Source organism: Psychrobacillus sp. OK028 (assembly GCF_900103605.1).
GTDB lineage: Bacteria > Bacillota > Bacilli > Bacillales_A > Planococcaceae > Psychrobacillus.
In genome coordinates, this window is record NZ_FNHY01000003.1 from 287,651 (window position 1) to 402,993 (window position 115,343).

Annotated in this window: 104 protein-coding genes, 1 riboswitch and 1 other annotated feature (2 of these 106 running past the window's edge); of the genes, 26 read left to right on the forward strand and 78 right to left on the reverse strand. The window is 35.8% G+C overall.

The annotated features are described in order from the left end of the window. Positions 1-413, forward strand: the 3' portion of a protein-coding gene (locus BLR36_RS07315; protein WP_093061080.1) for a DUF3888 domain-containing protein. It extends 25 nt beyond the left edge of the window; 413 of the gene's 438 nt are visible here — the last part of the coding sequence; the start codon falls outside the window, past its left edge; the stop codon is at positions 411-413. Between the two features lie 94 nt (positions 414-507). Here the strand turns inward: BLR36_RS07315 and BLR36_RS07320 are convergent, their stop codons facing one another. The 6 genes from BLR36_RS07320 to BLR36_RS07345 all read right to left on the reverse strand — a co-directional run bounded on the left by BLR36_RS07320 (position 508) and on the right by BLR36_RS07345 (position 7,634). Beyond that, positions 508-1,206, reverse strand: a complete 699-nt coding sequence (locus tag BLR36_RS07320; protein ID WP_093061081.1) for a Type 1 glutamine amidotransferase-like domain-containing protein — start codon at positions 1,204-1,206, stop codon at positions 508-510. A 132-nt stretch (positions 1,207-1,338) separates the two neighbouring features. Beyond that, entirely contained in the window at positions 1,339-1,860 is a 522-nt protein-coding gene (locus BLR36_RS07325) for a DUF6886 family protein (RefSeq protein WP_093061082.1), read from the reverse strand. 40 nt (positions 1,861-1,900) lie between these two features. Continuing rightward, a complete protein-coding gene (locus BLR36_RS07330) occupies positions 1,901-3,376 on the reverse strand; it encodes an amidase family protein (RefSeq protein WP_093061083.1) in 1,476 nt (491 codons plus the stop codon). Between the two features lie 232 nt (positions 3,377-3,608). Beyond that, entirely contained in the window at positions 3,609-6,779 is a 3,171-nt protein-coding gene (locus BLR36_RS07335; protein ID WP_093061084.1) for an ATP-binding cassette domain-containing protein, read from the reverse strand. 121 nt (positions 6,780-6,900) lie between these two features. Beyond that, a complete protein-coding gene (locus BLR36_RS07340; RefSeq protein WP_093061085.1) occupies positions 6,901-7,128 on the reverse strand; it encodes a helix-turn-helix domain-containing protein in 228 nt (75 codons plus the stop codon). 14 nt (positions 7,129-7,142) lie between these two features. Beyond that, entirely contained in the window at positions 7,143-7,634 is a 492-nt protein-coding gene (locus tag BLR36_RS07345) for a DUF2975 domain-containing protein (protein WP_093061086.1), read from the reverse strand. Positions 7,635-7,860: 226 nt separating this feature from the next. On the opposite strand from BLR36_RS07345, the gene BLR36_RS07350 reads away from it, so the two are divergent. The 3 genes from BLR36_RS07350 to BLR36_RS07360 are packed head-to-tail and all read left to right on the forward strand — an operon-like array spanning position 7,861 to position 11,636. Beyond that, on the forward strand, positions 7,861-9,387 hold the full coding sequence (locus BLR36_RS07350; RefSeq protein ID WP_093061087.1) for a spore germination protein: 1,527 nt from the start codon (positions 7,861-7,863) through the stop codon (positions 9,385-9,387). Between the two features lie 16 nt (positions 9,388-9,403). Further along, on the forward strand, positions 9,404-10,525 hold the full coding sequence (locus tag BLR36_RS07355; RefSeq protein WP_093061088.1) for a GerAB/ArcD/ProY family transporter: 1,122 nt from the start codon (positions 9,404-9,406) through the stop codon (positions 10,523-10,525). Next, entirely contained in the window at positions 10,512-11,636 is a 1,125-nt protein-coding gene (locus BLR36_RS07360) for a Ger(x)C family spore germination protein (protein ID WP_093061089.1), read from the forward strand. The genes BLR36_RS07355 and BLR36_RS07360 overlap by 14 nt, the downstream gene beginning before the upstream one ends. A 96-nt stretch (positions 11,637-11,732) precedes the next feature. Here BLR36_RS07360 and BLR36_RS07365 read toward each other — a convergent pair whose 3' ends face one another. The 3 genes from BLR36_RS07365 to BLR36_RS07375 form a co-directional block, all read right to left on the reverse strand. Beyond that, positions 11,733-12,236, reverse strand: coding sequence for a GNAT family N-acetyltransferase (locus BLR36_RS07365; RefSeq protein ID WP_093061090.1), 504 nt, complete (start codon positions 12,234-12,236; stop codon positions 11,733-11,735). Positions 12,237-12,316: 80 nt separating this feature from the next. Further along, a complete protein-coding gene (locus BLR36_RS07370) occupies positions 12,317-13,423 on the reverse strand; it encodes a copper resistance D family protein (protein ID WP_093061091.1) in 1,107 nt (368 codons plus the stop codon). Next, positions 13,420-13,971 (reverse strand): copper resistance CopC family protein, encoded by a 552-nt coding sequence (locus BLR36_RS07375; RefSeq protein WP_093061092.1) that lies wholly within the window; start codon positions 13,969-13,971, stop codon positions 13,420-13,422. The genes BLR36_RS07370 and BLR36_RS07375 overlap by 4 nt, the downstream gene beginning before the upstream one ends. Positions 13,972-14,113: 142 nt before the next feature. On the opposite strand from BLR36_RS07375, the gene BLR36_RS07380 reads away from it, so the two are divergent. Next, entirely contained in the window at positions 14,114-14,341 is a 228-nt protein-coding gene (locus BLR36_RS07380; RefSeq protein ID WP_093061093.1) for a hypothetical protein, read from the forward strand. 24 nt (positions 14,342-14,365) lie between these two features. Here BLR36_RS07380 and parC read toward each other — a convergent pair whose 3' ends face one another. Continuing rightward, on the reverse strand, positions 14,366-16,792 hold the full coding sequence (parC, locus tag BLR36_RS07385; RefSeq protein WP_093061094.1) for a DNA topoisomerase IV subunit A: 2,427 nt from the start codon (positions 16,790-16,792) through the stop codon (positions 14,366-14,368). Next, positions 16,789-18,759 (reverse strand): DNA topoisomerase IV subunit B, encoded by a 1,971-nt coding sequence (gene parE / locus BLR36_RS07390; RefSeq protein WP_093061095.1) that lies wholly within the window; start codon positions 18,757-18,759, stop codon positions 16,789-16,791. The genes parC and parE overlap by 4 nt, the downstream gene beginning before the upstream one ends. Before the next feature lie 332 nt (positions 18,760-19,091). Here parE and plsY point away from each other — a divergent pair, with 332 nt between their 5' ends. Together plsY and BLR36_RS07400 are read left to right on the forward strand one after the other, a co-directional pair. Continuing rightward, entirely contained in the window at positions 19,092-19,697 is a 606-nt protein-coding gene (gene plsY / locus BLR36_RS07395; protein ID WP_093061096.1) for a glycerol-3-phosphate 1-O-acyltransferase PlsY, read from the forward strand. 25 nt (positions 19,698-19,722) lie between these two features. Continuing rightward, on the forward strand, positions 19,723-20,016 hold the full coding sequence (locus BLR36_RS07400; RefSeq protein WP_093061097.1) for a HesB/YadR/YfhF family protein: 294 nt from the start codon (positions 19,723-19,725) through the stop codon (positions 20,014-20,016). A 228-nt stretch (positions 20,017-20,244) separates the two neighbouring features. Here BLR36_RS07400 and BLR36_RS07405 read toward each other — a convergent pair whose 3' ends face one another. The 18 genes from BLR36_RS07405 to BLR36_RS07490 form a co-directional block, all read right to left on the reverse strand. Next, positions 20,245-20,796: a GNAT family N-acetyltransferase gene (locus tag BLR36_RS07405; RefSeq protein WP_093061098.1), complete on the reverse strand. Its 552-nt coding sequence runs from the start codon at positions 20,794-20,796 to the stop codon at positions 20,245-20,247. A 194-nt stretch (positions 20,797-20,990) separates the two neighbouring features. Then, positions 20,991-21,830: an alpha/beta fold hydrolase gene (locus tag BLR36_RS07410; RefSeq protein ID WP_093061099.1), complete on the reverse strand. Its 840-nt coding sequence runs from the start codon at positions 21,828-21,830 to the stop codon at positions 20,991-20,993. 234 nt (positions 21,831-22,064) lie between these two features. Then, a complete protein-coding gene (locus tag BLR36_RS07415) occupies positions 22,065-22,370 on the reverse strand; it encodes a hypothetical protein (protein WP_093061100.1) in 306 nt (101 codons plus the stop codon). Then, positions 22,371-22,796, reverse strand: coding sequence for an acyl-CoA thioesterase (locus tag BLR36_RS07420; RefSeq protein WP_093061101.1), 426 nt, complete (start codon positions 22,794-22,796; stop codon positions 22,371-22,373). A 61-nt stretch (positions 22,797-22,857) separates the two neighbouring features. Further along, a complete protein-coding gene (locus BLR36_RS07425; protein WP_093061102.1) occupies positions 22,858-23,484 on the reverse strand; it encodes a hypothetical protein in 627 nt (208 codons plus the stop codon). A 77-nt stretch (positions 23,485-23,561) separates the two neighbouring features. Beyond that, positions 23,562-25,073, reverse strand: coding sequence for a class I adenylate-forming enzyme family protein (locus tag BLR36_RS07430; RefSeq protein WP_093061103.1), 1,512 nt, complete (start codon positions 25,071-25,073; stop codon positions 23,562-23,564). 17 nt (positions 25,074-25,090) lie between these two features. Next, entirely contained in the window at positions 25,091-25,831 is a 741-nt protein-coding gene (fabG, locus tag BLR36_RS07435) for a 3-oxoacyl-ACP reductase FabG (RefSeq protein WP_093061104.1), read from the reverse strand. Then, on the reverse strand, positions 25,828-26,730 hold the full coding sequence (locus BLR36_RS07440) for an intracellular short-chain-length polyhydroxyalkanoate depolymerase (RefSeq protein ID WP_093061105.1): 903 nt from the start codon (positions 26,728-26,730) through the stop codon (positions 25,828-25,830). Before BLR36_RS07440 ends, fabG begins: the two co-directional genes overlap by 4 nt. Before the next feature lie 13 nt (positions 26,731-26,743). Continuing rightward, entirely contained in the window at positions 26,744-27,751 is a 1,008-nt protein-coding gene (locus BLR36_RS07445; protein ID WP_093061106.1) for a 3-oxoacyl-ACP synthase, read from the reverse strand. Further along, positions 27,748-28,752 (reverse strand): branched-chain amino acid ABC transporter permease, encoded by a 1,005-nt coding sequence (locus BLR36_RS07450; RefSeq protein WP_093061107.1) that lies wholly within the window; start codon positions 28,750-28,752, stop codon positions 27,748-27,750. Before BLR36_RS07450 ends, BLR36_RS07445 begins: the two co-directional genes overlap by 4 nt. A gap of 6 nt (positions 28,753-28,758) precedes the next feature. Beyond that, positions 28,759-29,619, reverse strand: a complete 861-nt coding sequence (locus tag BLR36_RS07455; protein WP_093061108.1) for a branched-chain amino acid ABC transporter permease — start codon at positions 29,617-29,619, stop codon at positions 28,759-28,761. A gap of 12 nt (positions 29,620-29,631) precedes the next feature. Further along, entirely contained in the window at positions 29,632-30,339 is a 708-nt protein-coding gene (locus tag BLR36_RS07460) for an ABC transporter ATP-binding protein (protein WP_093061109.1), read from the reverse strand. After that, positions 30,323-31,090, reverse strand: coding sequence for an ABC transporter ATP-binding protein (locus BLR36_RS07465; RefSeq protein WP_093061110.1), 768 nt, complete (start codon positions 31,088-31,090; stop codon positions 30,323-30,325). The genes BLR36_RS07460 and BLR36_RS07465 overlap by 17 nt, the downstream gene beginning before the upstream one ends. Positions 31,091-31,314: 224 nt before the next feature. Beyond that, positions 31,315-32,565 (reverse strand): substrate-binding domain-containing protein, encoded by a 1,251-nt coding sequence (locus BLR36_RS07470; protein WP_093061111.1) that lies wholly within the window; start codon positions 32,563-32,565, stop codon positions 31,315-31,317. Positions 32,566-32,778: 213 nt separating this feature from the next. Further along, entirely contained in the window at positions 32,779-35,988 is a 3,210-nt protein-coding gene (locus BLR36_RS07475) for a BTAD domain-containing putative transcriptional regulator (RefSeq protein WP_093061112.1), read from the reverse strand. A 213-nt stretch (positions 35,989-36,201) separates the two neighbouring features. Continuing rightward, complete coding sequence (locus tag BLR36_RS07480; RefSeq protein ID WP_093061113.1) at positions 36,202-38,250, reverse strand: catalase; 2,049 nt, start codon at positions 38,248-38,250, stop codon at positions 36,202-36,204. 204 nt (positions 38,251-38,454) lie between these two features. Further along, on the reverse strand, positions 38,455-41,163 hold the full coding sequence (acnA, locus tag BLR36_RS07485) for an aconitate hydratase AcnA (protein WP_093061114.1): 2,709 nt from the start codon (positions 41,161-41,163) through the stop codon (positions 38,455-38,457). Between the two features lie 121 nt (positions 41,164-41,284). Then, positions 41,285-41,782: a DinB family protein gene (locus BLR36_RS07490; RefSeq protein WP_093061115.1), complete on the reverse strand. Its 498-nt coding sequence runs from the start codon at positions 41,780-41,782 to the stop codon at positions 41,285-41,287. 1,015 nt (positions 41,783-42,797) lie between these two features. On the opposite strand from BLR36_RS07490, the gene BLR36_RS07495 reads away from it, so the two are divergent. After that, a complete protein-coding gene (locus BLR36_RS07495) occupies positions 42,798-43,049 on the forward strand; it encodes a GlsB/YeaQ/YmgE family stress response membrane protein (protein WP_093061116.1) in 252 nt (83 codons plus the stop codon). A 67-nt stretch (positions 43,050-43,116) separates the two neighbouring features. Here BLR36_RS07495 and BLR36_RS07500 read toward each other — a convergent pair whose 3' ends face one another. Then, positions 43,117-44,568 (reverse strand): beta propeller repeat protein, encoded by a 1,452-nt coding sequence (locus BLR36_RS07500; protein WP_093061117.1) that lies wholly within the window; start codon positions 44,566-44,568, stop codon positions 43,117-43,119. A gap of 219 nt (positions 44,569-44,787) precedes the next feature. Here BLR36_RS07500 and BLR36_RS07505 point away from each other — a divergent pair, with 219 nt between their 5' ends. Continuing rightward, positions 44,788-44,997 (forward strand): hypothetical protein, encoded by a 210-nt coding sequence (locus tag BLR36_RS07505; protein WP_093061118.1) that lies wholly within the window; start codon positions 44,788-44,790, stop codon positions 44,995-44,997. Positions 44,998-45,304: 307 nt separating this feature from the next. Here BLR36_RS07505 and BLR36_RS07510 read toward each other — a convergent pair whose 3' ends face one another. Next, positions 45,305-45,973 carry a lytic transglycosylase domain-containing protein gene (locus tag BLR36_RS07510; RefSeq protein ID WP_093061119.1) on the reverse strand — a complete coding sequence of 223 codons (669 nt, stop codon included), beginning with the start codon at positions 45,971-45,973 and terminating at the stop codon, positions 45,305-45,307. Positions 45,974-45,990: 17 nt separating this feature from the next. Beyond that, positions 45,991-47,478 carry a putative bifunctional diguanylate cyclase/phosphodiesterase gene (locus tag BLR36_RS07515; protein ID WP_093061120.1) on the reverse strand — a complete coding sequence of 496 codons (1,488 nt, stop codon included), beginning with the start codon at positions 47,476-47,478 and terminating at the stop codon, positions 45,991-45,993. Between the two features lie 134 nt (positions 47,479-47,612). Between BLR36_RS07515 and mscL the strand changes: the two genes are divergently transcribed. Next, on the forward strand, positions 47,613-47,996 hold the full coding sequence (gene mscL / locus BLR36_RS07520) for a large conductance mechanosensitive channel protein MscL (protein ID WP_093061121.1): 384 nt from the start codon (positions 47,613-47,615) through the stop codon (positions 47,994-47,996). Between the two features lie 41 nt (positions 47,997-48,037). Here mscL and BLR36_RS07525 read toward each other — a convergent pair whose 3' ends face one another. The 4 genes from BLR36_RS07525 to BLR36_RS07540 form a co-directional block, all read right to left on the reverse strand. Then, positions 48,038-48,628, reverse strand: coding sequence for an SCO family protein (locus BLR36_RS07525; RefSeq protein WP_093061122.1), 591 nt, complete (start codon positions 48,626-48,628; stop codon positions 48,038-48,040). Between the two features lie 103 nt (positions 48,629-48,731). After that, the gene (locus BLR36_RS07530; protein WP_093061123.1) at positions 48,732-48,854 is read right to left on the reverse strand and encodes a YvrJ family protein; all 123 of its coding nucleotides are present in this window, start codon (positions 48,852-48,854) and stop codon (positions 48,732-48,734) included. 67 nt (positions 48,855-48,921) lie between these two features. Further along, on the reverse strand, positions 48,922-49,134 hold the full coding sequence (locus tag BLR36_RS07535) for a DUF2922 domain-containing protein (protein ID WP_093061124.1): 213 nt from the start codon (positions 49,132-49,134) through the stop codon (positions 48,922-48,924). A 24-nt stretch (positions 49,135-49,158) separates the two neighbouring features. After that, positions 49,159-49,374 (reverse strand): DUF1659 domain-containing protein, encoded by a 216-nt coding sequence (locus tag BLR36_RS07540; RefSeq protein ID WP_093061125.1) that lies wholly within the window; start codon positions 49,372-49,374, stop codon positions 49,159-49,161. A gap of 115 nt (positions 49,375-49,489) precedes the next feature. Between BLR36_RS07540 and BLR36_RS07545 the strand changes: the two genes are divergently transcribed. Further along, positions 49,490-49,939 (forward strand): DUF2621 domain-containing protein, encoded by a 450-nt coding sequence (locus BLR36_RS07545; RefSeq protein WP_093061126.1) that lies wholly within the window; start codon positions 49,490-49,492, stop codon positions 49,937-49,939. Between the two features lie 415 nt (positions 49,940-50,354). Here the strand turns inward: BLR36_RS07545 and BLR36_RS07550 are convergent, their stop codons facing one another. The 7 genes from BLR36_RS07550 to BLR36_RS07580 all read right to left on the reverse strand — a co-directional run bounded on the left by BLR36_RS07550 (position 50,355) and on the right by BLR36_RS07580 (position 57,134). After that, complete coding sequence (locus BLR36_RS07550) at positions 50,355-50,831, reverse strand: CcdC family protein (RefSeq protein WP_093061127.1); 477 nt, start codon at positions 50,829-50,831, stop codon at positions 50,355-50,357. A 37-nt stretch (positions 50,832-50,868) separates the two neighbouring features. Next, positions 50,869-51,234: a response regulator gene (locus BLR36_RS07555; protein ID WP_093061128.1), complete on the reverse strand. Its 366-nt coding sequence runs from the start codon at positions 51,232-51,234 to the stop codon at positions 50,869-50,871. Between the two features lie 12 nt (positions 51,235-51,246). Then, positions 51,247-51,957, reverse strand: a complete 711-nt coding sequence (locus BLR36_RS07560; RefSeq protein WP_093061129.1) for a cytochrome c biogenesis CcdA family protein — start codon at positions 51,955-51,957, stop codon at positions 51,247-51,249. A gap of 333 nt (positions 51,958-52,290) precedes the next feature. Next, on the reverse strand, positions 52,291-52,938 hold the full coding sequence (locus BLR36_RS07565; RefSeq protein ID WP_093061130.1) for an SDR family oxidoreductase: 648 nt from the start codon (positions 52,936-52,938) through the stop codon (positions 52,291-52,293). Between the two features lie 155 nt (positions 52,939-53,093). Continuing rightward, a complete protein-coding gene (locus BLR36_RS07570; protein ID WP_093061131.1) occupies positions 53,094-53,465 on the reverse strand; it encodes a hypothetical protein in 372 nt (123 codons plus the stop codon). A 130-nt stretch (positions 53,466-53,595) separates the two neighbouring features. Next, positions 53,596-55,380, reverse strand: coding sequence for an ABC transporter ATP-binding protein (locus tag BLR36_RS07575; protein WP_093061132.1), 1,785 nt, complete (start codon positions 55,378-55,380; stop codon positions 53,596-53,598). Beyond that, positions 55,380-57,134 (reverse strand): ABC transporter transmembrane domain-containing protein, encoded by a 1,755-nt coding sequence (locus tag BLR36_RS07580; protein ID WP_093061133.1) that lies wholly within the window; start codon positions 57,132-57,134, stop codon positions 55,380-55,382. The genes BLR36_RS07575 and BLR36_RS07580 overlap by 1 nt, the downstream gene beginning before the upstream one ends. A 237-nt stretch (positions 57,135-57,371) precedes the next feature. Here BLR36_RS07580 and serC point away from each other — a divergent pair, with 237 nt between their 5' ends. Then, the gene (serC, locus tag BLR36_RS07585) at positions 57,372-58,469 is read left to right on the forward strand and encodes a 3-phosphoserine/phosphohydroxythreonine transaminase (protein WP_093061134.1); all 1,098 of its coding nucleotides are present in this window, start codon (positions 57,372-57,374) and stop codon (positions 58,467-58,469) included. Between the two features lie 114 nt (positions 58,470-58,583). Next, the gene (locus tag BLR36_RS07590) at positions 58,584-59,549 is read left to right on the forward strand and encodes an NAD(P)-dependent alcohol dehydrogenase (protein ID WP_093061135.1); all 966 of its coding nucleotides are present in this window, start codon (positions 58,584-58,586) and stop codon (positions 59,547-59,549) included. Between the two features lie 138 nt (positions 59,550-59,687). Here BLR36_RS07590 and BLR36_RS07595 read toward each other — a convergent pair whose 3' ends face one another. Continuing rightward, positions 59,688-60,392, reverse strand: coding sequence for a DUF5694 domain-containing protein (locus tag BLR36_RS07595; RefSeq protein ID WP_093061136.1), 705 nt, complete (start codon positions 60,390-60,392; stop codon positions 59,688-59,690). A 140-nt stretch (positions 60,393-60,532) separates the two neighbouring features. Between BLR36_RS07595 and BLR36_RS07600 the strand changes: the two genes are divergently transcribed. Further along, entirely contained in the window at positions 60,533-60,724 is a 192-nt protein-coding gene (locus BLR36_RS07600) for a hypothetical protein (protein ID WP_093061137.1), read from the forward strand. Positions 60,725-60,856: 132 nt separating this feature from the next. On the opposite strand, the gene BLR36_RS07605 is transcribed toward BLR36_RS07600, so the two are convergent. Beyond that, on the reverse strand, positions 60,857-61,327 hold the full coding sequence (locus tag BLR36_RS07605; RefSeq protein WP_093061138.1) for a DinB family protein: 471 nt from the start codon (positions 61,325-61,327) through the stop codon (positions 60,857-60,859). A 231-nt stretch (positions 61,328-61,558) separates the two neighbouring features. Between BLR36_RS07605 and BLR36_RS07610 the strand changes: the two genes are divergently transcribed. Next, the gene (locus tag BLR36_RS07610; RefSeq protein ID WP_093061139.1) at positions 61,559-62,359 is read left to right on the forward strand and encodes a helix-turn-helix domain-containing protein; all 801 of its coding nucleotides are present in this window, start codon (positions 61,559-61,561) and stop codon (positions 62,357-62,359) included. A gap of 73 nt (positions 62,360-62,432) precedes the next feature. Here the strand turns inward: BLR36_RS07610 and BLR36_RS07615 are convergent, their stop codons facing one another. From BLR36_RS07615 to BLR36_RS07630, 4 genes are all read right to left on the reverse strand, one after another. Beyond that, positions 62,433-63,167, reverse strand: coding sequence for an SDR family NAD(P)-dependent oxidoreductase (locus BLR36_RS07615; protein ID WP_093061140.1), 735 nt, complete (start codon positions 63,165-63,167; stop codon positions 62,433-62,435). Between the two features lie 128 nt (positions 63,168-63,295). After that, positions 63,296-64,549 carry a Y-family DNA polymerase gene (locus BLR36_RS07620; protein ID WP_093061141.1) on the reverse strand — a complete coding sequence of 418 codons (1,254 nt, stop codon included), beginning with the start codon at positions 64,547-64,549 and terminating at the stop codon, positions 63,296-63,298. Between the two features lie 121 nt (positions 64,550-64,670). Then, positions 64,671-65,576, reverse strand: coding sequence for a S16 family serine protease (locus tag BLR36_RS07625; protein ID WP_093061142.1), 906 nt, complete (start codon positions 65,574-65,576; stop codon positions 64,671-64,673). Positions 65,577-65,714: 138 nt separating this feature from the next. Further along, positions 65,715-66,272, reverse strand: coding sequence for a TetR/AcrR family transcriptional regulator (locus BLR36_RS07630; protein WP_093061143.1), 558 nt, complete (start codon positions 66,270-66,272; stop codon positions 65,715-65,717). Between the two features lie 176 nt (positions 66,273-66,448). Between BLR36_RS07630 and BLR36_RS07635 the strand changes: the two genes are divergently transcribed. Further along, a complete protein-coding gene (locus BLR36_RS07635) occupies positions 66,449-67,189 on the forward strand; it encodes a glucose 1-dehydrogenase (protein WP_093061144.1) in 741 nt (246 codons plus the stop codon). 44 nt (positions 67,190-67,233) lie between these two features. Further along, positions 67,234-68,007: an SDR family NAD(P)-dependent oxidoreductase gene (locus BLR36_RS07640; protein WP_093061145.1), complete on the forward strand. Its 774-nt coding sequence runs from the start codon at positions 67,234-67,236 to the stop codon at positions 68,005-68,007. Between the two features lie 88 nt (positions 68,008-68,095). On the opposite strand, the gene BLR36_RS07645 is transcribed toward BLR36_RS07640, so the two are convergent. Together BLR36_RS07645 and argS are read right to left on the reverse strand one after the other, a co-directional pair. Beyond that, positions 68,096-68,764, reverse strand: coding sequence for a hypothetical protein (locus BLR36_RS07645; protein WP_093061146.1), 669 nt, complete (start codon positions 68,762-68,764; stop codon positions 68,096-68,098). A gap of 136 nt (positions 68,765-68,900) precedes the next feature. Next, positions 68,901-70,580, reverse strand: a complete 1,680-nt coding sequence (argS, locus tag BLR36_RS07650; RefSeq protein WP_175453999.1) for an arginine--tRNA ligase — start codon at positions 70,578-70,580, stop codon at positions 68,901-68,903. A 36-nt stretch (positions 70,581-70,616) separates the two neighbouring features. Next, positions 70,617-70,833: a binding site (T-box leader), on the reverse strand. 308 nt (positions 70,834-71,141) lie between these two features. Further along, a riboswitch (purine riboswitch) is annotated at positions 71,142-71,247 on the forward strand. Between the two features lie 171 nt (positions 71,248-71,418). Here argS and BLR36_RS07655 point away from each other — a divergent pair. Together BLR36_RS07655 and BLR36_RS07660 are read left to right on the forward strand one after the other, a co-directional pair. Next, a complete protein-coding gene (locus BLR36_RS07655) occupies positions 71,419-72,612 on the forward strand; it encodes a NupC/NupG family nucleoside CNT transporter (protein WP_093061255.1) in 1,194 nt (397 codons plus the stop codon). Between the two features lie 273 nt (positions 72,613-72,885). Then, a complete protein-coding gene (locus BLR36_RS07660) occupies positions 72,886-73,116 on the forward strand; it encodes a hypothetical protein (protein WP_093061147.1) in 231 nt (76 codons plus the stop codon). Between the two features lie 29 nt (positions 73,117-73,145). On the opposite strand, the gene BLR36_RS07665 is transcribed toward BLR36_RS07660, so the two are convergent. From BLR36_RS07665 to BLR36_RS07675, 3 genes are all read right to left on the reverse strand, one after another. Further along, positions 73,146-74,165 (reverse strand): ABC transporter permease, encoded by a 1,020-nt coding sequence (locus BLR36_RS07665; protein WP_093061148.1) that lies wholly within the window; start codon positions 74,163-74,165, stop codon positions 73,146-73,148. Then, positions 74,162-75,001 carry an ABC transporter permease family protein gene (locus tag BLR36_RS07670; RefSeq protein ID WP_093061149.1) on the reverse strand — a complete coding sequence of 280 codons (840 nt, stop codon included), beginning with the start codon at positions 74,999-75,001 and terminating at the stop codon, positions 74,162-74,164. Before BLR36_RS07670 ends, BLR36_RS07665 begins: the two co-directional genes overlap by 4 nt. Positions 75,002-75,153: 152 nt before the next feature. After that, positions 75,154-75,948, reverse strand: a complete 795-nt coding sequence (locus BLR36_RS07675; protein ID WP_254771347.1) for a YitT family protein — start codon at positions 75,946-75,948, stop codon at positions 75,154-75,156. 461 nt (positions 75,949-76,409) lie between these two features. Here BLR36_RS07675 and BLR36_RS07680 point away from each other — a divergent pair, with 461 nt between their 5' ends. Then, positions 76,410-76,835 (forward strand): ferritin-like domain-containing protein, encoded by a 426-nt coding sequence (locus BLR36_RS07680; RefSeq protein WP_254771348.1) that lies wholly within the window; start codon positions 76,410-76,412, stop codon positions 76,833-76,835. 43 nt (positions 76,836-76,878) lie between these two features. Here the strand turns inward: BLR36_RS07680 and BLR36_RS07685 are convergent, their stop codons facing one another. Continuing rightward, positions 76,879-78,447 (reverse strand): alkaline phosphatase family protein, encoded by a 1,569-nt coding sequence (locus BLR36_RS07685; RefSeq protein WP_093061151.1) that lies wholly within the window; start codon positions 78,445-78,447, stop codon positions 76,879-76,881. 370 nt (positions 78,448-78,817) lie between these two features. Here BLR36_RS07685 and BLR36_RS07690 point away from each other — a divergent pair, with 370 nt between their 5' ends. Together BLR36_RS07690 and BLR36_RS07695 are read left to right on the forward strand one after the other, a co-directional pair. Further along, positions 78,818-79,648, forward strand: a complete 831-nt coding sequence (locus tag BLR36_RS07690) for a glycerophosphodiester phosphodiesterase (RefSeq protein ID WP_093061152.1) — start codon at positions 78,818-78,820, stop codon at positions 79,646-79,648. Between the two features lie 294 nt (positions 79,649-79,942). Then, a complete protein-coding gene (locus BLR36_RS07695; RefSeq protein WP_093061153.1) occupies positions 79,943-80,521 on the forward strand; it encodes a YitT family protein in 579 nt (192 codons plus the stop codon). Between the two features lie 44 nt (positions 80,522-80,565). Here BLR36_RS07695 and BLR36_RS07700 read toward each other — a convergent pair whose 3' ends face one another. The 4 genes from BLR36_RS07700 to BLR36_RS07715 all read right to left on the reverse strand — a co-directional run bounded on the left by BLR36_RS07700 (position 80,566) and on the right by BLR36_RS07715 (position 84,648). Beyond that, on the reverse strand, positions 80,566-81,663 hold the full coding sequence (locus BLR36_RS07700) for an ABC transporter ATP-binding protein (protein ID WP_093061154.1): 1,098 nt from the start codon (positions 81,661-81,663) through the stop codon (positions 80,566-80,568). A gap of 120 nt (positions 81,664-81,783) precedes the next feature. Continuing rightward, positions 81,784-82,671, reverse strand: a complete 888-nt coding sequence (locus BLR36_RS07705; RefSeq protein WP_093061155.1) for a PucR family transcriptional regulator — start codon at positions 82,669-82,671, stop codon at positions 81,784-81,786. Positions 82,672-82,717: 46 nt separating this feature from the next. Continuing rightward, on the reverse strand, positions 82,718-83,629 hold the full coding sequence (gene nagA / locus BLR36_RS07710; RefSeq protein ID WP_256371020.1) for an N-acetylglucosamine-6-phosphate deacetylase: 912 nt from the start codon (positions 83,627-83,629) through the stop codon (positions 82,718-82,720). A gap of 17 nt (positions 83,630-83,646) precedes the next feature. Further along, on the reverse strand, positions 83,647-84,648 hold the full coding sequence (locus tag BLR36_RS07715; RefSeq protein ID WP_093061157.1) for a LacI family DNA-binding transcriptional regulator: 1,002 nt from the start codon (positions 84,646-84,648) through the stop codon (positions 83,647-83,649). 566 nt (positions 84,649-85,214) lie between these two features. Between BLR36_RS07715 and BLR36_RS07720 the strand changes: the two genes are divergently transcribed. Genes BLR36_RS07720 through BLR36_RS07735 form a run of 4 tightly spaced genes read left to right on the forward strand, consistent with a single transcriptional unit; the run spans position 85,215 to position 89,924 of the window. Next, positions 85,215-86,396 (forward strand): galactokinase, encoded by a 1,182-nt coding sequence (locus BLR36_RS07720; RefSeq protein ID WP_093061158.1) that lies wholly within the window; start codon positions 85,215-85,217, stop codon positions 86,394-86,396. Beyond that, complete coding sequence (gene galE, locus BLR36_RS07725) at positions 86,397-87,401, forward strand: UDP-glucose 4-epimerase GalE (protein ID WP_093061159.1); 1,005 nt, start codon at positions 86,397-86,399, stop codon at positions 87,399-87,401. Beyond that, complete coding sequence (galT, locus tag BLR36_RS07730) at positions 87,398-88,906, forward strand: UDP-glucose--hexose-1-phosphate uridylyltransferase (RefSeq protein WP_093061160.1); 1,509 nt, start codon at positions 87,398-87,400, stop codon at positions 88,904-88,906. The genes galE and galT overlap by 4 nt, the downstream gene beginning before the upstream one ends. Continuing rightward, positions 88,887-89,924: an aldose epimerase family protein gene (locus BLR36_RS07735; protein WP_093061161.1), complete on the forward strand. Its 1,038-nt coding sequence runs from the start codon at positions 88,887-88,889 to the stop codon at positions 89,922-89,924. Before galT ends, BLR36_RS07735 begins: the two co-directional genes overlap by 20 nt. A 263-nt stretch (positions 89,925-90,187) precedes the next feature. On the opposite strand, the gene BLR36_RS07740 is transcribed toward BLR36_RS07735, so the two are convergent. The 19 genes from BLR36_RS07740 to BLR36_RS07830 all read right to left on the reverse strand — a co-directional run. Then, entirely contained in the window at positions 90,188-91,186 is a 999-nt protein-coding gene (locus BLR36_RS07740) for a LacI family DNA-binding transcriptional regulator (RefSeq protein WP_093061162.1), read from the reverse strand. A 52-nt stretch (positions 91,187-91,238) separates the two neighbouring features. Continuing rightward, on the reverse strand, positions 91,239-92,120 hold the full coding sequence (locus tag BLR36_RS07745) for a DMT family transporter (protein WP_093061163.1): 882 nt from the start codon (positions 92,118-92,120) through the stop codon (positions 91,239-91,241). A 12-nt stretch (positions 92,121-92,132) separates the two neighbouring features. Then, on the reverse strand, positions 92,133-93,797 hold the full coding sequence (locus tag BLR36_RS07750; protein WP_093061164.1) for an amylo-alpha-1,6-glucosidase: 1,665 nt from the start codon (positions 93,795-93,797) through the stop codon (positions 92,133-92,135). A 57-nt stretch (positions 93,798-93,854) separates the two neighbouring features. Next, complete coding sequence (locus BLR36_RS07755) at positions 93,855-96,911, reverse strand: glycoside hydrolase family 2 TIM barrel-domain containing protein (protein ID WP_093061165.1); 3,057 nt, start codon at positions 96,909-96,911, stop codon at positions 93,855-93,857. A gap of 42 nt (positions 96,912-96,953) precedes the next feature. Continuing rightward, on the reverse strand, positions 96,954-97,775 hold the full coding sequence (locus tag BLR36_RS07760; protein ID WP_093061166.1) for a carbohydrate ABC transporter permease: 822 nt from the start codon (positions 97,773-97,775) through the stop codon (positions 96,954-96,956). Beyond that, positions 97,772-98,713 (reverse strand): carbohydrate ABC transporter permease, encoded by a 942-nt coding sequence (locus BLR36_RS07765; protein ID WP_093061167.1) that lies wholly within the window; start codon positions 98,711-98,713, stop codon positions 97,772-97,774. Before BLR36_RS07765 ends, BLR36_RS07760 begins: the two co-directional genes overlap by 4 nt. A gap of 76 nt (positions 98,714-98,789) precedes the next feature. Then, positions 98,790-100,022 carry an ABC transporter substrate-binding protein gene (locus BLR36_RS07770; protein WP_093061168.1) on the reverse strand — a complete coding sequence of 411 codons (1,233 nt, stop codon included), beginning with the start codon at positions 100,020-100,022 and terminating at the stop codon, positions 98,790-98,792. 438 nt (positions 100,023-100,460) lie between these two features. After that, on the reverse strand, positions 100,461-102,737 hold the full coding sequence (locus BLR36_RS07775; protein ID WP_093061169.1) for a glycoside hydrolase family 65 protein: 2,277 nt from the start codon (positions 102,735-102,737) through the stop codon (positions 100,461-100,463). An 11-nt stretch (positions 102,738-102,748) separates the two neighbouring features. Then, on the reverse strand, positions 102,749-103,426 hold the full coding sequence (gene pgmB, locus BLR36_RS07780; RefSeq protein ID WP_093061257.1) for a beta-phosphoglucomutase: 678 nt from the start codon (positions 103,424-103,426) through the stop codon (positions 102,749-102,751). 5 nt (positions 103,427-103,431) lie between these two features. Then, positions 103,432-104,460 carry a LacI family DNA-binding transcriptional regulator gene (locus tag BLR36_RS07785; protein WP_093061170.1) on the reverse strand — a complete coding sequence of 343 codons (1,029 nt, stop codon included), beginning with the start codon at positions 104,458-104,460 and terminating at the stop codon, positions 103,432-103,434. Between the two features lie 36 nt (positions 104,461-104,496). Then, complete coding sequence (locus tag BLR36_RS07790; RefSeq protein WP_093061171.1) at positions 104,497-105,201, reverse strand: YesL family protein; 705 nt, start codon at positions 105,199-105,201, stop codon at positions 104,497-104,499. 26 nt (positions 105,202-105,227) lie between these two features. Then, positions 105,228-106,064, reverse strand: coding sequence for a carbohydrate ABC transporter permease (locus BLR36_RS07795; RefSeq protein WP_093061172.1), 837 nt, complete (start codon positions 106,062-106,064; stop codon positions 105,228-105,230). Further along, on the reverse strand, positions 106,064-106,939 hold the full coding sequence (locus tag BLR36_RS07800) for a carbohydrate ABC transporter permease (protein WP_093061173.1): 876 nt from the start codon (positions 106,937-106,939) through the stop codon (positions 106,064-106,066). The genes BLR36_RS07795 and BLR36_RS07800 overlap by 1 nt, the downstream gene beginning before the upstream one ends. Positions 106,940-107,048: 109 nt before the next feature. Next, positions 107,049-108,311, reverse strand: a complete 1,263-nt coding sequence (locus BLR36_RS07805; protein ID WP_093061174.1) for a sugar ABC transporter substrate-binding protein — start codon at positions 108,309-108,311, stop codon at positions 107,049-107,051. 62 nt (positions 108,312-108,373) lie between these two features. Beyond that, positions 108,374-110,749, reverse strand: a complete 2,376-nt coding sequence (locus BLR36_RS07810; RefSeq protein WP_093061175.1) for a glycoside hydrolase family 65 protein — start codon at positions 110,747-110,749, stop codon at positions 108,374-108,376. Between the two features lie 280 nt (positions 110,750-111,029). Further along, the gene (argH, locus tag BLR36_RS07815) at positions 111,030-112,403 is read right to left on the reverse strand and encodes an argininosuccinate lyase (RefSeq protein ID WP_093061176.1); all 1,374 of its coding nucleotides are present in this window, start codon (positions 112,401-112,403) and stop codon (positions 111,030-111,032) included. Next, the gene (locus BLR36_RS07820) at positions 112,400-113,608 is read right to left on the reverse strand and encodes an argininosuccinate synthase (RefSeq protein WP_093061177.1); all 1,209 of its coding nucleotides are present in this window, start codon (positions 113,606-113,608) and stop codon (positions 112,400-112,402) included. The genes argH and BLR36_RS07820 overlap by 4 nt, the downstream gene beginning before the upstream one ends. Before the next feature lie 105 nt (positions 113,609-113,713). After that, positions 113,714-114,517 (reverse strand): polyphosphate kinase 2 family protein, encoded by an 804-nt coding sequence (locus BLR36_RS07825; protein ID WP_093061178.1) that lies wholly within the window; start codon positions 114,515-114,517, stop codon positions 113,714-113,716. 630 nt (positions 114,518-115,147) lie between these two features. Beyond that, on the reverse strand, positions 115,148-115,343 hold the 3' portion of the coding sequence (locus BLR36_RS07830; protein ID WP_093061179.1) for an antibiotic biosynthesis monooxygenase family protein. Its footprint extends 101 nt past the window's final position; 196 of the gene's 297 nt are visible here — the last part of the coding sequence; its start codon lies off the right edge, out of view; it ends in the stop codon at positions 115,148-115,150.

Below are 115,343 nucleotides of genomic sequence, written 5' to 3' on the forward strand. Positions count from 1 at the left end.
CCGTATTTCTCTTGAATGTAATGCCCGTTCCTTTTTCAAATGCTGAGCAAGATTATTATCAGCTTTCTGAAAAATCTAAAGAAGAACTCATGATGGATTTGTTTTTCTCATTACTTTCGCCAAGTGTTCAAGAAGCAGTTTCAGATTATTATTCTGCTTACCTTACCACCAGTCCTTTGGTTTATCCGTATCAAATCAAAATTTTAAAGATGGAAAGAACAAATGGATATCGAGGTTTCATGTTTTTAGTAACCATTGAAGTTACTCCAGTCGTTAGGCCGCATAATCCGGTTGGAAGAGATCAGCTAACATTTTCAATAACTCCAAGTGAAATTAAACTTAAAAAATTTAAACACATGGAAACTTACGAACTTCCCCCGAATTGGCAGGACATTAAAAAGAAAAATAGCTAATGTTATGGTTTGAACCTTTGTCCCCACTTGGGGATTTTTTCTTTCAAAATCACTCAAATATTGATTAATCCAATGTAATAATTTAGTATACTAATTATTTTCCTAAGAATATTGTATTCACTTCGGTTTCTCTAATTTCACAGCCCATTTTTTCTACAAAATATGCCTTTGCCTTTGGTCTGGAACTAACAGAAACAGACAACGTTTCATCTATAAAGTGAAGAGCCACTCCATCATCTACTGCATAGCCTTCCATTATCAATCTGGTTAAGATTGACTCGTGATATGCAGGTTTTCTTTTATTCTCTCCATCATAATGAGGGCAATTACTACCCTTTAGGAATCCTAAACAATCCACCTTATACAAAGGAGCATTCAAGGGATCAGTTAATCCTTCCTCAAACCAACAAATCGAACCAGCACTTAAACCCGCAAGTATCACTCCATTCTCATATGCTTTTTTCAAAATATTGTCCAATCCCCACTCTTTCCACAAAACCAGCATATTTCTAGTATTTCCACCACCAACATAGATTACATCTTGATCAAGAATATATTTTTCTAAATCTGTAAAATCTGGCTCAAATAATGATAAGTGAGAAGGTTTGCAAGAAAGAGTATTAAATGCGTTATAATACCTTTCAATATAACTTTCTGCGTCTCCACTAGCAGTTGGAATAAAACTTACTTTGGGTAAACTTTTTTTAGTTTGAGCTAAAATGTACTTATCCAGTAAAAGGTTTTCTGGCTCCATGGAAAAACCTCCACCACCCATCGCAATAATCTGTCTCATTCATGCTTCCTCCTCAATTGTTCTTAAAAAATAACTTGATGAGGTACAATTCCATCTTAGTACCACATTCTTATTAAAAATAGACAATTTGTCTGTAGTAGTTTTTATCCTACGTACTTGTCTGCTACAAAGCTATCTTTTTTTCTCCGCAAAATCCATCCTACACATGGACCAATCAAAACTAGTTTTTCTGATTTTTTCACACAGGTTCCATAAATTATCTATTATTCTTACTTCAACATTTCTTTTAATAAGTTCTGCAAACAAATCATCAATAACTATCTTATTGATTGGGGTTTGAGGTTTCTCAGTTACAAAGTAACCAGCCCCTCTATCCTGCTGATAGAAATCTGTTGGATCAAATTCATATAAGAATAAATTGGTATTCCCCATTCTTTCAAACCATTTATGTTCAATTGCTACAACATGGGTTATTGTATCTGACGACAGAAAGTTTTTTTTATCTTCTAATGTTGTTTTTTCGTTACAATGGTATGTTACCCTTGGACAATTTCGAGGGGTAAGATAATTTGGCAAACATTCTTCATTAATTGCCCATACTAGGGGAGTTCTGTTTTTAAGATCCTTTCTCTTAGGTATTCTTGGCATAAATATAGATATACTATCTTCCTCACTTATATGAAACAACCTCATACCCGTCCTCCCTTTTCAACAATTCTATTTGAAGCTACGATTAAGTATTTGGCATTATTGGACTTTGTCTAAGTTTTGTAGCCTGTTCAAACGCATATGCCAGTTTAATTAATTTCCCTTCGCTAAAAACAGTACCTGCAAATGTAATGCCAAAAGGTTTTCCATTTTTCATATATCCAGCAGGTATGGCAATCGATGGATATCCTGCTTTTGCACAAATTGTGGATCCTATATAAGAAGGAAAAAGAATCGCATCAAGGTCATATTTTTTTAAAGCATAGTCAATTCCTTGTTCTTGTGAATAATATAAATCTTCTATTTTCGCTACTAAATATTCTGGATTTCTCAAGGTATTAGGGAAAGTTGCTCTTAGTTCCAATTTATCCTGTCCGTATTTTAATGCCTGATCTTTCATACCTTTATTAAATTCAATTAACTCACTGATAGAATGAACAGGTAAATGAGATGGAAGCTGAGAAAGATAATTATCTAAACTGTGTTTCAACTCATATAAAGTTACCCCCCAATTCCAATCTCTATGAAACGACGGAATATCGATATCTTTATATATTTTAGCACCCTGGTCACTAATCGTTTCTACAACATCATTAAATAAACTTTCATCGTACTCATCCGAGTTTAGAAACTCACTAGATGCTTTATTAAATACACCGATTTTAGCTCCTTTTAGTCCCTTCGAATCTAAAAAAACGGAATAGTCTTGTTCAATTCTTCCTTCACATTTAAATGTTGCAGGATCATTCCTATCTACGCCAGTTAAAGCTGTTAGTAAAATGGCTGCATCCGTAACGGTTCTTGCAAATGGTCCTGCTGTATCCTGAGAGTATGTAAAAGGAATAATTCCACTTCTGCTTATTAAACCCACAGTTGGCTTAATACCTACCACTGAATTTTGAATGGCTGGGCTTAGAATGGATGCATCTGTTTCTGTACCAACGGATAAAACAGTGAAATTTGCAGCAACTGCTACAGCAGAACCAGAGCTAGAGCCGCCAACAAAAAGGTCTGGTTCCCCATAAGGATTTAATACTTGTCCACCTCTTGAACTGTAACCTGCCCACATTTCACTTGACATACCGTTGGCTAACTCTGTCATATTAGTTTTACCTAAAATCACTGCACCTGCATCACGGAGTTTTCCAACAAGGAATGAATCTTTGCTGGCAATATGATTTGCTAATGCAATAGTGCCAGCACTAGTATGCATTGAATCACCGGTTTCAATGTTGTCTTTTAAAAGTACAGCAACTCCATGCAATGGTCCTCGAATACCTTTTATCTTTCTTTCGTAATCGAGTGCCTCAGCTATGAAAATCGCATCCGGATTTATTTCAAGTATAGAGTTTAAGTTTTGTCCGTCCTGATCATACTTTGCAATTCTATGTAAATAATACATTACCAATTCTTTTGATGTTATATCCCCATTTTCCATACCAGATTGTATTTCTTTAATCGTTAATTCTTCTGTGCAAAACTTATTAAATCTTAAAGTCACTAGTATTCCCCCGATTATTATAAAATTTCATTGTGTATAATAAACTCTAAATATTCAGTTATTTATAAACCTTATTATTCTATCAATTTTAGTAAAAAAACATTTCAACTTATTTGTCCCATAGTTCCTCTTTAGAATAGCATAAAAACTCATTTGTAAATTATTTTTCAAATGAGTTTTTATTACTAACTAACATCTATTATTGTTGAAAAGATGGCATGTTTTATTAAATTTAATTATTTTGCTCAAGACATTGATAAATCGCCATTAAATCTCGTTTATTTAACTCACGAATACGATTGAAGATTGGAATACGGGCAACAGCCTCAGTATATAAGCTTTCGTCAACAACATCACTGACTTTACCAGTTAGCCATGTTTCTACTGCAATGCCCTCCACTTCTTCCTGCAGCCCTTCCTCATTGATACCAGTTGCATTACAACTCACACAGGGAATTGTTAATTTATGCACGCCCTCATGTAGGTTATCCTCAGATATAACTTTCTTTCCTTTACAGAATGGACATGGATGATTTTTCTTTATCTTATTAATTGCGGTAACGAGTTTTTTGTAACCAAACGCTTCATAAACATATGTTAGTTTTTTGTATTTTCCATTAGTGAAATACTTTTCAATAATGTTTTCTCTCGTCTCATTGATATTCTCAAAATCACAGATGGTTACTTGATTATTTTTGCTAATGGATTCCATATTGTCTTTAATATTGTCCCAGAATGGTAATACATTTTGCAGAACCATTTCATATCCAGCAAAGCTTGCTAGTTCTAATTCAAGCATTTTCAGAGCTACTTGTGTGTCCCTACCCAGCAGTGAGACATCCTGGGTCAAAGTCATGTCGCCGCCCACGATAGCTTTCAATTTTATAAGCTCCGGTAACTCTCCTACTGTTTTCAAAGCTTGATCAAGAGGTAGCTGTATTACCTCACGAATATCCGTATCGCCAAATTTGAGCTGTTTATGATGGTTTAATACAGAACCTTTGCAAATCGGACACATAATCATCGTTTTAGATTCTTTCATATGCTCTTTAATAACCGATTTCGAAATGAACATATACATCCCAATGATGCTATTAAAGCCTTGCCATGTTCTCTGCGTTTTTCCTGCTTTGTCATAGAATGACTTTTCCCAATACCCATATAAATACGTACGCTTTTCATCTGCCGTCATGTCATTAAAGCTCTTACTCAAATCATGTCCAAGCTCATTTTTAAGTTCTTCAAATAGGAATTGTAATTTTGGATATTGGTAATATTTTAATACTTCCATTACATCTGGATGCAATTGCCCATCCCAGAAAGTTACATTCTTGTCCTGAATAACAACATCAAAATCAAATTGTTCAATTACCCGGTGGCCAGAGCAACTTGCACAATGATTATCATGGTTATAGAAGTCGAAGCTGCGCGTATCTTTATTTGTAGGATGTGATGCAATAATATGATTGATCAAGCCACCAATTTCAAAAAGAAAGCTATATTGACTATACAAATGTCGCTCTAGGTCAATGGCAATGACAGGAGCAATTTTTTCAGATTCGTATTCACCGTATATTAAACGAGCCATAGAAGATAAGCTTTTTAAAATACCACCCTTATAGATGTTTTCTGCTTGCCTAAAATAGCTAATCTGATTTTCTTTTAAGTGGTGAACCCCATTTTTCTGATGAACAAACGAAGGAATTTGTACAGGAGCAGCTATATGCTCGTTATCTTTCCTGAGATAATAATCATCATGACTGAGAACATTCAGATGGGTAACCGGTGTAAGCTGTCTTTTCCCAAAATCCACGATAAAATCAGCGTTTTCTAACACATAGGCATTATGTTCTATCATAATCATAGAAACGGATTCATCCTCGAGAATAACCCTTGCACTATCGATGAACTGATTTAATATGTTTTGTGATAATCCTTTAGAAGGCTCATCAAAGATAAAAAGAGTATGTGGATTTCTATTGCTAGCAAATAGTTCAGAGACTAAATGCACACATTGAAATTCCCCATTTGATAAGGACTGTGTTTTTCTTTCTAGTGTTAAATAGCCAAGTCCAAGTTTGATCAATAAACTTAAGCGTTTATGAGCGATATCATTATTAGGTAGTTCATCCATAATATCTTCAATCGAGCGTTCAAAAAGACCTTCTATATCGCCTTGGTATTTTGTTAGTTTCTTTTTTATATCTAAAAAAGTAGCTACAGTGGAACGGCTAGTAATGGATTGGTTTCTATTTTGTCCAACCATTACAAGTTTGTCTTTTGGATATCGCTTTACGAAGTCTTTGGCGATACACTCATTGACTAGTGTAGATTTACCACAACCAGATTCTCCCGTAAAAGTGACAATTCTATTTTTGGGAATTTGAATTTCAGTGATTTGAATATTACGGCTGTAAAGATCATGAAAGTAATAATATTCGGTAGGCACTTTCTCATTTCTTTGAACTGTAATTGGATTTGGACGTGGGGACTCCTCTACCAATTCACCACCATATTTTCCACTACCAGGCCCAAAGAATAGTTGCTTGTCGGTCGTGTCGAGCACTGTGTCTGAATGATCGATAAGCCATATTTGATTTTTAAAGCCTAGTTGTTTAATTTGCTCCAGAATTTTCAGCAGTGTTTCGTGATCGAGCCCAACGGAGATTTCATCAATGATTATGATGGTATTTTCACTAGCTGCCATGAATTCAGCTAAATATAGTCGAGTTAGTTCTCCGCCCGATAACGTCCCCATAATCCGATTGATTGTTAAGTATCCAATATTCATCTGGATGATATTTTTAAGAATAAGCTGTTTTGCTTCACTTATATGTAAATCCTTTGCTAACGAAAGAATAGTTTCAATACTTAAGTTATTGATATCGGATATATTATGAGCTTTATTCATTAAATCTATCTTATATTGAAGTATTTCTGGCTTATATCGTTTGCCCTCACATTGTTTACATTCAACATTTTGGGTAGTACCACGTCCTTTACACTTAGGACACCATCCTAATTCATTATTAAACGAAAAAACCTCAGGAGAAAGATTAAATGCTTCCGCAAGTCGCACACGAATCTCTGTAAATACGCCTGTATGTGTTCCAATAGTTGAACGTGGATTGGAAGAAATAGATGATTTACCCAGGAAAAGAACTAGAGGCATTTCTTCCATCTTGATGGCACTAAAATTCGTTTCCATAATATTAGGAAATAAATATTGATATTCAGCCTTAGGTAACAAAGAAACGAGACGTTTCTTGGATTCCTCCCCAATTGTTTGGCAAAAAGTTGTTTTACCAGATCCAGAAAGACCTGCAATTCCTAACGATTTATCTACCGGTAGTACAGTATCTAAATGGTTAATATTGTTCGCAATTAATTGTTTTATCTTCAAAGTGCTTTCCACTCCACTTCTACTATATTTCAAAAATAAGAAAGAGCACAATTCTATTTACTGAATTGCACTCTGTTGTGTAAGAATTTAATTTTACTATTCTGGTAATAATTTATCCAGTCTAATCAATATTTAAACTTTCGTCTTCACTTCTGTATTCTAGTAGATCTCCAGGCTGGCATTCTAAAGCTTTGCAAATTGCTTCTAATGTGGATAATCGTATTGCTTTTGCCTTTCCATTTTTTAAGATTGAAAGGTTAGCCATTGTTATTCCGACTCTTTCTGAAAGTTCCGTCACACTCATTTTTCTTTTAGCAAGCATCACATCAATATTTATAATAATGGCCATTTTTTCACCTCAGCTTAAACTATTAAATCATTTTCCTCTTTTAAATCAATAGCTTCTTTTAAAAGCCTTTGTAGAACAGCGGCAAAGACAGCAATCACCATCGAAGCAAAAATAGGAATCATTCCAACTATTATGAGACCTGGAGCGTCGTCGACCTCCGCCATTAAATAAACGAATGGTAAGGCTATTACATACAAGCAGCTGATGATGATAGCAGCCCTTTTAATTTTATTTAAAGCCTTCACAGATAAGTTTGAAAAAGCTAGGTTTTTGTCAATATAGCTCACAAGATTAAAAGATTGATACAAGGCAAAGTAAAATGGTATTGCCGATATATACATAACCATTAACAGACCATACACAACAAATGCCAAATCTGAACCCTTTTCTACTGCTTCATTTGCTTCCGTCGCTATCTGGGGCAGTAAAAATATACATAGAGCTAGAACAGGTATTCCCATAAGAATAACGGCTAACTTCAAAAAGAGTGTTGATCCACGTTTCATATAAGCACCTCACTATTTATTATGCTCTCATTCTACCTCAAAATTTATCGTTTATCAATACATAATTATTATGTTTCATTATTTTTTTATTGATGTATGGTATTTTGAAATTGAACTTGTTTATTTTTAAATTCATTCAAAAAGTAACTGAAATAAAGTATAGTTTTCTCCTTAAAAGCTAACTCTATAAAGACAGCTTAAAAATGGGAGGAGCCTACAATTCAACATGAAAATTCAACTGCCTTTCACTAAGAGTAAGAAACGAACAACAGTAGTGAAAGAAACTATTAAAAAAGATATAGGCATGATTACTCCACTGAAAAATGAATTCATTCAATCGATAAAAGATGCTACACATAATCCAGCTGATTTAATGATCAAAAATATTTCACCGAATCTTACGCTTGTCTATATTGACAATTTAGTTAATGACGTAACTTTGAATAATCATATTTTAGCCAGTCTGCAGGATAAACCGATTGATACACCTGAAACTATTAAAGCTTCTCTTTCGATACCAGAGATAAATATATCGGCTCGTTTCGAAGTGGTTGTAACAGCAATTGTTAATGGGTCCGTACTTTTACATGTAGAAGGATTTTCTGAAGTAATATTGGCAAGTATTCCAAAGCAAGAATCTCGAAGTTTGACAACACCAGAAAATGAATCCCAAGTAATTGGAGCTCAAATCGGTTTTAATGAAAATCTTTCTACGAATGTATCTTTAGTACGACGTTATATCATTAGTCCAGATCTTTGTAACGAAAATTTCGTACTTGGAAACCGGACAAATACCTCTGTAGCTATTTTATACATTAACGGCATAGCAAATGAACAAATGATTAACACGTTGCGCCAAAGAATTACAGATTTAGATATAGATGCGTTAATCGATAGTGCGGTTCTAGCAGAAATGATTGACGATAACTCGATTTCACCCTTTCCACAAATGCTCCTAACGGAAAGGCCGGACAGGTTTTGCGATGGTCTATTGAATGGGAAGTTGGGGGTTCTCGTAGACGGTAGTTCCATGGCGATCATATGCCCCCAATCATTTATTGAATTCTTTCAAAGTCAAGAAGATAAAAATCTAAGATGGCAAATTGCTACATTTGCCCGACTATTAAGGTTTAGTGCGATTCTTCTATCTGTTTTTTTAACACCGATATATGTAGGGGCGCTGACTTTTCATTATGAAGTAATTCCTCTAGCCTTCTTGGTGCCACTTAGTGAATCGCGAGCTTTAGTTCCTTTTCCACCTGTATTTGAAGCATTGCTACTTGAATTTATTATTGAATTACTTAGAGAGGCTGGAGCAAGATTACCAACAAAAATCGGCCAAACTATTGGTATCGTTGGTGGTATCGTAATTGGGACGGCAGCTGTACAAGCGGGAATAACTAGTAACATTTTACTAATATTCGTTGCATTAAGCGCCCTGGCTTCTTTCACAACTCCTAGTTATATGATGGGGAATGTGATTCGGTACATTCGTTTTCCTATTATCATACTTGCTGGATTTTGGGGTTACTACGGAATTATGCTAGCCTTTTGTTTTATCCTTATCCATCTTTTGCGTCAAACTAGTTTGGGTGCACCTTATCTGTCCCCTTTTTATCCTCCGAGGTTGAAAGGTATGGCCGACAGTATTATTAGATTGCCCTTACCATTAACTACAAAAAGACCAGATATTACAAGACCAACTGATCAAGAAAAATACAATAAAGAACCTGTGAATCCTAAAAACAGTTGAACAGAGGGTGGAAAGAATGGATAATTCAGTACAACTCAAACCGAATGATATGTTTAATACATATTTGCTGTTCTTTGTCATTCATAGTGCACAAATTGGGGTTGGGGTACAAGGGTTTCAACGTATTGTGTATCAAGATGCAAAACATGACGCTTGGATATCAGTAATACTTGCGGGAGTTGCCACTCATATTGTCGCTTTTTGTATGATAAAAACTTTAGAAGTTTATGGCTCCAATGACCTCTATGGAATTCAGCAGGATATTTACGGAAAATGGATAGGCAATTTTTTAAATGCTATTTATATATTTTACTGTTCCATTGCGTTTTTCTCTGTTTTACGAAATTATATAGAAGTTATTCAAGCATGGTTATTTCCTGGCATAAGTACGTGGTTTCTTTCGGCTACATTACTTCTAATCACCATATATGCATTTACCGGTGGACTTCGTGTAATAGTCGGTATTTCTTTTTTTAGTGTTGTCCTTGCTCTTTGGATTTTTCCAATGTTAATATTTCCGATGAAGTTCGCTACGTTAGATAGTCTATATCCTATTTTAGAGGCAAATGTTAGGTCTCTATTAAAAGGTGCATATTCCATGACATTTACAATTTTAGGTTTTGAGATAATAAATGTCATTTATCCCTTTATAAAAGACAAGAAAAAAACAAGCAAATATACACACTTAGCTTTGTTGGCAACAACATTTATTTACCTTTCTGTCATGATGGTCTCGATTGGATACTACAGTGAAGGAAAACTACTTAGAACGGTTTGGGCGACATTAACATTATTTAGCTTTATCAGTTTTCCTTTTATGGAAAGATTTGAATTTGTGGCAGTATGTTTTTGGATGTTAATCATTTTGCCGAATCTTTGTCTGTATTTATGGGCAGCTTATCGCGGCGTAATACGTTTAGTAAATATAAGTGGTACGAAATTCGTTTGGATTTTCTCTTTCATTATTTTTTTAGCTACATTGATCGTGGGGTCTCGTACCCAGATTAACATGGTTAACAATCAAGTGGCTAAAGTGGGGTTTTATATAGTGTTTGTTTATCCTATTCTCTTGTATATGTTGACCATTCTTAAAAAGAAATTTACTGCTAAGAAGGAGCAAACAAATGAAAACACTTAGCTTTTATATTATCTTACTATTTATAGTTAGCCTTCTTGCCGGATGTGTTCAAACAAATATCTTAGATAAAGTTGGGTTAGTTACTTTAGTTGGTTACGATGTGGGAACTGAAGAAAAGATCTCCACTACCGCAGTTGTTCGTGAAGTAAACCCAGAATTTCAAAGTAATGTGCAAGTAATTACAACTGAAAATAAAACTAGTAAAGGGAATAGAATGAAAACCAATCGTAAATTATCTAAAAAAATTATGGTTGGCCAAATGAGAGTAATCTTGTTAAGTGAAGAGCTTGCTAAAGATAACATACATCACTATATAGAAACAAACTTAGAAAATGCAACTGTAAGTAATAGTCTTTATTTAGCCGTAGTGGAAGGCCAAATGGCACCATTACTTGAATACAAATATAATAATATTGAAGATGTAGGGCAGCATATTTATAGGTTATTACAACAAAATATAGAACAGGAGCATATGATCTCATCCACTCTACATGAAATTGCACATGATATGTATATGGCTGGGGATGATATTGCCATGCCAATCATAAAAAAAGACGAAGAGTTGGTAGGAATAGCAGGCATCGCCCTGTTTAAAGAAGATAAAATGGTAGGTAGACTCTCCGCGGAAGATAGCTTTTTTGTCAAGCTAATAAGGGATAATTTTAAATCTGGTATATACGAAACAGTCTTACAAAAAGATAACGTACCTAGTGACCTTTTAAAAAACAAGCCAAATGAAATTTCATTAGCATTCGATGCAATTCGCTCTAAAAGAGATATAAAGTTAGTCAATCCAACTACTCCCGAATTTGACTTGAATCTTAAAGTAAAAGCACAAATATTAGAAATTGTTCCTGATGTTAATATGGATGATCCAAAAAAAGTAGCAAAACTTGAAAAAGCGATTAGTAAAAATCTAACAAGTGATATAATAAGGATAATTGATTACGGTAAAAGTATTGAATCCGATGTTTTTGGCTTTGGCGAGAAATATAGAAGCTCTGTAAGAGGCTCTAATCTGACGAAGGAAAAATGGCACGAACTATATAAAAACATGAAAGTAAATGTGAAAGTTGACTTTGTCATCATGAGGAATGGAGTTTTTGAGTAATAACCAACAATCATCCCTTCATCTTGTTCGCAAAAGTAATCCGTCGAGTAATAACTCATTGGTGGATTACTTTTTTGTATGTGAACTCATCTTCTTTTATTCCACCCCAACTATATCACTTCTGCGCTCTAATAATACTACATCACGCCACACTCCATTTAATCTTCCCATTTGTTTTCTCGTTCCTACTACTCCAAATCCAAATTTTTTATGTAAGTTAATACTTGCAATATTTTCTGGAAAGATCAATGCTTGGATTGTCCAGATTTTGTTTTGCTCACTGGATTCAATCACTTGTTGTAGCAATTGACTACCAACACCCTTCCCTGCTGCCACAGAAGCTATATAAATGCTTACCTCCACTACTCCTGAATATGCCACCATAGTTGAAACTGGCGATAATGCTACCCACCCCACTACTTCGCCATCCAGTTTAGCAACAAAACGACATATATTTAAATGTCCTTGATCCCAGTCCTCCCAATTAGGAGCCTCCGTTCTAAATGTTGCATTTGCTGTTTGAATACCTTCTATGAAAATCTCTCTAACGCGATCCCAATCGGAAGATATCATCTTACTAATTGTTATGTTTTGTTTCATCTGTATTCCCCATTTTCATATAAATAAAAGCACTTCCAAGAAGGATTATACACCTTTGGAAATGCTTTTTAAAGAACTCCTTATACTATTTGAATACTGAATAAGAGACCCATATAAGCCGCTATTACGACCAATAGACTCATGATAAAGGAAAATATAGCTGGCATTCTTTTGATGAATGAGAATAGGCTCAATGCAAGAAAAACAGCAGATATGCATAACAAGAGCATTCCATCTAGATTAAATACCATTTGAACGTCGATAGTTGGAGTAAATTCCCCCTCATGAAACAGTAAAAATAATGAAGAAAAGCCCTCACTATTTATTGTTTCAAACAGACTATGTGGTGGTGACTGCTGACTCATAGCACCCGTAGCAGCAAAAATTAATAGAAGAATAAAAAATTCTACTTTTGTCCACGGTCTAGCATCAAAATTTTCGTCTTTTAGTAGTCGTTTTTTCATGAGCACTCCATTTATAAACGCATATGCAATGAGTGGAATAATTAGTAGATGCTTGATCAACAGACTTTGTCCATAGGAAACCGTCCATGTATCAGAATATGTTGCCAGCGGTGTGGAGAAACTCATCAAAGAAAATCCTGTTATAATAATTATTCCAAAACAGTATAATGCAGTTATATGAAACCATTTTAGGAACGAAAGCCAGTTACGCGTATTTTGGGAAAACCAAGAGACTACAAACAGTATACCAACCCAAATGACCACAGATGCAAAGTGTAGGAAATGAGTGATTAACCCTTTTGTGCTTTGTATAGAATTTGCATGACTTGACCAGCTAACACTTAAGATAAGTACAAAAACTAGTAAAATCCCCACAATCGAATACAAAACAAATTTCTTGTCATCAAAGAATAAAATATACAGTCCTAAAAACACCGCTACAATAAACATAAATAACCATGACTTACCTACCTCAAAGGTCAATAATATGGATTGCAATGAATCGATTAAACCATAGTCTTCATATAAATAAATGAGCAAACTAATAAGTGGAACAAAAGAAAATAAAGCTATGCCAATTACTGCAGCTAATCTCAACTTTCTAGAAACAGCAATAGTAGGAATTAAATCATTTGGGAATATAGAAAGAATATAGGTTCCCATTAACAAAGCGAAGCACACATATAAAAGCGCCTCGCTTATAGTTGTCAGCACAAACATCATTTTTTATTTCTCCGAGTCATCCACCAAGCAGCTAGTGCTAGAATAATGACTAAAACTATAATAATACCTACTGTTGAATTGGAGCTCTCTTTTTCTTGTTCTGCTTCCAGTGTTGTGTCCATTTCTTCTGTAGTCGATTCAATTGGTTCTACTTCATCAATTGGTTCAGTAGTTGGTTCAACCGCTTCAACCTCTTCAGGCGCTTCTAATACAAAATCAATTACACCTTCTATCGGATGACCGTCAGCCCCGATTATTTTCCAGTTGATCTGATATGCCCCGTTTTCCACTTTTTCGGTTACATTCCCAGTCAGTATATTTTCATTTACAGTAATACCCTCTAAATCTACTTCCTCATTTGAGGAATTCATTAGTGTAAATGTGCTTGTTTCTTCAATTTTTGTTAAAAATTTTAGTGTAATCTCGGTTAGCTTTTCAGTTATCGTACTCCCTTGTGCTGGGGTCGAGCTTTCCAATCCGGTATGTGCAAGTGCGCTGTTGCTAAACAATAATACACAAGCAATTGTCATCCATAATATTTTTTTCATAATTTACCTCCAAAAATTTATACATTCTTTACTGCCTCTATACTTATACCATAAACCCATGAAGAAAGAGTGAAGTTTGTATTTTTCGCAAAATTGAGATACCCTTTATGTGTAACACAAATTATATCTAGGAGTGATTTTAATGGCGAAATCGGCTGCAAAACGTAAACGAGACCACCTTCTACGTAATATAGGCAAAGATGTGACAGTAGCAAGAAATGAAGTTAATTTTAGTACACATGTCCGGATGACTAAATCGAAAAAAGAGAAACTACAGCAACATTATACCAAATATAAAAAGCATTTCACAAAAGGTACAATACCTGATGGAAATGCTTTTTATTATGATATTGCTACTCTTGACGCTTAATCGAAAGAGCCTCGTTTTTGTTTATTAATTCTCTTCTTTTGGCTGCTTCCACGCACGAACTAAAGGTCCATCTTTTTCAGTATCGATAACAAATGAACCATTAGAATAACGATCGGATGGACGGAATGAATTTACTTCAATCGTTTCCGCACCATTATCTGTTTCAATAACAAGTTGGTCATTTTTCTCTACTAAAAATACATCAAACACACGATGCGGATTTGACTTAAGCTCTCTTAGTGTAAGCACGCCTCGCTTAGCTCGAACGCCAACTTCGATTTCACTTAATGTCATTTTTTTAACGGCACCTCTTTGAGTAATTAGCATAATATCTTCGGTGCTTTGGAGCGAAATTGGATTAACACTTACTACATAATCTCCGTCTTTTAGATTAATCGCTTTTACCCCTGCAGTTTTTACTCCAGTGATTGGCACTTCGTCTAAAGAGAAGCGAACAGAATAGCTAGCATGTGTTGTGATTAACACATCATCTGATGGTGCTACCAGCTCTGCAATGATCATTTCATCACTATTTTTCAGGTTCATCGTTTTAATTGATTTTGCGTATCGTTGCACCACATAATCAGAAAGTAAGGAACGTTTAATCTGTCCATCTCTTGTTGCTGTTAAAACGCTTAAATCCTTGTCAAATGAATCGATACCCATTACTCGAATTATTTTTTCTTGTGAATCGAGTGGCACTATACTGGATATATGCTGCCCAAGATCCTTCCAGCGAATATCCGGTAATTCATGCACTGGCTGGTAGATATAATTGCCTTTAGAAGTGAATAGCAATAGATGATGCTGCATATGAATCGGAGCTTTATACAGTAAATAATCCGACTCCTTAATAGCAAAATCCTGACCGTTAGAAGCTGTGTAGGAACGTGTGCTCGTCCGTTTAATATAGCCGTCCTTTGTTACCGTCACATACACTTCTTCGTTTGGAATTAAGACATCTAAATTTACTTTAATTTCTTCAATTTCATCTTCAATTACGGATCTACGTGGCTCAGAAAATTGTTTTCTCACGGTTAAAAGTTCTTTTTTAATAACTTTCAAAAGAGCCGATTCCTTTGCAAGAATGTTCTCTAACTCTTTCACTAATTTATTGAGAGTTTCTTCTTCATTTTGAAGTTCGGTAATATCTGTATTCGTTAATCGATATAATTGTAGGGAGACTATTGCCTCTGCCTGTGCTTCGGAGAATTCAAATAACGCTATTAAGTTGTTTTTTGCATCTCTTTTATCTTTGGAAGCTCGGATTGCTTTGATCACTTCATCTAGTATAGAAAGAGCCTTCATAAGACCTGCTACAATATGCAGTCTTTCCTTTGCTTTTTTCAGATCAAATACCGTACGACGAGTCACAACTTCTTTTTGATGGTCAATGTAGGAATCTAAAAGTAGCGGTAAAGTCATCATCGTTGGTCTACGATTATGAATAGCAATCATATTGAAATTATAAGTCACTTGTAAATCCGTATTTTTTAACAAATACTGAAGGATCCCATGTGCATCAATTTCTTTTTTCATCTCAATAACAATTCGCAAACCAGTGCGATCCGATTCGTCTCGAACTTCTGCAATTCCTTCAAGACGTTTATCATGTCTTTGTTCGTCTATTTTCTTCACTAGGTTAGCCTTGTTCACTTCAAAAGGTATTTCGGTAATGACAATTTGTTGTTTACCGCCTTTTATCGTTTCAATTTCCGTTTTGGAGCGAACGACAATTTTCCCTTTACCCGTTTCATAAGCTTTTTTAATCCCGTCTACACCTTGGATAATTGCACCTGTTGGGAAATCTGGCCCTTTAATAACTGTCATTAACTCATCGACAGTTGCAGCAGGATTTTCAATTCTCATCATGACAGCATCTAGTGCTTCGTGAAGAGAATGTGGTGGAATATCCGTCGCATACCCTGCCGAAATCCCGGTAGAACCATTTACGATTAAATTCGGAAATCTTGCTGGTAATACGACTGGTTCTGAATCAGAATCATCAAAGTTTGGAATATAGTCAACTGTATTCTTGTTAATATCTCTAAGTAATTCATGAGAAATTGCAGAAAGTCTAGCTTCCGTGTAACGCATCGCTGCCGGTGGGTCCCCATCAACAGAACCATTGTTACCATGCATTTCGACAGTCATATGGCGAAGCTTCCACTCTTGACTCATACGAACCATTGCCTCATAAACGGAACTATCTCCATGTGGATGATAGTTACCGATTACATTACCGACTGTTTTGGCGGATTTTCGGAATGGTTTGTCATTTGTATTACCTTCTTGGAACATCGCAAATAAAATGCGGCGTTGAACAGGTTTTAAGCCATCTCTAGCATCGGGTAGTGCACGATCTTGAATGATGTATTTGCTATAACGTCCAAACCGATCACCGATCACCTCTTCTAATGGCAAATTTTGATAACGTTCGGTTTGTGTCATGCTAATTCATCCTCCGTGTGTATTCTTTCATTTTCTAATATATTGGAATCATCTTCTAAGCTGAAGTTGACATTAGCTTCAATCCATTTGCGTCGAGGCTCTACTTTGTCTCCCATTAGCGTAGTCACATGTCTTTCTGCCCGTGCACCATCTTCAATAGTCACTCGAATAAGTGTTCTAGTATCAGGATTCATCGTTGTGTCCCATAATTGGTCGGCATTCATTTCCCCTAGTCCTTTATAACGTTGGAGTGTATAGCCTTTACCAATTCTTTTGGAAGCCGCTTCTAATTCTTTTTCAGTCCATGCATATTCAAAAACCTCTTTTTTACCGACACCTCTATACACTTTATAGAGCGGTGGTAAAGCAATATAAATGTTTCCATTTTCGATTAACGGTTTCATATAGCGATAGAAGAAGGTTAATAAAAGTACTTGAATGTGTGCACCATCTGTATCGGCATCTGTCATAATAACGATTTTGTCATAGGCAATATCTTCTATTTGGAATTCTGCTCCTACGCCACCACCAATAGCATGAATAATCGTAGCAATTTCTACATTTTTCATAATATCGGATAGATTTGCTTTTTCCGTATTGATTACTTTACCTCGAAGGGGAAGAATCGCTTGAAATGTACGATCTCGACCTTGTTTGGCAGATCCTCCTGCAGAATCTCCTTCGACTAAATAAAGTTCATTTTTGGCTGCGTTTCTCGATTGTGCAGGTGTTAACTTTCCGGATAACAATTCAGAGGGTTTGCGTTTTTTCCCGTTACGTGCGTCTTCCCGAGCTTTTCTTGCTGCTTCGCGGGCTTGCTGTGCGCGAAGTGCTTTTCGTATAAGAGAAGATGCTAGCTCTGAATTTTCCTCTAAAATATATTGTAATTTCTCAGAAATGACGGAATCAACTGCGCTTCTAGCTTCACTAGTTCCCAGCTTACCTTTCGTCTGCCCTTCGAATTGTAGTATATTTTCTGGGATACGTATAGAAATGATCGCAGAAATACCTTCTCGAATATCGGAGCCTTCTAGGTTTTTCGCTTTTTCTTTTAACAGATTGGTTTTGCGCGCGTATTCGTTAAAAACTCTCGTTAAAGCTGCTTTAGCACCTGTTTCATGCGTCCCACCATCACGAGTCCGGACATTATTGACAAAGGAAAGAATCGTTTCCGAATATCCGTCATTGAATTGAAAGGCAAATTCCACTTCAATTTCATCTTGTAAACCTTCCATGTAGAATACAGGATGCAAAACGTCTTTCTCTTCGTTCAAATAAGAAACGAATGCTTCTATTCCAGTTTCATAAAAGAATACGTCATGAGCTTCCGTACGCTCATCTATTAATTCGATTTTTAGTCCTTTTAATAAAAAAGCAGATTCTCTTAACCTTTCACATAGTGTCTCGTAATTGTATTTCGACACAGAAAAGATACTGTCATCTGGTAAAAAGCGAACAGATGTCCCAGTTTCTTTCGTTGTTCCTACCTGTTTTAACGATTGAACAACCTTCCCACCATTTTCAAATCGTTGGTGGAATTTTTTACCTTCACGATGAATCTCAACATCCACATAAGTAGATAGCGCATTTACAACAGATGCACCAACACCATGAAGCCCACCACTAGTTTTGTAGCCGCCTTGTCCAAATTTACCTCCTGCATGTAAAACGGTAAAAATAACTTCTGCGGTTGGTATTCCTGTTTTATGCGTACCCGTCGGCATTCCACGTCCAAAATCACGAATGGTAACACTTTGATCTTCATGTATCGTTACGATAATATGATCCCCAAAGCCAGCTAGACTTTCATCTACGGCATTATCGACTATTTCGTATACTAAATGATGCAAGCCTCTCGCATCTGTTGAACCAATATACATACCAGGTCTTTTACGTACGGCTTCTAAACCTTCTAAGACCTGTATGTCATCATCACTATAACTATTTACTGTTCCAACTTTACTCAAATACTTTCCCTCCAAAACAAAACATCTGTTCTTTATGCTTTCTTAAATGTACAAATGGATACGCGTTATGTCAATATTTTCAGTAGTTTACGCCAGAATTTAATTGTAAGGAAAGATTTCTGAGAATGCAAACTCCCTTTTCATGCATTCGCTATTTCGTGACAATATTCCTTCTTGATTGTTCCATTCAGTTATTGAATCTTTATAATTGTATCACGTCTTCCACAAAGAATTGTAATCCTTTCGTGTAAGGGCATTGAATACTTACAAATGTACATGGTACACTTAAAAATGTTAAAGATTCTATTAGATTTATATTAAAGGAGTATACTATGATCATAATTCTTTTACTCTTACTCGCTTATCTTATTGGTTCTATTCCATCCGGTCTATGGGTCGGCAAACTATTTTATAATGTTGATATACGAGAGCATGGTAGTGGAAATTTAGGTGGTACAAACACATTTAGAACACTTGGTAAGAAAGCTGGTTTAATCGTTACAATAATGGATATTCTGAAAGGGACTGCTGCAACACTACTAGGTTCTTTGGCAATATTTGAAGCAGCTAATATTCATCCACTAATCTTAGGTATTGTAGCGGTGGTTGGTCATATGTACCCAATCTTTGCTGGATTTAAAGGTGGAAAAGCAGTAGCTACCTCTGGTGGTCTTTTGCTAGGATATAATTGGCCAATTTTTGTTATTTTAGTCATTGGATTTTTGGTCGTGTTGAAATTGACGAAGATGGTGTCGTTAACTTCGATGATTCTGGCAATTATTGCGCTTATTTATAGTGTTATTTACTACTTTACGGTAGATAAGGATTGGCCACTCATAATTATTGTGCTGTTACTAGGGGTATTTATTTTTTATCGTCATCGTTCTAATATGAAACGTATTAAAGCTGGTACCGAACCAAAGGTAACATGGCTTTAAAATCGATGGAAGTGTGGTGGTACGTATGAAAATATTTATTTCAACTGACGCAATGAATTGGTTTCAACAGGAAATGGAAGCAGTAAAAGGTGACACCATTCGCTTTTTTGCCCGTTATGGTGGATCAAGTCCACTGCATGAAGGTTTTTCTTTAGGTGTTACGAAGGATACTCCATTTGAGCCAACAGTGACCTATAAAGTAGAGGATATTTTATTTTTTATTGAAGAAACAGATGAATGGTATTTTGATGGCCATGATCTTCACGTAGAGTTAGATTCCCAAAAAGACGAACTAAAATATGCATATAAAAAAGCGTAACCCGTTGTGGCTACGCTTTTTTATATGATTATTAGCGAGAGTGATGACTTCGTGAATACATTGTTTTTACCAAACCTAAAAAAGGTTTTTTGGAATAAAGTTTTGTCCGTTCTGTTATACATTCATTCGCAATGATATGTTACAAATAACGGAATTGTATGAGTAGGAATTTAACTGATCAGTAACCAAAGAAATGATGGGCAAAAGCTTACAACAGTCTATTTCACTCTAGCTAAGGTTGGTGTCTCCCTTTATGATTGAGTACATATATAAATCATCGAATTTACCACAAGTATATTCATAATGTCTAAGTAACCCTTCTCTTTTAAAGCCTAGCTTTTCTACTAGTTTTTGTGAGGGAAGATTAGTCGGTTCAATTAATGCCTCAATTCTTTCTAACTGAAAGTGTTGATAACCGTACTTTACAACGACTTCCAATGCTTCACTAGCTAATCCTCTGCTCCAGTAATCTTTGCTTAATTCATATCCAACTTCAGCTCGATAATGTTTATTAATCATATTGAGAAAACCACAACTTCCTATAACTTCACCAGATTCCTTTAGTGTAATTCCCCATCTAATTCCTGTACCTTCATTGTATATAGATTTATACCAACCAACTTCATCCAATACATCGTTTACTGTTTCAAAAGGAGATAATCCCATGGGTTTCACAACATCTATATCTGATAAATATTGAAACATATCCTTAGCGTCTTCCTCTTTTACTTCTCTTAAAATTAATCTACTAGTTTCAAGAATAGGAAAATTTTTTTGCACTATATTTGCCACCTTCTACTCATTGTTTTATTACTAATTCTAATCATCTTCATTTAAAATACTGTCTCTTCGAATGCATTACTTTAATGTTTGCTAGGAACTCAAAACTATAGGAATACCATCTATTAATCCTTCATATTAAATTTTATGAGCAGAAAGTTCGTCAAATTTAAAGCAGCCATTGAATTTGATTATTACGACATAAGATTTTGTAGAACCCGTTTAAATTCGTCTTCTTCTTCTAAAAAAGGATAATGATTGCTTTGTTCAAAAATATGTAAGGACGTTTCTGGAATTAATTTGCTCATTTCAATAGAGAAATCCACTGGACATTGAACATCATGTCTACCGCAAAGAATGATAGTTCTTGTTTTGATAGCTGATAATTTGCGAGTTACATCAAAAATCAGTTGCTCTCTACTAAAAAAGTTTAATCTACTTGATGATATATTTTTCATAATATTTTTTGAAAAATAAAGTTCATAATTTTCAGGTTTGAATAAGGATAATTGAGTTCTTTCTTTACTCAACTTACTCCTCTCATCTTTTTCTAGGTTTTGAAGTTTTAAAAGTTCCATCAATTCTTGCATTCTTTTATAATTTGGATGATGCTCATTATAAATACACTTACTAGAAGAAGAGCTGTATTCTCTTGCAGAAGAGCTAACAAGTAACAGAGATTTTAAAGAGGACGAAAAATGAATAGCATATAGAACCCCAATCATTCCTCCTGTTGAATGTCCAGCGAATATCCATGATGAGAAACCCTTTGTTTTGCGAATTTCTTCAAGATCAAGTATTGCGTCCACCATGCTTAATTCATAGCCATGCTTTGCTTTGTCTGTGCTTCCTGCATCTTTTAAGTTAACTAAAAAAACCTTGTAATTGTCTGTAAAAGTTTCGGCGAAATAGTCTCCAGATTCATTAAATTCCGAATAGTGATGAGTTATACAGACAGGTTCCCCCTCACCTTTAACAAAAACTTCAAAGTATCCACGGGAAGTTTTAATCATCTCTCTTTTCCATTTTGACATAATCAGTTTCCCCTCTGTAAATCTATCTATTTCTTTTTCAACTAAACTGTTTACGTGAGTTTAAGTGTTTGCTTACCCACCTGTATAACTATTTTAACATAAATATCCAATTTAACTCACTATTTAGCGAGACTACAGCTGTGAATTTTATAAAACTTTGGTTAAATAAACAAGTAAAAACAGCCTGTGATTTCTTAATTTCACAAGCTGTTTTTAAAACTTTACTATTGATGATCACAAGTTTTTCTTAAATCTCTCTAGCTGCTCCTTCAGTCCTTCTTTTTCCAAAATCTCTAGTTCGTATTTACCGAATAAATCATAATGGGGAAAGCCTTCCTTGTAGTCAATCCATTCTGGTTGTAATCCATGCTGATTGCCCCAGGCGATTAACTTTTGGATATCATTGCAGCCAACTTTAGTCACTGTGTTACAGCCTGGAAATCGTTCGTCAATCCAATAATGGGTTAAAAATGCAATTTTCCCGTTCTGTACATCCTGTTTCCATGCAGTTAATTCCTGCCGTTTTATACCAAATGCCATTTACGCATTCACCTTAGCTATTTCCGTATATTTTGCATCCCAGACTTCATGAACTTTTTTTAGAGACACAGGTCGGAAACTATCTTTTTTTACGATTACATGTTCAGAAGTAGCAGTACAAGCAACAGTGCCGTCCGCATGAACAATTTCATAGCCGTATGTTGTACGAAGCTTACTATGTTTTTCGATCCATGTTCGTATCATCACTGTCTCCCCATATTTCACAGGCGTTCTATAATTCACGTTTACATTCGTTACCGGAGATAGGTATCCATCCTGCTCCAGTCCTGCATACGAGAATCCTAGGTCTCGGATAAGCTGGGTTCTACCTATTTCTAACCAAATGACATAGTTCGCATGGTAAACGACACCCATTTGATCAGTTTCCGCATAACGTACTTCAATTTCTTTTTCACTTAAAAACATGTATGGTCACCTCAGTGCCTATTATACTAGAGAAATTTGAAAAAAACTGTTTAAGCAACCTCTACAGATTACTCTTCTTGATTTGTTGGTTTTTTAAGAGCTCAAGTGAATTAGGCAATTCATTTATTGGTAGAAGTTCGTCTGGTGAAATAAAGGGATGAAATCCGATTTCTGTTATTTCCGTTCCGAGCACATATTCTCCTATAACAATCTCCAGTAATTCCATTGCTACTTCATAATAATCATCATTATCTTCCTGGAACCCTTTTATATAAAGCTCAAGGTAAAATGCTGGCAATTCTGCATCATATGTATAGTTGAAAAAGACATCATCTCGTGTAAGTTCTATGTCATTTGTTTTCACTCCAGTTTCATCGTCATTGCGTTGGTTAAATGCGATAAATGTAAATCTATCCATTTGTGGTGCAGCCTCAATTAAACGAATGACATCTGGGAAGTTATTTCCGATGGATGCAGCACTAATGGTAAACTCTCTTTTCTCATCGACCATTTGTTTAGGCATAGAAAAAACTAACTGTTTGTTTACTTTGCTTATCAACTTGTGTAAATTTCCAAAGAGCTTTTCTATATCCTCATCCCGGAAATTATACAATTCTTTTTCATGGTCCTTAAAGTATTGCCAAAATGCTTCAATCGGATCTTTCTTTTTAAAGAAATTTAAAAACATGTAACTCCTCCTTCTTTTTCTTTTAAGTATAAACTAAATTCGCTTCATTGTTACATAGTAAAAAGGGTCGGCTACAATTACACCGAACCCCTCTTTTCTGTCATTACATTTTCCTCTTTCATTGCCAATTCAAATAACTTCTTTTTATCAATTTTTCCTACGTCTGTTCGAGGCAATTCCTCTACAAAAATAATCTTCTTAGGAACTTTATAACTGCCTAAATAATTTTTGCAATGGGAGATTAACTCCACCTCACTAGAAAGCGTTGGAACAGTTTGGCAAACAAAAGCAGTTACGCTTTCTCCCCATTTTTTATCCGAGATGCCAATAACGGCCGCTTCTCGAACATGCTTGTGCAACAGGAGACACTGCTCCACTTCCTGCGGATATACATTCTCCCCACCCGTAATAATCATTTCCTTTTTTCTACCGACGATATAGTAATATCCATCTAGATCGAATTTTGCTAAATCTCCGGATCTTAACCAACCATCTCTTAGCGTAAGCTCTGTTTCCTTATTATTATTCCAATAATGGGTAAATAAATGTTTGCCAGATATATAAAGCTCTCCAACTTCATCTACTCCACATTCAAGACCTTCTCCGTTAATAATTTTCACATCATTGAATAGCATACTTTTTCCAACAGAACCTTTTTTACTATAAGCAAGAGACGATTCAATATAAAAATTATTAGGACCTGCTTCCGTTAATCCATATCCCTCTTTAAATAGAATCCCTTTCTCCTGGAACCTATCATAAATAGAATGAGGACATGGTGCACCCCCTGCTAGAAAAACCTTTACAGTTGGAAAAGTAGCCGTTTTGTAATACTCCGTCTCTAGCATTGCTTGATACATCGTGGGAACGAAGAGAGAAATAGTTGTCTTGTATGTATTTAACGCTCTCAACGCTTCCTCGGCTTGAAAACGACTTCCGATAACGACCGTTCCACCTGCCATTAAAATCGGTATACATAAGGCGTTAACACCGCCTGTATGGAACATGGGCATATAATTTAACGTACAATCTGTTTCATTGAGTCCCCAGCTAGTAATTGTATTCAATGCATTCCAGTTAACTGCATTAAAAGATAGAACAACCCCTTTTGGCTTTCCGGTAGTTCCTCCTGTGTATATAATCATCCACGGATCTGTAGTACTCCAGTTAACATCAGTAGAAGGATCAACTGAAAATTCAAGTGTTTTCGTGACTAATGCTAACGTTATATCTGAAAACGCTTCTCCAATGGGTTGATGCTCTTCATCACAAATAATAAGCACGGGCATACAATCATCTAAAATATAACGCAGCTCTCTTTTGTTTAAACGAAAATTAAGCGGTACGTAAATGAGACCATTCATCCCACAAGCAAATAGAATTGCAAATAGTTCAATCCTGTTTTGAGACAAAACGACAATGCGATCGCCTTTCTGATAATCCTGTTGATGAAAATATTGCGACCACTTAGATATCTGACTGGTTAGCTCCTCGTAGCTCCATTGTATGCCAGTACAACTATCAATAAGAGCAGTCTTTGTTTGACTCAGTGCTGCACGTTTATATATCCATGCTTGCTCCGTATACATATGGTACAGCCCCCTTATCACATCATAATACCGCCATCCACTTGTAATACATGACCATGCACATAACTGGATTCCTCCGAAGCTAAAAACAAATATGCATTTGCAATATCTGTTGGTTCACCTAGTCGCTGTAAAGATACAACTGATTTCATTTGGTTAATAATATTTTCTGGCATTTTTGCTACCATTGCAGTGTTTGTAAATCCAGGTGCTACTGCATTTACATTTATCCCTTTTCTTCCTAGTTCTTTTGCCCATGTTTTGGTCATTCCAATTACGGCAGCTTTGGATGCAGCATAATTTGTTTGACCGACATTCCCATATACACCACTAACAGAGGAGGTATTAATAATTTTACCGTGACCCTGTTTTACCAAATGTGGTACTACTGCTTGCGTACAATTGAACACACCTGTTATGTTCACATGTAGTACGGTTGAAAAGTCCTCTGGAGTCATTTTCGTTAGCATGGCATCCCTCGTAATACCTGCATTATTAATAAGGATATCTATTTGCCCAAAATGATTTATCGTTTGCTCTATTAGCGCATCTACACTTTGCCTATTCGCAACATCTACTTGAATGAAACTAACTTCATAGCCAAGTTTGGTTAGTTCTTTTTCTTTTGCTGCTCCTGCCTCTGCATCATAATCGGCTAATATAACCTTTGCTCCTTCCTGTGAAAAGCGTTCTGCAGCAGCCAATCCAATTCCATTAGCGGCCCCTGTGATGATTGCTACTTTATCCTTTAGTTTCATAGTCTGTCGTCCCCTTTTACCAAAAATGCTTCGATTCTGTTAGTGAGTTGCTCTAAATCATCGATTAATGGGGAGTGTCCACAATCGATTAATGGAATATACGTCGCATTGTCTCCTAAGTCTGCAACAATTTCTTGCGTCATCTGTTCGGACACAACATAGTCCCGATCTCCTCTTAAAATAAGTACCGGAATAGTAATATCCTTTGCTTTGTCTGTACCTTCTGTTAGTCCGTTATTAGTACCGCTAATATTAAACGTATTTAGTGCATGGTAGACATCTGCAAGGTTTCGTTGTGTCAGCATATCATCTAGATAGTTGTCATAGGCATCGTCAGCGGGTTGCTTATGCGAATAGATTGCTGCATTCCAGATCGCCTTTAATCCTTCTTTGTTCGCCGTATCATATAACCCTTGAACGATGAGCGTCTTATTTGGGTCTTCTTCCACATCTTCAATGGTTTTTAGTCTGCGATTTAGGTCTGGTGTACCGTCTTCTTGTAACCCATAGAATGGATAACCTCTTGTCGATGCGGATGCCAGCAACACAAGCTTTTCACAGCGAGCTGGATGATCCGCTACATATTGCATACATATTGCACCTCCAGTAGACCAACCGATCAAATAGAACTTTTGTAAATTTAACGCAACAATTACTTCACTTAAATCATCCGAAAAATCTTTTATTCCTTGAATCCGTTTATGATAAGTCGATTCACCGAAGCCTCTTAAGTCAACAGCGTATATAGTAAATCTTGGATCCAACTTATCGATTAACACATCCCAATGCATCGATGAGGTCATATTTCCATGGACGAGCACGATTATTTCCTCTCCACCCGGACGAACTCGATAAGCAATCTCCTCTCCATTTGACAGTGAAATCTTAGGTAAACTCATATACACACTCCTTTTATTGTCCCCATTTAATTACTACCGCTCCCCATGCATAGCCAATGCCTGCACTTACTAATACAACTATATCGCCAGTTTTTAGTTTTCCCGCTTGATGTGCAAGCTCGAGTGAAATTATTTGATCCATTTGTCCAATATGACCGTAATCACTCAAGTAAATCGATTGTTCACTCGTTAAACCTAATTCATTTAAAACAAAGTCGTGAGCAGACTTTTTCATATGAAGAATAGCTAAATAATTTATGTCCTTTTCGGTGTAGCCACTCTTCGATAAAGCATTTCTTATAACGAGTAAAAAGTTTTGCATAGATTTCTGTTCAAGTCTTGCTTTCATGCCTACTGGATCCATCACATCCAACCGATATAGTCCTAGTTCTAAATGCTCTGTGGTCAAAGGTTCCTTTGTTCCCCCAACTGGAACAAGTACATCCTCCGAAAAGGATCCATCTGTTATTAAATCTGATTCTAAAATAGTATTCTCTAAATAGTGTTTCTTTAAAATCATTGCAGCTCCACCAGCACCTAGATTAAACATAAACCTTGTTCGGTCGTTCGTATAATCAATCAAATCACTATTTCGATATCCTCCTGCTAACAGTACTGTGTTTATAGTCGGATCTGATTCCATCAAACTCTTTGCAACTTTAATAGCCATAATGGTCGTTCCACAGCGCAAAGCAACATCGAACCCCCATGCATGATTAGCACCAAGCTCTTCTTGAATTTTGATAGCAGCTGTCCATAACGGATACTCTTTATGCTCTTCGCCAATATAAATGATTAGGTCGATGACTTTAGGATCTATATTTTCTTTTTGCAAAGCTTTTGCAGCAGCTCTAATGGCCATCGCTACCGTATGATCCTCAGGTCCAGGTATTGGCTTCTTTGTGATTCCCATTTTGTTTTTAACTACGAATAACGGTAAACCAGATTTTTCGGCAATTTCTTCAGCGGTCATCATACTTTCTGGAATATATACACCCGTACTAGCTATTCCAATCGTCATTTTGCTAACCCCTTTCTTTTGGGGGCAATTGCTAATTTTATCGGATTCTTTCTCTTCCAAAACAAATGCTTAACAGTCCCAACAATACCTCTAGGGAAGAAGATAACGGCAAGTATATATACTATTCCAAAGAAAATAATCCATCGTTCGAATATTGGATGTTCCTTGGCAAGACCAGATAAATAATGCTGAGCTAACTCAATCACCCCTGCACCAATAATCGGTCCAATTAACGTTCCAACCCCTCCAATGATTGTCATAAGGAGAGCATCCAATGTTATGTCCATCGTTAATACACTTGTATTGACGAATCTTAGTGAAACCGCATAAAGTGATCCCGCTAAACTGGCAATTACACCCGCAACAACAGAAGCAATTACTTTATAGTGCAATGTCTGGAAACCTAATGATTTCGTGCGTTGTTCATTTTCTCGTACTGCTATTAATACCCTTCCTAGTGGTGAATCTACAAATCTACGTAAGAAGAGGTACACTAAAACTAAACAGCCTAGAACGAGCAAATAATACATCATGCGATCTTTAAAAAAGTCAGGTGCTCGAAAGGTAAATCCATCGTTACCAAATGTTAATGTTCTCCATTTCTCTGCTAATACTAAAAACAAGCCAGAGACTGCCATTGTCAACATGGCAAAGAAATGACTTTTCAATCTCAGTGTAAGCAGTCCGACTAAAAAGCTTATTATTCCGGCGATACACATTCCTACCACAATTGATAAAACAAATATTCCAACGGTTGGTTCAAAACGATCGAGCATAATTGCAGTGGCATAAGCTCCCATCCCGAAAAACATTGCATGCCCGAAAGAAACAATCCCGGTATATCCTAGTAAAATATCATAGCTCATAGCTAGTATTGAAAAGATAAATATTTGAGTTAGTAAAATTGTCCATGTGCGAGAATCCGACACAAAAGGGAAAACTGCTAAAGCTGCGACAATAATAAATAATAGAATTTTATTAACTTGGAATGCTGACTTCATTTTGCATCATCCTTTCGCTGTGAACAAACCTTGCGGACGGAATATTAATACGATTGCCATAAGCATCATATTGACCGCAAGCGATAAAGCTGGAACATAGTAAGCCATAAAGCTACCAGCAAGCCCTACTAAAATCGCAGCTAGAAGTGAGCCTGGAAAACTGCCCATTCCTCCAATAACGACAACGATGAAAGCGAGAATAGCAAACTCCATCCCCATCTCCGCATAAATAACTCCAGAATAGGGTGCCATAAGAACACCACTTAAAGCAGCTAATGCCGCACCTGCCATAAATACATATAAGAAAACTTTCTTAATATTAATTCCGAGCGCCTGCACCATTTCCTTGTTCATAACCCCAGCACGAACGACTAAGCCGATCTTCGTACGTTTTAAGATGAATTGGAAAATGCCAAACACGATAAAACCGATGATAATGATAAATAATCGGTACTTAATAATGATTACATCGCCGATTTCCCAGCTACCTGCTAATAGAGGTGGTGTTTTAGCTGCTAGCTGATTTGGTCCAAAAACGACCTTCAGCATTTCGGATAAAACGATCATAAATCCAAGCGTGATCAGTATTTGCTGTACATGATTTCCATACACCGGTTTAATAATGAGCTTTTCTGTTATAAAACCGAGCACAACTCCTGTTAATATGGCTCCAAGTATTGCAAGGGTAAAACTATTTGTTAACCCATAAAACCAAACACCTGAAAACGCACCCCAAGCAAAAAGTCCACCATGAGCAAAATTTAATACATCCATTAAACCGAATATTAACGTCAGTCCAGCAGCTAAAAGAAATATCAACATTCCCGTTGCTAAACCATTGATCAATAAGTTTATGAGTAACTCCATTTGATAACCTCCTTAGCCGATTCCTAAATACTTACGTTTGAGTTCTTCGTTATCAATCAGTTCTCGCATAAGACCTGATTGCACTGTTTCTCCATCGTCGATTAGTGTGTATGTATCACCAATTTTGCTAGCCATAATAAAATTTTGTTCCACGAGGATGATTGTAGTTTGTTTTTTCATTTCATTAATCGCTTCCATAACTTTTTCAATAACTACTGGTGCCAGACCTTTCGAAGGTTCGTCAATTAACAGCAATTTGCTTTCGTTTACAAATGCTCTTGCCATCGAAAGCATTTGCTTTTGACCTCCGGATAAATGGCCGCCATCTTTTTTCCAATACTTTTTTAAATCTGGAAATAGCTCTAATACATATTCCTGTCTCGCTAAAGCTGCATCATCTTCTTTTCTCATAGCTACTTTCAGGTTTTCTTCCACTGTTAATGCCCCAAAAATTCCTTGATCCTCTGGCACATACCCAATTCCGCCTGTGGCAATATCGTATGTTGGATTCTTTTCAATCGATTTATTATCGAATGTGATTTTACCCGAGGTGGCAGGAGTAAGGCCCATGATTGTTTTTAATGTGGTCGTTTTTCCTGCACCATTTCGACCAAGTAAAACACTGACCTCACCGGCTTTTGCCTCAAAGGAAACGCCCTGTAAAATATGATATTGGCCAATATACGTATGTACATTGTCCACTTTAAGCAAGATGCTCATCGTATAATCCTCCTAAATAAGCATGTTGAACAGTTTCATTGTTCATAATATCCTGTGGGGTTCCGTCCGCCAGTAAACGGCCATTGAACAACACCATGATTGAATCAGATAAGTCCATAATCATATCCATTTTGTGTTCGATCAGTAATATCGTTCTTTCACCCGTTTGTTTGATTTGTTTAATTACATCTAAAATTGCTGGTACCTCTTCTAAAGACATCCCTGCTGTAGGTTCATCCAACAGTAATACATCGGTATCTAAAGCTAGCAGCATAGCAATCTCTAACTTTCGCTTTTCCCCATGAGAGAGCTGTGTGGCAAATGCATTTGCTTTGCTTGATAGTAAAACAATTTCTAGTAATTTTTCTGCTTGGATTTGTAAATCCTTGTACGATGTAAAATGACGGAAAAATTGATATCTAATTTTTTCTTTTGATTGAACTGCTAAGCGAACATTTTCTATAACTGTAAGATTCGGAAAAACGTTCGTTATTTGAAATGATCTTCCTAGTCCTTTTCGAGTTCGTGAAACAGAGGATTTTCCAGCAAGCGATTCCCCTCGAAAAAACACATCGCCATTTGTTGGTTTTAGTTCCCCACTTATGAGATTAAAAAAGGTAGTCTTGCCAGCTCCATTAGGTCCGATAATCGATTTAAAATGCTTTTCTGGCACTGCAAAATTGACATTATCTACCGCTGTCTGCCCACCAAATTTTATCGTTAAGTTTTCTGTACGCAATATTGGTTCCATCCTTTAAACCCCTTTCATAAATCACTCTCCATAAGATAGAGAATTTGCTCTATCCTATGGAGAGTGAGCGACCTAAGATGATTGGTCGTCACTTTTTTATTTGTCTAGACTTCAGTGCCTAGCCCCTCGAGTCGTTTCAGAATGCCGGATAAAGGCAAAGTACGCCTTTATCGGCATTCTTCCAACGATATTCGGGGTTTACATAGGCACTTTCGCTTTTCTTTTTACTTATTATTTAATATTGGTGGCTCTGTTTCTTCTGGTGAAAGTTCTCTTATAAGAACAGGTACTGGATAATCCACACCGTCTTGTTTTTCTAATTTAATCGAATACAGAGTTTGCATTGCTTGATGGTCCTCTGGACGGAATGTCATTGTTCCTTTCGGCGTTTCAAATGACATACCTTCCATGATTTTGATTAATTCATTTGCATCTGCATTTCCTTCTGATTTTTTTAATGCTTCCACGATAGAAATTGCAGCAGTCATACCTCCTGGTGTAAACAGATCAGGCACTGCTCCGTTGAAACGTTTCTTATGTTCATCTACTAACCAATCATTAATTTCGTTGTCTGGTAGTGTGTGATAATAAACGGAGAAACCTTCCATTCCTACAAGTGGCTCCATAACAGAAAGTGCTGGGATATCAGGTGCTCCTGTAGAAATTTTGATACCATTTTCCTGTAACTTCAAATCTGCTATTTGGTTCCAAGGTGAGTTAGCTCCAGCCCATACAACAAATAAGTAATCAGGTTTTTCTTGAATGATTTTTTGTAAGTTTGACGTGAAATCTGTAGCCGCTGGATCTGCAAATTCTTCTAACACGACTTCTGCACCTAATTTTTCTGCTGCAGCTTTAAATGCAGCAACACCATCCCATCCAAAAGAGTAATCTGGAGCGAATGTTGCAATCTTCACGCCAGGCTTAGCGATAGCTGCAGCACCTGCTACAGCATCCTGTGAAGAGTTACGACCAGTTCTAAAAAGGTAAGGATTAAATTCAGATCCAGTGATGCTGTCCGCAACGGCAGGCTCTACAACCATAATTTTTTCGTATTCTTCTGCTAACGGAAGTACTGCCAATGTATCCCCTGAGCTTGAAGATCCAACTAAGAAATCAACCTCATCTTCTTCTAATAGCTTCGTAGCTTTTTGTACTGCCACCTCTGGCTTCGTTTCTGTATCTTCATAAACAACTTCAATTTTCTTCCCTGCTACTTCCATTGTTCCGTCCGTAGCGTATTCCAAACCTAGTTCGAATCCATTTTTTGTTTGCTTCCCGTAAGATTCTAAAGCACCGGTTAATGAAGCAAGTACCCCAATTTTAATCGTTCCACCTTCTTCAGTTACTTCTCCAGAAGTCGGCGTTTTTTCACCCTCTGTATCCTTAGTTGTTGTGCTTTGCTTATCACTACAAGCTGCACTAACCAACAATAAAAATAAGAGAGTTATTAATAATTTCCACTTTCTAGCCATGTACATCCCCCTCAACAATTTTGTAAGCGTTACCATACTTCTGTTTCATCTTACAAAAGGAGAGTTACAAAAGAGTTACAAATAAAGTATTGCTCCCAAGAGCAATACTTTATTTGTGTCGAGCTTGCGCAGGAGCATTGGATTACTTTCTGTCAGTTGGAATAGCATATTTTTCTCACCTCCACTAAAAAAAGCAGAAAATTGCTTTCTGCTTTATTCGTAGCCGGTGATCATTTCAAACATTTGAATGGTAGTAGGCATTGGCTCTATATTAAGTTCTTTCTCAAGCACTTGCACACAGCGATCGTACCATTTAACCGACTGGCTTCTGTTTTGGAGTTGATAGTAAGCAAACATCAGCAAACGGTAGGCTTCCTCCCAGGTTGGATCGTATGTTAAAAGTTTTTCCGCCCAATAGATCGTCTTCTCAAATTCTTTTAATCTCGTGTAGGTTTGAGAAAGTCTTTCCAAAACTTGAATGAATAACTGCTGTGCTTTTTCTCGCTCAGTGGAAATCCATTCAATCGCAATTCTGTTCTCAAATAGTTCACCTTTATATAGGTGGATTGCTTTTAGTAACAGTTCTTTTGATAGTTGAGGAGATATTTCCTCCATACCTTTCTGTGCAATATGATTAAAATCATGCAAATCACTTCCCACATTCGCATTTGGATTTAAACGGTACATCGACTGCTTGCGCAATATAAAATAGGATTCTTCCCTTGCCTGCCTGTTTGGTTCCAATACCTTCAGCAAGGAATTCAGGGTAACCTTGAAATCTCGGTCTAGTTTTTTGGTATCGCTTTCTCCCCAAAGCATTTGTATTAATTCGTCCTTTGGAACATATCGATGGTTTTGTAAGTAAAGGTACATCATTAATTCCTTTGATTTATCTCGTTGCCATTTGCGATCATTTACTTCTTCATTACCCATATATAATGTGAATGGTCCCAATAGTCGCAGATAGAGAGAATAACCTGGATAATTAATGTCGGTCTGTATATTTAATCTGCTGATGATTTGTTGAACAAACTTATTGTCAGGATGAAGTTTATCAATCTTTTGCAAAATCGGAAAGTTACTTTGAAGATCAATCGGTCCAAAAATAGTTCGATTTAATAAAAAGAAATAATAATTATGCATCGCACATAATTCCATAAAGTGCTTAGCATGCTCAGTGAATGTAGAGTCCTCATTTAACACATAGTGAATTCTCATTAGCCAATAATGCGAGATCATTTCTCCATATACATCCTCACAATTAGAGAAAAGCACGTTAGCTTGTTTTAGATGTTCTACAGCATCAAGGTATGCTTTATTTTCCAGATAGACGATTCCAAGACCTATCAATATATAGGCAGATAGCCAGTAATCGTTTACCTTTTTTGTTTCCCGTAATCCTTTTTCTCCGTATTCAATGGCTTCTCGAAAAAAGCCTTGTCGTGATTTTAAAATAGAAAGTCCCATATATGGCTCTGCTTTTGCTCTCGAAACATTCAAGTCATCCATCTTTTGAATGGCTTGCAAATAGTAAACTTCAGGTGTTTCAAGTTCAAATGCATCCGTTAATACTTCAGAATGTCCAAGCCGTATCAAACCTACTGCTTCTACAAATCCTGACTTTTCCCGTATTCCTGTTTCTATTCCTTTATTGGCTGCTATTTTCGCTTGCGAAACTTGTCCAATAAGTGAATAAATAAAAGATAATAACACATCAGTTTCCCGATGAGAATCCGGTAAGCTATCCTCATCTCGAGTCCTACCTTCTAGTAATTGTTGAGCTTCAATCAGCTTTCCAGTCCTCAGTAAAATCCTTGCATCTAAATTTCCTTCTGTTAAAAGTGCTGGATTAAGCTGCTCATTTTCAATCCAAGCTTTCGCATCGTTTGCTTTTCCTATATTGACCAAGTTCTCTGCCATTAACTGTTGCAAAAAAACTCTTTCTAAAGGAGAAATGTCTTTGCCTTTTTCAGCCCACTCGATTGCTTCTTTTAAATAAGGCTGTGCCAACGCAGGTTGAATAGTATCAAGATATATATGTGCGAGACCTGCATTTGCTCTACTAATATATAATATGTTTTCATGTTGGGAAGCTTTCTCTAAAGCAGCTTCATAGGAAAGTCTGGCTTTTTCATAAAAGGCCTTGTACCGATGGCACTCGCCTTCGTAATAATAGAGTTCATAAAAGTGATCTCGCATCACTTTTGATAAATGATCTGCAATCAGATCGAGCAACCAATCAAACTGTCCGGCTTTAATCATTTTCGGTGCAAAGATAGTGACAAGCTCTGCTAAAAAGCGTTCATCATTAGCTTTTACCGCATGATGAATGGCCTGTACGATGTTTTCCTTTTCCTGAAAATAACTAGCAGCTTTTCGATGCGTTTCATAAAACGCATTTATATCCTTTTGTTTTGATTTTGTTTCTAAAAACTGTTGGAAAAGCGAATGAAATCTAAACGTATTAGAATCACCCAATGGCTGGATAAAAGCATGACTACTAGCAAGGCGTTCCATGCTTTTTGCTTCGTTCTCATCAAAAAAATCTTGAATATCAGTTACTGTAAATAACGGAAAAACACTAAAATTTATAAGAGATTGCTGATCTTCAGTTGATAGCAGCAAAAACACTTCCTCTAATAAATAGGAAAATAAGTCGTTCAAGGCAGGGTTTACTAGCTGGCTGATTTGCCAGTTAGACTCTGCTAGCTGCATAGCAATTAGCTGAATGGCGATAGCCCAACCTTCCGTTAGTCTCATGATTTCGGTAGCGTCATGAATTGAAATAGGCTTATCAAAATAATCCTCAAAAAAGACAAGTATTTCTTCCTCTGTGAACATTAAATCACTTTCTGTAATTTCGACCAACTGCCCACTTAGCTTTAACTTTAACAGGATAGACCATCTTGGTCTCAATCGAGTGGAAACTACAACATGAATATTGGGAGGTAGAAACTCTATTATCTTTTCCATTATATAATTGATATGAAACACATGGTCCACCAGATGGAAATCATCGAGCACAATAGATAATGGTTCATCTATATTGGCTAATTCATTACTAAATAGCGAATATAATTGTTGAAGCTCTGATTCTTTTGGATAAGCTGAAATGAGTTCTTTAGTTTTAAAACTTCTTCCGAACGTCGGGACAATATTTTGAATACTACTAATGAGATGGCGAAGAAAAGGAAGGATACCGTCGTCTTCCTCTGTAATGGAATACCAAGAATAAAGTCCTCTCGAATCCGCAAAATACTGAGCAAGTGCAGAGCTTTTACCATATCCTGCTCCGCTATGTAATAAGGTTAACTTCTTATGTGTATTCGTTTTCAATTTCTTCATCAATGAAGCTCTTCTCATATAAGTAGAAGACGGTACTGGCGCACTTAATTTGGACAAAATTATGGTAGGCTGATCCATCTTTTACCTCCTAGTGAATGACAATTACCTGTTAGTTTAATCCTAACACAAAAATATTTTGAATAAAATAACAATTCGTATATTTCAGTAGTTTATACTCTAGAAGATATTTAGTTAAACAAGAAAAAAGAGCTGTCTAAGCAGCTCAACGATAGAAAATGTAAATAGAGATCAAACAATATTTATTAAGATCTTACTATTTTTATATTGGAATTAATCAACTAACTTCCTCTGCCAGAAACGGTGGGCAGCAATCGCCTCAATAAATTCTGGCACAAACTTTGTAATGTCAGCTTCTGAAATTACTCCGGGCTTTCCTTCAAAATGATTTACTTCCAACCATTTGATGCCTTCACCTGTCGCACCAATCGGCTTATAATGTGAAAATGCCTCATCAATGAAGTAGGCTGCATTTTTATTGAACATTTTATTGTTGTAACTTCCCTTTATCATATATACTGCATCAAATAACACCGACTTCGCAGTCAGAAAGGTATGTTCCGCTTTTACGTTAACTCCATCTGTACCCTGGACTGTTCCAATATTTTCACTGATAATTTCCGGCATTATCCCTTCGTTAACCAATCTATCGAGCACATATTTAACCTCTGGACCATTGAACCCCTCCGTCAGTATAATAGCGACCTTACGCGTTTTTTCTGATTTTGTTGTATTTTCTTGACTAAGCGCCGGTGAAGATTTTGTTATTGTCGAACCTCCCCCTTTAGGAGGATTTACCCCGATATTTATCGCAAAGGCGGTCGCTAATTCAAGACTCACATTGGCAAACATATCTACCACTTGTTTTTTTACAGATTCACTTTTGACTTTCTCGAGTTCGAAGCTGAATGCATCAATAATATGCATTTTTTCTGGTAAGCTCATACTGTTCCAAAAAAGGGTTGCCTGAGAAAAATTGTCTGCAAAACTATCACTTCGGGCACGGATTTTAACGCCTTCCACCTTTTCTTGATAAGAGGCATATCCCCCTTCATCTACACTTGCAGGCGCCGGTGTGTTACCAGCCAAAGAGTTTCGGTGATAATTCACTTTCCCAAGATTGATAGTCTGACGATGGAAACCGTCCCGTTGATTGTTATGGAAGGGAACAACCGGTCTGTTAATTGGTATTTCATGAAAGTTCGGTCCGCTTAGACGGAGTAATTGAGTATCTAAGTACGAAAATAGACGCCCCTGTAATAACGGATCATTAGTAAAATCGATTCCAGGTACAACATTGCCCAAATGAAACGCAACTTGTTCCGTTTCAGCGAAGAAATTATCCACATTGCGATTCAAGGTCATTTTTCCAATGATGGTTACCGGAATGTCTTCTTCTGGCCATAGCTTTGTCGCATCTAGTATGTCGAAATCCAGACTAAATTCGTCCTCTTCGGCAAGAATCTGAACTCCCAATTCGTATTCCGGATAAAACCCTTTTTCAATGGAGCCCCATAAGTCATTACGATGATAGTCAGGATCGATGCCTGTCAGTTTACGGGACTCATCCCAGACAAGGGAATGCGTTCCTAGTGCAGGCTTCCAATGGAATTTTACAAAATGGGCTTGCCCCTGATCATTGACAAGACGAAACGTATGGACGCCAAATCCTTCCATCATCCGAAAGCTTCGTGGAATGGCGCGGTCTGACATAATCCACATAATCATATGTGCAGATTCCTGGTTATTAGCGACAAAATCCCAAAACGTGTCGTGGGCAGTAGAAGCTTGTGGGATATCATTATCAGGCTCCGGTTTGAAGGCATGAACAAGATCGGGGAATTTAACGGCATCTTGAATGAAAAAGACAGGAATATTATTCCCAACTAGATCATAGTTTCCTTCTTCCGTATAGAATTTAGTTGCAAACCCTCTGGCATCCCGAACTGTATCCGCAGATCCACGAGCTCCATTTACAGTAGAAAATCGGACAAATACGGGAGTCTTTTTGGACGTGTCCTGCAGGAACTTCGCCCTTGTATACTTTTCCATGCTTTTGTATAACTGAAATTCTCCATGCACACCAAAACCACGTGCATGAACCACTCGTTCTGGAATTCGCTCGTGGTCAAAGTGCGTTACCTTTTCGCGAAAATGAAAATCCTCCATTAAAGTCGGTCCCCGCACACCCGCTTTTAACGAAAATTCATCTTCTGATACTTTTAATCCTTGATTGGTTGTAAGTTTTTTGCCTTTGTCATCCACCCGAAACGCTTCTAATTGCTCGTCTTTGCTGTTCTTCTTATCATTGCGTTCATCCATATAAAATCCCTCCCCATCCTTAAATGTTATGAGTCACTCTTGAGTCTTATTCCACTATACTCCCTCTATAAAAATGGAAGTATCAACGGTTTACATTTCTTCCTGGTATGAGCAGAACGGATTTTGGAAGTTAAGATGAAATAATTCAATCAAATCAAAAAGAGACTATTCCTAAAAAGGAATAGTCTCTTCTTTCATAGATTATTATACTTCCAACATTTTATTACGTAATACCATTTGTAGAATACCACCATGACGGTAATAGTCTACTTCTACTTCTGAGTCGAAACGAGCAAGAACGTTGAAGATTTTCTCAGAACCATCTTCCGCTTTTGCTGTTACTTGTAAAATATCACGAGGTTTTACACCTTCTGCGATATTTACACTGATTTCTTCTTTACCAGTTAATCCAAGTGTTTCAGCATTTTCACCTGGTAAGAAGTTAAGTGGCAGAACGCCCATCATTACTAAGTTTGAACGATGGATACGCTCAAAGCTTTCCGTAATAACAGCTTTAATACCTAAAAGGTTAGTTCCTTTAGCTGCCCAGTCACGAGAAGATCCCATACCGTAATCTTTTCCACCTAGAACGACTAACCCAGTACCTGCATCTTGATACTTCATCGCTGCATCATAGATCGGCATGATTTCGCCTGTTGGCCAGTAAGTTGTGTATCCACCCTCTGTACCTGGTGCAACTTGGTTACGAATACGGATGTTCGCGAATGTTCCGCGCATCATTACTTCATGATTACCACGACGTGAACCGTATGAGTTAAAGTCACGGATTTCTACACCATTTTCGCGCAAGTACTTACCAGCAGGAGTATCTTTACCAATTGCACCGGCTGGTGAAATATGGTCTGTTGTAATCGAATCACCGAATTTAGCTACAACTCGTAAATTATTTAGTGATTGGATAGCACCAGGCTCTTTTGATAATCCTTGGAAGAATGGTGGGTTTTGAATGTAAGTTGACTTGTCATTAAATGAATATAAAGATTCAGTTGATGTTTCAATTGCATTCCAAGCTTCGTTTTCATCAAATACACGTGCATATTCTTTTTGGAATAATTCACGAGTAACTACAGTTGAAAGCACTTCGTTTACTTCTTCTGTTGATGGCCAAATATCAGCAAAGAATACTTCGTTACCATCTTTGTCAGTACCGAATGAATCTTTTTCTAAATCGATATCTACAGTTCCAGCAAGTGCATAAGCTACTACTAATGGTGGTGAAGCTAAGTAGTTTGCTTTTACAAGTGGATGTACACGCCCTTCAAAGTTACGGTTACCAGAAAGAACAGACGTTACAAATAGATCTTCGTCAACGATTGCTTTTTCAATTTCCGGTAATAATGGACCTGAGTTACCAATACAAGTTGTACAACCATAACCAACTGTATTGAATCCGATTTGGTCTAGGTACGTGTTTAGACCAGAATCCTCTAAATATCCAGTTACTACTTTAGATCCTGGAGCTAGAGAAGTTTTAACGTAAGCAGGTACTGTAAGTCCTTTTTCTACTGCTTTTTTCGCAACTAAACCAGCAGCTAACATTACGTATGGGTTAGATGTATTTGTACAAGATGTGATTGCAGCGATTGCTACAGCACCTGTTGGAATTTCTACATCACCTTCTGCAAATTTAGCAGTAGCTTTTTTGTCAAATTCTTTTTCGGATAAGCCGAATCCTTGTGTACCTTGAGGAGCTACAACTGCTTCGCGGTAACGAGCTTTCATATCTGTAAGTGGAATTAAATCTTGTGGACGTTTTGGTCCAGAAAGGTTTGCTACGATATCTCCAAGATTGATCTCTACAACATCTGTATATACAGGCTCTAAAGTAGGATCAAAGAACATATCATTTGCTTTTAAGTAAGCTTCTACGACAGCAATATGCTCTTCGTCACGGCCAGTTAAACGTAAATAGTTGATAGATTCTTCATCGATAGCAAAATAACCACATGTAGCACCGTATTCAGGAGCCATGTTAGCAATTGTTGCGCGGTCAGCTAATGGTAATTTAGATACACCAGGTCCGAAGAATTCTACAAATTTACCAACAACACCTTTTTGGCGTAATACTTGAGTAACTTTTAGTGCCAAGTCAGTTGCAGTTGTTCCATTTGGAAGATCTCCAACTAATTTAACTCCGATTACTTCAGGAATTGGGAAGTATGAAGGTTGACCAAGCATTCCTGCTTCTGCCTCGATACCACCTACACCCCATCCAAGTACTCCAAGTCCATTGATCATTGTTGTATGTGAGTCAGTACCAACTACTGAATCTGGGAAAGTTTCAAGTACACCTTCTGCACTTTCGTTTACATGTACGATAGGAGCTAGGTACTCTAAGTTAACTTGGTGAACGATACCAGTAGCTGGAGGAACAGCACGGAAATTATCGTATGAAGTTTGAGCCCATTTTAAGAAATTGTAACGCTCTGCATTACGTTCGAATTCAAGGTCCATATTCGCTTTTAAAGCAGTCGCAGTTCCGTATTTGTCTACTTGTACCGAGTGGTCGATAACAAGATCAACTGGAATTGCAGGATTGATTTTATCAGGGTTTCCACCCATTTCATTCATTGCTGAACGAAGTGAAGCTAAATCTACTACAACTGGTACTCCTGTGAAATCTTGAAGTACTACACGAGATGGTTTGAATGGTACTTCTGCTTCTGTATTAGCATCTTTACCCCATTTAGCTAATTGGTTTACATGATCTTCTTTGATCACATAGCCGTCATATTGACGTAAAACAGATTCTAATAATACTTTGATTGAATAAGGAAGGCGTGAAACTTGTGCGATACCGGCTTCTTCTAATGCTGCTAAACGATAGTAGTTATACTCTTTACCATTTAGAGAAAACGAAGTACGGCTGTTGTGTAAATTACTTTTTGCCATTTGTATTCCTCCTAAGATCTATTGAAAAGTGTCTATCTAGTGACTTTTCTCCACTACTAATCATACTTGAATATACTTGATAAGTAAATTAGATTAAAATTATTATAAGTCATAATTATTATTAATGACCTTTTATCTTCTTGATTGTCTTTTCTAATTGCTTTGCATGTCGCTTCTCATGTAATCCTGTAAACGCAAACCATTGTATTAAAGGAACCTGTCCAAATATCGGATGCTTCATGGACTTTTCCTTTAATATTTTTGGGTCGGTGGATTTATAAAGAGTCAGCAGCTCCATTCTTGCATGATGTAGCTGTGCTTTCATTTCTTCCGTTCTTTTATATTCACTAGACGGTACGGTTTGAGCTGGAGCATCTACTTTAACTAAGCGTAGTGTAGATAACCCTATTGGTTTTTTCTTTGCACTTGGACTTGCTAGGTTAGCGAGCTCTTTTTTTATGCCCTTAATAATGGTATATTCCATTTTCACTAAATGATCGATTATCTCTTTTGGTGACCAAGATGCTTCATCTGATTTCGTGTTAAACTGTTCGTTCGTTAGTGAATCAATTTGTTGAAATAAGTTTTTTCTTATTTCATTGTTTTTTTCTATAAACATATAATTCCTCCACTCTTTACATTGTACTTCCTTTATACCCAATATATAGGTCAGACAAGCAAGGTTTTGCGCTTATTTTCTTTTTTGTTCAACAAAACGACAATTGGAAGGAAATTCATAAATGGTGCTGCTTTAGGTAATATAAAACAGGTTCACTTCCCTCTCCACTTTTAAGAAGGAGATGGATTGACCCATTATCATTGAATTGGCATTGCGATGCTGTAACCAACCATTTTAGTGAAAAATATGTATTACAAAGATGAACAGTTTGTAAGTAATTCTAGTATATAAGAAAAAGGCCCTGCGTGTTCTATTACATGCAAGGCCTTTTACATAAATTTAGTTTACATAATATTATTATTTTTATATTTTAAAAGGGCAGCTGCAAACTGCCCTTTTCATAACTACTAATGTATATAGAAAAAATCTAATGCTAAATTTAAAATTATTACTGTATGGAGTATTGCTAAGAAAACCCCTTGCTTATTTAACCTTTTGGTTATACGGATATCCATGTTTTCCACTCCCTTTTTTCAAAATTATAATACAATCATGCGTATAATGCAAAATATTTCGAAAAATTAAAATAAATAATTCTCTAGAATTTTTCACACTAAAAGTCATAAAAATGGGAAGAGTTTTTTCCTCATATATATAAGAGCAAAAGGAAGAAAATTATAACCTGAACTAATAATCTTCATGAATACAAGAACAATTGCTTAGACGACTTTACAGAAACTTATTAGCAGCAGAAAAATCGTGGAAGTTCATTTAGTCAGAGAATGCACAGATATTTGTATTCTCCACACCGTGGCAGTTGCTTTCAACTAGGAATTTGTCTTACATGAAAATGGTTTTGTAAACACATATGTTGAAGACAAATGGGTTTTAGAGCATTATTCCAGTTCATTAGGGGCAAAAGTAATAAAAAATTATTAACATAGGTTTATTAATTCTGATGGATGGATATATAAAGAGTGTGAAACAATATTACATTCATAAGGAGATGGAAAAAATGGGATTCATATTATACTTAATAATCGGTGGTATAATCGGTTGGTTAGCAGGACTTATTTTAGGAAAAGATATACCAGGAGGAATTATTGGTAATATTATCGCAGGTATTATTGGTGCGTGGATCGGTGGATTAATATTCCCGGACATGGGTCCAGTAATCTGGGATATGGCAATCATTCCAGCATTAATCGGTGCCATTATTTTAGTATTAGTATTAAGCTTCATCTTAAAAGCTATGCGCAGAGCTTAATACCACAAAAAGAGGAAGTACTCATTATGAGTACTTCTTTTTTTATGGATATAGTTGAAATTCGTCACTACTCAATCGTCATATCTTCCCACGAATAATTTGGTATGGTTGCAATCCATAACACATCTTCCTTGATATCCAGATCCATAACGATGGTATCACCCGCATCAAACACTTTTTCAGATTTTCTTTCATCTTTCGTACTGATGGTATAAATAGCCTCACCTCTACGTGTGTAGCCGAATAATTGCTCACCTTTTTTTATAAATTTCACTACCATTTCATCAACTTGGATTTTTGTCCAATTTTCCTCTTGAAGATCTCGGGTCCAAATTCCACTTTGTGTGGTAATGAAAAGCCTATTATTAATCACTGTTATATCATCAGGTACATCTTTACTATTCGGCATTGTTATTTCATCCCACCCATTGTTGGTCTTTTGCAAAATTTCATTTTCTTCTGTGAGGCCGAATAAATCACCATTATCTGATATTTGAATTACGTAAAATGGTTTAGGAGCAATAGCTTGTTCCCAACTCTCTCCTTGATTGATTGTATAGTGAATATTTCCATTTGATAGCACAGCTATATTGTTGTTAATTGAATAATCGATGGTCTCAATTACGTGGTCTAAAGAAAGAATTTTCATTCCTTTGCTTGTTGATGTTATGCCTGCCCATAATTCTTTTTCCGTAGCAACATATAATTGATCATTCTTATTGAACCATGCTTGTGTTACATAATTATTAGCTTGGAGTTCTGTCCACGTCTCTCCATTGTTATAGCTCCATTCGATAAAAGGTTGCTTGGTTGTACTAAATTGTGTTGGCTTTTTGTCTCCCCATATTACTAAGTACTTGTTTTCAGCAATAACCCCCATAATTGCCTTACCTTTTTGGGATGTCACTAGCTCGTCGGATCCTAATCGTGCCTTGATTATTCCTCCTCCAATTGGTACTTTGTGTGTGGCACCAACTATTTCTCCGCTTTTGGCATCGAAAGTTATTCGTGTAAAAAGCCTATCCTTATCATTTCCTATAACGGTTGCAGTAGGTTTATCGTTTTCAGTGTAGAGTGTAAAATTGTATCCCGTAGCCCAATCCACCCCTTTTTGTAAATCATATTTTTCCTTTGCGATTTTCACTAAATCAGGACTGTCGAATTTAATATCATCTATTTTTATTTCTCCATAAACAGCTCCTTTCCCCTCATGTGTACCGCTAATTTTCCCTTTTGAAATAAATACAAATAATTGTTGATCGGTACTTGAAGCCTCAAAACTCAATGTCCATTTATATCGTTTCCCTGTTTCTCCCCTTGTTCCTCCCATATCTTCATCAACACTGGTTACACTTGCTAAATACGCGTTATCGTTCCATTTTTTTGCTTTCTCGAATCCAATGTCAATCGCTTCTTTTAAGGTAATTTCTCCATCTGAAGCGATTCCTTTAAGATCAATCAAATTCACAAAAACTAAAAAAATTACTAATAAACAAGAGATTATCTTTAAAAGCCTCAAAATAAAACACCATCCTATGATTAATGTGTCTATTTAGGATGGAGTAAACACTTTGTTATATTCCCTCTTAGATCCAATATGGCATTCCTTATATCTGAGATTATCTTTTCCAAACAAAATAAAAATTGAAGGGCTTTATTGATTTTGGGGATTTCCGTTTCCAGTCAAGAAATAAAGTGGTCTAAAGTGAATCAACATTATGGTAAAAGTTAAAATTGGGTGGGTGATTTAACAATTGATATTACAAATAGAGGAATTACAAGACTTGGGAAGATAAAGTATAAAGGAGAAGATGGTGGTTCTGTAGGACAAGTTATATGTACATTTGAAGTAGGTACCGGTAGGCTAACTAGTAAAAGTCTATTAGCAGATGTACATCCCCTTGATTCACCTATAGGAGAAAAAGTACTCTTTCAAATAATTCAGTAGCAGGGAGTAGTAATGAGCGTAGTAATTTATATTCTAAAGTAAAAGTTGTTAAAGTGACCATGGGACGGAAAAACCGAGTCGTTTAATTTATACAAACAATAATTTTGTTCTCTAGTTGTTCAAAAAACATTAACCTTTTCCCAGTAGGTTTAATATGGCAAACCGAGATACATCGCTTTAGTTTCACCAAAATAACTAGACAGGTCGTAACTTACACCACGACCCGCCTAATTTAAAATTGAACTGTATTTATCTAAGCGGCAAGTCTTTAAACCCCTACTCAGTTCGCAAAAACTACCACCATTTCCTACTTGTTCGGTGCGTATGCAGCTTGAATTTCTTTTAGTTGGGATTCGTATAGGTTGTAAAAGTGTAGAACATCTTCCACATATTTTTCACTATGATTATAATTGAAAATGGCTTTTTCAATCTCTCCATCTGCCGCACCACTTGCTGCTAGATAATTGGCAGCACTAAAGATGGCATCTTCTAAATCGAACGGATCCGCTTTGCCATCATTATTTGCATCCACTCCATAACCACCATATTTCTCAATAACAGCTGGACTCACTTTATCCTCATCTGGTATATTCCCTTTGCCGAGTCCACTACAGCTAGGATGTGACCAACCAACAAACGTACAGGGCATAAATTGCATGTGACCTTCTGCACCAGCTGGAGAAAGTAAAGGATCCATCGTAGAAAATCTAGTTTCGATTCGGTGATGAGCTGCTAATAATGTCCAAGGTACACCATAATTTTTTTCAGCTTCTTTATATAAAGCTATATATTCAGAAGGCACATCCAATTTTGCTGTACTAAGTTGAAAACTTTCCGCCCACTCTTGTACAACGGGTATTTTAACAAGTTCTTTCCATCCTATAATAGCTAATATATAGACAGTTATCGTAATTGGGAGAAGTAATACAATCATCCATGCCTTCGTTTTGTAGGAGATCCCCTTTTGTTTCTTCATCTACTTATTCACCTATTCTACTTATATTGCTGTAAAAGATTATTTAATGTTAAAGGTTTACTGAAGTAATAACCTTGTAAATAATGACAGTTCATTTCCTTTAAACTAGCTACTTGAAATAAATTCTCTACCCCTTCTGCAAGAATTTTCATCTCTAAGTTATGGGCTAGAGAGATAATAGATTGTACAATCGCTTTTGTCCTGTCCTTTTCTAGTGACTGTGTAAAGCTTTGGTCAATTTTTATCATATTTACTGGAAGTAATTCTAAATATTTAAACGATGAATATCCCGTTCCAAAATCATCAATGGCAATTTGAAAACCAAATTTCCTTAGCTCATGAAGTGACTCAATGACAAAGTCAGTATACTCCATTATGATCGATTCTGTAATTTCTAATACAATCTTAGACGGATTTACATTCGTTTCTTTAATGATTTCCTTTGTACGTACAATATAATCTTTTTGATAAAATTGTCTAGCCGAAACATTAACGCTATAGTATAACTCATGTCCCACGGCCGCTTCAATACAAGGAATATTTTTGCACGTTTCGCGAAGGACATAATCTCCTATTTGAATAATTAGTCCACTTTTTTCTGCTACAGGTATGAATTCAGCTGGAGAGATGAACTGCTCATCGTGAATCCAGCGTAGTAGTGTTTCTACTCCAATTATCTCATGTGAGTCTGTATCAATCTGAGGCTGGAAGTTTAAAAACAATTCTTGTTTTTCTAGTGCATGTTTCAATCCTTCTTCTAAATACAATTCTCTATTAACTTTATCTGATAATTCTTTTCGATATTTTACATGCGTTAATCCGCCATTTTTCTTTGCCTCTTCGGCAGCTATTTCTGCAAAACGCAGCAGCTCTGAGCTCTTTGTCGAATCCTCTGGGAAATAGACCGAACCGATACTAAGATGATTCACTATTTCTTTCCCCTCAATATAAAGCGGCACAGACGTTTCTGCTAATAAACTATTTATGAATAAGTCAATTTCATGATCCGTTCTATCCTTTAAAATAATGACAAATTCGTCTGCTACCCACCTCGATATAATATCTGAGTAGCGAATATGAGCATTATTTTGTAATGTGCTAGAGACTTTCTTTAATACACTATCTCCTATTTCATGCCCATATAAATCATTAATCATCTTAAAACGATCAAAATCGATAAAGAACAAATGAAAACTTTTTTTGTTATGTAAAAGTTCCGATAAACTTTTCTGAAGAGATGCTCTATTTTGTAGACCGGTTAGATCGTCTTCATATTCCTTTGCATTCAAATCGTTCTGAACACTCCAAGCCTGCTTCATCAAATACAATAGTAGAAGTGAGCTTAAACTTATGTATATAACCCCTTTAAGCATAGATATGTGCATGCCCTCTGGAAAAAAACTGAATAATAAAGCATCCGATAATAGAATCCACAACAGACTGATTATTATATAAATCACAACAATACGAAATGAGATTTTTCGGTATGTTTTTTTCATTTTCATCAGCAAACCTCCATGCTAGGATTCTATAAAAACAATAGCATAAATTCACTATAAACAATAGACCTATTGTGGAAAATGTCGTTATATACAAATTATTGTTTTTTTTGTAGTATTACAGCATGGAGGTGGAAATTATGTGGAAAGATTTCAAAGAGTTTGCGTTTAAAGGGAATGTTCTAGATTTAGCAGTTGCAGTAGTAATTGGAGCAGCTTTTGGGAAGATTGTATCATCGTTAGTTGAAAATATTATTACTCCTTTAGTTGGACTACTATTAAACGGTGTTAAATTCACTTCTTTATCCATTAAGTATAAAGAAACAGAAATATTATACGGTAACTTTTTACAATCTGTTTTTGATTTTTTGGTAATTGCATTTTCTATTTTCATGTTTATTCGATTACTATCAAAATTTAAACGTAAAGAAGACGTTGTAGAAGCTACTAAAGAGGCTCCCCCGGTTGATTCGAAAGAAGTGTTATTAGAAGAAATTAGAGATCTATTGAAAAAGCAAAATTAATCTATCATAAAAGCAGCCTCTCCGTTTGGAAAGGCTGCTTTTTATTTACCATCTTCGATTAATGTTTCCACATCAATGACAATTTCCTCTTTAGGAACTTCTGTATTCCCACTATAGTTTTTAACCACAACCCCGTTTTGATCGACCAAGTAGAAGGACGTACCATGAATCACTTGGTTATTGTTTGGATCATCTTTGACTAATGTCTTAAAGGAATCTGCTGCAAACTTTGCTATATGATCCTGAGTATAGCCTGTTAATAACTCCCATTTACTTTCATCCACAACATCATAATTTCCGATGTATTCTTGTAGTTTTTCTGGAGTATCCACTTCTGGATCAACACTAAATGCGACAATTTTGTAATCCTCAATGCCCTTTTCACTTAGCATCGATTGTATATCACTCATATTAAATGTCATTGGTGGACAAACTGTTTCACAATTTGTGAAAATAAATGTCGACAACCACACCGTTCCTTTTAAATCCTCTAAAGAAACTTTTTCTCCGTGCTGATTTTCATATTCAAAATCGGAAACTTTCCAGTTTGTCTGTGCTTCAAAATTGCCACTGCTGCCGCACCCGACAAGAACTAGTAAAGAAATACCTAATATAACTAACAACTTCTTCATTCATGAGACCTCGCTTTTCTATTCATAGCCTAATCTTAGCGAATCGGGTTTCAACCTTCAACTACATTGTCTTATTTAATTCAACAGTTTTGTGAATGCCATACTATTTTAGAGATAACAGTACGTCTTTTATTTCTTCAAGCTTTGTTTCCACTCGGTGCATCAAATAGAATGATACAAAGATTGGAAAGCCAACGTCTTGAATTATATTTAGCCACTGCTCCATATTTCACACATCCATTCTTTCAAATTCTGTTAAAAAGACTCTCCTTGGAGGGAGAGTCTTTAGAAGGTTAGATAATTTCTGTAACTGTTCGGTCTACAACTTTGGCACTTTTAATAGCGGCAAATGGCGATCCATCTGACTGAAATGCATTGCTTCCGATAATTGCAAGCATTCCATTTTGAATATCTGTTTCAGTTAGATTGCTTTTTGGTTCATCGACCGAAATGGTGACATTCTTTCCTTGTGCTGTTTCAAATTGAAGCTGTAATATTTTAGTCATTTTCTTCCATCCCCTTTTTAGTTATTAGATTACTTGCATAGTTTCAATCTTTTCTGCTCCGATGTATACGCTATCGGAAAACGAGCTAAGTGATACTGCAACAGTTTCCAGCTGGTCTGCTGTTACATTTGCACGAAGATTACGGTAAGATTTTGACTTGGTTCTCATTTTGCCATCCTCTGTTACCTCTCCTTCGAAATAGAGTTTTAGAACTGCATGTTTATGTTCTAGATTTGCCATGTGTATCGCCTCCTTTCAATTACTAAATAGAAGTTTTTTAAAAGAAAGGATACAAGAAGGATGAAATATTTTTTGGAAGAACTTATACTAGATATAAGAGAACGAGGTGAAGAGTTTGCTAGAAGGTTGGTTTTTATGGTTTATCCTTTTTTGGGTTGTACTTTTAGTTGTACTTATGGGAATTGGCGGCTTCTTTATGTTCCGTAAGTTCGGTAAATCACTGCCTAAAAAAGATGGTAAATCTGATTTAGATTGGGAAGAATACTATGTAGATCAAACAATCCATCTTTGGAATGAGGAACAAAAGCAATTACTCAATGAGCTAGTTTCCCCTGTGCCTGATTTATTCAGACCTGTGGCTAAACAAAAGATCGCTGGGAAAATTGGACAGTTAGCGCTTGAGGAAAAAGCTACAGCTATTACTCGAGAACTTTTAATACGTGGATATATCATTGCTACTCCAAAACGAGATCATAAATTCTTGCGTAAAAAACTAGCTGAGTTGAATATTGATGTGACACCCTATAATAAGTATTTCGAGCTGTCCATGGACAAGACAAGCTAATTTCATCAGAACAAAAAAGTGAGCATCCTATATTAAGGGATGCTCACTTTTTGTAAGAATTAGAAAGTATATCAATAACCAGTGTACACTGGCTTAAAGATGATTTTTAGAATAATTCTTACCCTGAACGCGTTTCCAGGGTTCATTAAATAATGAAGCAACATAGCGAACGAAATTGCATTTTCGAGAGCTCCCAATATCTATCGGAAAGTATATTTTCTTTAGTTCAACCTATTCCTAACAGTTGAGCACTATAGCGCAAGATTACTGAAAAAAAGGAGGCTAGATGTGACGTCGTCACAACCAGCCTCCCTTAACACTCACGCAGTAATTATACAACAAACCTCTGTACAAAGTCCTTCAAAAAACAATAGAACCAGGTCTTCCCCTTAAAGGACTGGACCGTTTTTTCTATCTAGTTCTGCAATTTTTTAAATTGCAAGTACATGGCAATTCTCCATGGAACAATCATCCCGAATGCTAATATCCAGAACATCCCACTAAGTGTACCAATGTCAATTGTTGAACTTAAGATGACTTTCCCTATAATTCGGACAATCAGTAATCCGAATAGGATAAATATAAAAGCTTTCGATTGCTTTAAATAGATATGTCCGTCTCTTCGTTCAAATTTAGAGGTCCAAATAAGCACTACAGAGAACAGCATTCCAACACCTATCGCTTCTATGAATTCCATCAAAGTAACTCGGAAATATGGAAATACGAACATTAATGCACCAGTTGACATGAACAGTGGTGGCAATAATATCTTTTTAACACTAGCTGGATTTTTCGCTGATTTCGCTCGAACCGTTGTTACGAATATTCCCATTCCTATTGCAACTACCGTGGATGCAATCAGCATCATATTTGGAGATATTTTATCTAACATAAGCAATTCCCCATATCTTTTATTTCTTTATGTGTTTCTAACTATCAGAAGTAATATTTTGTAATACATGCACTATTTGTTCTGGGTCGAATGGTTTGGTGATGAAATCTTTTGCTCCAGACTCTAATGCATCCACTATTAGCTTTTGTTGACCTAATGCAGTCACCATCACTATTTTAGCGTTTGGAAATTCTGCAATTATTCTTTTTACTGCTTCTATCCCATTCATCCCAGGCATGGTTACATCCATCGTTACGACATCTGGCAGAAGTGACTTGTATTGTTCCACAGCCTCTAAGCCATTTGATGCCTCACCAACAATAACAAAGTGATGATTTTCTAGTATTCTTTTAATCGTTGTACGCATAAATACTGCATCATCCACTACTAATACGGTTGACATATAGGGTCCCCCTTAAAATCCAGTAAAGTCTCCGAAAATCGGGCTCAATATACGAATAATATAGTTTAAGCCGTCAAAAAACAAGAGAATTCCTAAAGCAATCATAATATAACCGCCGACTTTAACGATTAAATTGCTATTTTTACGAATCCAGTTAAGCCGTGTGACGAAGAAAGATAATACAAAAAATGGAATAGCAAATCCAAATACATAAGCAAGCATATACCATATACCTGCATCTGGATTTGAGCCAGCCATGACAATAACCGCAGCTAAAATCGGTCCTGTACACGGCGTCCATCCTGCAGCAAATGCCATACCAATTAAAATAGTTCCTAAATAACCAGCTGGTCGATTTTTAAATTGAATTTTCTTTTCTTTCATTAAAAACTCAGGTGTAAGTATGCCTACAATGATTAGACCGAATAAGACGATGAAAATTGCTCCCACCTGACGCAGTAAATCATCGTATTGGATGAAGAAAGTTCCTACTAATGATGTTGCAAATCCTATTGCGATAAAAATAAGAGAAAATCCTAACAAGAAGAATAATGTATGTAGCATTCCTCTTTTTTGCATTAATTTTTTGTCTGTTTTAATTTCTTCTAGCGACATTCCCGTTATATAAGATAAAAAAGCAGGATACAATGGTAGCGTACAAGGTGAAATGAAGCTTAAAAACCCTGCCCCAAATGCCAATAGTAAGTTTACATCTGTACTCACGACATTCTTCCTTTCCGAATTACTGTACCTATCGTATCAAAATTCCTTCTATTTGACCCCATAATTGCTTGTGACAGCTTTTTGACTCTTTTAAACAAGATTGTTCGTATCCTTTAGGCATAAGCGAGTACACAAAGGTAATAAAAGCTTTTCAGAATATTTTATAGGACTTATTAAGTTTAGCAAATCTGCTACCTTAGTGGAAGATAGGAATACAAAATAATTCGACTTTTGAAATTTCCCTAAATCTCGAGGGAATAACCGGCAGATTTTACCCTGCAGTACAAAAAAAGTCTCTTGAAAAATATTTCAAGAGACTAACTAGTATATTTTTTATTTAAGGTTATTTATTGCAGTTTCAATTGATTGTTCACCGTTCACCAAATTAAATGCACGACGATAGGTTCTTTTGTTTTCTAATATTGCAATAAGTGTATGTGCTACATCTTCGCGCGTAATGGTCCCGGGTTTTGCTTCAGCCCCAGCCGTAATTTTACGGATAGACGGTTCGTTGACAAGTCCACCAGGTCGAACTATTGTGTAATTTAAACTGCTTGCTTCAAGCATCCGATCGGCATAGTGTTTCGCTACGTAATAAGGACGTATTCCTTCGCTCCAAGCTTGACGTTTATCGGCATCGAATGCGCTAACCATAATATAACGGCCTATTCCTACCTGTTTAGCAGCTTCCATAGTTTTAACAGCACCATCTAAATCAATCAATAGTGTTTTATCAGGACCTGTATGGCCACCTGAACCAGCTGTAAAGATGATGGCATCTGCTCCTGTAAATGCTTTTGCAAGTTCTTCGACAGTGCCTTCTAAATCAGCTACAATTGCTTGTATGTTGTCAGCTATAAACTTTTCTGCTTGTTCTTTTTTTCGGACCACAGCGGTCACAGAGTGAGTGTCATTCTTTTGTAATTCCTTTACTACCATTTGTCCAATTTGTCCGTTTGCTCCAATTACTAGTACTTTCATCAGAAAATCTCCCTTCAAAATTGTTCTCTCTATATCCTTTCATAAATGAAAGGTCTTTACAATTTATCCGCTCTTCCAATCCTTTTCAAGTACACTATTCAGCTTAGAAAACACCTACTATAGTTACAGGTGGGAGATTTCCGACTTAGTATAGTTTATTTTTCACTAGAATTTTCGAATAGTAAAAGTGCATTTATCATCTCATTGAGTGCTTCCATTAACTCTACATATGTTGTTTCTGCTTGTTTCGCATCAACTTGTGCCTCATAGTCAGTTCTTGTACCAACAAAAACTGCACCAAATAAAGCAACTTTTCTTTGGAATAGTTTAACCTCTGGTAAGTTTTCAATTGTAGAATTCATATATGTATATACATTGAAAGAATGTTCGTTAGCACAATATCTTTCAAATAAATCAGAGCGTTTTTTTCCTTTTTTCTGATTAATTTTCTCTAATTCTTTAGCGCATATTACCACGTTCCGTCCTTGCTCTGTAACCATTTTAACAACTTCATTTATTGAATACATTTTAACTACGACCTTTCTTTTTCCACTATTATTGTAACATAAGAGAAAAATGATCAGTTGCTTGGTGCTTCTTAGTACAATAAACCAGCCAAAAGTATTACCTCTTGGCTGGTCTATTTGCTGTTACTAATTACGCGATATCTTCCACCACATTATTCTGTAATAAATACATTTTGTGATATAGACCTTTGTGGTTTAACAGCTCCTGATGAGTACCTCGTTCTACTATCTCCCCGTGGTGCAACACAAGAATGAGTTCTGCATCCTGAATAGTACTTAAACGATGGGCGATGGCAATAGTCGTACGACCTCTTCTCATCTTTTCTAAACTACTTTGAATGGCAACCTCTGTTTCCGTATCAATATTCGCAGTAGCTTCATCGAGCACTAATATCTTCGGATTTGTAGCAATTGTGCGTGCAAAGGCTACCAGTTGTCGCTGCCCACTAGAAAAAGTAGAGCCTCTTTCCGTTACTTTTTGTTGATAGCCATTTGGTAGTTTTTCGATGAAATTACTTGCCTGTACAAACTCAGCTGCTTCTCTTACTTCTGTGTCTGACATTTCCTTTGCATGTAGGCGGATATTACTTTCAATATCTCCATAGAACATGAACGGATCCTGCAGTACCAGCCCAACTTTTTCACGCATTTCTTCTGATTTGAAATCTTTCACAGAATGACCATCTATTTTAATATCACCCTGTTCAAATTCATAAAAACGCATAAGCAAGTTTATAATAGAACTTTTTCCACTACCCGTATGGCCAACTAATGCAACTGTTTGACCAGGTTCAGCAGTAAACGAAATATTCTTTAGTACATCTGTTTTACCATCATAGGAGAAAGTGATATTCTGAAACTCAATTTTCCCTTTTTCAATTTTCGCAGTTTCAATGTTTTGTTGATTTGGAGCTAAGTCTTTCTCATCCAATAATTTGAAAACCCTTGAAGCTGCAACAATTGCTTGCTGAAATATAGACAGTCGCTGCATTACTTGATTGATCGGCTCAAAGAAACGATCGATATAGGTGACAAATGCATAGATCACGCCTACTTCTACTATGTTATTCATGGATGTAACCCCGAAATAACTTAGCACCATAATAATCGCCAATGCATAAACCAAGTCGATTGCTGGACGAAGCAACAAACTATCGAGTTTTATATTCCGTTTTCCTGCATTCCAATGAGAATCATTAATTTCATTAAATTCGTCCTGCAAGCGATCTTCCTGTCTAAATGCCTGAATCATTGTCATCCCTTGTAATGACTCAGCTAGCTTCGCATTCAACTGACTTAGTCGTTCTCTAAGGTCTTGGTAAACGACCGAACTATATTTTCGATAAGTTAAAATAATGACAGCTAATATTGGTAACAAAATCGTTGTAATAAGTGCTAGTTTCACATTCAATATAAACATCGCAATATAGACACCGACAACTAAAAATCCACTTTGCACAAATCCGACTAACACACTGACGAACATATCTTTAATCGCTTCTGTATCATTTGTAACACGGGAAACAATACTACCCGCAGGTGTTTTGTCAAAGTAACGCATACCTAATTTGTGTACTTTCGTAAATACATCAATTCGCATCTGCTGAATAATTTTCAATGCTAGCTTTTGAAAAGTTAGTAATTGAAAATAGCTGACAATGACATTTCCAATTTGTATAAAAATATAACCTAACGCAAGACCAACCAGTGGACCTGTAGGAAAATTTCTCGGTGTTAAAAAATCATCCATATACGTTTTGATTAAATATGGACCTAGAATATCACCAGCTACTGTTAATATTAATAGAAGTAAAGCTATGGCAATTACTTTTTTATGTGGCTTTAAGTAACTGAGCAAACGTTTGAAAACTACCCACTGATCTTTTCCTGTCAGCTGTGGCTGTTTTTCATCCATTATGATTCACCTCCCTGTTCTACTAACGATTCTAGTTGCTGTAGCTGATACATTTCATAATAGATACCTTGTAGGTCCATTAATTGCTCATGAGACCCTTTTTCTACAATCGTTCCTTCATTCATCACAATAATTTGATGTGCGTGTTGTATAGCACTTAAACGATGAGACGTTATAATCGTTGTTTCATCACTTCGTTTCGCCTTCAATGCTTCTAAGATCGCTTCTTCGGTTTTAGCATCAACTGCAGATAAAGAATCATCTAAAATAAGTAGCTCAGGATTCATCATCAATGCACGTGCAATCGAAATACGTTGTTTTTGTCCACCAGACAACGATACTCCGCGTTCACCAACTACTGTATTATAGCCATTTGTAAACTGAAGAATATCCTCGTGAATATAGGCTAGTTTTGCAGCTTCCTCTACAGCCGCCATCGTTGCACCTGCATTGGCAAAAGCAATATTTCCAGCGACTGTTGTGGAGAAAAGAAAATGGTCCTGAGGTACATAGCCAATTGCTTCACGTAAGCTGCGTTTTTTGTACATGTCAATTGCATATTCACCATACATAATTTTACCTGTATATCCTTCGAATTCTCGCATTAATAGCTTCAAAATAGCAGTTTTACCTGACCCGGTTTTCCCGACAATACCTAGCGTTTGGCCTCGTTTAATCGTGAAATTTACATGTTGTAAGGCAGCTCGGTCATCTCCTGGGAATTTAAATTCTTCCAACTGAAAGTGAATATCCCCTTCTGGCTTCACATCTACTGCATCGGTACGATCATCTATCTCTATTTTTTCATCCATAAGATTTTGAATGCGATCATAAGACGCCCGCCCCCGCTCGACAATATTAAACAGCCATCCAAATGCAAGCATAGGCCAAACAAGTAATCCTAGATAAGAAGTAAAAGCAAACAAATCTCCGATAGACATTTCCCCTGCAAGTATATAGCGCGTACCAAATACAATAGATAAGAAGAAACATATTCCAACAATCAATGAAATCGTCGGATCAAATAATGCATCCACCTTTGCAACTCGAATGTTTTTCTCGACTACCTCTTGTGATAATTGAACAAAATCCTCTGTATCTTCTTTCTCCTGCCCAAACGTTTTAATTACTTTCACGCCAGAAATACTTTCCTGTGATTTGTCATTTAAATTAGAAAAAGCTTCTTGGGCAAAGCGAAATCGCTGATGTAGTAGTTTTCCATAATAGCTTGTTAAAATAGCCATGATTGGCAGTGGTAACAAAGCTATTAAAGTTAGCTTCCAGTTAATCGTAATCGCCATTGCTGCAATTACAAACCCTCCTGTTGCTAACGAATCTACAAGTGTCAGTACACCTGCTCCTGCCGTTTGTTGAACAGCCGATAAGTCATTTGTTGCATGCGCCATTAAATCACCAACACGTTTTTTTTGGTAAAAAGATGGCGACATTTTTGTAAAATGGCGAAACAAATTCTCTCTTAATTTTCTTGCTAAAAAGATCGATGAACCGAAAATCATAATGCGCCAGTAATAACGCAAAATATACATTCCAATTGAAGCTAACGCCAAAACTCCCAACCATTTCACTAATACTGCAGTTGTTAGTGTTTGTTGGTGGATTTCATCAACTACATAACCGATAATTTTTGGTGGTAATAGCTGTAGAAATGCAACTACTAGCAGCATTAGAATCCCGATTAGATACTGCTTTTTTCTTTCTTTAAAAAACCATCCTAAATCCAAAAATACTTTCATTTTTTTCCCCCACTATATATATTAAGACTTTACTATTTTAGCAAATATCCAAACATTCCGATAGATGAAAAAACGAAATAATTCGGATTCTGAAATATTAGGAACGATTCAATAAAACTTGAATGTTAACACTTTATTCACTTTTTTCAATTAAATTAGTAAATTAATAATTTGTCTGCATAAAAAGCGTATATAATAGATAAATATACTGAAACCAATACGATAGGAGAGTTCATCATGAGTCATTCAAATCCACGTGCGTTTAATTTTAATGCTGGTCCTTCTGCACTTCCACTGGATGTATTAGAAAAGGCACAGCAAGAACTAGTAAATTTCCAAGGGACCGGTATGTCTATTATGGAAATGAGCCACCGCGGAGCAATTTTTGAAACAGTACATAACGAAGCAATTTCCCGATTAAGAAAGCTTTACGATATTCCAGAAAACTTTGAAGTACTTTTCTTACAGGGTGGAGCGAGTCTTCAATTTACAATGATCCCGATGAACTTTTTACAAGCTGGGAAAAAAGCGAGCTATATTATGACAGGCGTTTGGTCAGAAAAGGCTTATAAAGAAGCAACACTTTTTGGTGAACCTGTACAAATTGCCAGTACTAAAGAAGATAAATACTCTCATATCCCTTCATTAGACGAAATCGAAGTAGATTCTGATGACGCATATGTACATATCACATCAAATAATACGATTTACGGAACACAATGGTCCGAATTTCCTGACACAAAGGGCGTACCATTAATCGCAGATATGTCTAGTGATATTATGTCAAAACCAGTTGATGTTAGTAAGTTTGCGATGATTTACGCTGGTGCTCAAAAAAACCTTGGACCTTCGGGAGTAACTGTTGTTATTATCCGTAAAGACTTTCTGGCCAAGGCAAACACAGAAATTCCTACGATTTTAAAATACAGTACACATGTTGAAAGTAACTCCCTGTATAATACACCGCCAACTTTCGGTATTTATATGCTTGGAGAGGTTTTGAAATGGATAGAAGATAAAGGCGGTTTAACTGCAATCGCCAAACAAAACGAAGAAAAAGCAAAACTGATTTATGATGTGATTGATCATAGCAATGGCTTTTATACTGGACATGCTTCCAAAGAAAGTCGATCTCTCATGAATATTACGTTTCGCGTTGCAGATGAGGCACTGGAAAAACAATTCTTATCAGAAGCGAAGGATGCAGGATTTATCGGCCTAAATGGTCATCGTTCTGTAGGTGGTTGCCGAGCATCTACTTATAATGCGGTTCCACTCGAAACTTGTAAGGCACTTGCTGATTTCATGCTTGCTTTTCAAGTGAAACACCAATAATTTGTAAAAACCAAGGTAAATAAATTTTCCTTGGTTTTTTCTATATTACTGGTCTTTTTCATTTTTCACAGCATATTTTCTAAGAAGTTTAATTGGCAAATAGGAGGAATTTTGGTGAAAGCAATTATTTCTAATAAATATGGCACGCCAGATGTTCTTGAGTTGCAAGAGGTAACAAAGCCTATTCCTAACGATGACCAAATACTTGTGAAAATTCACGCCGCTTCTCTCAATTATGGAAACTTAGTTCTACTAACAGGCAAGCCTTTTCTATCTCGATTTGCATTTGGTCTACTGAAACCAAAATATCAAATACCCGGTGGGGATATTTCCGGGACAGTCGAAGCCGTTGGTAAAAATATTCAACACTTTAAACGAGGGGACGAAGTATTCGGAGATCTCTCCGCCTCTGGCTGGGGAGGATTTGCGGAATATGTAACAGTTCCCGAACCTGCTTTAGTTCTTAAACCGAGCAATATCTCATTCCAGGAAGCTGCTGCTGTGCCTATGGCTTCAACTACGGCACTTCAGAGTTTAAGAAAAGGGAAAATCACATCAGGACAAAAGGTTTTAATTAATGGTGCATCTGGGGGCGTTGGTACTTTTGCAGTACAAATTGCTAAATCCTTTGGAGCCGAGGTAACTGCTGTATGTAGCACAAGAAATGTAGATATTGTCCGTTCGCTAGGAGCTGATGATGTGATTGATTATACGAAGGAAGATTTCACTAAAAGCTCGAAACAATATGATCTGATTCTTGCTGTAAACGGATATCAACCAATTTCAGCGTATAAAAGATCCCTTAGTCCGAATGGTAATTATGTAATGGTTGGAGGTTCTGGAGTTCAACTTACAGAAGCAATGGTCTTAGGACCTCTCCTTTCCATATCTGGAAACAAGAAAATGGGCAGCTTTTTACAAAGGGCAAACCAAAATGATTTGATGTACATCAAGGAACTTATTGAAGCTGGCAAGTTAAAACCCATTATTGATAAGACTTTTGCATTGAGTGAAGTTCCCAATGCTTTCAGGTATTTTGAAGAAGGGCATACTCAGGGGAAAATCGTCATCACAATATGATAAATTAAAAAGGCTTAACTCCGATTATTCATGGACCTAAGTCTTTTTATTTATTCTTATAAAACATTCATTTGTATTATTGTAATTAATTTATCTTGTCTTTTTTGGTGTAAACCAGGAACGCTATTATATAGGAGCTTAAGTCAGGTAATCCAAAGGTTTTACAATTTCAAAAGCTTCACTTTCTTCAAGGAACTTAGTGATTATAGAGCTATGCGAACTACCAACAATCAATAAAATTCTCTCTTCTTTTGAATTTGCTATACGGGACAAATTAGAATAGATGATTAAATTTCTTTTGTACCACCAACTTAACCATTTCATCCCAATATAATTGTCGAAGTCTCCTATTCGCGCCATATTTAAGTACAGCTTATGTAATTGATTTAGCCAGAATGGTTCATTGAGTTCTCTATAATACGCTAAAACGCTCTTATTACTTGTTAATTCTGGTAAATATAGCCCATCGAATATTTCCTTAAATAATTCTGGTTGATTTTCTTTTAACCACTTCTCCACTTCTACATAATCCATTTCCGCTTCACCCATCCAGTCAACTGCGTATAGCTGTTCATGTCCTAATCTTGAAGCGATACGGAACCCAACTTGATATATTTCATTCATTTCTAGCGTATATTCGCCTGATATATATTGTTTATATTTATTTTTCAAATCTATATTCTTCTCCACTACCATTTCTACTGCGATTTTTGTAGGTTTGAAGTTTACTAAGTTAGTGATTACTTCTTCTATTTCATCTTGTCTTTTTTGAGCATGTAATTCCGCGTAATCATTCATGTGAAAAGTTCCAAGTACAAGAACCTGCGCCTTATGTTTATTCATAAATAACACTCCCCCTTTTAAAATCTCTTCCAATACGAGCTACATAATAACTTTACTGCAAAATAAATTCAACGAAAAACACCAAATAATTGTGTATAATAGTAAATAAATGAAAATTCAGACAAAAAAGGAGGAACTTTATGAATATTTTAAGCGGAACTATAGCCTTATCCATTTCTTTTATTTTGTATATCTATTTGTATGGTTTAAAAGTTGATTACTCAGTTAAATACAATGTTGGTTTTTTCTTCTTCCCCACGATCTTGTTAGCAATTGCGGTAGGTTGTTTTGGATATGAATATGTTCAATACTATAAGAAAAAATTTAATTAATTTGATTTTATAGTATCTCTAGTTGATGCCTCCAACGACTCCGGTGCACCATCAGACTGTGGCTCCCCATACGAGTAGCACTCATGGGAGTGCTACTCTAGTTATTCCAGCTAGCCTTAATTCTTCTGAGCCTTAGTTTTTAATTGCTCGATAAATCCTTTTGATCGTTTCCATATGAAGTGCTTCGTGATAGAAACTGAATAGAAATGTTTCTCCGAGTGTATGAAATGTAATTCCACCTTTGTTAGTGAATGGCTCCGGTAATCTTTTCTGCAGATTTCCAGGTAGGTACTCTCTTATTCGTTGCTTTTGTGCAATTAGTACATCCGAGATTTCTGCGAACGAAGGTGGAATTTCTATCCACTCAGTTGGTTTCGTACCTGCACTAAAAAAGAATTCATATGCTTTAGGAATGGTCATCTTTTCTCCGGAAACTCCAAATACAAGTTTTTCCTGAATATAGGCAATATGACCAAAGTTCCAGCGAATATTATTAGTAAAACCTGGTGGAATAATATCTGCTAGTTCTTCGGGTATTTGTTGGATAGATTTTTCTGTTATTCCCCTAACTATTTGCATATGCTGAAAAATTGTTTGTTCCACTTACTACTCCCCCTTTTTACGTTTAACGCTCCTGCTCTTAATTGTATTCTCCTTTAACTAACTAAATCCCTTCCCTGCTTACACTATAAAAAATGACTTTCGAGTTGGAAGTCATTTTTTAAAGGTCTGTTTAATTGTATTTGTATCCTTTAACCCTATTTTCTTCTATGTAATGGTTGCGAAGCCTTTGACTAATCGCAAAACTTACTTCGGACTCTAGGGGGAAATAAAATGACTATCTATCTAAAGACATATCAAGTTTTTGAAAGTGTTCAGGAAATGGATGCACATATTAGGTCGCATATTAATGAGAATTATTATAAGTTAAATGATACGGATCGTACGGTAGTATCACTACTCGCACAGTATGCGTGTAAGTATCCCGGGGCTATTCATTTGAAAGTGGAAACAATCGCTCATTCGATCAATAAATCGGATGCGACTGTACGACGGGCGTTACGTAAGCTAGAGAGCCTTCAAGTCATTAAGAAAATATCAACGATTCGACGCGTTGCAAAAGGCTATGGGGCTAATATTTTAATCATTTTACCTTTCGATGACCAATCGGAATTGACCAGTCGAGAAGAATCTCCGATATCAGTAAACTCAAGTGCTGGAGAGCATTTTTCGCAAGAAGAAACCGATAATTCTTTAAGCTCTAAAAAAGAATTATTACATAATACGTATTCTAACGAAATTGTTCCCTCTGCAATTCCTGTGAAAAATTTTTTAAATAAAAATACCAGTACATTCTACCAACAGTTCCAATCCACTATTTTTTCGATGCTTGGAAAAGATCAAAAGATAGTAAGTCAATTGTATGGTGTTTACCGTGGTCTAACTTACCGAGTTATAAATTGTTTCCCACAGTATAAGAATTTCTATGAAAAAGTTGGCTACCAAGCACTGATAATTTCGTTACAAGCTTTAAAAAAGAAAAAAATTCGTAATCTTACAGGTTATTATGTGGGTATTTTCGAGAAAATTTGTCAACGGGACTTGTTTGAATTTTATGATGAATTCGAGGAGTAACTTATTGAAAGTTTGATGACTCCATCAGCTATAAAAAAAGACTCCCAAGTTGGAAGTCTTTTTATGGATATGATTATTGTGCTGTATATCCGCCATCAACTGTTAGAACATTTCCTGTCATAAACGAAGAATCGTCTGAAGCCATGAATAATACTGCTTTAGCCATTTCTTCTGCTTGTCCAAGACGTTGCATTGGCGTCATTGTTTTTAATACTTCTTTGCTTTCTTCAGGAATAATCGGTGTATCGATGAAGCCTGGAGCTAGTGCATTTACACGAATATTTTTAGTTGCATATTCCAACGCTAGGGAACGAGTTAAGTTAATCACTCCACCTTTTGCAGCGTTATATGCAGCTGAACCAGGTGAACCTACCCAGCCGTACATGGAAGCAGTATTGACAATTGTTCCTCCGTCGCCTTTAAGCATTTCACGTATTGCTTCACGTGCAACTAGGAATACACCATCTAAATCGACATTTACTGTATTACGCCATTCCGAATATTCTAGCTCTTCTGTTGGAGTTACGCGACCAATACCAGCATTATTAAAAACAACATCGACCTTGCCAAAAGTGGCAATTGTTTCTTTGAATATATTTTGAACTTCTTCTTCACTTGTAATATTAGCTTTAACAAATAATGCTTCTGCATTTTGTGCTTTTAACTCTGCTTCAAATGCTTTACCTTTTTCTTCATTCAAATCGACTAGTACTACTTTTGCACCTTCTTGAACAAAAAGTTTTGCTGTTGCGGCACCGATTCCCGATGCACCACCAGTGATTATCGCTACTTTGTTTTGTAATTTCATTAGAAAATCTCTCCCTATCTAAAAAAATTTAAATATCTGTATATTCATATCTCGAATCAAAGATATTTATAGGATAAATATAGTCTTCTTTTTTATTAAAGTCAAAATTATGGATCCGACACATTTTTTTATTTTTTATGCCCACCAAGTAACCTAGCACGCTTTCTAGCAGTTCCTGCTTCTGTATAAGATACGGCACGCAAAACTGCAGTAGAGCCGTATTTACTCCGTAGGGCATCCATTGTTTTACCAAGCTTTCGTTCCTTCCATTTATTTTCTTCAAACAAGCTTAGCTGCATGGAATACTCTGGTTCTAAATTCGTGATCGAGACAGACAATTTCCGAACTGGGCGACGATCATAAAATTCATCAAAGATTTGTTCACACACTTTATAAATGGCCATCGTGGCATTTGTGGGTTCATCAATTGAACGGGAACGATGAAAACCACCGCCAAATTCGTTTTGACTATAACCAACGGATAAATGTATCGTTCTACCAACCATCTCTGCTTCACGTGCACGTCTAGCTACATCCTCACACATTTCTAAAACGACTGCCATAACTTCTTTTTTACTGCGATAATCTCGAAATAATATTTGTCCCTTACCATAACTAATTTGACCTTCTGCAAGAGGTGCTCCTAGCTCCGATAGATCGATTCCCCACGCATGAAAATAAAGTTGGTTTCCCATTACACCAAATTTTTCCTCGAGTAGAGATAATGGTGTATTCGCCAATTGACCAACTTTGAAAATCCCCATGTTATTTAATGTTTTTTGGAGACGGGATCCAATCCCCCACATTTCGCTTAAAGGAGTTACTGGCCACAGTTTTTCTTGAACGTCTTCATATGTCCATTTCGCAAAACCAGTTTTTTTGGCTTCTAGGTCAAGTGCGAGCTTAGCCATAAGCATATTTGGCCCCATCCCAACCGCACAGGGTAACTGAAATTGGGCATATAGTTCATCTTGTATCCGTTTAATCGTTTTTTCAACTGGTCCCCAAAGCTTTTCTGTTCCACCAAGATCTACGAAACACTCATCAACACTGTATACATGTATCGATTCGTGTGGGACAAACTGATGTAAATAGCGTGTAATTTCCATCGATACACGAACGAAAAACTCCATTTTAGGTTCGATAAGATGAATGGAAGGATGATCTGGTATTTCAAACAAACGAGTTCCCGTCTTTACACCAAACTGTTTTTTCATAGGTGGAGACGCAGCGAGCACAATACTTCCTTTTTGCTCTAAATTTCCGATGACCGCTATTGGGGTATTCATCACATCCAAGCCTGCGTCTGCTGCTGCACAGCTCGCAAAAAAACTACGTATATCAATGCATATTATTTCCCGATTTTTTAGTCCTTCATACAAATTATTTACTCCTCTCTTAAGGAACGTATGTTCTTTATAGTATATTACGAACACAAGTTCTTATTCAATGGTAAATAATTGGTGGATGTAAAAAAGCGTTCCTATCGTAGGAACGCTATTGTTATTCGAGATCTTTATTTAATTCGTTAATTTGTTCAATAGCTTCATCCACATTTCGGACTCCAATTACTTCTATTGGAAGATTTAATGATTTCACCACATCATTGCCCTCCTCCAGATTTCCGATCGGGAGAATTATATAGGAGAGACCTATTTTATTGGCACTAAGAATTTTCTCTTTTGTAAGACCAATCTCTATTGCTTTTCCAGTTTTACTAATAGCCCCAGTTACACCAATCGGTATATTATTTTTAAATTTTCCTTGTTCTACTAGACTAGATAAAACGAGAGCTAAGCCTGCACTGTTCCCCCCTGAATTATTTCTAGAGAGAAACTCATCTATAGCAGGATTACTTGTATTTAAATACGACTTTACATTCACGGACATCTGATGAAAATAATCCTCCTCCAGATTGATCCCAACCAATTTATAGATGAAGGAAGTTTTCCCGGAATAGACTTGAAAATTAGTTCCTTTAATTATGTCTAGAATTAATAAGTGACTATGAAAATTTCGAAAAGCTGGTTCATTTAAAGGCTCTTGTTGCTGTATTTCGATAGATTTTACAGGTAATATATAAATTCCTGTGTTTTTTATTAGTTCTTCTGGAGGTAAATATGAAAGTACGAAATAGTTGTTTTCCTTCACCGAGAGAATTGGAAATTCATATACCAGTAAGAATAACGAAGCTATTAAGGTGAACACAAAGGTATGTTTGGAGATTTGCGTCTTTCGAATGCTAAATAAAAAAAATGACCATAATATTACGAGCAAGAACAATATAATCCAAAAGAAAAAATTCGAAATATAATCGAGGAGATACAAATATAGGTCCGCAAAATAAACAAACATCGTCATTACAAAAGGAATCATTTGATGCTTATTTACTGATTCAATTATCTTCATCACCTCTCCTTTCTTCTAATACATACTCCTATACTTATTCTATTAGCTACTAAAAAAATCCTTTAAATGCCATATAAAAAGCACTCCCATCTTAAGGGAGTGCTTTTTACTAAATAATGTTTTCAGCATATTGGTATGTCATTTGAACTTGCCTAACGGAAACAAAGTAATTTGTGTAAGCCATAAACTCATTTCCGTGATTGTTTCTTTCATACCATTGTCTAACCAGTAAAGAATAACCCCAACTGCCCCATTTGCCATAAAGGTAGCTTCTAAAACACTATCCCTAAATCGAAGTACTTCCGTTTTTATTCCTTGCGTAAAACGTTCTCTAAACTCTTTCTCACTTAATATTTTTTGATAAAGGGAAGAATACTTCTGAATATGCTCGAACATCGAAACATGTGATTTAATTGGCTTATTTAAGTTAATGTAATCATTAATCGCTAACTCGTATGTATACAAAGAGTACTCCAAAGATTTACTCAACTCATTCAATAAATCATCCTGCATTTGAGTCAATATATCCTGTTTATCACGAAAATGAAGATAAAATGTGGATCGATTAACCTCCGCTTTCTGTACAATTTCACGAATGGTTATAGGTTCATAGCCTCCAGTAACGATTAATTCCGTCAATGCATTAATAAGTAATCGTCGTGTACGAACCACACGCGGATCTAGTGTTTTATTCAATTGGAATTCCTCCTAAATCATTACTATTTTCATCGTTTCTATATTATATATCTACTATACAACATTTTGCTTCATATTGATGATTGAAGAAAGCGTTTTCATAAATTACACTAAATTATAGACACTGCGTTGTCTACAAATAGCGTTTATTTGTTATCAAAAAGGAGGAAATGTCTATGGCAAGACTGGATGGTAAAGTTGCAATCATTACGGGCGGAGCACGAGGAATGGGAGCATCTCACGTAAGAAGATTTGTTAGTGAAGGTGCAAAAGTAGTTTTCACGGATATTCTAGTTGAAGAAGGACAAGCGTTGTCCAAAGAACTTGGGGAAAATGCAATATTCCTAGAACATGATGTAACAAGCGCAAACGATTGGGATTCGATTGTAGCAGAAACTCAAGATAAATTTGGACCCATCGATATATTAGTAAACAATGCAGGTATAGCACCAAATAAGCCAATTGAAGACACAACTGAAAATGAATATCGAAAAGTGATAGATGTAAACCAAGTATCGGTTTTTCTTGGGATGAAAGCAGTTTACCCCTCTATGAAAAAAACAAAAACAGGTTCAATTGTAAATATTTCGTCTCTGGCTGGACTTATTGCAGGTAGAAATCAAATTGCATATGTAGCTTCAAAATTTGCTGTTAGAGGTATGACAAAAGCAGCTGCACTTGAATTTGGTGAATTTGGGATTAGAGTGAACTCTATACATCCAGGAATTATTGAAACTCCGATGACCATGAACGAAGAAACGGAAGCTATGCTTGCTGAAATTAGTAAGTCAATCCCGATAGGTAGGACTGCAAAACCAGAAGAAGTAACTAACCTTGTCCTATACCTAGCTTCAGATGAATCTAGTTATTCAACAGGAGCAGAGTTTGTTATTGATGGTGGTCTATTTGCACAATAAAAAGAAAATAAAATTTATATAAAAATTTATAGGAGGTTTTGTTTATGGCGCGTTTAGAAGGAAAGGTAGTAATTATAACAGGTGCAGCAAGTGGGATGGGACTTGCGGGTGCCAAATTATTTGCTAAAGAAGGAGCAAAAGTAGTTGCAACAGATGTTGTAGTAGATAAATTAGCGGAAAATGTAAATAAAATCGTTGCAAGTGGTGGCGAAGTAATAGCACTTCCGTTAGATGTTTCAAAGCCAGAATCATGGAAAGAAGTAATTGACAAAACAATTGAAAATTACGGCAAAATTGATGTGCTGGTTAATAATGCTGGAATCCATATAGCTAAAGGTATATTAGAAGCTGAATTAGAGGATTGGGAAAAAGTAATGGCTATTAACTCTACGGGAGTATGGTTAGGTATGAAAGCCGTTATTCCCCATATGCAAAAGAATGGTGGGGGTTCGATTGTGAACACTTCTTCCATTGCAGCTATTCTTGGTGGTATTGGTGACGGGCATGGTGCAGCATATAGTGCATCTAAAGGTGCTGTTCGTTCATTGACAAAACATGCCGCTCAATGGTTCGGTAAAGATAATATCCGTGTGAATTCTGTACATCCGGGGGCAATTTTTACGGGTTTAGCGGAAGCAGTCGGGATTAAGTCGCAAGAAGAAATGGGTGCACATTACGAAGGTAAATCAGCTTTAAAACCTTATGCGGGAGAATCAATGGATATCGCGAATGCGTATTTATATTTGGCATCTGATGAATCAAAATACGTAACAGGATTAGAGTTAGTCGTAGACGGTGGATGGACTACTCGCTCTTAATGGATAGAACAAAATTGTAACAAACGTTAATAGATAAATGTGTAAATAAGGAAAGAGCTTGGAAATAGTTCCAGGCTCTTTTTATATTTTAAAACATATGAGGAAATTGCATGATAATTGCTTGTGCTATCATGTCGCTCATTTCCAAAGCTTCTGCTTCTATTTGGTCAAATACTTTAATATCTTCTTCATAATTTTTTTGAATCATATATACTGCCTCTTGTTTTGTTAATGCGAGATGCTTATAAAACATTCGCTGCACTTCTGCATTCGTTAAATACGGATTAATATTACTTAAAAAGATTGCAATGTCATCAGCGTTACGATACCACTCTTTTTCTTTTTCCTCTGCTTTTTTTGTATCTCCTTTTACTGCTGCCGTTACTAGTTCTGCTGCTAATACTAAGTGTTCTTTTATAAGTTCCGCATATTTGTCAGCAATTTGATCGCCGTAAAAGGGGCGAAGACAATTCCCAAGATCGGTTGCGTTTTGTAAAAGTCGTGCTTGCACAGAAGGTAGATCAGGTAGGTTGAATACAATACTTGTGATGGTCATTCTAGTCCAATTGACATGCTCAAGCCAAAGAAGTCGGTTCATGCTTAGAAAATCAACCGCTGCTTTACTTATATAGTAGTGTTGGTCATAGCTTGATGATTTGTTCAAAAAGTATCGAACAGGTGCCGTGTATTGAGAATATGGACTTTTATATACAGGATTATGTGGGTTGGAGGAAATTTCATTTGAGTGAAAATGCATACTAAGTTCACTCCTTTTTCCCCTAGTTTACGTTAGTTCGTTCATTAATGTGATTCATTGATCTACATATGAAAAATAAGCCCACTCAATCTAAGAATAGGTGCTAACTTGTAAATATAACCCTTTAGACGAGAAATTACATCTTCTCAGGAACTGGTATACCTAAAAGTCGTAAGGACTCCTTCAAGACAACAGATACTGTAAATGCGAATGTTAATTTAGAAGATGTCGTTTCATCATCTGCTAGAATTTTTGTGTTAGCATAATATTTATTGAACTGGCGCGCAAGTAGTAAACTAAACTTCGCAATTTGAGATGGATCCGCATGCTCGAATGCTTTTTCAACAACACGTGGAAAATCCTCGAGTAGCTGGATAATGGTCCATGCTTCACCTCCAATAGAAGAAAAGCTGAACGCTTCTGCCTCAAAGTTACCTTTTTGGAGCAATGAACAAATTCTAGCATAGGTATATTGTACATATGGTCCTGTTTCCCCTTCAAAATTAAGCATTTGTTCCAACGAAAACTCAATATCATTCATACGGTCATTTTTTAAATCATTGAAAATAACTGCTCCAACTCCAACTTGCGTTGCTACTTCCTCCTTATTTTCTAAAGTTGGATTTTTTTCATTAATATTATGCTTTGCAGTCTTTATAGCATCGGCGATTACATCGGCAAGCAAGATAACTTTACCCTTACGCGTAGACATTTTTTTGCCGTCTTTGAGCATCATCCCAAATGGAACATGTTCTAGCTGTTTAGACCATTCAAACCCCATTTTTTGTAGTACCGAAAATAATTGCTTGAAGTGAAGCGTTTGTTCATTTCCCACAACATAAAACGTTCTACTCGCTTGATACGTTTGATGACGATACATTGCTGCTGATAAATCGCGTGTAGCATATAAAGTCGCCCCATCTTTTTTAGTGATCAGACTCGGAGGCATATCTTCGAGTTCTACTACATAAGCACCGTGGGATTCAATCAGTAATCCTTTTTCCTTTAAATCGTCAACTACCGTAGTCATTTTATCGTTATAAAAAGCCTCTCCAGCATAAGAATCAAAGTGAACATCCAAAAGCTCATAGATTAATTGGAACTCCTTTAACGATGCCTCTTTGAACCACTTCCATAAGGATAGAGCCTCTTCATCGCCTTCTTCGAGCGATTTAAAAGCTGCTCGAGCTTGCTCATTTAATGAGTCATCTTTTTCTGCCATTTCATGAAAATGGACATATATCTTTAATAACTCTTCAATCGGTGCTGCAAGGATTTTCTCTTTGTTCCCCCATAATTTATAAGCGACTATTAACTTTCCAAATTGTGTACCCCAATCTCCTAGATGATTAATGCGAACAGCTTTGTACCCATTCTTCTCCGCAATATTCGCTAAGGAGTTGCCGATTACGGTTGAACGCAAGTGCCCCATTGAAAAAGGCTTTGCTATATTAGGGGAGGAAAAGTCGATCACAATTTTTTCATGCTTTTTATTTTTACCTCCATACTCCTGTTGATCCGTGGTTATTGCTCGGAGTACTTGGTTTGTAATAAGAGCTTGATCGAGGAAAATATTCACGTATCCACTAGCGACTTGAACGCTAGCTATTAATTTATCCTCTAACTTCTTACTTAACTCTAGCGCTATTTGCTGCGGAGCTTTACGCATTTTTTTTGCTAACGTGAAACAAGGAAAAGCAATATCCCCTAGTTCTTTCTGCTTTGGCTTTTCCAGTAACTGTTCTACTTGTTCAACAGTCCAATCATTTTCTAAAGCATTTGAAATGACCGATGCGATTTGATGTGACAGGCTCATTTTTTCTCCTCCAATATAAAAAGCCCTCGTCTCTATAAAAGAGACGAGAGCTAAATTCCCGTGGTACCACTCTAGTTGCCACAAATGTGACCGCTTTTACGTTTGTAACGAGGTGTCTTCCCCGATTTTCCCTACTAGGCTTCAGGACATTTCTCCAAAGTGCGCTTCATCGATTCTTTGTGTATTAGGCTCCCACCATCCCTAACTCGCTTCCCAGCTTCGTATCGACTACTCTCTTCTTCAACGAATTTATCATATAATGATTTTACATATCGTACAAAAAGTTCAGTCAATTGTCAATATCAAATCTCCTCTTATAAAAGGGAATACATTTACAATTCGAGCAACTTCGTAAATTAAAGTCCTTGTCGCCCAAAAGTATAGGAAATGAATATTTAAAGTGGTGCAAGAGTTAGCCCGATTCCTAGAATATAAGAATTGCGATACCTCTATTTCATTTTATTTTATTCATTATTACTATTATTAGTAAAATTACAACATTATTCTTTTATATTGTTTCGTCTGGAACACTAATATATAATGGTCACTATTCCTAAGAAAAAGAACTTAAATTATTATCCTTGTATAATATCAGTTTGATTTGGTCTGATAGTTTCTACCCGGCAGCCACTAACAATGCCGGACTACAAGGAAGTGTGAAATAAAGAGAAGAATAAGTACGGTGAAACGAATTAATTTCCTAACTAAAAGATCTATATTTAATCTTTTCTGCGTATAAATAAAAAACTCTTATTATTTCATACTTTCTGTCTGGTGGCTGAAGGTATGCATGAATAAGAGTTTTTATTTTGGGGAAAATACAGTTGGAGATGATAAAATGTTTTTTTTAATAAATATACTGGGCATATTTGTTGTCCTTGGTCTCGTTTACCTTTGTTCACCAGAAAAACGGAAAATTAGATGGCGCTCTATCCTTAGCTTGCTCATTGCTGAGTTGCTTATTACCTGGTTTATGTTATCGACTACAATAGGAACATGGACGATTAATAAAATTACTTCCTTTTTTACATGGTTGGTATCATCCGCAAATGCAGGAATCTCATTTGCCTTTCCTTCTGTAATGGCGAATGAAACCGTTGATTTTTTCTTTAGCGCTTTACTGCCTATTATTTTCATTGTGACTTTCTTCGATATTTTATCTTATTTCGGAATTATGACATGGATCATTGATAAAGTGGGATGGGTCATTTCGAAAATTTCTGGATTGCCAAAGCTGGAAAGTTTCTTCTCAATTCAGATGATGTTCCTTGGTAATACGGAAGCTTTGGCTGTTATCCGTCAACAGCTGGTCGTTCTTAAAGACCATCGCCTTTTAACGTTCGGAATCATGAGCATGAGCAGTGTCAGTGGTTCGATTATTGGGGCCTATTTATCGATGGTTCCTGCCGAGTACGTATTTGCAGCAATTCCTTTAAACTGTTTAAATGCCCTGTTACTTGCAAGTATTTTAAATCCTATAGAGGTTAGCAAAGAAGAAGATATTGTTTACGTTCCTCCTAAAGAAGAACGTCAAGATTTCTTTTCTACCATCTCCAACAGTATGCTTATCGGGATGAAAATGGTTATTGTAATTTTAGCGATGGTAATCGGGTATGTGGCATTAACTACCGCTCTTAATGGAATGCTAGGTTTCTTTATAGATGGTTTGACAATCGAAAAGATTTTCGGTGTCATTTTCTTCCCGTTTGCCGTCTTGCTTGGATTAGGTATCCAAGATGCGATGTATGTTGCTTCGTTAATGGGGATTAAACTCTCGACAAACGAATTTGTGGCCATGATGGACTTAAAAAACCATCTCCAAGACTTAAATCCACATACAATCGCCGTTGCTGTCACTTTCTTGACCTCATTCGCCAACTTTAGTACAGTCGGCATGATTTATGGCACATATAACTCCACTTTAGGTGAAGAACGTTCTAAAATCATCGGTAAAAATGTATGGAAACTATTAGTCAGCGGAATGGCTGTATCCTTGCTAAGTGCGATGCTTGTAGGATTGTTCGTTTGGTAACATACCAGTGATACAAGCTGTTACTGATTCATTATAAATAAGTGATCAGTACACTACTTAAGGAAGCCACTCAAAACAAAAGAAGCTAACAGCCTTTATGCACAAGGGGTTAGCTTCTTTTCTCTTTAAACGGACTTTTTCTGTGACCTCACTTAAAAACATTATGAAATTAGTTCCATTAAATAAATTTTCAAATGTAAATTTGATGAAAAACCCAAACCTCGAATAGAACAAACCCTATTTAGTCATATTAACTACAAAGGAGATGATATTATGCCACGAAGAAGTGACAATCAACATGTGAAAGCGACTCCACATTTTGATAGTGAAAGGGAAAATATTATAAATAATCCTACCTCAACAGCTGGGGCAAAGGTAGGAATTCAATTTGAAGCAAAAGAGGAGTTTGGTCAGGAAGGAAATCCATACAATTATATGCCGAAACCAGACAAAGAAATGAAAGCATTTACGAAACTAACAGAAGGTAAAAAAGTAGAAAAATAATAAAAACTATAGAGTCTTCTCTATAGTTTTTATTTTTCTTTATAAAGTAACTGTATTTTTTCTTTTAATTGTTTTTGATTCCATTCAACTGTTTTATCAGAGACAAATAAAACCTTCTTGCGTTTCGGTATTTTCACTTGACCACTTACCGCTCTTGTATACCCTTCTATCATCGCAGCAATTGCTAAAATGACAAGCGCAAAGCAAATAGCTGGCCCAAGTGGTAACCAAGGAACTCCTTGCAAATAGCGGAAAGAAGATCCAAAAAGCCCAGCCCATTCATAAGCAATCGAATTAGGAGGATCACCCATCATTGGATCATAGCTGACATCTGTTCCTCCGATATACAATTGTAAAAGTCCTAAATGAGTGAAGACGACTAATGTTTCCACGACCTGCTGTCCATATAAGACAAATAGCTTTTCTCGCATCATTGGGAAGAGATGTCTGGTAATAATTCGGCTCTTGCTTGCACCAAGTGTTCTCGATGCTAGAATATATTCCTGCTGGTATAACAAGTTCGCTTCATTTCCGATAAGAGAAGCAACAATCGGAACCGTAATAATGGCCATTAATGCTACTTGAATAACTATACGCTCCCAGACAGTTGTGGAGAAGCCTTCCATTGGCTCCCATAACACAGGATAGAGCATTAAATAAGAGAAAATAGTCATCGGTACATAATGAAGAGGATCGATGAAACTATTAATCGTAGTACGACGTTTTTGCCAATAGGTCCCGATTACAAATCCCAAGGGTACAGCTATTAGCATTCGTACTGCAGCGACACCCATTGCTGAAATAATCGTATATTTTGCTCCTAGCATAATTTTAGCGAACATATCATAGCCATACTGATCGGTCCCTAACGGATGAATCCAGCTTGGAGAAAGCGGTGCAGCCTCTATTACTCGCCCTTTTTCCATTAAAAAATAGGTTTGTTTCGGATCTGAACCATTTATCCATTCAAAAACAAAGCTTCCGATAAGAAAGAAAGTCAGTATAAGAAATCCGATGACAAAATAAGGTTGCTTCCATAACAATTTCACAATGTAGCACCTCCACGGCTTGTCCGACGTAAAAAGTACCACTCAAAAAAGCTATACACTATGAACACTGGGAGGAAAAAGCTACAAACAGTTATTAAAAATAACTCTCCAGTCAAATGCTCACTTAAGTGAAACATAATACCCGGCATGTTGAACATTCGTTCCAGGATGAATAAATTGGACAACATAAACCACATCGTTTTTTTGGATTGAAAGAAAATACTAATAATAGCATTACGAAAAATATGTATAAGTAAAATGATAACTTTATTAAATCCGAGAGATCTAGCGAGTTCTACATATAATTTTCTTTCTTCTGCTTCAAACGTAAGCATACTTAATCGATAAAGCTGAACCATTGGCAAAATCATCAAACAAAAAACTGGTAGTAGATAGATTTTTTCTCCACCAGTGGACGCAATTCGCATAAAAACCCCAGTATGTCTATGAACCAGAATAACAAGTAATTGGATAAGCAAAATAACTAAAATATCAGGTAATGATTCCAAAAAGAAAAACAATGTTTTGATTCGCTGTCGTGCACGTTCCTTAAAAAGCATGGTCATTACTGTGAAGGATAAAGCAAAAAAAACAGAAACAAGAAGTGCTAGAAATAATATTTCTAATGAATAGAAGATAGATTCGCCAATATAACTGCTAAAATATGTATCTAGAAAATGATTCAGTGGAAAAATTACAAGTAAATGCTCCCCATATTCTCTCCACCAAAACTCCCCTTTCTGAAAACCATTAATAAGAATTGGCAAACCACTTATAAGCAGAATTCCGATGAATGCAACAGCTAATTGGAGCATCCAGTGCATAAAATGTTTCACAAAACTCCCCCTGCTGCCTGCAAGCTATGATGAAATAATCATAACATATCGAAAACGAAAAATAGATTATTTTTTGTAAATTCTAAAATAAATTGGAAATAGAAAAAGCAAAACTTCATGCTAAAAATTATAGATTAATCCTTGAAAAACAACTAATATTGGCGAACTTCTACCACACCATTTATTGCTACGAAAGCATTTATGTCAATCGTCTTAATGAGTGTTCTAAGTTCAGGTTCTTCCAACCTGTTTATAACACAGAAAACTATTTCAACACTTTCTTTGGTTTTTCCACCCTCACCAATTATATATGTAACACCACGATCAAAACGTGATTGAATTGCGTCACCAATTTTACGTGAATTGTTGCTAATGATCATAATATTTTTGGATTCGTCAAAGCCAGCTTGTACCATGTCTATTACCTTCATAGCAATAAAATAAGCTATAGCCGAACATAAAGCACCCCTCAATCCATAGATTAACATGGCGAATGAGAATATTAACACATTAATACTCATAATCACTTCCCCCACAGATAAAGGGAATTTCTTTGCAATTAGTATAGCTAAAATTTCTGTACCATCTAGAGCGCCACCTTTTCGTAAAACAATGCCAACTCCTAAACCGATCATAATACCTCCTAATACTGCAACTAACATGGTATCCCCAGAAATAATAGTTGGAATGTGGTGCAATAAGCTAGTAGCAATGGACAATACAGAGATGCCAATTACTGAACTAAAGGCGAATGACTTTCCAAGTTCCTTATATCCAATGAATACAAACGGAATATTTAAAATGAATAGGAATAAGCTTAACGAGAATCCTGTTAAATGAGAGAACAAGATAGATATACCAGTAATTCCTCCATCAATTAGATTGTTTGGAATTAATACAGCTTCTAGACCGATAGCTGTAATAAGTGCTCCAACAATAATAAACAAGACACGACTAACTCTTTCAAACATACTAATAGTACGACTATTTTTAAATTCCAGGTTAAACTCAACTCCCTAATTTGCTTGCTCTTAAACATTATGAACCGGCATTTAAAGTCTCTTATCTCAGAGTAATCTTACAATTACTAGAAAAATCAATTTCGATTTTATACTAATATATATATGTTGAGTGAACGACATGTTATGCTATTTCTTCCTACATATGAAATAAAACTGCATAACTAACAAGAGATTATACTTCGAAAAACACCTGATTATAAACATGGAACAACCTCAGTAAAAATTCAATTAACTAATATAAATGAAATTTTAACTAATGAGAAAGATAAAAGTCCACTAGGCTATTTCGACGCCTTGTGGACTTCTATTTATTAGTTATTTCATTGGTACTGTGTCAAGTTGTTGAACGAATTCATAATGTAATGATAGAAAGGGAGGAATTTAAATTGAATAACCATACAAATCAAACTTCCACTTATTCTAGCTTGCTTGCCGATTTAACGAAAACGATTAATAGCGAATTTACCGCAATTCATTGTTATGAACAATTAGCTGCTATAGCCCCAAACGAGGAAGTTAAAAATCGCATTCTTGAAATAAGGAAAGATGAAATGAGACATTTTCAAACGTTCTCCAGTATTTACTTATCGTTAACAGGAAGGCACCCTAGTCCACAAATAACAGAACAATGTCCAACCAATTTTCAAAAAGGAGTCATTAGCTCATTTAATGATGAACAAGGAGCTGTGGATTTTTACCACGAGGTAGCAAGAAAACATCCTATTGTAATGGACGTGTATAACCAAATAGCTGCAGATGAGCAAAATCATGCGGTATGGTTTTTATTTTTTAAAGTTAATTATTTTTCATAAAATGAATTCTTTACTTTCTGAAAAAAATGGAGTGACACTATACTTATGTACCTTCCAATAGTTGAAGAATCCATTCCTTCACATCAACAAGACGATTATATTCTGGGAAGTCATTTGTCCCAGTAACAATTATTGGAACAATGGAATCTACTTTATGAAGAGATCCATGCGCCCCACCTCCTGCATGGTCGTGACTATGTTTTTCAATGAACTCATAAGATGGTCTTGCATCCACAATAATAACACGCCCTTCCTGTGAATGAAGTGCTCCATATAGCCTAGCAAGGGCATCTGGATAATTTTGATACTGAATCCGTCCTCCATTTGTCATTTTCAAATCTAAGATGGAGGCGTTCCCTGCAATATCCCACGATTGTTCATATTCGTCAACATACTTACCCTTTGGTGAAAACGTAAATTCCTCATCACTTAGGGGACTTACAACATAGTTTGTTTGTTCATCTTTCCAAGCTATAATGCCAATACGCTTGTCCTTTTTTAAAATGTCCGTGATTTCTGATAATTCAACTTGTTTATCATTTACGTAAATGTACGCCATTCGCTCATTGATAGCGATGGCAAGTTGGACATTCCTTTTCTCACCTTCCCAAAACGTATAATTCTTCAATGAATTATTTAAATCAATTAAAGAAGTTTCTTTCTCTTTTTTTATGAATGATTGGCCGCTATCACCTAGTACAATCCAGGTTACCTCTTGAATTGCTTCTTCCCAAGATGAAAAGCTATTTAATATGTCTTGTAGCGCCTCATCTGCTTTTTCAATGCCCTTTAAATCATCCGGGCCATGTTTGTGTACGGAAGCATCTGCATCCGGTAAATATGTTAGTGTAAAGGAAGGTAACTTCTTTTGTTCGATTAAGTATTTCAACTCATTTGCACTGAATTTATTGTTTACTCCTAAACGGTTCCATACAAATTTATTCCAGTCGTTTTTAGAATTATATTGAGATAACAGGCCAAGTGAAAACAATGTTGGTCCATTTATTTCAATTTCTTTTGGTAAAAGATTGACCGTTGAAATAAGTTTAGGGACGTTTAGTTGATGTTGAACACTTCCACGAAATAAAAGGCCATTAATCGAAGCAGATGAAAGCTTGCGGGTCGCTAGCTCTTCATGAATCGTTAAAACCTCTTTACTTAAATGGTTTTCATTGAGATGAATAACGCTGTCCATTGAAATATTTTTTACACCATTATTCCATATTTCACTTATTCCACTTCCATAACTAATCATTCGATTTTCATCTTCTTTAAACCAGATCAATCCCGGCACTTTATGTTGATTAGGATACGTACCGGTTAATAGAGTACTATCAATAGTAACTGACATTGTCGGATAAGAGCTAATCATTTCTGGATTAATATGTCCATTGTTGATCAAAAATGAGAATGCAGGTGCTTTTCCTTGTTTCACTGCTTTTTGTAATGGTTCACTCATTAAGGAATCTACGGCAACTAGTATAATGGGTTTCTTTGTTGAATTTATTGAAATATCATCCAGCTCTTTTGTTGGAGATATAGAAATTGCTAATACTAGAACACTACAGATGAAAATAAATGTAATTAAGCCAATTACAATTTTGCGTTTCATGAACTCACCTTCAAATCAATTATTTAATATTAGTATGGTCTGAGTTTCATTAAAATATGTAGAAGAACACTATTAAAGTGATCTTATCTATTTATTAAATTCCACCGACAAAAATAGATAGACATTCTAAATTAATTAAACAGACCTAATTTTCACCCAATATTTAGTTCAAAACGCGATGTAGGTAAAATAAGGAAATATTTCATTTCTATCTCACTAATTCATCAGTAGATTTGTAAAAATACGTAAGCAAAAAGGTAAAATTTTGTTAACAGAATCTTTATTAAGCTATAAATATATCTACATAATGCTTTAACATCCCTGTTTTATAATAAATTCGAAATATATTATTAGATAGGAGATGGAGAAAATGAACAAAAAATTATTAATAGGAACAGGACTGGCTTTATCGTTTTTTTTCAGTCCAATTAGTCAGGCATTTGCTGAAGGACAAACAGTAGGTGAAAGAAAACAAGTCGAAAATGTAGCACACCGTGGTGCAACAGGTTACGCACCAGAAAATACGATTGCCGCTTTTGATCTGGCTGTTGATATGAAAGCAGATTATATTGAAATCGATGTGCAAAGAAGTAAAGATGGTGAATTAGTAGTAATCCATGATACAACAGTGGATCGTACAACTGATGGAACGGGAAAAGTTGGGGATTTAACATTTGAACAGCTTAGAAGTCTGGATGCAGGTAGTTGGAAAGAGGAACAGTTTGTAGGAGAAACAATCCCAACATTTGAGGAGATTCTTGAGCGTTACCATGGGAAAATTGGAATTTTAATAGAGTTAAAAGCTCCAGAGCTTTACCCTGGTATTGAAGATCAAGTATCAGAAGCTTTAAAAGAACGAAATCTCGATAAACCACAAAATGAGAAAATAATTATTCAATCTTTTAACTTTGAATCAATGAAAAAAACGAACCAACTTCTTCCTAAAGTTTCAATCGGTGTATTAACTTCTAACAGTGCAGATACAACATTAGAAGCTTTACAAGAATTTTCAACATATGCAGATTGGTTTAACCCAAGTTATGGAATCGTGACAGAAGAATTAGTAAGTCAAGTTCACTCTCTAGGAATGCAAATTGGTTCATGGACAGTACGTAGTCAAGAAGCAGCAGACTTACTATTCAAAATGAGAGTTGACGCAATCATTTCTGATTATCCGGATTATGTAGATCCTAGAAACTAATCTTTCTATAAAATAGATTAAGAACAGGATAGTTCAGTAATGCCCCCTTATAATAAGAGCTTTAATATGTAGTTGATTGGCTGGTTTTAATTCGGTATTACACCGGACTTAAGCCAGCCAATTTTTGCTTAATGCATTCAATTAAAAGGAGGATAAATATCAAAGTACTTTTATATCTAAATCATAATCAATGAAAAAAATGATACGTTTTCCTTTAACATCACCTTATTTTTTTACATTTTCCCTTCCATTATTTCATAGTGTATATACATGGATGTCCATGGGAGTGATTAGATGCATTTTTGGAAAAAAGGCTTAGTTATTTTAGTTGGAAGTATTTTCATAGCATTAGGTATTAATCTTTTTTTAATACCGTATAAAGTGTTGGACGGTGGAATTATAGGAATAGCGCTTATATTAAATTACCTTTGGGGTTTAAAGCCTGGACTAATGATTATTTGTTTTAGTATCCCAGTCTTTATGATTGCATGGTTCAATTATCGGGAATATTTTTATAATAGTTTGCATGGAATGATCATTTCCTCCTTTTTGATAGATTTGCTACAGCCATTGGTAGGCTTTATACATATTCAATCGATATATAGCTCTATTTTAGGTGGAACTTTTGTAGGTGTTGGTATTGGGTTAATGTTGCGATTTAAGACAAGCACAGGGGGTACAGATTTAGTAGCTCAATTACTTAGTGATAAAACGGGTATAAATGTAGGGATCCTCATATTTATTATTGATTCAATAGTTGTCTTAAGTGGGGGTCTATTATTATCTACTGATACCTTACTTCTATCGATAATTACAATCTTTTTTGTTGGAGTCACCACAAGTCTTATTACCAAGAATGTTCGAGCCTTCTAATGATAAAAGCCGCTAAGGAATTCCCTTCCTTTAGCGGCTTATTATTACTTAATACGTTGTTCTGTTTCTTTATCAAAGAAATGTGCTTTACTAAGATCAAATGCAAGATCAATTGTGTCCCCTGCTGAAATATTAAAGCGCGAGTCAATTCGAGCAACAAAGCTTTGGTTGTTCACTTGCGAATAAAGAATAATTTCAGCACCCATCAACTCAGCAACCTCTACAGATGCACTCACTTTAGTTTCAGGTGAGAAGTCTAAGAAAACTTGCTCGTCATTAATATCCTCTGGACGAATACCAAGAATGATATCTTTTCCATCATAACCACGTTCTTTAAGAACTTTAAGTCTGCCATCTGGTACTAATAATTTTACATCATCCATTACAAAATGATTACCAACCAATTTACCATTCAAGAAATTCATCGCTGGAGAACCAATAAACCCACCGACAAATACATTATCTGGCTCATCATATACCTCTTTTGGCGCACCAACCTGTTGGATGATCCCATCTTTCATAACTACTAATCTTGTAGCCATTGTCATTGCCTCTGTTTGGTCATGCGTTACATAAATAGTTGTCGTTTGCAGACGGCTATGTAGCTTTTGAATTTCCGCACGCATTTGCACACGTAGCTTTGCATCTAAGTTAGATAGTGGTTCATCCATTAAGAAAACTTCAGCATCACGAACAATTGCTCTACCAAGTGCTACACGCTGACGTTGACCACCAGAAAGTGCTTTAGGCTTACGATTCAACAGATTCTCAAGACCTAAAATTTTTGCAGCATTATCGACACGTTTTTTTATTTCGTCTTTTTTAAATTTACGCAACTTCAGTCCAAAAGCCATGTTATTATAAACATCCATATGTGGGTAAAGCGCGTAGTTTTGGAACACCATCGCGATATTACGATCTTTTGGTGGTACATCGTTCACGCGTTTATCTCCGATAAATAAATCCCCAGAAGAGATTTCTTCCAAGCCGGCAATCATACGTAATGTTGTCGATTTACCACAACCTGATGGCCCTACTAAAACTAAAAACTCTTTATCTCGTATTTCTAAATTAAAGTCTTCTACAGAAACTACTTTATTGTCGTATACCTTTTTAACATTTACTAATTTAAGTTCAGCCATCCTATTTCCCCCTAATTTTGTAAGTGCTTTCATTAGTAATAGAATACTATATTTCTAATTTTCAAGAAATGGGAATAGTGCACAAAGATAATGCAGAACTTAGTGAATATTTACTAAAATTTATTTTCTAGCTAGTAACGCCAAAGACACAGTCATTGCATCTTGAAATTGCCGAATATCTATCCCAGTCTTTTCAAAGAAACGATCCAATCGATATTGCAGACTGTTTCTGTGTAAATGAAGTACCTTTGCTGTCTCGGAAAGATTTAAGTTGCACTGGAAAAAAGTATCCATCATATGAATCGTTTCTTCATCATGTATGTATTCCTGCAATATAGTTTTAGAAATATCCAATCGTAAATCTTCATCTGTCTGCTTTGTTAATAGGAACGGAATGGCCTCCACATAAGTCAATACCGATTTAGTCGTATAATGGAAAATACGTTTGGCAATATTCGTCAGCGAATGATAATAAAGTGTAAGGTCCTCCATATCTTTTTTGTACGGTCCCACAAAAAAAGTAATTTTCACATATAAATCGCTCATTAAGATATCGATTATCTGCTCATACGATATACTTTCCTCTTCCATCATTTGTTGCTCTATGATAAAACCTTCATGCTCATTCTCCCATAGAATAGGAACTTGCTTATCAAAAAGTCCTTCTATCGCATCTTTAAACAAAAGCGGTTCTATTTGATTTTTGTTAAATGAAAAATAAACGAACCGAAAAGGGTGACTAGGTTTCCAATCTTTCTCTCCCAAATCGGTAGAGTATATAATTTTCCTCCAGTTTCTTTCTGCTTGTGTCGGCGTAGGAAACTTCACATTATAAGGTGTTAGAAAAGTAGTCAATAATGAGACATCTTTAGAAGTTAGTTCATCATTCCGGATACCGATGATTTCCTCTTTGTCTGTAGCAAACCATTTATAATCGGAGTCTAGTTGATTTGAACCGTCCTTATGTACTTTTAGTGTGGAGAATACCTCTTTTAATTGGTTAATCATTGATACACCTCATTTATTCTAGCTAACTCGAATTTTTTAAACTATATCATAAAAAAGCTCCACTATGCTCGTAAGCAATTGCTCCTCTACAAATGGTTAACTCAACTTCACCATTTTGACCTATGACAACAATATCAGCATCTTTACCTACACTTATCGATCCTTTGTGACTTAATATCTCTAAACGTTTTGCCTGATTTGTAGAAGTAATTAATATTTGTTCATGTATAGACAAATCTAGCCACTTTACAAGGTTCAATCTAGCATTATTCATTGTTAATATACTTCCCGCTAAAGAATCATGAGAGATTAATGAACATTTTCCTTCGCGTACAGATACTCGCTGACCACCTAAATCATACTCCCCATCCGGCATACCTTTAGCACGCATTCCATCGGTAATTACAAGTACTTTTTCAAGTGTTTTCATTTTTACGATAAGTTTTAGTAAATCAGGGTGAAAATGTATACCGTCAGGAATAATTTCAACATAAACATTGTCATGTAGAATAGCTGCTCCAACTACTCCAGGATCTCTATGATGGAAACTCTTCATGCCATTAAACAAATGTGTTGCATGGGTAACCCCCTGAATAATAGCACTATTTGCTTCATCGTAAGAAGCATTTGTATGACCCATCGACGGAATCACTTTCAACTTTTTCAGTTCCTTTAGTAGCTCAAAGCCTTGATCTAATTCAGGTGAATATGTAATAATCTTGATAGCATCACCAGTTAGTCTATGCCATTTTTTAAAAAGATTAGTGTTTGGCGAAATAATAGAGTCTGCTGGTTGAGCTCCTTTTTGTTCTTTATTTATAAAAGGTCCTTCTAAATGAATACCAATCATTTCGGGAACACCTGGTCCATTACTTTTTGCTCTATATTCTGTTAAATTTTTTAGAACATCTCCTAATTGGATTGGATTAGTCATAGTCGTTGCTAAGAAAGAGGTAATTCCTTCCCTCGCTCAAGCTAGACCAATCCCTTTTTCACACTGTTTCGGATAATCAGACTTGTTGAGATCAGTATTTTCTTTGCGATTTTTCTGCCTTTCAAACGTTCAAGTAACGTGTCAACAGCTGTTTCTCCCATAATTTCTGTATACACTTTGATTGTACTTAAAGAGGGATACATGTATTTTGAAACAGTCATATCATTTATTCCAATAATACTTACTCGATCAGGAATCGCTATATTAGCCTCATGAAGAGCTCTTAAACTGCCAATAGCAATAACATCACTACTCATAAAAAAGGCAGTCGGTAAATCGTCTTCTAATTCTTCTATCGCTTTTTTCATCAGATTATAACCATCCTCAACAGAGAAGGAGCCTACATAAACAAATCTTTCATCATAAACACCATTTTCCTTCATATAGGATTGAAATGTTTTTTCCCGTAAGTCAACAATATACTCAGTTTGACCTTTGAGTTTCTCTCTCCCACCAATAAACCCAATTTTTCTATGTTTAGTTGAAAGAAAAAAATCGATTATTTTTTTTGTTGCTTTTTCAAAATCAATGACAATAGAATCGTATTTTTCTTCATTTGGACTGAAATCAACGAAAATGACCAACGGATTAATTATTGCTAATTCCTTCACTTGTTGATCACTAAATTTACCGACAGCAATAATTCCTTTAATCTCAGCGGCCTTTATATCTTTAATATTATCGAAAAAGTAAACTTCAGGATTCATACCAATTTCTTTACAACGCTGTTCAATCCCAAGTCTTATTGAGAGATAATAGAGATCATTTAACTCCTCTTTTTCTGTATACCAATGTACAATAGCAATCTTTTGATCAAAATATTTTTTTGATGTGCTTTTTCTATAGGATAACTCTTCTGCTATTTCAAATATCTTTTTCTTCGTGTCATCTGCTACCGATAAACTTGTATCATAATTTAGCACACGTGAAACTGTCGCAGAGGATACACCTGCTTTTTCAGCTATGTCTTTAATAGTTGCCACTTTCAATCACCTTTTCCATTTCTATAATTACCGAATTTAATAGATTATTCTAATATATACTATAATACAGTATTTATAGCCTCAGAGCAGAGTATAAACCGCTCTTTATTTATAGAATGTAGATCCTTTAGTTTTCTCATTCTTTGAATTGAAATTTAATAATTCAAATTGTCCAAACGTTTAATTTTTCGCCATTTTCTTTCATTATCATCGTCGCGAATTTTGTAACACCAATATAAACTCCCAATGCTGCATATGTCACTAATTTCACCACTCAATCTCATCATCTGAAATTTGTACATACTTTCAAAACAAGTAAACTATTGATAATTTATTTCAGTAAAAAATTTACTTGATTTTTTTAAAATTTACCACGAACTAAATATTCTCTCTATGAAAAATAAACGAAAATATTTATTTTTTTGTTCGTTCTAAAAAGTTTTCTCTATTGTTTTAAAGGCTTGAAGGCTAATAATAAATAAGTAAAAGAATTATTTTGAACATTCCAACTAAATGTAGTAAACTAAATTATACAAAATATTTTACTAAATACAGGAGGTAAATCCATGCGAATTCCAAATTTACTCTATGAATTCCAATCTGTATTCAACACTACTAAAACACCACGTTCTTTTTTTGCTCCAGGACGTATTAATCTTATTGGTGAACATACGGATTATAATGGAGGCCATGTCTTTCCCGCCTCTATTTCGTTTGGAACATATGCACTTGCCCACAAACGTGAAGATCAAAAGTTACGCTTTTTCTCTATGAATTTCACTGATACAGGGATCATTGAATGTGACCTCAATAATTTGAATTATGATGAAACACACTCTTGGGCGAACTTTCCTAAAGGAGTTATTAAATACATATGTGAAAATGGTTTTAAAATATCGAATGGAATGGACATCTTGTATTATGGAAATATTCCAAATGGTGCTGGTCTTTCTTCTTCAGCTTCGATTGAAATGGTAACTGGGGTTCTTTTAGAAGGACTGTACAATTTAACAATTGACCGACTAGAAATAATTAAGCTTGGACAAAAAGTAGAAAACGAGTATATCGGTGTTAATAGTGGTATTATGGACCAATTTGCTATTGGAAAAGGAAGAAAGAATCATGCAATTTTATTGAACTGCCAAACGCTAGAATATGAATATGCTCCTATAGAGCTAGATAATCATGTCATTATGATTATTAACACGAATAAACAAAGAACTTTAGCGGGTTCAAAATATAATGAACGTCGCTCCCAATGTGAAGAAGCTTTAAAGGATTTACAAACTGAACTTCCTATTCAAAGTCTGGGAGATTTATCGATTGAACAATTTGAGGAGCAAAAGTATCTTATTCAAGATGAAACAAACCGAAAACGTGCAAAACATGTGGTTTATGAAAATGAGAGAACACTAAAAGCTCTTCTACTTTTACGTCAAGGAAATTTAGATCAATTTGGAAGTTTAATGAATGAATCACATCTCTCTCTTCAAAACGATTATGAAGTAACAGGTTTTGAATTAGATACATTAGTAAAAACTGCACGGGAACAACCAGGGGTTATTGGAGCTAGAATGACAGGAGCCGGTTTCGGGGGATGTGCAATTGCAATTGTCGAAAAAAATAAGCTTGATAGCTTCAGAGATAATGTTAACAAAATTTATGCTAGTGCAATTGGTTATGAAGCGTCATTTTATACTGCGTCAATTGGTGATGGAGCAAGAGAGATAACTGGAGGAGTGTTGTAAATGAGTATATTAGTTCTAGGTGGAGCAGGATATATTGGATCGCATGCGGTTTATCAGCTAATAGATCAAACGTCAGAAGTAGTTGTTATTGATAATCTTCAAACTGGACATAAACAAGCTATTCATCCTAAAGCAAAGTTTTACGAGGGTGATTGTAGAGACATCAGATTTATGCGAGAGGTATTTAATAAAGAACCTATTGATTCAGTTATCCATTTTGCTGCTAATTCTTTGGTCGGCGAATCAATGGAAGAACCACTTAAGTACTTTGACAATAATGTTTATGGCACTCAGGTTTTGCTACAAGTCATGAAAGAATTTGATGTAAAAAAAATCGTTTTCTCATCTTCAGCAGCGACTTACGGTGAGCCAGAAACTGTTCCTATCACTGAAGATATAACAACAAATCCGACAAATGCTTATGGGGAAACAAAGCTGATGATGGAAAAAATGATGAAATGGTGTGAACAAGCAGATGGAATCCGATATGTTTCTTTACGCTATTTTAATGTTGCGGGCGCAAGAGAATCTGGGGAAATTGGCGAACACCATAATCCAGAAACACATCTTATCCCCATTATTCTAGAAACTGCTCTCGGGCAGCGCTCTCATATAACTGTTTTTGGAAATGACTATGATACACCGGATGGCACATGTATTCGTGATTATGTTCATGTTGAGGATCTTATTCATGCACATCTTTTAGCACTTGCCTACTTAGATAATAACGGAAATAGCGATATCTTCAATCTTGGTAGTAGCCAAGGTTTTTCAGTTAAAGAAATGATAGAAACAGCTCGTAAAGTCACTGGAAAAATAATACCAGAGAAATCTGGTGAACGTCGTGCGGGTGATCCTAGCATTCTGATCGCAAGTTCTGAGAAAGCGGCTTCTATTTTAAACTGGCACCCTGCTAAAAATTCTATTGAGAAAATCATTCAAGATGCTTGGAACTGGCATGTCAATAATCCAAATGGATATAACAAGGATGTGACAAACGAATGATTTATGAACATATTCAAGGTCTTATTCAAAAAGCAATTGAAACAAAGCTAATCTACCCTTCAGATCGAATTTATGTTTTTAACCAGATACTTTCACTATTGGACATTGAATCGAGTAGTGAAAAAACGGAACAAATAACAGAGGATTCAATTCCAAATTTGCTCGAAAAAATAACTACATTTGCTTTAGACAATAACGTTATTGAGGATAATTTCGATGATAAGGAAATTCTATCAGCAAATATAATGAATTGCTTTGTTGCAAGACCTTCAACTATTAATGAAATTTTCCAGCAAAAATATAAAAACTCTCCAAAGGATGCAACCGATTACTTTTATGAATTAAGTAAAAATAGTAACTATATTCAAATGAATCGAATCAAGAAAAATATCCATTATAAGGCTGAAACAATCTACGGTAATATGGATATCACCATTAATATGTCAAAGCCTGAAAAAGATCCAGAACAAATCAAGCGAGAACGAGATTTTAAGCATAATAGTGATTATCCAAAATGCGTTTTATGCATTGAGAACGAAGGATATGCAGGTAGATTGGGATATCCAGCTAGAGCAAATCATCGAATTATTAAAATACAGCTTGGAGATGAAAATTGGTACTTACAATATTCACCTTACGTCTATTATAATGAGCACAGTATTTTACTAGCTGAAGAACATCGTGATATGAAAATAAGTAAAGGGACTTTTGAAAGATTACTTGCCTTTATAGAAAAATTTCCGCATTACTTTATTGGTTCAAATGCAGACTTACCTATTGTCGGTGGTTCCATCTTAAATCATGATCACTATCAAGCAGGGAGATATGAATTCCCAATGACCAATGCTCCGAAAGCATTCTCATTTACATTGAAAAATTTCTCAAACGTAACTTCTTCGATCTTAGATTGGCCATTAACAACTCTTCGCCTGCAAAGTGAAGAAAAAGCGTCACTAGTTCAAGCTGCCGATCATATACTTTCAACATGGAAAAACTATAGTGATAAGAAAGCTAAAATCATAGCATTTACTGGAAATACACCACATAATACAATCACGCCGATTGCTCGAATGCGAGATGGGAAGTTTGAACTCGATCTTGTTTTAAGGAACAACCGAACAACTGACGAACACCCATTAGGAATTTTCCACCCTCATTCAGATGTTCATCATATAAAGAAAGAAAATATCGGTTTAATTGAAGTAATGGGATTGGCAGTCCTACCAGCCCGTCTAAAGAATGAATTAGATGAAATTAAACAGTTTTTACTTGGTAAACACAGTAATGTTGCTACCTACCACCTAGAATGGGCTGATCAGCTAAAAGAAAAGTATGGTGAATTATCCCATTTAGAACTAATCGAATCTGCAGTGGAAAAAGAGCTTGGGGATAAATTCGCAAAAGTACTTGGAGATGCTGGAGTCTTTAAAAAACAAACCGAATTTGAACGATTTATCAAATCATTGAATAGAGATGGTCAATTAGATGAAAATAGAGACGCATAGTATCGACGGAAAATGGAAACGGTATACCTTAATTAATAATAATAACATGAGCATTAGATTCTTAGACTTCGGCGGAATCATTACCGAAATAAACGTTCCGGACCGAAATCAACAATTGGAAAATGTTGTACTTGGATATAGAAACTATCAGCATTACGAAAATAATACGAACTTCTTAGGAACGATTATTGGCCGTGTTGCCGGAAGGATTAAAGATGCATCGTTTACCCTGAATAATAAAACATATATGCTAGAAGCAAATAATAACACTCACCATTTACACGGAGGCTCGAAAGGGTTCCATCAAATAATATGGAAAACAAAACCATTCCAAACAGAAAATACGGTTGGCGTGACATTAACACATCGAAGCCACGATGGCGAAGGTGGATATCCCGGAACAGTGGATGTAGCAGTTACTTATACATTAAACAATAAAAACGAGCTTATCATTGACTATTTTGCTACATCCAACAAAACTACAGCATTTACTTTGACCAATCATTCTTATTTTAATTTAACTGGAAATTTAGCACAAAACATACACAATCATGTCGTTACTATTGATAGTGATACGTTTGTGGAGCTTAGTGAAGAACTAATCCCAACAGGTAAGAAGTTGCATGTTGAAAATACTCCTTTTGATTTTCGTGAAGGAAGAAAAATTGCTGATGGTATTAACTCCACCTATTCACAAAACATAATGGCTAACAATGGTTATGATCATTATTTTATATTGAATCAGAGAAAACAAGCTGTTATTTGCATAAAAGACGAAACAAGCGGACGCAAATTAACTGTAAAGACCAATCAGCCGGGAGTCGTGTTGTACACAGCAAATAGCTCTATCGATAATCTTGAGTTAGAAAAAGGAAGGTCGAAGCAACATTTAGGGGTTTGTTTGGAGACACAAGCCTCCCCTGCTTCATTACATCATGAGGGTTTTCCTACGATTATTCTAAAAGCTGATGCAACATACAAAAAGCAAACCGTGTATACATTTGGCATAGAGGAATAAATGTAGCGTAGATCAGTAGGTGGATCCACTTTCTGCCGCTATCTTCAAAATTAAAAGGTCTTATTGAATTAGATAATGTGTAGCGTCAGGATTTTTCATTGCTCAACGTTCATCAATCTTATAAGATCAAAAAATTTCCTGGTTTACTATGCCACCTAGGTACACCTAATTACATCACGCAAAAATAATCCAAAGTATAACAGATTTCTTAACTTTTTCATAATACAAAAAACCACGAAAATTAAATTCGTGGTTTTTTAATACTATTTCTTCACCTCCATCGCACTATCTCTTATGATAAGTTTCGTGTGAATCGTTATTTTCTTACATATTCCGCGTTTAGTCGCAATTCGTTCAAGCAGTAAATCGACAGCGGCTTCTCCCATTACTTCAGTATATAGTTTCACTGTGGTCAACGGAGGAACCATGTACTGAGCCGAGGAAACATCATTGAAACCGACGATACTGAGATCCTCTGGAATTTTAACCCCTAGTTCGTAGGCAGCTTTGTAGCATCCAATTGCTATCGAATCATTTGCGACAAATAGCGCTGTTGGTTTCTCATCTTGGCTTAACATTTCCTTTAAAGCCTGGTAGCCGTCCTTTGGATTATAGCCACCAATTTTAACGAAATCTTCTTTAAAAATTCCCTTTTCTTTCAAGTAGGCTTCAAATACGTCCTGTCGCAAATCCTTGAATCGGTTCCCAAACATATCCGTGTCGATACCACCGATAAAGCCGATATTTTCGTGACCTAACTCTACCAAATAAGTAAGTGCACTTTTGGTTGCTGAGTTAAAGTTAATTACTACTGCATCAAAATAATTCTCATCTGGATTCGCATCAACAAATACCGACGGTTTATCAAAACTCTTAATCAATTCAATATCAGCTTTTTTAAAAGTTCCCAAGCAGATAATTCCATCTAGCTTTGAAACACTTTTTTTTGTGTCATCTTTCGTAATCTTTGAAAATTCCATTCTCATATTTTTTAGCTTTTTTTCTAGCGCTACCCTAATCGAAAGATAGTAGGTATCAGCCAATTCTTCTTCGAGTGAAAAAGAATAGTAGAGCCCTATTTTCCCTTTCATTTTTACTTTTTTCTGTTTTGAGGTGATAACATAGTTTAGTTCCTCTGCTGCCTCGAAAACTCGCTGTCGTGTCTCCGGTGTCACATTAAGTGTTTCGTCACAATTTAACACTCGAGAAACTGTAGCAGGTGAAAGCTGGGTCAAGTCTGCTATATCTTTAATTGTCGCCATTTCTAAAACCTACTTTATCCGATTTTATTTCTATTGTAGTATACAAACGCAACTATTGCACTTTTCCACGATAATCTCTTTTAAAAAACACTAACTTGGTTTCTGAAATAATGATTGCTACAAGGATTAGCGTTGCACCTATAACCATTTTTCCGGTTAATACCTCACTTAAAATAATAATAGAGAATACCATTCCCCAGAATGCTTCTGTAGATAATATGATGGCCGCCTTAGTTTCGTTTGTATATTTTTGGGCAACTGTCTGAAGTAAGAAAGCAATTGTAGTGGAGATTATTCCTAAATATAAAACAGCCGTTACTCCTTCAAAACTTGCTTCAAAATGTGTCTCTCCTTTGAAAAGAACAACAATAAATCCAAGTACTGTAGCTACTGCCATTTGAACAACCGTTAATAGGACCGGGTCTTCATTCTTTACAAACATCGCTGTGTATATAATATGGAAAGCAAATGCTACTGCGCATAATAATGTAAGGAAATCTCCGAAATTGACACCACCTGATAGCTTTAGTGACAATACACCGATGCCTATGATAGCAAGTAGTGCACCAAAAAACTCAAACTTGTCCATTTTTCGTTTAAAAATGAAAAAAGCAATTAGCGGTACAATGACAACATTTACAGCAGTTATAAATGCATTTTTCGAAGGTGTTGTATACACCAATCCAACTGTTTGTAAAGCGAAAGCTAAATATAAAAAGACCCCAATGATAGATCCTTTAATGATAGTACTTTTTTTAATGTTCTTTAGTTTCTTAAAAAAAACAAAGCTTAACAAAATAATGCCCACAAGGAAACGGATTACAAGTATTTGGTATGGTGTAAAGTGTTCGAGTGACACAGCACTTGCAACAAATCCACTTCCCCAAATAATCGCAACAAGTATAAGCCCTATTTCTCCAATATTTTTTCGCATATAATCCTCCAACTATTTACCTTCAATTAACGATAGGAACACACTTGATGTCCATGTAAAGGAAGTATCAACGAGTCCTTTACCACTATGCGGATCAAAATTTTCAGCCATTCCACCAACAAGCGTAAGATTTAGATATTTTTCTTTAATTCTTTCTCCAATCTCGCTATAGCCAAAGCTAATTAATGAGTCAATAAAAAGGTAGGTAACAGGAGCCCAAATTGGTCCAAGCCAATAACCATTTTCCTTATACAACGCACTTGATGGCATTTCGGTTGCAAATCCATATTTTGTTTCAAAGTTTTCTACAAGGTCCTCTACAAGTTGGTCCATGATTGTTTTATCTAAGCGATAACCTATTAAAATCGGTAATCGCAATATCAAGCTGGAACGGATGTCAATTTTCTCAGCATCTTTACCTACACGGCCAAAGAAGCCTTTTTCGTCATATAGACGTTCCATTAATAGAGTGAAAAGTACATCTGACTTTTCTGCAAATTTATCCGCTTCTTTCTTTTCCCCAAGAAGATTAGCAAATTTCGTTAAAACATCATAAGTTCGAATTAAAAAACTAGCTAGGTCTGGTGCCTCAACGGTCATTCCACGATGGAATAGAGAGGAATTATCCCAACCAGAGTCGTTACCATGCTTATAATGCGGAAGTCTACCTTCATACGTTCGATATAAATCAAAGTATTGTGTTACTTTTTTAGTAGATTCATAAACCTCTCTTAGGCGACTCTCTTCTTTAAAGTAGTCATTCATTTCCATCAGTTTTTCATAGGCGTATGCAAAGACCGGTGGTTTAATACAATTATAAGACACAAACTTATCATTCACAAAATCCGGATAAGCTCCAGACTTATCCTGCGTGTCCATAAAAATTTTTAGCTGAGAATAAGATAGCTCGGGATACTTCTCGCCAATATGTATGGCATTAAAACAATTGTCCCAAGACCAGATGTTATACATCCAGAGTTTTGACATATACATAGCATAATTTTTTAGGACTCCATCCGGATGAACTATACTTGACCAAGTGATATAAACAGCACGATCAATCGAATCTTGATATAGTTCATTTTTTACAACATTATTTTCTACCCAATCCTGATAGAGCTGCTCTACTTTTTCTTTTCCTGCTTGGAAGCTTGCATACACTTTTGGCGTAAACACAGTGCGATAACTTTCAATGACAAAGTGTCCATTACTCATACGAATATCGATATAGTCATTTCCAATCACATTCCAAGGCGCGTCAACAGACATCATACCTGAAAGCCTACTAATCATCAGCTTCAATTCTTTCGGATAGATATGATATTCGTACATGCCTTCCTGATATTCATGAAGGGTATCGTACTTCACTTTATTAGCTTGCAAACGAACTTCCACCCCGTGAGCTTCTATATGAAGCTCGTCTTCTTCCGAAATTATAATTTCAGCATATTTCTCTATATTCTTCACTAAATAAAAACGCAAGGACGTTTCCGTAGCGTCGATATCAAATTCTTGTTCAATGCCATCCTGTAACAAATCCAATTTAAATAATTTTGATGGCGCATCGTCTCCACCATGAACATCCCGTATATAAATTTCCTTTGTAGCCTTTTCCTTCGATACACAAAAATAAGAACCAAACCGTGAAAAAGGGATTTCTTCTATGTTTAATTTCATGAGTTTCTCCTTTCGTCAAGCAAAAATAAAGAAGCAGAGTTTTCTCTGCTTACTTATTTAACGGACAGTAAAAATTTTACTTTCTTCAGCTATGCAATTCTTGTCTATTTTTCTTATTTCAAATTGAAGATGGAAATCCTCAATCACAGTTCGGTATGGGGGTAATTGTTCCTCTCCGCAACTGTTACTTCCAACACCACTTTGCTTATAATCAATCGTCAACACACTAAATGGTGACTTCTTAATATTACCGCGGTGCTTCGCCTCTTCAAGCGCACTTGTTTCATAATCATGGATAGTAAAATCATATGTTTCTTTAAAATTAACCAAATATGCTTGCTTATCATTTGTTACAGCTAAGAAGGAAGTATCACTACGTGAACCATTTTCCTGCGGATATACATAATCAGTATGCATTTGTTGAATAGTCTTATTATATAAGCCAATGGGTTGACTGCGTTTTGTATCCTGATACGATTCAGAATCACCTCGACCATACCAGGTAACGTTGTTGTAATCCTCATTAAGATGCATCGTTACACCAATGCGCGGAAGCAGTTCTGGAATTTCAAGACCTCGTATTACCTTTTTACCTTGTAGTTCAATATTCAAGGCACCATTTTTAGTCATTCGATAGTGATATGTCAGATGAAAGCCCCACGCTTGGTTCACGGTAGATAAAAATTTAGTAATCATAACATCCACATATTCTTCTGTCATTTCGCAAGTCATATTTGCTAATTGTTCTTTTGTGTTTTTAAGGAAGTATTTATTAACCCAGTCATCCTTTTTGTACATGTCATTGTCGATAATCGCTCTCCAAAGGGTAACTTCTGGACCTTTGATAATAATTTCTTCCCCGCCACATTTGAAAGATTTCAGAGAGCCATACACACTTGAGAAAACAGCCTCGAACTGATCGTTTTCAATTGTGAGTAAAGCACCTTCATCCTTCATAACAAATTCAGATCCTAATGAATTGATAGACCTCACTTCTTTTTCAACTTTTGTAGATTCTAATAAGAAGCTTTCTCTTGTAATTTCATGACCTTTATCCGCATAGCGAGTATCCTCCGATTCCTGATAGCTTAAATAGATACGAACTTCGTCTTGTTGGGCAGCTTTTACTATATCTATTGGAAGCGTAATAACCACTGATTCATGCGCTTCTATACTTGGTAGCTGCATTTCCTGCGCTTCGATTAGTGAGCCGATTGATTTCACTTCAATTTGAAGGGTCACTCCGCTTAGGTTTTTAAAATCGTATAGATTTTTAATACGAATTTTCCCTTCCGCTAAGTTTACTTCCTCCGTAACAATTGGTTCAATTACTTTTTTATATTCAAATAGGCCTGGTGAAGGCGTTCTATCAGGGAATACAAGCCCATCAATACAGAAGTTGCCGTTAGTAGGGAAATCACCATAATCTCCGCCATATAAATAGTAAATTTCTCCATTTCCGTTCGTCCACTCAATTCCATGATCACACCATTCCCAGATGAAGCCACCTTGCAATCTAGGATATTTTCTCATAGTTTGCTGATATTCCGTTAAGCCGCCCGGACCATTACCCATGGCGTGTCCATATTCACATAATATATGAGGCTTCTTGCCTTCCGCATCCTTACCAATTTCTTCAAGACGATTCAAGCGAGTGTACATCGTTGTGTATACATCACTGTACGCGGCATTTCTGTCACCTTCATAATGAACTAATCTAGTAGGATCAATCGTTTTGATAGCATTGTACATAGCGGTAAAGTTTCTACCAGCACCAGATTCATTTCCTAATGACCACATGATAATACTCGGGTGATTGCAGTCTCTTTTCACCATGCGTACCGCTCTCTCAACATATTGCTTTTCCCATAGTTCATTGTCAGAAATCCAATTATAGTTTCCAGTATTTTCAAAACCATGACATTCAAGGTCCGCTTCATCAATGACATAGAGACCATATTCATCACATAAATCATAGAATACATCATTATTTGGATAGTGCGCTGTACGAACAGCATTAATATTGTACTGTTTCATCATTTTAATGTCCTGAAGCATATCCTCGTAACTCACTGTTCTCCCTGTCTTTGGATGTGAGTCGTGGCGGTTCACACCATTAAAGAATATGCGTTTTCCATTAACACGGATTTCGTTGTCAATAATCTCAATGGCACGGAAACCTATGCGTAATGGCACAATTTCCTTTTCACCTGACAGACTATATTCGAGGTGAAGTGTATACAGGTTAGGTTCCTCTGCATTCCATAAAAGTGGATTTTCCTGGACTCTGTTCAATTCGAATTTCCCATCAACCACTTCCACTTCAAACTTGTCGACTTGTTTATCATGATGATAAAGCGTCGCGACCATATCTGTTACTTGGTTTGTTAAAAATTCTCCACCAATTTTTAATGTGAAATTTTCATAACTTTCATGGGGTATTGTTTCAACATGGACATCCCAAAGAGTTTCTTTGTTGATTTTAAACAGTTCAACACTCCTAAAAATTCCAGAGAGCCACCACATATCTTGGTCTTCTAAATAAGTTCCATCAGAAAATTGATAGACTCTAACAGTGAGACGATTACTACCCACCTTTATGTACTCTGTAATATCAAATTCAGATGGCACTCGTGAAATTTTGCTAAAACCGACATGCTGTCCATTCACATATAAATCAAATGCAGAATCTACGCCATTAAATTTTAAAATATATGCTTCACTATCTTTTAAATCAGAAATGACAAGCTCTCTAAAATAGATACCAGTAGGATTTTCCTGTGGAACAAACGGCGGATTAATGGCAAATGGATACAAAACATCTGTATAGTGCATATTCCCGTAGCCCTTAATTTGCCAACTTGATGGCACTTCTATATCTTTTAAACTTTCAATACTGAAGTCCTTTCTTTCAAACCCTTTAGGCGAAAGCTCAGGTGCATCCACAAACAAGAATTTCCATATTCCATCTAGTAATGTATAGCCAATACTATTTTCTTTAGTAAATGTTTGAGCATTTTCTATTGTTCCATATCTATAAAAATCGGCGTGAGCAGGAAGTTTATTGATTCCCGTTAGGTGAATATCTTCCCACCTCTTCATTTCCCGTCTCATATTATCTTCCTCCATATAACAATATATTGGTATTTATATTTCTTACTTAACCGAACCACTAATACCGTCAACGATATACTTCTGTGCAATTAGGAATATAACAACTGGTGGAATGATCATGACTAAAGTAATCGACATGATTGGTAGAATCTGCAGATCATGAACTCCTTTAAATGCCGCTAACCCTAATGCTAATGTATATTTTGATTGGTCTTGCAAATAAATTAATGGTCCAAGGTAGTCATTCCATACTGACAAAATATTGAGCACTGCAATTAAAATAAGTGGAGCTTTCATAATCGGCACGAAAATTTTAAAGAAAATCTGAAACTCGTTTGCCCCATCAATTCTAGCTGCATTTTCAAGATCCTTCGGTATACTCATTAGAAATTGTCTCAACAAAAATATATAGTATGCTGATCCAAAAAACGCTGGTATAACCAATGGTTTTAATGTGTTAATCCACCCTAACATATTGAATTCCATATATAGAGGAATCATTGTGACGTCCCAAGGAATCATCATTGTCGCTAACATTAAGATGAAAAGAGCGTTTTTATATTTGAAGTTATATCTAGCAAATCCATACGCAACCAACGAACAGGATAGTAACTGACCTATAGTTGTCAGTACAGTAACGATGACTGAGTTCTTTAAATAAACGCCAAATGGTTGACTATTCCAAGCATCAACGAAGTTTTTCCACTGTAGTACTTCTGGAAAAATCTTTGGAGGATAACTAAAAACCTCAGTCTCTGTTTTTAATGCAGAAAGGACTACCCACACGAATGGTGATATGAAGTAAAGTGAAAATAATCCTAGAAGGCTGAACGTGATAATTTTAAATCCTTTTGGCATCTTCATTTTTTTCTTCTTCCTTTCTTCCCTTCTTTTTTCACTTCATTTTCATAGAACACCCATGTGGATGATGTCTTAAAGATTACCATTGTTAACAGTAAAACCACGATGAACATAAACCATGCGTTTGCACTTGCATAACCAAGCTGATGATGTTTGAAGGCATTGTTATACACATATAGTCCGTAGAAATAGGTTGATTTCAACGGGCCGCCACCGGTTAACAATAATACCAACGCCAGCTGCTGCAATGCTCCGATTACAGATGTAATCACATTAAATAGAATTGTCGGTGTAATACTTGGAATCGTAATACTGAAAAACTGACGTAATGGACCAGCACCGTCAATCGCTGCTGCCTCATATAATTCTGTTGGGATTCCTTTTATATTGGTATAAAAGATTAACATCATAATTCCGACGCCCCAGGCACTCGCAATTACGATTGTGAAAATTGCCCATTTAGGATCTACAAGCCACATTGGACCTTCTACACCAATTAACGATAGTATATAATTTAAAATTCCATACTCAGAGTTGAAGATCCAACCCCAAATAATAGAAATGGCAACCCCTGAAACAACTGCTGGTAAATAAAAGATTGTACGGAAAAATTTCATTCCTTTTAATGGTTGAGTTATGAGAAGCGCTAAAATTAAAGCAATCGCTAAATTCAGTGGTACAAAAATTGCAGCAAATTTAAATGTAATGATTATAGATTTATAGAATTGTGGATCCTGCGTAAACATTGTTTTATAATTTTCGATTCCCACAAATGTTGGTTCACTTGTAATCGGCCAATTAAAAAAGCTCATGATTAATGAGAAAATTAGTGGTCCAAGAGTGAACACCAAAAACCCGATAATCCACGGCAGGATAAATAAATAGGGTACTTTCTTATTTATTAGCTGATAGCTAGTTCTTTTTTTTGATATATTTTGCATAAGATGACCCCTTCATCGGTTTAGAAAATAAGGTAAAGCACTTAAAAAGTGCCTTACCGTATGAATATTTATATTTTTACTCAACAGCACTATCTAATGCCTCTTTCGGATTCTGTAAAGTACTTGGATTAAAAATAGATTCAAATGTCTGTGTCAGATTCTCAGATACTTTACTCCAATCTTCAACTATGAAAGATGCAGGCGTATATCCGTCACTCTTTTCGAGCATTGAATAGAATACACTTTTCACTGGGTCCTGTTCAAGTTGCTCACTTTCTACAACCGATTTTAAAACTGGAAGTTCAAAACCAATTCTTTCCTTATTCGCTTCCTCATTGGTCCAGAATTTAAGGAATTCGAATGCTTCCTCTTTATGTTCAGAGTTTTTAGAAATTGATACCCCTGAAGAACTTAAGATACTGACGCTTTTACCGCCTTTAAATGACGGTAATTCTACCACGCCATAGTCAATGCCAGCTTCTTTCAATGGAGTTAAACCCCATGCACCATATACAAACATCGCAACTTTACCAGATTTCATTTCTTGTGATCCAGAACCTTCTGTCGGGATTGCAGAACCATCCTTCGCCATGTTTTGGAACATTTCAAATACTTCTACAGATTGTTTTGAATTCAAGTTTCCATTTAAATTTCCATCTTTATCAACATAAGATGTGTTATTGCCCCATAGGAACATTTCAAAATCGTATGGATCGGGTTTCCCTGAAAAAGCGAAACCACTTACTTTTGAATCTTTATTTGATATTTTCTTAGCGGTTTCTTGAAGATCCTCCCATGTCCAACCTGATTTTGGATAATCTACTCCCGCTTCATCAAAAATCGCTTTATTATAGTAGACGACATGCGTCGTGTATCCAACTGGTAATCCTAAAATTTGCCCATCTGCAGAATTATAATTCCATAATGTTTCATAGAAATTATCTTTGTACTCAGCACCTTCTTTTTCGATATAGGAATCAAGAGGCTCTAGCGCATCCTTGTATTGGGGATAGTTCCACATATACATAATATCTGGGGCATCTTTAGCACCCATACCGGCTGTAATTTTTGTGTCATATTCACTTCCGTATGCTTCTAAAACCACTTCGATATTTTCATTCGCTTCATTGAATTTATCAATCATATCCTGTTGCAAGCTTACATCATCGCCTACGTCCCAAGTGGCAAAACGGAGTTTAACTTTACCATCAGACGTTTTGTCTCCACTTGACGATGAACTACAACCTGCTAATAACAAAATTGCTGCAATAAACAAAACTAAAATAGCTTTAAATTTTACTAACTTCATAGTAATCCTCCTTTTTTATTAACAATTTCATTATATTCTGACTTTTACTAAATGTAAACGCTTTTATTGATATATTAACTAAATATTTATTGCTGAAATATAGTTTATTTAGTATTTAGTAGGCTTCACGCTATTTGTTAGGGTTTTATAAATGTAGATGGTATATAGTACGTGTATAAAATCTTTTGTGTAAAAAGAAATTTAGTAAAACTTTGAAGTTGCTATCATTCTAACAACCAAAATAGTACTAACAGCTGGCTGTACCACTCTTCTGTCATCGGGGTTTCGGAACTTGTACCTTATAATTCATATGCATAGCTGGAGCACAAAAAAAAGCGTTAATTCCTTTCAGAATTAACGCTCATTTCTTTTCATCAGCTCAATAAGAAAAACGACATACAGAAAATGTCATACGAAGGCCATCCTACCGACTTTGTTTTATAACGCCATCTTCAGAAGTTTTCCACTTTCAAGTTCAATCATTTCTCCCTTATGTGAAATAGTTAAACTTTCACCTTCTACTAGGGAATAGGTTACTGTGCTTCTTTCCATTTGAATATTTATTGTTCGATTTTGATATTGCAAGTTAAACTCAAGTGAATCCCAAAGTTCCGGCAGGGAAGGTGATAAAAACAAACCATTTTCTTTCACTCTTAAACCGGCAAAACCATAAACTATTGCTATCCACGTGCCTCCCATATTGGCCATATGAAGCCCGTCTTTTGTATTTCCATGTGTATTATCCAGGTCTAATCGAGCTGTTTTACCAAAATAATCATAGGCTTTAGCGTTGTCACCTAATTTGGAAGCCATCACACTAAATATACAAGAAGATAAAGAAGAATCATGAGTGGTAATTTGTTCATAGTAATTATAGGAACTATTCATCGTTTCCAAATCCTGTTCATCTTCCAAAAGAAAATGAGCAAGTACTGTATCTGCTTGTTTACAAACTTGATATCTATAAAGAGTTAGTGGATGATAATTTAGCAAAAGTGGAAATTTTTCTTTCGGGGTATTTTCAAAATCCCAGCGATCCTTTTGTAAAAAACTATCATCTTGTGCATTGATTTTATACCTTTCATCGTATGGAAGGTACATCTTTTCCCCTGCACTAACCCACTCGATCACTTCTAATTCCGTTAATTGTAATCTATCGCTCAATTCACCTAATACCTTGTTATCCTTTTCTTTCAAAAGATTATATGCCTTAGCAGCCCATAACAAATTATTTTTTGCCAAGACATTTGTATAATAATTGTTATTTACAATACATGTATATTCGTCAGGACCCGTCACACTATCAATTCTAAATTGTCCATCTTTCATATGACCAGTATCGATCCAAAGACGAGCAGTTTCAAATAGAAGTTCGGCCATATAATCCATTAAAAATGAATCATCCTTCGTTACTAAATAATACTGAATATAACTATACGCTATGTCTGCGCTGATGTGATATTGTGCTGTACCTGCTGGAAAGAATGCTGAACTTTCAGGTCCCGTAATTGTTCTCCATGGAAATAACGCCCCTTTTTTATGACCCATTTCCTTTGCTCTTGCTCTTGCACTATCTAAAATAGAGTATCTTTGGATTAATAGATTTTTTGCCAATTCTGGATTTGTCATGACGAACACTGGAAATATATAAATTTCAGTATCCCAGAAATAGTGTCCCTCGTATCCTTCTCCTGATAATCCTTTAGCTGCAATATTACTCACAGAGTCTTTGCCAACCGATTGTAAAAGCTGATAAAGATTAAAACGAATTCCTTCTTGAAGGGAAGTATCTCCACCGATTTTCACATCCGCGATACTCCAAAACTTATCTAAGTACTCTTTTTGCTTTATCAAAAGATCTTCAAAAGATATCTCCTTTAATTGTTCTTGAATAGACAGTGCCTCATCCACAACAGCATTACCATGCCTTAATGTGTCTGTATACACATTAAATTTGGTAAATTGAATTGGCTCATTTCCCTTGTATAAATAGGTCTCTTCTACACTGCTTTCAGTTATATTACTTGCATATTCATAATCATCTATATCAATCATAGAAGAGGTAACACAAGCAACTTCTAGCTTTGTTGCAAACGTGATATTTTTCACAATGCTAAAATTTTCTTCTTTTCGAATTTCTGAAATACGAAGTCTTGTTGCATGACCTGAAGCAACTCGAGGATCATTTGGATCGACAAAGTTTGATACATTGCCATCCACTACTGACACAATTTTAACTTGTTGAATATTGTTTAATGGCACTATCTTAACTTCTATCGCAAACAATTCTTTCGTAACAAACGAAATGACTCTTTTAAAATGAATTTTGACTTCCTTACCTCTAGCAGATTTCCAATGTACAATTCTTTCGGAATAGCCTGCATCCATATGCAAATTTCGTTCTAAATGTAATACTTCCCCATCAAATAAAGAAAAATGTTCATCATCCAAATATATATTTATCGTTTGAGCATCAATGACATTCAAAATTTTCTGTTGGATATCTGGAAATGCATGAAGTTTCTCCCCATAACTGATTTCCGTTTCATCATGAAAAGCATTAATATATGTACCACGAATGGAGCTAAATCCACTATTATAGCCCTCTTCAAAATTTCCCCTAACACCTAGATAACCATTCCCTAAAGACAAAAGACTTTCATCCAGCAGAAGGTTTTGGTTATCTATTTCTGTTTTAGTTAGTTTCCAGGTCAATAGATTTCACCTCAGCTATTTTTTGCGCTGTATTTGTTAATAATTTCTTCAAAATCTAACATTGCTGTATTTTCTACTAAATAGTCCGCGTGCGATAAATGTTCTACTGAACCAATTCCTACAGAAAACATCTTTGCTTGGTTCAGTGCGTCTATACCTGCTGCAGCATCTTCAATCCCAATGCACTCCTCATAAGGAATGCCAAAGTAATCAGCAGCAGTCGTGAAGGTTTCTGGATCTGGCTTTCCTTTTTTAACTTTGGAGGCATCGACAATATAATCGAAATAACTTGTGAGTCCAAGTTTTTCTATGATGTTTTTTGCATTTTCACTTGCTGAACCAAGCGCAATTTTAATCTGGTGTTTTTTATTGTTTATCAACAAATTTTCAATACCAGGTAAGATGTTTTCTTTAGTAATAGATTCAGCTAATTCTAAATAGTATTTATTCTTTTTATTAGCTAATTTTACTTTTTCCTCATTAGTCAACCTTGCCAAAGAATTATTCAATTGTAGTATCAGTTCAAGTGATTCCATGCGGCTAATTCCTTTAAGTCGCTCATTAAATTGTCTGTCAAATGAGATTCCAAGTTCCTCAGCGAGTTTGTTCCATGCTAAATAGTGAAATTCTGCTGAATCGGTAATAACACCGTCTAAATCGTATATAAATGCTTTTGGGTAAAGAGTCATTAAATTCATTCCTTTCTTGATGAAATGGATTTCACACTTCCTCTTTCTACTAACTTATGTTCAACGTTCACATGCTTATGGTCCAGGTTATTTTCCATTAAGTCTTCCAATAATTGCGCAGCCAGTTTTCCTATTTCAAAAAAATCCTGACCAATTGTAGTGAGCTGTGGGTCCGTGTAACTACTAAATACTAAATCATCAAAACCAGTGATAGAGATATCCTCTGGAACTTTCAAGCCTACTTCTTTTACTGCCTTCATAACTCCAAATGCCATGAGATCGCTAAAACAAAGAAAAGCAGTAGGACGCTTTGTTTCTAAATATTTTTTTGACATTTCATATGCTTCTTGCTCTGAAAAATCAGCATACATGATTCCTTCTAAATTTAGCTCTAAGCCATTTTCTTTGAAGGCTTCTTGAACTCCTTTTATGCGCTCTGAATTAACATAAGTGTTCTTCCTACCAGCGATTATTGCAATATCCCTGTGATTTCTTTCAAATAAGTACATCGCCATTTCTTTGCTGGCCCTTACATTATCAATAGACACGCTACCTACTAATCCATTAGTCGTTTCAGGAATAATATCAAGTACAACGCAAGGTATATTTGTATCGATCAACTCTATATAGTACGGATCATCTATACGTATTCCCTGTAAAAGTGCGCCGCCAATATTACGTTCGCGGCAATACTTCGCATAGCTTTTTTGTTTCTGACGCTGTGAATCTATTAGGTAGATGGACAATTCAAATTGACTAGCTGAAACTGCGGTATAAACACCCTTGAATATATTAAATGCGTTATTATCTTTTTCACTATTATTGAGCACCCCTGAAGATATTAAGCCAATCGTCATTTGTTTCTTAGATGATAGGTTTTTAGCTACAATATTTGGTGTATAGCCCATTTGCTCAGCAATCTCAAAAATTCTCTGTCTCGTCTTTTCATTCACATCTGTATAGTTGTTAAAGGCTTTTGAAACAATGCTGACAGATACACCAGCTTCTTTTGCAACATCTTTAATAGTAGTCAATTTCATAACTCTCTTTCTAAATGTAATGAGGTATACTTAAGTACTTTTGTTAATGATTGCTTTTTCCTGCATCTTCAATGAGAATCTATAAAATGCAGCAAAAGATAAATAGGCACTTAATGATCCGATAAAAAGTGGTATCAAAAATACAAGCTTTGTAGTACTTACGTAAAACAACAAGAAATTACTAATAAGAATTACAAAAGATAAGAACGGACTCCCTATCATTACTAAAAAAGTGTTCTTTAACAATTCTCGAATATTCATTTGAAAATGCACATTTAATGAAAAAAAGTTAATCGTAAAAACAAATAATGCAAATCCCATAATCGAAAATACTAGACGGAATAGTTCATGCTCATTCGTAAAATAATAGAAGTCGATAATCCATATTAGCCAAAGTAAGGTCAAAACAAGCCCCGCCACAACACTCTTTTTATAATTAGATCTAATATGCGAAAAATATGCTTTTGTTAAAGAGGGATGATCAATCTTTAACACCCAATCACGAGCCATCGCAAACAATCCAGTTGTACTAGGGAAAAACAGTAAAGGAAATAAAATTAATAAAGGTACATAGTAAATTACAAACGCTATGCTAAAATTATTTGCGTATATACTTAAAACAATAATTATGATTGGAACATTGATTATCATCCATAAAATATTAATAACAGAAAATCGCATAACCCATTCTGTTGTACTGTACAATACTCCCGGGAAACCTGAAAACTCACGCATGTTGTTACCTCCTGAAGTAATAGTTTTTATTTCACTGCCCCTTCCCCGATTCCTTTAATAATATGTTTTTGTGCAAGTACATAGAAAATTACTACAGGAATTATGGTAAGCATCAAGCCTGCCATAGCAAGGTTCCATTGAATAGTAAATTGCCCAAAGAAATAAAAAGTAGAAAGTGGGATTGTACGAAGCCCCTTATCAGTAAGTGTTAATGAGGGTAGTAAATAATCATTCCAAATATTTATAACGTTTAAAATCATTACCGTTACAGTGATTGGTTTTAAAATAGGGAAAATAATTCTCCAGAAAACCCCAAACTTCGAAGCACCGTCAATTGTAGCTGCTTCCTCAAGTGTAATTGGGATAGACTTAACAAATCCATGATATAAGAAAACAGAAATACTAGTACTAAAACCAATATGCATAAATATTAAACCTTCGCGAGTATTGATCATTGGAATATGTAAAGAGTTAGTTATAGTGCTCATAAATTGCATTAAAGGCATCATTAACGTTTGGAAAGGAATAAGCATTGTTGCAATAAACACCATGAAAATAATTTTACTTAGTTTGTTATCCGTTCTTGCAAGCATCCAAGCAGTCATGGAAGACAATACAACAATGATTAAGACAGAAATAATGGTGATATACAACGAATTAGCTAATGCATTTAAAAAGTTCATTTTGTCCATTGCTTCTATATAATATTGGAAGCTGAACTCTGTAGGTGGTGCTAACACATTTTCATATAATTCCTGTCGATTTTTAAATGAATTGACAATAATGATATAGATGGGAGATAAAAAGAATAGCGCTGTAATGAGGAGTAAAAGCTCTTTTAATACTCGATAAAATTTTTTCATTACAACTCTACCTCCCTCTTTTTCGTAATATAAACTTGTGTGAGTGTAATTGCTGCTACTATTAAGAAGAATATAATCGCCTTAGCCTGACCATATCCATAATTACCATATCCAAAGATCTCATTGTAAATATTCATGGCGAACATTTCCGTAGAATTAGCAGGTCCACCACCTGTTAGAGAAAGGTTAACATCATAGATTTTAAATGCAGATGAAAGCGTTAAAAACAAGCTAATCGTAAAAGCAGGCATTAACAGTGGGAAGGTAATATTTTTTAATTTTTGCCACCAACTAGCACCATCAATCATCGCAGCTTCCATGACATCTTGCGGTATACTTTGTATTCCTGCAATATAAATAATCATAATATATCCTGCCATTTGCCAAGTAAAAACAAATACTAATGCATATAAAGCAAAATCCTTATCGATCAGCCAATTAAAAAAGAAATGATCCATACCAGTTAACTCGCCTATTAGTGTAAAAACATCTAAGAAAATAAACTGCCAAATATAACCTAATATTAATCCTCCAATTAGATAAGGCATAAAAACCATTGTTCTTGCAGCGTTTGCTATTTTTAGTTTAGATGTCACGAGCAGAGCAAAAACAAGACCAACAATATTAACTGAAATTACTGCTAAAATGGTGAATAATGTTGTCTTCCACGTAGATGTTAGAAAACGGGAATCACCAAATAACTGGATGAAATTATCAAAGCCTACAAATACTTTTGGGTTAGCTGCAATGCCATCCCACTTAAAAAAGGAATAATATATTCCAATTACGAATGGAATAACTACCACGGTCAAAAAAATAATAGTTAATGGAGCAGTAAATAATAAATACCACCCTTTATTATTTTTGTTTTGCATGTCAAAACACTCCTTTCTCCTAGTTTATCCATGGTTCATATTAGTAGTACTGGGCACTCCTCAAATGGTGTGCCCAGCCCCTGTGTATCTATCAACCTTTGAAGTTAAACTATTTTACAGCGTTCTTCCAAGCATCATCTAAGCTTTCTATAAATTCTTCGCCAGTCATATCTTTTGATAAAAAGAACTCTTCTGCTTTTGGACCAAAGTCGTTTGGCACGATATTAGCTGGGTAATAGTTTTGTGCCCAAGGAATCGTTTGACCACTATTAGATGCATTTAATACATCTTGTGATAAAGGATCTAAATCATTTGCTTCGATACTCGTAAGAGCAGGTACGAAGCCAAATTCCTCTACAATGTATTTCTGACCTGTTTCACTTGTGAACATCCAGTTTAAGAAATCTTTTGCAGCTTGCGTTTCAGCTTCATCTTTTTTGCCATTGACTGCCCAGTTATTTCCAACTCCGACTGCTAATTTGTCAGTTCCCATTAGTGGGAATGGCAACATCCCTACTTCAAAATCTACGTCAAAATCTGAAAGCATCCCATAAGCCCAATTTCCTTGATGGATCATCGCTGATTTTCCAGCAGCAAAGTCACCAACTTCTTTGTCATATGTCACATCTAAAGGACTTGGAGTGTTTGCTTTAATAGCTTCCATGAACTTCCCGAACTCTTGAAATTCTTTCGTTTCTGCCATTGTTGTCTCACCACTTGTTAACTTATCGATGAATTCGTAGTGATCGCTTTGCAATGAGAATGGATAGTTACTAATATGACCAATTAGGAAATATGCTTCTTTCGATAGACCAAGACCAGTAATCCCTTCTCCTTTGAACTTTTCTAAAGTGCTAACAAACGAATCATAGTCAGCAACATCTTCTGGTTTTACTAAATCCTTGTTATAAACTAATCCAAATCCTTCTACACCATATGGTATTCCTACAATTTGGTCATCCACTTTAAGTTCCATTCCAGGAGCAATGTCTTTTGCATATGATTCGGCTGACAGATCAGCTACATACGACTTCATTTTTTCTGCTTCTGTAACATTTTGTAGACTGAATATAGATGGACCTTGGTCACTGTTCATACGAATTTGCAACTGTTCAAAATAATCGTCACCTGTTGTGCCCCATACTTCTACTTCCACACCAGTTTCAGCCGTATATTCCTCTGCAAGGGCCTCTAACTGATCTGTAATTTCCACTTTACTTTGGAAGATAGTAATTTTCTGATCTGAAGCTTTACCACTATCGCCATTTTTTTCGTTTCCAGTTGCGCCATCGTTACCGCCACTACAAGCACCTAGTATTAATAGCAAAGCGATTAGAAATAGACTACTCCATGTTCTTTTTTGGTTCTTCATATAAATTCCTCCCCCTATAATTTGAATTTCTATAGTGAATAAAATGAAAAATCATTTTATAACTACCTTTTGCCGTATTCATACTCTATATTTATTTCATCATCACAATAATAGATTTGATCATAAACCTCAAATTCTATTTTTTTCTTATGCTCGACTTTTACAGATAAAGTATTATCTGTAAGGAATATTCCTATAGGTTGACCTTGCCAATGAATCGTAAGCTTCATATGATTCCACTGCTTTGGTAATTTCGGGTTTATTGTAAGTTTCCCATCTACGAGTCTAATTCCCGCAAATCCAAAGACGGCTGCTTTCCATATTCCTCCGATGGATGCTGCGTGTATCCCATCGTCAGATGTATTCATTAATGGTCCTAAATCGACTTCAGTAGCTTTTCTAAATAACGAATATGCAAAATCTGTGTCCCCTATATCATTCGCTAGAATAGAGTGGGTTGCTAAGCTTAACGAAGAATCATGTAATGTTTTTGGTTCGTAATAATAGAAGTTAGCTTCTTTTACTTCATTCGATAACTTAATGTCTTCATGTAAAAAAGTTTGTCGTAACAGGTAAAACAAGAGCAATGTATCCGCTTGTTTTGTAACTTGAAAAGTATTAATTTGTTGTGGATTATAATATAGATATATAGTTCTTAATTTTTCTTGATTTTTATATTTTGTCAGATCAATTTCTTTTAATTTTAAGTAAGTATCATCTTGAGGGATAACTAAATCTTGTTCACGTGGTTGAGGCAAATATATTTTTTCTGCTTTTGTTTGCCAAGTTTTATAAGCTGTTTTTAAATCTAACTTCATTGTCAATTTTTCTATTAAGCTGGGATTATCTTTCATTAATGTTTCGTAATATCGGATTGCAAGTTTTATATTAAAAAAAGCCATATAATTTGTAAAAGCATTGTTGTTTACATGCTCTTTATACTCATCAGGACCTATAACATTGTTAATATGGTATTCTTGCTTCCTTTCATTCCACTCAAGACGACTTGCCCAAAAAATTGCAGTATCAAAAATTATTTCATAACCATAATGGTCCATAAATTCCTGATCAGCAGTGACATTAAAGTATTGGTAAATTGCAAAAGCGATGTCAGCGGAAATATGTTGCTCAATAACTCCAGACCAAATTTTCGTTTGCTTTCCAGTTACGATATCAATATCTCCTAATTTTGGAGTTACTTCTCCGTCAGTTGGCCAAGCCGCCTCCCAAGGAAACATAGCCCCACTATAACCATTTTCCCTTGCCTTTTCCCTAGCTCCTTCTAAGCCATAGTAACGATAGGTTAAAAGTGATTTTGCAATTGCTGGATTGGAAAAGATGAAAAAGGGAAGTATAAATATTTCTGTATCCCAAAACGAATGCCCTTTATAACCTTCTCCGCTCAATGCTTTTGCTGCAACTCCCATTCGTTCATCATGTGCAGGAGCCATAATCGTTAACTGATATAGTGAGAATCGCAATGCAAGTTGATCATATGGATTTTCACTATTAATCTCTAATTTGTAAGCATTCCATATGCTATAATTCCATGCTTCTTTATGTGATTGAAAGAGTGAATCATAGCCTTTTATTGAACTATTTCGCAAATCTTCTAGTGACTTATCCATTAGCAATTGAATATTGTATTCGGTATTGTCAAATTCCTTATCTCGACTAGTGTACACTGTCGTTAGTTTTTCCAATTCCATTTTGTCATTTGGTTGAAGATTAATATTATAGGTAAGCCACACTTTTCGACGAGACATGTTCATTGCTGGATAATCCGTTATTTCTTGGTCATTAACTAATACTTTGTGTGAAGAGTTGATAACCACATCTATTTTGGACTGATTAGTTGTTTGGACTAGTAAAATCTTCTTTTTATCAAATATTCTGCGTTCACCTTCTAAAAAATGCTGTGACCCAGAATTACTCATTTGTGCGTCAATCCCAGAATCAAATGAAATTTGAACGGGGTCTGATAAACTTTTAACAAACATTTTCATACCTATTAAATGTAAATTATCTAGTGACACAAATCGTTTAAATTCAAACTGAAGTACTTTTCCTTTCGGAGAGGTCCATTCAAAAATTCTGATCAGCTCAGCATATTTTAAATTTAATTGTCTTATGTAATCCTTTGTTTTTCCAATTTCAAGACTGAATCGTTCACCGTCAACACGAATATCTAATCTTGTTACATCTGCTATATTTGGTAATTCTGTTACTTCATTTTCTTCAGCCTTATTAAAAGTACCAGCAACAAATAAGTTTCGAGTTTCTTTCATATAGGGCTCTTCAGTAGCAGAGCGTAACCCTAAATAACCGTTTCCAAGATGCATAATCGCTTCCGCTTTCCCAAGTGAATCAGGTTGGAATTCGGTTTCTGAAACAATCCAGTTTTCAAGCTCTTCTTTACCCAACGAATAACTTATCATATTACTAATATCCCCCTCTCCAAAAGTATTGTACTAAGTTACGAAAACGTTTTAGATTTATAAAAGAAACAATTATCAATGGAAAAGTAATTTAGGACAACTCCGAAAACGTTTTAGTTTTAATGCAAATTGTAAGCCTTTACATATTTAACTATAAGTATAAAATTTTTAATTGTCAATAAATTAAAGGTTTTTAGACTATTTTTGAATTTCTTTTATGGAGGAAAACACATAAAAATGTAGACAACTCGTTTTTTGAGTGTCTACACTTTTGTTAGGTTTAAGCAAGTCGTGTCTTTGCTTCCTTAATTTGAATTTTTACTTGTTCGAATCCAGTTCCACCAAGAGAATTTCTTCTACTAACAGCGGCTAATGGAGACAATACATCATATATATCTGGCTCGATTAAGCTACTTGCCTGTTTGAGATCTTCCAGTGGTAAGTCGAGCAAGAAATAGCCTCTTTGGATGCAAAGGAAAACTAATTTACCAGTTACTTCGTGTGCTTCACGGAAAGGAAGTCCTTTAGCTGCTAAATAGTCAGCAAGCTCTGTAGCATTCGAGAAGTCTTTGTGTACAGTTTCATGTAAGCGTTCTGTATGTACTATCATCGTACGAACCATACCTTCAAAAATCTTCAGTGATCCAACGATTGTATGTACCGTATCGAACATGCCCTCTTTGTCTTCTTGCATATCTTTGTTGTAAGCAAGTGGAAGACCCTTAATGACAGTCAGTAATCCCATGAGATTGCCGTATACCCGGCCAGTTTTTCCACGGATTAACTCGGCCATATCTGGATTTTTCTTTTGAGGCATAATACTAGAGCCAGTTGAAAAAGCATCATCCAGTTCAATAAAGTTAAATTCAGAGCTAGACCATAATATAATTTCTTCTGCAAATCGAGATAAATGAGCCATCAGCATAGAAGAATTACTTAAGAATTCTAAAATAAAATCACGGTCACTTACTGCGTCCATACTATTTTCATAGACATTTGCAAAACCAAGATATTCAGCGGCAATCTTGCGATCAATTGGGAAGGTCGTTCCTGCAAGTGCTCCTGCTCCTAGCGGTGAAATATCGATGCGCTTCATAGAATCTTTGAAACGATCCTTGTCACGCTCTAACATCCAAAAATAAGCCATTAAATGATGCGCAAACGAAATTGGCTGTGCACGCTGCAAGTGAGTATAGCCTGGCGCAAGTGTTTCCACATGCGTTTCAGCTTGTGTTACTAGTGTTTGCTGAAAAATCTCAATTAACTTGATGATTTCCAGTACTCTATTTTTCAAAAAGAGATGCATATCTGTTGCTACCTGATCATTTCGACTACGCCCAGTGTGCAGCTTACCACCTACTGGTCCGATTAAATCAATTAGCATTTTTTCTAAATTTAAATGAATATCTTCATTGGCAACGGAAAACTCTAGTTTGTTTTCCGTTGCTAATTTTTTCAATTGAACAAGCCCACCTAAAATACTTTGAACATCTTCTGCTGGAAGTATTTTGCAGTCTCCTAGCATTTGGACATGCGCGATACTTCCATCAATATCTTCCATTACTAAAGCCTGGTCGAACCCGATAGATGCACCAAATTCGTCTACCCATTGTTCGGCAGATTTTTGAAATCTGCCTCCCCATAGTTTTGTCATACTTCCACCTTCTCCGCTCCCTTGTTCACCATTGCGTGAACTTTAGTAGGAAGACCCCATAACTCGATAAATCCTACAGCAGAAGCATGATTAAATTCATCATCTTTTGTATATGTTGCTAATTTCTCATTGTATAGAGAATTCGGTGATTTACGTCCTTCCACAATTGCATGCCCTTTAAATAATTTCACACGTACTGTACCATTCACATACTGCTGTGTTTCCTTTAAGAATGCCTCTAGTGCAGTTCTAAGTGGTGAGAACCAAAGTCCTTCATAAATTAGTTCCGTTAACTTTTTCTCCATTACTGGTTTAAAATGAGCTAATTCTTTTACTAAAGTTATATCTTCTAATTCTTTATGTGCTAATAGTAAGGTATGCGCACCAGGAATCTCATACACTTCACGCGATTTAATACCAACTAAACGATTTTCTACGTGGTCAATACGGCCAACACCGTGTTTTCCAGCCAAATCATTTAATTTTAATATTAATTCATGTAAGGGATATGCAACTCCGTCTATGGATGTAGGTACCCCTTTTAAAAACTCAATTTCAATGACATCAGCAGTGTCAGGAGCATTTTCCAAAGAAACAGTTAAATCATAAGCCTCTTCCGGTGGAGCAGCCCAAGGATCTTCCAAAATGCCACATTCATTTGCACGACCCCAAAGGTTTTGATCGATAGAGAATGGGCTGTCTAAGTTAATAGGAATTGGGATATTTTTTTCTTTTGCGTAAGCAATTTCTTCTTCACGACTCCAGCTCCACTCACGAACCGGTGCTATTACTTCCAAGTTAGGATTTAATGCTTTAATAGAAACTTCGAAACGAACTTGGTCATTCCCTTTTCCTGTACAACCATGCGCAACAGCAGTTGCTCCCGTTTGTTCAGCAATTTCCACTAATTTCTTCGAGATTAGTGGACGAGATAAAGCAGAAACTAATGGATATTTATTCTCATACCATGTATGAGCTTGAAGTGAGATCAATGCATATTCATTGGCGAATTCTTCCCTAGCATCAATCATATAACTTTCAATCGCTCCAACCTCAAGCGCTTTGTTTTTCACGAATGCAAGGTCTTTTCCTTCACCAACGTCTAAACAAACAGCTACAACATCGTATCCTTCATCCTTTAACCACGTAATTGCAACTGATGTATCTAACCCGCCTGAATATGCTAAAACAACTTTTTTGTTCATTATTAAATCCCTCCAATGAATTTATATACAAGTTTTTAGTATTAATATACATAATGTATCATGACTTGTGTATAAATACAACTAATATTTAATAATTATAAGTATTTATTCATCTCCCTGCATCTCCTGAACTTCCACCTTGTCTTCTTTAACTTCTTCAGTGATGGGAGTGTATTCAATCCCTCGTTTATCCAGCTGGTCTTCAATTTCTTGAATAATATTCTGTAAAACAACTAGGCGAGCATGTAATTTATCGTCTCCATGAACAATAAACCATGGTGCATCCGTACAATTAGTTTTAGAAAACATATCTTCGGCTGCCTCTAAATACTGACCATATTTTTCTCGATTTCGCCAGTCCTCGTCTGTCAGCTTCCACATTTTATAGGGATCGGTTTTGCGTTCTATAAATCGTTTCAATTGTTCTTCTTCTGAAACATGTATCCAATGCTTAATAACAATGTAATTTTCTGCTGATAATGTTTTTTCGAATTGATTTATTTCTTTATAAGCTCGTTTCCATTCCTCTTTAGTTGCTAGCTTCTCCACTCGCTCCACTAAAACTCTTCCATACCAGGAGCGATCGAATATGCCTATTTGTCCATGTTGCGGCAGCTTTCTCCAAAAACGTTGCAGGTAGTGATAGCGCAATTCATGGGGCTGAGGTGCAGAAATAGGATGTACTATATATCCTCTAGGGTCTAAACGCTGTGTTAATCGTTTAATAGCGCCACCTTTACCTGCAGCATCCATTCCTTCAAAAGCAAGTATTAGTCCTATCTTTTCTTCTAAAAGAGTCTGCTGTAAGCTTAACAAATGATATTGAAGTTGCTTTAATATTTTTTTATATTCTTTTTTAGAATGTTCAAAATGAGTTGCTTCTAAATTATTTAGTCTATTTTTCAACATAACCCCTCCGATGTTTTTTTAACAGTATACCCATTTTTCTAATTGATTAATATTTTCAATGTTTTGTTCTGAGATAACCTAGATAAAACATACCAAGTTCTTTTCAAAACATGTTACTATCGTTTACGAAGGCTTTGTGTAGGTTTAAATTAAAGTTTACTCATATGCGCTCCCAACTAAATAATAAAAACCCATTTTGACAAAAGATTATCAAAAATGGGTTCCATCAGATTTAAGTTTGGTTTTTATAAAAAGATTGATTAATCTTTTGCCGCCTTTTCAAAGAACAGACCAGCACCATCTTTGGTCGTAATGCGCATTAGAGTATAGTTTACTTCATACAATTCCTTGAGGTGAATAAAATGGAATTACTTTCTGAAAAGGATGCATTGAAATGGATACTTTATGTTCTTTACTTCGGATTACCTACTCTAATAGTAATAAATTTAGGTATATTAATAACTTTAATCCAATTAAAGAGAAGAAATAAAAGATAAAATATAACACGAAGCAACAGAGTAATTGTTCCTTTAAGTACAAAGAGCGTACAAGATATATTTTTTATATACTTTCTTTTAATAAAAATAGACTTAATACTCTTTAGGAGAGAACTAAGTCTAATTTTATATTCTAGGATATACGCACTTTCTCAAAGTGTTCGACAACTGGAAATGGATCGTAGTATGGATGAAGAAGTTTCTTCCATTCCTGATATTCGCTCGATTCTCTAAATCCAATTACATGATCTTCTAGGCTTTCCCAACTCACTAATAGTAAATAATTCCCCTTACCTTCTATACAACGTTGTAACTCATGGGTTATATAA

Coding starts and splice junctions, on each gene's coding strand:
- BLR36_RS07320 (WP_093061081.1), bottom strand. CDS start 1,206: ATGAGACAGATTATTGCGATGGGTGGTGGAGGTTTTTCCATGGAGCCA.
- BLR36_RS07325 (WP_093061082.1), bottom strand. CDS start 1,860: ATGAGGTTGTTTCATATAAGTGAGGAAGATAGTATATCTATATTTATG.
- BLR36_RS07340 (WP_093061085.1), bottom strand. CDS start 7,128: ATGGCCATTATTATAAATATTGATGTGATGCTTGCTAAAAGAAAAATG.
- BLR36_RS07345 (WP_093061086.1), bottom strand. CDS start 7,634: ATGAAACGTGGATCAACACTCTTTTTGAAGTTAGCCGTTATTCTTATG.
- BLR36_RS07350 (WP_093061087.1), top strand. CDS start 7,861: ATGAAAATTCAACTGCCTTTCACTAAGAGTAAGAAACGAACAACAGTA.
- BLR36_RS07355 (WP_093061088.1), top strand. CDS start 9,404: ATGGATAATTCAGTACAACTCAAACCGAATGATATGTTTAATACATAT.
- BLR36_RS07360 (WP_093061089.1), top strand. CDS start 10,512: ATGAAAACACTTAGCTTTTATATTATCTTACTATTTATAGTTAGCCTT.
- BLR36_RS07365 (WP_093061090.1), bottom strand. CDS start 12,236: ATGAAACAAAACATAACAATTAGTAAGATGATATCTTCCGATTGGGAT.
- BLR36_RS07370 (WP_093061091.1), bottom strand. CDS start 13,423: ATGATGTTTGTGCTGACAACTATAAGCGAGGCGCTTTTATATGTGTGC.
- BLR36_RS07375 (WP_093061092.1), bottom strand. CDS start 13,971: ATGAAAAAAATATTATGGATGACAATTGCTTGTGTATTATTGTTTAGC.
- BLR36_RS07380 (WP_093061093.1), top strand. CDS start 14,114: ATGGCGAAATCGGCTGCAAAACGTAAACGAGACCACCTTCTACGTAAT.
- parC (WP_093061094.1), bottom strand. CDS start 16,792: ATGACACAAACCGAACGTTATCAAAATTTGCCATTAGAAGAGGTGATC.
- plsY (WP_093061096.1), top strand. CDS start 19,092: ATGATCATAATTCTTTTACTCTTACTCGCTTATCTTATTGGTTCTATT.
- BLR36_RS07400 (WP_093061097.1), top strand. CDS start 19,723: ATGAAAATATTTATTTCAACTGACGCAATGAATTGGTTTCAACAGGAA.
- BLR36_RS07410 (WP_093061099.1), bottom strand. CDS start 21,830: ATGTCAAAATGGAAAAGAGAGATGATTAAAACTTCCCGTGGATACTTT.
- BLR36_RS07415 (WP_093061100.1), bottom strand. CDS start 22,370: ATGGCATTTGGTATAAAACGGCAGGAATTAACTGCATGGAAACAGGAT.
- BLR36_RS07420 (WP_093061101.1), bottom strand. CDS start 22,796: ATGTTTTTAAGTGAAAAAGAAATTGAAGTACGTTATGCGGAAACTGAT.
- BLR36_RS07425 (WP_093061102.1), bottom strand. CDS start 23,484: ATGTTTTTAAATTTCTTTAAAAAGAAAGATCCGATTGAAGCATTTTGG.
- BLR36_RS07430 (WP_093061103.1), bottom strand. CDS start 25,073: ATGTATACGGAGCAAGCATGGATATATAAACGTGCAGCACTGAGTCAA.
- fabG (WP_093061104.1), bottom strand. CDS start 25,831: ATGAAACTAAAGGATAAAGTAGCAATCATCACAGGGGCCGCTAATGGA.
- BLR36_RS07440 (WP_093061105.1), bottom strand. CDS start 26,730: ATGAGTTTACCTAAGATTTCACTGTCAAATGGAGAGGAGATTGCTTAT.
- BLR36_RS07445 (WP_093061106.1), bottom strand. CDS start 27,751: ATGACGATTGGAATAGCTAGTACGGGTGTATATATTCCAGAAAGTATG.
- BLR36_RS07450 (WP_093061107.1), bottom strand. CDS start 28,752: ATGAAGTCAGCATTCCAAGTTAATAAAATTCTATTATTTATTATTGTC.
- BLR36_RS07455 (WP_093061108.1), bottom strand. CDS start 29,619: ATGGAGTTACTCATAAACTTATTGATCAATGGTTTAGCAACGGGAATG.
- BLR36_RS07460 (WP_093061109.1), bottom strand. CDS start 30,339: ATGAGCATCTTGCTTAAAGTGGACAATGTACATACGTATATTGGCCAA.
- BLR36_RS07465 (WP_093061110.1), bottom strand. CDS start 31,090: ATGGAACCAATATTGCGTACAGAAAACTTAACGATAAAATTTGGTGGG.
- BLR36_RS07470 (WP_093061111.1), bottom strand. CDS start 32,565: ATGGCTAGAAAGTGGAAATTATTAATAACTCTCTTATTTTTATTGTTG.
- BLR36_RS07475 (WP_093061112.1), bottom strand. CDS start 35,988: ATGGATCAGCCTACCATAATTTTGTCCAAATTAAGTGCGCCAGTACCG.
- BLR36_RS07480 (WP_093061113.1), bottom strand. CDS start 38,250: ATGGATGAACGCAATGATAAGAAGAACAGCAAAGACGAGCAATTAGAA.
- acnA (WP_093061114.1), bottom strand. CDS start 41,163: ATGGCAAAAAGTAATTTACACAACAGCCGTACTTCGTTTTCTCTAAAT.
- BLR36_RS07490 (WP_093061115.1), bottom strand. CDS start 41,782: ATGTTTATAGAAAAAAACAATGAAATAAGAAAAAACTTATTTCAACAA.
- BLR36_RS07495 (WP_093061116.1), top strand. CDS start 42,798: ATGGGATTCATATTATACTTAATAATCGGTGGTATAATCGGTTGGTTA.
- BLR36_RS07510 (WP_093061119.1), bottom strand. CDS start 45,973: ATGAAGAAACAAAAGGGGATCTCCTACAAAACGAAGGCATGGATGATT.
- BLR36_RS07515 (WP_093061120.1), bottom strand. CDS start 47,478: ATGAAAATGAAAAAAACATACCGAAAAATCTCATTTCGTATTGTTGTG.
- mscL (WP_093061121.1), top strand. CDS start 47,613: ATGTGGAAAGATTTCAAAGAGTTTGCGTTTAAAGGGAATGTTCTAGAT.
- BLR36_RS07525 (WP_093061122.1), bottom strand. CDS start 48,628: ATGAAGAAGTTGTTAGTTATATTAGGTATTTCTTTACTAGTTCTTGTC.
- BLR36_RS07530 (WP_093061123.1), bottom strand. CDS start 48,854: ATGGAGCAGTGGCTAAATATAATTCAAGACGTTGGCTTTCCAATCTTT.
- BLR36_RS07535 (WP_093061124.1), bottom strand. CDS start 49,134: ATGACTAAAATATTACAGCTTCAATTTGAAACAGCACAAGGAAAGAAT.
- BLR36_RS07540 (WP_093061125.1), bottom strand. CDS start 49,374: ATGGCAAATCTAGAACATAAACATGCAGTTCTAAAACTCTATTTCGAA.
- BLR36_RS07550 (WP_093061127.1), bottom strand. CDS start 50,831: ATGTTAGATAAAATATCTCCAAATATGATGCTGATTGCATCCACGGTA.
- BLR36_RS07555 (WP_093061128.1), bottom strand. CDS start 51,234: ATGTCAACCGTATTAGTAGTGGATGATGCAGTATTTATGCGTACAACG.
- BLR36_RS07565 (WP_093061130.1), bottom strand. CDS start 52,938: ATGAAAGTACTAGTAATTGGAGCAAACGGACAAATTGGACAAATGGTA.
- BLR36_RS07570 (WP_093061131.1), bottom strand. CDS start 53,465: ATGTATTCAATAAATGAAGTTGTTAAAATGGTTACAGAGCAAGGACGG.
- BLR36_RS07575 (WP_093061132.1), bottom strand. CDS start 55,380: ATGGATGAAAAACAGCCACAGCTGACAGGAAAAGATCAGTGGGTAGTT.
- BLR36_RS07580 (WP_093061133.1), bottom strand. CDS start 57,134: ATGAAAGTATTTTTGGATTTAGGATGGTTTTTTAAAGAAAGAAAAAAG.
- serC (WP_093061134.1), top strand. CDS start 57,372: ATGAGTCATTCAAATCCACGTGCGTTTAATTTTAATGCTGGTCCTTCT.
- BLR36_RS07595 (WP_093061136.1), bottom strand. CDS start 60,392: ATGAATAAACATAAGGCGCAGGTTCTTGTACTTGGAACTTTTCACATG.
- BLR36_RS07600 (WP_093061137.1), top strand. CDS start 60,533: ATGAATATTTTAAGCGGAACTATAGCCTTATCCATTTCTTTTATTTTG.
- BLR36_RS07610 (WP_093061139.1), top strand. CDS start 61,559: ATGACTATCTATCTAAAGACATATCAAGTTTTTGAAAGTGTTCAGGAA.
- BLR36_RS07615 (WP_093061140.1), bottom strand. CDS start 63,167: ATGAAATTACAAAACAAAGTAGCGATAATCACTGGTGGTGCATCGGGA.
- BLR36_RS07625 (WP_093061142.1), bottom strand. CDS start 65,576: ATGAAGATAATTGAATCAGTAAATAAGCATCAAATGATTCCTTTTGTA.
- BLR36_RS07635 (WP_093061144.1), top strand. CDS start 66,449: ATGGCAAGACTGGATGGTAAAGTTGCAATCATTACGGGCGGAGCACGA.
- BLR36_RS07640 (WP_093061145.1), top strand. CDS start 67,234: ATGGCGCGTTTAGAAGGAAAGGTAGTAATTATAACAGGTGCAGCAAGT.
- BLR36_RS07645 (WP_093061146.1), bottom strand. CDS start 68,764: ATGCATTTTCACTCAAATGAAATTTCCTCCAACCCACATAATCCTGTA.
- argS (WP_175453999.1), bottom strand. CDS start 70,580: ATGAGCCTGTCACATCAAATCGCATCGGTCATTTCAAATGCTTTAGAA.
- BLR36_RS07655 (WP_093061255.1), top strand. CDS start 71,419: ATGTTTTTTTTAATAAATATACTGGGCATATTTGTTGTCCTTGGTCTC.
- BLR36_RS07660 (WP_093061147.1), top strand. CDS start 72,886: ATGCCACGAAGAAGTGACAATCAACATGTGAAAGCGACTCCACATTTT.
- BLR36_RS07685 (WP_093061151.1), bottom strand. CDS start 78,447: ATGAAACGCAAAATTGTAATTGGCTTAATTACATTTATTTTCATCTGT.
- BLR36_RS07690 (WP_093061152.1), top strand. CDS start 78,818: ATGAACAAAAAATTATTAATAGGAACAGGACTGGCTTTATCGTTTTTT.
- BLR36_RS07695 (WP_093061153.1), top strand. CDS start 79,943: ATGCATTTTTGGAAAAAAGGCTTAGTTATTTTAGTTGGAAGTATTTTC.
- BLR36_RS07700 (WP_093061154.1), bottom strand. CDS start 81,663: ATGGCTGAACTTAAATTAGTAAATGTTAAAAAGGTATACGACAATAAA.
- BLR36_RS07705 (WP_093061155.1), bottom strand. CDS start 82,671: ATGATTAACCAATTAAAAGAGGTATTCTCCACACTAAAAGTACATAAG.
- BLR36_RS07720 (WP_093061158.1), top strand. CDS start 85,215: ATGCGAATTCCAAATTTACTCTATGAATTCCAATCTGTATTCAACACT.
- galE (WP_093061159.1), top strand. CDS start 86,397: ATGAGTATATTAGTTCTAGGTGGAGCAGGATATATTGGATCGCATGCG.
- galT (WP_093061160.1), top strand. CDS start 87,398: ATGATTTATGAACATATTCAAGGTCTTATTCAAAAAGCAATTGAAACA.
- BLR36_RS07735 (WP_093061161.1), top strand. CDS start 88,887: ATGAAAATAGAGACGCATAGTATCGACGGAAAATGGAAACGGTATACC.
- BLR36_RS07740 (WP_093061162.1), bottom strand. CDS start 91,186: ATGGCGACAATTAAAGATATAGCAGACTTGACCCAGCTTTCACCTGCT.
- BLR36_RS07745 (WP_093061163.1), bottom strand. CDS start 92,120: ATGCGAAAAAATATTGGAGAAATAGGGCTTATACTTGTTGCGATTATT.
- BLR36_RS07750 (WP_093061164.1), bottom strand. CDS start 93,797: ATGAAATTAAACATAGAAGAAATCCCTTTTTCACGGTTTGGTTCTTAT.
- BLR36_RS07755 (WP_093061165.1), bottom strand. CDS start 96,911: ATGAGACGGGAAATGAAGAGGTGGGAAGATATTCACCTAACGGGAATC.
- BLR36_RS07760 (WP_093061166.1), bottom strand. CDS start 97,775: ATGAAGATGCCAAAAGGATTTAAAATTATCACGTTCAGCCTTCTAGGA.
- BLR36_RS07765 (WP_093061167.1), bottom strand. CDS start 98,713: ATGCAAAATATATCAAAAAAAAGAACTAGCTATCAGCTAATAAATAAG.
- BLR36_RS07770 (WP_093061168.1), bottom strand. CDS start 100,022: ATGAAGTTAGTAAAATTTAAAGCTATTTTAGTTTTGTTTATTGCAGCA.
- pgmB (WP_093061257.1), bottom strand. CDS start 103,426: ATGACTCTTTACCCAAAAGCATTTATATACGATTTAGACGGTGTTATT.
- BLR36_RS07790 (WP_093061171.1), bottom strand. CDS start 105,201: ATGCGTGAGTTTTCAGGTTTCCCGGGAGTATTGTACAGTACAACAGAA.
- BLR36_RS07795 (WP_093061172.1), bottom strand. CDS start 106,064: ATGAAAAAATTTTATCGAGTATTAAAAGAGCTTTTACTCCTCATTACA.
- BLR36_RS07800 (WP_093061173.1), bottom strand. CDS start 106,939: ATGCAAAACAAAAATAATAAAGGGTGGTATTTATTATTTACTGCTCCA.
- BLR36_RS07805 (WP_093061174.1), bottom strand. CDS start 108,311: ATGAAGAACCAAAAAAGAACATGGAGTAGTCTATTTCTAATCGCTTTG.
- BLR36_RS07810 (WP_093061175.1), bottom strand. CDS start 110,749: ATGATAAGTTATTCGTTGGGTAAAGAAGAGCTTGAAAACTGGATTGTT.
- argH (WP_093061176.1), bottom strand. CDS start 112,403: ATGACAAAACTATGGGGAGGCAGATTTCAAAAATCTGCCGAACAATGG.
- BLR36_RS07820 (WP_093061177.1), bottom strand. CDS start 113,608: ATGAACAAAAAAGTTGTTTTAGCATATTCAGGCGGGTTAGATACATCA.
- BLR36_RS07825 (WP_093061178.1), bottom strand. CDS start 114,517: ATGTTGAAAAATAGACTAAATAATTTAGAAGCAACTCATTTTGAACAT.